The 98,985-nt window shown below is 68.8% G+C and carries 84 protein-coding genes and 3 tRNA genes (1 of these 87 cut by a window edge); 37 read left to right on the forward strand and 50 right to left on the reverse strand.

The window, feature by feature from the left end; all coding sequences use genetic code 11:
* A protein-coding gene (locus tag RN743_RS14265) for a hypothetical protein (protein WP_310780812.1) crosses the window boundary here: on the reverse strand, positions 1-2,318 show its 5' portion. Its footprint begins 940 nt before the window's first position; the window shows 2,318 of its 3,258 coding nt (coding positions 1-2,318); its start codon is at positions 2,316-2,318; its stop codon lies off the left edge, out of view.
* Between the two features lie 120 nt (positions 2,319-2,438).
* On the opposite strand from RN743_RS14265, the gene RN743_RS14270 reads away from it, so the two are divergent.
* Positions 2,439-3,296, forward strand: coding sequence for an ABC transporter six-transmembrane domain-containing protein (locus RN743_RS14270; RefSeq protein ID WP_310780814.1), 858 nt, complete (start codon positions 2,439-2,441; stop codon positions 3,294-3,296).
* 9 nt (positions 3,297-3,305) lie between these two features.
* Here RN743_RS14270 and RN743_RS14275 read toward each other — a convergent pair whose 3' ends face one another.
* From RN743_RS14275 to proC, 3 genes are read right to left on the reverse strand one after another with little or no spacing between them, the layout of a single operon-like run.
* Entirely contained in the window at positions 3,306-4,736 is a 1,431-nt protein-coding gene (locus RN743_RS14275) for an amidohydrolase family protein (RefSeq protein WP_310780815.1), read from the reverse strand.
* Positions 4,737-4,782: 46 nt separating this feature from the next.
* The gene (locus RN743_RS14280; protein ID WP_310780816.1) at positions 4,783-5,985 is read right to left on the reverse strand and encodes a DUF819 family protein; all 1,203 of its coding nucleotides are present in this window, start codon (positions 5,983-5,985) and stop codon (positions 4,783-4,785) included.
* Positions 5,986-6,004: 19 nt separating this feature from the next.
* Positions 6,005-6,829 (reverse strand): pyrroline-5-carboxylate reductase, encoded by an 825-nt coding sequence (gene proC / locus RN743_RS14285; RefSeq protein WP_310780817.1) that lies wholly within the window; start codon positions 6,827-6,829, stop codon positions 6,005-6,007.
* A gap of 223 nt (positions 6,830-7,052) precedes the next feature.
* Here proC and RN743_RS14290 point away from each other — a divergent pair, with 223 nt between their 5' ends.
* Complete coding sequence (locus RN743_RS14290; RefSeq protein WP_310780819.1) at positions 7,053-7,430, forward strand: TM2 domain-containing protein; 378 nt, start codon at positions 7,053-7,055, stop codon at positions 7,428-7,430.
* Positions 7,431-7,459: 29 nt separating this feature from the next.
* On the opposite strand, the gene RN743_RS14295 is transcribed toward RN743_RS14290, so the two are convergent.
* From RN743_RS14295 to RN743_RS14325, 7 genes are all read right to left on the reverse strand, one after another.
* The gene (locus RN743_RS14295; RefSeq protein WP_310780821.1) at positions 7,460-7,900 is read right to left on the reverse strand and encodes a TA system VapC family ribonuclease toxin; all 441 of its coding nucleotides are present in this window, start codon (positions 7,898-7,900) and stop codon (positions 7,460-7,462) included.
* A complete protein-coding gene (locus RN743_RS14300; RefSeq protein ID WP_343219046.1) occupies positions 7,897-8,133 on the reverse strand; it encodes a DUF6364 family protein in 237 nt (78 codons plus the stop codon). The genes RN743_RS14295 and RN743_RS14300 overlap by 4 nt, the downstream gene beginning before the upstream one ends.
* 124 nt (positions 8,134-8,257) lie before the next feature.
* The gene (gene fabF / locus RN743_RS14305; protein WP_310780823.1) at positions 8,258-9,523 is read right to left on the reverse strand and encodes a beta-ketoacyl-ACP synthase II; all 1,266 of its coding nucleotides are present in this window, start codon (positions 9,521-9,523) and stop codon (positions 8,258-8,260) included.
* Between the two features lie 154 nt (positions 9,524-9,677).
* Positions 9,678-10,103: a type II toxin-antitoxin system VapC family toxin gene (locus tag RN743_RS14310; protein ID WP_310780824.1), complete on the reverse strand. Its 426-nt coding sequence runs from the start codon at positions 10,101-10,103 to the stop codon at positions 9,678-9,680.
* Between the two features lie 11 nt (positions 10,104-10,114).
* Complete coding sequence (locus RN743_RS14315) at positions 10,115-10,357, reverse strand: hypothetical protein (protein WP_310780826.1); 243 nt, start codon at positions 10,355-10,357, stop codon at positions 10,115-10,117.
* Between the two features lie 153 nt (positions 10,358-10,510).
* A tRNA-Ser gene (locus RN743_RS14320) sits at positions 10,511-10,594 on the reverse strand.
* A gap of 87 nt (positions 10,595-10,681) precedes the next feature.
* The gene (locus tag RN743_RS14325) at positions 10,682-11,935 is read right to left on the reverse strand and encodes a 6-bladed beta-propeller (RefSeq protein WP_310780827.1); all 1,254 of its coding nucleotides are present in this window, start codon (positions 11,933-11,935) and stop codon (positions 10,682-10,684) included.
* A gap of 186 nt (positions 11,936-12,121) precedes the next feature.
* On the opposite strand from RN743_RS14325, the gene RN743_RS14330 reads away from it, so the two are divergent.
* Positions 12,122-12,571 (forward strand): hypothetical protein, encoded by a 450-nt coding sequence (locus RN743_RS14330; protein ID WP_310780829.1) that lies wholly within the window; start codon positions 12,122-12,124, stop codon positions 12,569-12,571.
* Positions 12,572-12,615: 44 nt separating this feature from the next.
* Here the strand turns inward: RN743_RS14330 and RN743_RS14335 are convergent.
* The 4 genes from RN743_RS14335 to RN743_RS14350 all read right to left on the reverse strand — a co-directional run bounded on the left by RN743_RS14335 (position 12,616) and on the right by RN743_RS14350 (position 14,618).
* Positions 12,616-12,688: transfer RNA gene (locus RN743_RS14335), tRNA-Gly, on the reverse strand.
* 45 nt (positions 12,689-12,733) lie between these two features.
* Positions 12,734-12,807, reverse strand: a tRNA-Val gene (locus RN743_RS14340).
* 115 nt (positions 12,808-12,922) lie between these two features.
* Positions 12,923-13,927, reverse strand: coding sequence for a radical SAM protein (locus tag RN743_RS14345; RefSeq protein WP_310780830.1), 1,005 nt, complete (start codon positions 13,925-13,927; stop codon positions 12,923-12,925).
* A 4-nt stretch (positions 13,928-13,931) separates the two neighbouring features.
* Positions 13,932-14,618, reverse strand: coding sequence for a hypothetical protein (locus tag RN743_RS14350; RefSeq protein WP_310780831.1), 687 nt, complete (start codon positions 14,616-14,618; stop codon positions 13,932-13,934).
* Positions 14,619-14,754: 136 nt separating this feature from the next.
* On the opposite strand from RN743_RS14350, the gene RN743_RS14355 reads away from it, so the two are divergent.
* Both RN743_RS14355 and RN743_RS14360 read left to right on the forward strand, forming a co-directional pair.
* Complete coding sequence (locus tag RN743_RS14355) at positions 14,755-14,994, forward strand: zinc ribbon domain-containing protein (protein WP_310780832.1); 240 nt, start codon at positions 14,755-14,757, stop codon at positions 14,992-14,994.
* Positions 14,991-15,800 carry a TrmJ/YjtD family RNA methyltransferase gene (locus RN743_RS14360; RefSeq protein WP_310780834.1) on the forward strand — a complete coding sequence of 270 codons (810 nt, stop codon included), beginning with the start codon at positions 14,991-14,993 and terminating at the stop codon, positions 15,798-15,800. Before RN743_RS14355 ends, RN743_RS14360 begins: the two co-directional genes overlap by 4 nt.
* A gap of 13 nt (positions 15,801-15,813) precedes the next feature.
* On the opposite strand, the gene rho is transcribed toward RN743_RS14360, so the two are convergent.
* Positions 15,814-17,178, reverse strand: a complete 1,365-nt coding sequence (rho, locus tag RN743_RS14365) for a transcription termination factor Rho (RefSeq protein WP_310780835.1) — start codon at positions 17,176-17,178, stop codon at positions 15,814-15,816.
* A gap of 396 nt (positions 17,179-17,574) precedes the next feature.
* Between rho and RN743_RS14370 the strand changes: the two genes are divergently transcribed.
* The 3 genes from RN743_RS14370 to RN743_RS14380 are packed head-to-tail and all read left to right on the forward strand — an operon-like array spanning position 17,575 to position 20,006.
* A complete protein-coding gene (locus RN743_RS14370) occupies positions 17,575-18,177 on the forward strand; it encodes a sulfocyanin-like copper-binding protein (protein WP_310780836.1) in 603 nt (200 codons plus the stop codon).
* Positions 18,178-18,208: 31 nt separating this feature from the next.
* Entirely contained in the window at positions 18,209-19,135 is a 927-nt protein-coding gene (locus RN743_RS14375; RefSeq protein ID WP_310780837.1) for a proline dehydrogenase family protein, read from the forward strand.
* 10 nt (positions 19,136-19,145) lie between these two features.
* Positions 19,146-20,006 (forward strand): SDR family oxidoreductase, encoded by an 861-nt coding sequence (locus tag RN743_RS14380; protein WP_310780838.1) that lies wholly within the window; start codon positions 19,146-19,148, stop codon positions 20,004-20,006.
* A 10-nt stretch (positions 20,007-20,016) separates the two neighbouring features.
* Here the strand turns inward: RN743_RS14380 and RN743_RS14385 are convergent, their stop codons facing one another.
* Positions 20,017-21,390 carry a MiaB/RimO family radical SAM methylthiotransferase gene (locus RN743_RS14385; protein ID WP_310780839.1) on the reverse strand — a complete coding sequence of 458 codons (1,374 nt, stop codon included), beginning with the start codon at positions 21,388-21,390 and terminating at the stop codon, positions 20,017-20,019.
* Between the two features lie 254 nt (positions 21,391-21,644).
* On the opposite strand from RN743_RS14385, the gene RN743_RS14390 reads away from it, so the two are divergent.
* Complete coding sequence (locus RN743_RS14390) at positions 21,645-22,052, forward strand: hypothetical protein (protein WP_310780840.1); 408 nt, start codon at positions 21,645-21,647, stop codon at positions 22,050-22,052.
* A 143-nt stretch (positions 22,053-22,195) separates the two neighbouring features.
* A complete protein-coding gene (locus RN743_RS14395; protein ID WP_310780842.1) occupies positions 22,196-23,230 on the forward strand; it encodes a class I fructose-bisphosphate aldolase in 1,035 nt (344 codons plus the stop codon).
* A gap of 43 nt (positions 23,231-23,273) precedes the next feature.
* Here the strand turns inward: RN743_RS14395 and hutF are convergent, their stop codons facing one another.
* Positions 23,274-24,665, reverse strand: coding sequence for a formimidoylglutamate deiminase (gene hutF, locus RN743_RS14400; RefSeq protein WP_310780844.1), 1,392 nt, complete (start codon positions 24,663-24,665; stop codon positions 23,274-23,276).
* Between the two features lie 114 nt (positions 24,666-24,779).
* Between hutF and RN743_RS14405 the strand changes: the two genes are divergently transcribed.
* The 6 genes from RN743_RS14405 to RN743_RS14430 all read left to right on the forward strand — a co-directional run bounded on the left by RN743_RS14405 (position 24,780) and on the right by RN743_RS14430 (position 34,087).
* Positions 24,780-28,130, forward strand: a complete 3,351-nt coding sequence (locus RN743_RS14405) for a carboxypeptidase regulatory-like domain-containing protein (RefSeq protein ID WP_310780845.1) — start codon at positions 24,780-24,782, stop codon at positions 28,128-28,130.
* A 59-nt stretch (positions 28,131-28,189) separates the two neighbouring features.
* Entirely contained in the window at positions 28,190-30,649 is a 2,460-nt protein-coding gene (locus RN743_RS14410; RefSeq protein WP_310780846.1) for a choice-of-anchor B family protein, read from the forward strand.
* 459 nt (positions 30,650-31,108) lie between these two features.
* Positions 31,109-31,702 (forward strand): HNH endonuclease signature motif containing protein, encoded by a 594-nt coding sequence (locus RN743_RS14415; RefSeq protein WP_310780848.1) that lies wholly within the window; start codon positions 31,109-31,111, stop codon positions 31,700-31,702.
* Between the two features lie 109 nt (positions 31,703-31,811).
* Positions 31,812-32,798: a DNA (cytosine-5-)-methyltransferase gene (dcm, locus tag RN743_RS14420; protein WP_310780849.1), complete on the forward strand. Its 987-nt coding sequence runs from the start codon at positions 31,812-31,814 to the stop codon at positions 32,796-32,798.
* The gene (locus RN743_RS14425) at positions 32,795-33,637 is read left to right on the forward strand and encodes an NgoMIV family type II restriction endonuclease (RefSeq protein ID WP_310780851.1); all 843 of its coding nucleotides are present in this window, start codon (positions 32,795-32,797) and stop codon (positions 33,635-33,637) included. The genes dcm and RN743_RS14425 overlap by 4 nt, the downstream gene beginning before the upstream one ends.
* Positions 33,638-33,646: 9 nt before the next feature.
* Entirely contained in the window at positions 33,647-34,087 is a 441-nt protein-coding gene (locus RN743_RS14430; protein ID WP_310780853.1) for a very short patch repair endonuclease, read from the forward strand.
* A gap of 57 nt (positions 34,088-34,144) precedes the next feature.
* On the opposite strand, the gene RN743_RS14435 is transcribed toward RN743_RS14430, so the two are convergent.
* The 6 genes from RN743_RS14435 to RN743_RS14455 all read right to left on the reverse strand — a co-directional run bounded on the left by RN743_RS14435 (position 34,145) and on the right by RN743_RS14455 (position 40,218).
* The gene (locus RN743_RS14435; protein WP_310780855.1) at positions 34,145-34,660 is read right to left on the reverse strand and encodes a TIR domain-containing protein; all 516 of its coding nucleotides are present in this window, start codon (positions 34,658-34,660) and stop codon (positions 34,145-34,147) included.
* Between the two features lie 2 nt (positions 34,661-34,662).
* On the reverse strand, positions 34,663-35,265 hold the full coding sequence (locus tag RN743_RS16060) for a 7-cyano-7-deazaguanine synthase (RefSeq protein ID WP_343219047.1): 603 nt from the start codon (positions 35,263-35,265) through the stop codon (positions 34,663-34,665).
* Positions 35,256-35,945 carry a hypothetical protein gene (locus RN743_RS14440; protein WP_310780857.1) on the reverse strand — a complete coding sequence of 230 codons (690 nt, stop codon included), beginning with the start codon at positions 35,943-35,945 and terminating at the stop codon, positions 35,256-35,258. The genes RN743_RS16060 and RN743_RS14440 overlap by 10 nt, the downstream gene beginning before the upstream one ends.
* 1,016 nt (positions 35,946-36,961) lie before the next feature.
* Positions 36,962-37,936: a DUF4231 domain-containing protein gene (locus RN743_RS14445; RefSeq protein ID WP_310780859.1), complete on the reverse strand. Its 975-nt coding sequence runs from the start codon at positions 37,934-37,936 to the stop codon at positions 36,962-36,964.
* Positions 37,937-37,951: 15 nt separating this feature from the next.
* A complete protein-coding gene (locus RN743_RS14450; RefSeq protein WP_310780860.1) occupies positions 37,952-39,235 on the reverse strand; it encodes an MFS transporter in 1,284 nt (427 codons plus the stop codon).
* A gap of 62 nt (positions 39,236-39,297) precedes the next feature.
* Positions 39,298-40,218 carry a cyanophycinase gene (locus RN743_RS14455; RefSeq protein WP_310780861.1) on the reverse strand — a complete coding sequence of 307 codons (921 nt, stop codon included), beginning with the start codon at positions 40,216-40,218 and terminating at the stop codon, positions 39,298-39,300.
* Positions 40,219-40,398: 180 nt separating this feature from the next.
* Between RN743_RS14455 and RN743_RS14460 the strand changes: the two genes are divergently transcribed.
* From RN743_RS14460 to RN743_RS14470, 3 genes are read left to right on the forward strand one after another with little or no spacing between them, the layout of a single operon-like run.
* Positions 40,399-40,893 carry a hypothetical protein gene (locus RN743_RS14460; RefSeq protein WP_310780862.1) on the forward strand — a complete coding sequence of 165 codons (495 nt, stop codon included), beginning with the start codon at positions 40,399-40,401 and terminating at the stop codon, positions 40,891-40,893.
* Positions 40,890-42,182 carry an aminotransferase class V-fold PLP-dependent enzyme gene (locus RN743_RS14465; RefSeq protein ID WP_310780864.1) on the forward strand — a complete coding sequence of 431 codons (1,293 nt, stop codon included), beginning with the start codon at positions 40,890-40,892 and terminating at the stop codon, positions 42,180-42,182. The genes RN743_RS14460 and RN743_RS14465 overlap by 4 nt, the downstream gene beginning before the upstream one ends.
* A 29-nt stretch (positions 42,183-42,211) precedes the next feature.
* The gene (locus tag RN743_RS14470) at positions 42,212-42,664 is read left to right on the forward strand and encodes a hypothetical protein (protein WP_310780865.1); all 453 of its coding nucleotides are present in this window, start codon (positions 42,212-42,214) and stop codon (positions 42,662-42,664) included.
* 66 nt (positions 42,665-42,730) lie between these two features.
* Here RN743_RS14470 and RN743_RS14475 read toward each other — a convergent pair whose 3' ends face one another.
* Both RN743_RS14475 and RN743_RS14480 read right to left on the reverse strand, forming a co-directional pair.
* Entirely contained in the window at positions 42,731-43,129 is a 399-nt protein-coding gene (locus tag RN743_RS14475) for a thermonuclease family protein (protein WP_310780866.1), read from the reverse strand.
* A 214-nt stretch (positions 43,130-43,343) separates the two neighbouring features.
* A complete protein-coding gene (locus RN743_RS14480) occupies positions 43,344-44,144 on the reverse strand; it encodes a DUF6503 family protein (protein WP_310780867.1) in 801 nt (266 codons plus the stop codon).
* A gap of 92 nt (positions 44,145-44,236) precedes the next feature.
* On the opposite strand from RN743_RS14480, the gene RN743_RS14485 reads away from it, so the two are divergent.
* The 6 genes from RN743_RS14485 to RN743_RS14510 all read left to right on the forward strand — a co-directional run bounded on the left by RN743_RS14485 (position 44,237) and on the right by RN743_RS14510 (position 53,813).
* Positions 44,237-44,833 carry an FKBP-type peptidyl-prolyl cis-trans isomerase gene (locus tag RN743_RS14485; RefSeq protein ID WP_310780869.1) on the forward strand — a complete coding sequence of 199 codons (597 nt, stop codon included), beginning with the start codon at positions 44,237-44,239 and terminating at the stop codon, positions 44,831-44,833.
* Between the two features lie 34 nt (positions 44,834-44,867).
* A complete protein-coding gene (locus RN743_RS14490; protein WP_310780870.1) occupies positions 44,868-45,725 on the forward strand; it encodes a fumarylacetoacetate hydrolase family protein in 858 nt (285 codons plus the stop codon).
* Positions 45,722-50,026, forward strand: a complete 4,305-nt coding sequence (locus RN743_RS14495; RefSeq protein WP_310780871.1) for a M14 family zinc carboxypeptidase — start codon at positions 45,722-45,724, stop codon at positions 50,024-50,026. The genes RN743_RS14490 and RN743_RS14495 overlap by 4 nt, the downstream gene beginning before the upstream one ends.
* Positions 50,027-50,175: 149 nt before the next feature.
* Positions 50,176-50,589, forward strand: coding sequence for a cytochrome c (locus RN743_RS14500; protein ID WP_310780872.1), 414 nt, complete (start codon positions 50,176-50,178; stop codon positions 50,587-50,589).
* 49 nt (positions 50,590-50,638) lie between these two features.
* Positions 50,639-53,197: a cache domain-containing protein gene (locus RN743_RS14505; RefSeq protein WP_310780873.1), complete on the forward strand. Its 2,559-nt coding sequence runs from the start codon at positions 50,639-50,641 to the stop codon at positions 53,195-53,197.
* A 61-nt stretch (positions 53,198-53,258) separates the two neighbouring features.
* Positions 53,259-53,813 (forward strand): DinB family protein, encoded by a 555-nt coding sequence (locus tag RN743_RS14510; RefSeq protein ID WP_310780875.1) that lies wholly within the window; start codon positions 53,259-53,261, stop codon positions 53,811-53,813.
* A gap of 3 nt (positions 53,814-53,816) precedes the next feature.
* On the opposite strand, the gene RN743_RS14515 is transcribed toward RN743_RS14510, so the two are convergent.
* From RN743_RS14515 to RN743_RS14600, 17 genes are all read right to left on the reverse strand, one after another.
* Positions 53,817-55,325 carry a hypothetical protein gene (locus RN743_RS14515; RefSeq protein ID WP_310780877.1) on the reverse strand — a complete coding sequence of 503 codons (1,509 nt, stop codon included), beginning with the start codon at positions 55,323-55,325 and terminating at the stop codon, positions 53,817-53,819.
* 135 nt (positions 55,326-55,460) lie between these two features.
* Positions 55,461-57,233, reverse strand: coding sequence for a carbon starvation protein A (locus RN743_RS14520; RefSeq protein ID WP_310780878.1), 1,773 nt, complete (start codon positions 57,231-57,233; stop codon positions 55,461-55,463).
* Entirely contained in the window at positions 57,230-58,249 is a 1,020-nt protein-coding gene (locus RN743_RS14525; RefSeq protein WP_310780879.1) for a TRC40/GET3/ArsA family transport-energizing ATPase, read from the reverse strand. The genes RN743_RS14520 and RN743_RS14525 overlap by 4 nt, the downstream gene beginning before the upstream one ends.
* Positions 58,243-58,527 (reverse strand): cory-CC-star protein, encoded by a 285-nt coding sequence (locus tag RN743_RS14530; protein ID WP_310780881.1) that lies wholly within the window; start codon positions 58,525-58,527, stop codon positions 58,243-58,245. The genes RN743_RS14525 and RN743_RS14530 overlap by 7 nt, the downstream gene beginning before the upstream one ends.
* A 117-nt stretch (positions 58,528-58,644) precedes the next feature.
* Positions 58,645-59,781 carry a DUF4143 domain-containing protein gene (locus RN743_RS14535; protein WP_343219048.1) on the reverse strand — a complete coding sequence of 379 codons (1,137 nt, stop codon included), beginning with the start codon at positions 59,779-59,781 and terminating at the stop codon, positions 58,645-58,647.
* 344 nt (positions 59,782-60,125) lie between these two features.
* Positions 60,126-61,331 (reverse strand): amidohydrolase family protein, encoded by a 1,206-nt coding sequence (locus RN743_RS14545; protein WP_310780884.1) that lies wholly within the window; start codon positions 61,329-61,331, stop codon positions 60,126-60,128.
* Entirely contained in the window at positions 61,328-63,169 is a 1,842-nt protein-coding gene (locus RN743_RS14550; protein ID WP_310780885.1) for a gamma-glutamyltransferase, read from the reverse strand. Before RN743_RS14550 ends, RN743_RS14545 begins: the two co-directional genes overlap by 4 nt.
* Positions 63,136-65,253 (reverse strand): S9 family peptidase, encoded by a 2,118-nt coding sequence (locus RN743_RS14555; protein WP_310780886.1) that lies wholly within the window; start codon positions 65,251-65,253, stop codon positions 63,136-63,138. The genes RN743_RS14550 and RN743_RS14555 overlap by 34 nt, the downstream gene beginning before the upstream one ends.
* Before the next feature lie 19 nt (positions 65,254-65,272).
* Positions 65,273-67,189, reverse strand: coding sequence for a PQQ-binding-like beta-propeller repeat protein (locus RN743_RS14560; RefSeq protein WP_310780888.1), 1,917 nt, complete (start codon positions 67,187-67,189; stop codon positions 65,273-65,275).
* 125 nt (positions 67,190-67,314) lie between these two features.
* Positions 67,315-68,466, reverse strand: coding sequence for a serine hydrolase (locus tag RN743_RS14565; protein ID WP_310780889.1), 1,152 nt, complete (start codon positions 68,464-68,466; stop codon positions 67,315-67,317).
* A gap of 34 nt (positions 68,467-68,500) precedes the next feature.
* On the reverse strand, positions 68,501-69,307 hold the full coding sequence (locus tag RN743_RS14570) for a sterol desaturase family protein (RefSeq protein WP_310780891.1): 807 nt from the start codon (positions 69,305-69,307) through the stop codon (positions 68,501-68,503).
* A 6-nt stretch (positions 69,308-69,313) separates the two neighbouring features.
* Positions 69,314-70,213 (reverse strand): DUF4249 domain-containing protein, encoded by a 900-nt coding sequence (locus tag RN743_RS14575; protein ID WP_310780892.1) that lies wholly within the window; start codon positions 70,211-70,213, stop codon positions 69,314-69,316.
* Positions 70,213-72,561 carry a TonB-dependent receptor gene (locus RN743_RS14580; RefSeq protein ID WP_310780893.1) on the reverse strand — a complete coding sequence of 783 codons (2,349 nt, stop codon included), beginning with the start codon at positions 72,559-72,561 and terminating at the stop codon, positions 70,213-70,215. Before RN743_RS14580 ends, RN743_RS14575 begins: the two co-directional genes overlap by 1 nt.
* A 97-nt stretch (positions 72,562-72,658) precedes the next feature.
* Positions 72,659-73,432, reverse strand: coding sequence for a DUF5715 family protein (locus RN743_RS14585; RefSeq protein WP_310780894.1), 774 nt, complete (start codon positions 73,430-73,432; stop codon positions 72,659-72,661).
* A 124-nt stretch (positions 73,433-73,556) separates the two neighbouring features.
* Entirely contained in the window at positions 73,557-74,492 is a 936-nt protein-coding gene (locus RN743_RS14590) for a biotin-dependent carboxyltransferase family protein (RefSeq protein ID WP_310780896.1), read from the reverse strand.
* Positions 74,489-75,160, reverse strand: coding sequence for an allophanate hydrolase subunit 1 (locus tag RN743_RS14595; RefSeq protein WP_310780897.1), 672 nt, complete (start codon positions 75,158-75,160; stop codon positions 74,489-74,491). Before RN743_RS14595 ends, RN743_RS14590 begins: the two co-directional genes overlap by 4 nt.
* Positions 75,161-75,167: 7 nt before the next feature.
* Entirely contained in the window at positions 75,168-75,899 is a 732-nt protein-coding gene (locus RN743_RS14600) for a 5-oxoprolinase subunit PxpA (protein ID WP_310780899.1), read from the reverse strand.
* A 153-nt stretch (positions 75,900-76,052) separates the two neighbouring features.
* Between RN743_RS14600 and RN743_RS14605 the strand changes: the two genes are divergently transcribed.
* From RN743_RS14605 to RN743_RS14620, 4 genes are read left to right on the forward strand one after another with little or no spacing between them, the layout of a single operon-like run.
* Positions 76,053-77,249, forward strand: coding sequence for a dipeptidase (locus tag RN743_RS14605; protein ID WP_310780901.1), 1,197 nt, complete (start codon positions 76,053-76,055; stop codon positions 77,247-77,249).
* Positions 77,250-77,281: 32 nt separating this feature from the next.
* Complete coding sequence (locus tag RN743_RS14610; RefSeq protein ID WP_310780903.1) at positions 77,282-78,457, forward strand: fumarylacetoacetate hydrolase family protein; 1,176 nt, start codon at positions 77,282-77,284, stop codon at positions 78,455-78,457.
* Positions 78,454-79,599 carry a fumarylacetoacetate hydrolase family protein gene (locus RN743_RS14615; protein WP_310780905.1) on the forward strand — a complete coding sequence of 382 codons (1,146 nt, stop codon included), beginning with the start codon at positions 78,454-78,456 and terminating at the stop codon, positions 79,597-79,599. The genes RN743_RS14610 and RN743_RS14615 overlap by 4 nt, the downstream gene beginning before the upstream one ends.
* A 30-nt stretch (positions 79,600-79,629) precedes the next feature.
* A complete protein-coding gene (locus RN743_RS14620) occupies positions 79,630-80,961 on the forward strand; it encodes an amino acid permease (protein ID WP_310780907.1) in 1,332 nt (443 codons plus the stop codon).
* A 7-nt stretch (positions 80,962-80,968) separates the two neighbouring features.
* On the opposite strand, the gene RN743_RS14625 is transcribed toward RN743_RS14620, so the two are convergent.
* Positions 80,969-81,499, reverse strand: a complete 531-nt coding sequence (locus RN743_RS14625; protein WP_310780908.1) for a thioredoxin family protein — start codon at positions 81,497-81,499, stop codon at positions 80,969-80,971.
* A gap of 113 nt (positions 81,500-81,612) precedes the next feature.
* Here RN743_RS14625 and RN743_RS14630 point away from each other — a divergent pair, with 113 nt between their 5' ends.
* Both RN743_RS14630 and RN743_RS14635 read left to right on the forward strand, forming a co-directional pair.
* Complete coding sequence (locus RN743_RS14630; RefSeq protein ID WP_310780909.1) at positions 81,613-82,539, forward strand: arginine deiminase family protein; 927 nt, start codon at positions 81,613-81,615, stop codon at positions 82,537-82,539.
* Complete coding sequence (locus tag RN743_RS14635) at positions 82,536-83,075, forward strand: SRPBCC family protein (protein WP_310780911.1); 540 nt, start codon at positions 82,536-82,538, stop codon at positions 83,073-83,075. Before RN743_RS14630 ends, RN743_RS14635 begins: the two co-directional genes overlap by 4 nt.
* A 9-nt stretch (positions 83,076-83,084) precedes the next feature.
* Here the strand turns inward: RN743_RS14635 and RN743_RS14640 are convergent, their stop codons facing one another.
* Complete coding sequence (locus tag RN743_RS14640; RefSeq protein ID WP_310780912.1) at positions 83,085-83,702, reverse strand: MarC family protein; 618 nt, start codon at positions 83,700-83,702, stop codon at positions 83,085-83,087.
* A gap of 118 nt (positions 83,703-83,820) precedes the next feature.
* Between RN743_RS14640 and RN743_RS14645 the strand changes: the two genes are divergently transcribed.
* Positions 83,821-85,272: a serine hydrolase gene (locus tag RN743_RS14645; protein WP_310780913.1), complete on the forward strand. Its 1,452-nt coding sequence runs from the start codon at positions 83,821-83,823 to the stop codon at positions 85,270-85,272.
* 47 nt (positions 85,273-85,319) lie between these two features.
* Here RN743_RS14645 and RN743_RS14650 read toward each other — a convergent pair whose 3' ends face one another.
* Positions 85,320-85,937 (reverse strand): MBL fold metallo-hydrolase, encoded by a 618-nt coding sequence (locus RN743_RS14650; protein ID WP_310780914.1) that lies wholly within the window; start codon positions 85,935-85,937, stop codon positions 85,320-85,322.
* Positions 85,938-86,154: 217 nt separating this feature from the next.
* Between RN743_RS14650 and RN743_RS14655 the strand changes: the two genes are divergently transcribed.
* From RN743_RS14655 to RN743_RS14675, 5 genes are all read left to right on the forward strand, one after another.
* The gene (locus RN743_RS14655) at positions 86,155-87,510 is read left to right on the forward strand and encodes an MATE family efflux transporter (protein WP_310780916.1); all 1,356 of its coding nucleotides are present in this window, start codon (positions 86,155-86,157) and stop codon (positions 87,508-87,510) included.
* Positions 87,511-87,625: 115 nt separating this feature from the next.
* On the forward strand, positions 87,626-88,846 hold the full coding sequence (locus RN743_RS14660; protein WP_343219049.1) for an ATP-binding protein: 1,221 nt from the start codon (positions 87,626-87,628) through the stop codon (positions 88,844-88,846).
* A gap of 104 nt (positions 88,847-88,950) precedes the next feature.
* A complete protein-coding gene (locus RN743_RS14665) occupies positions 88,951-89,811 on the forward strand; it encodes a GLPGLI family protein (protein ID WP_310780918.1) in 861 nt (286 codons plus the stop codon).
* Positions 89,808-92,654 (forward strand): outer membrane beta-barrel protein, encoded by a 2,847-nt coding sequence (locus RN743_RS14670; protein WP_310780919.1) that lies wholly within the window; start codon positions 89,808-89,810, stop codon positions 92,652-92,654. The genes RN743_RS14665 and RN743_RS14670 overlap by 4 nt, the downstream gene beginning before the upstream one ends.
* A gap of 51 nt (positions 92,655-92,705) precedes the next feature.
* The gene (locus RN743_RS14675) at positions 92,706-93,791 is read left to right on the forward strand and encodes a heparan-alpha-glucosaminide N-acetyltransferase domain-containing protein (RefSeq protein WP_310780920.1); all 1,086 of its coding nucleotides are present in this window, start codon (positions 92,706-92,708) and stop codon (positions 93,789-93,791) included.
* A gap of 22 nt (positions 93,792-93,813) precedes the next feature.
* Here the strand turns inward: RN743_RS14675 and RN743_RS14680 are convergent, their stop codons facing one another.
* From RN743_RS14680 to RN743_RS14695, 4 genes are all read right to left on the reverse strand, one after another.
* Positions 93,814-96,231 (reverse strand): molybdopterin cofactor-binding domain-containing protein, encoded by a 2,418-nt coding sequence (locus RN743_RS14680; protein WP_310780921.1) that lies wholly within the window; start codon positions 96,229-96,231, stop codon positions 93,814-93,816.
* Positions 96,228-96,791: a 2Fe-2S iron-sulfur cluster-binding protein gene (locus RN743_RS14685; protein WP_310780922.1), complete on the reverse strand. Its 564-nt coding sequence runs from the start codon at positions 96,789-96,791 to the stop codon at positions 96,228-96,230. The genes RN743_RS14680 and RN743_RS14685 overlap by 4 nt, the downstream gene beginning before the upstream one ends.
* Positions 96,776-98,305: a tannase/feruloyl esterase family alpha/beta hydrolase gene (locus RN743_RS14690; RefSeq protein ID WP_310780923.1), complete on the reverse strand. Its 1,530-nt coding sequence runs from the start codon at positions 98,303-98,305 to the stop codon at positions 96,776-96,778. The genes RN743_RS14685 and RN743_RS14690 overlap by 16 nt, the downstream gene beginning before the upstream one ends.
* A 141-nt stretch (positions 98,306-98,446) precedes the next feature.
* The gene (locus RN743_RS14695; protein WP_310780925.1) at positions 98,447-98,860 is read right to left on the reverse strand and encodes a hypothetical protein; all 414 of its coding nucleotides are present in this window, start codon (positions 98,858-98,860) and stop codon (positions 98,447-98,449) included.
* Positions 98,861-98,985 lie beyond the last annotated feature (125 nt).

The raw sequence follows: 98,985 nt of genomic DNA on the forward strand, positions 1-98,985 counted from the left end.
GTGGAGGGCGTGTAGAGGTAGTGCCCATCCGCCGCCTCGGCCTCGGCGTGCTGCCGCAGCGGAGCGAGGTCGTCGAGCACCCAGAAGCCGCGCCCCTGCGTCGCCACGGCGAGATCCCCCGCCTGCACCTGCAGGTCGGTGATCTGCGTGAGGGGCATGTTCAGGTCCAGGCTCCGCCACGAGGCCCCGTCATCGAAGCTCACGTACATCCCGAGTTCGGTCCCGGCGTAGAGCAGCCCGCGGCGCGCGGGATCCTCGCGCACGACCCGGGCCCAGGCGTCGGAGCGGTCCGCCCCGATCCCGGCGTCGATGCGCTCCCAGCTCTCGCCGTAATCCGCGGTCGTGTAGATGTAGGGCGCGAAGTCGTCGAACTTGTAGCGGGCGAGCGTGATGTAGGCGCCACCCGGCTCGTGCGGCGACGGGTCGAGGGAATTCACCATCCCCTCCGGCATCCCGTCCGGCGTGACGTCCATCCACGTCTCTCCGTTGTCGCGCGTCACGTGGACGAGGCCGTCGTCCGCTCCCACCCAGATCGTCCCCGCCTCCAGCGGCGACTCCGCCATCGCCATGATCGTGTTGTAGACCTCGCCTCCCGCGGCCTCGTTCGTGAACGGCCCGCCCGCCGCCACGTGCTTCTCCGGCTCGTTCCGCGTGAGGTCGGGCGAGATCTCCTCCCACGTCACCCCGCGGTCGCTCGACCGCAACAGGTGCTGCGCCCCGTGGTAGATCACGCTCGGGTCGTGCGGCGACACGACGACCGGACCGTTCCAGTTCCAGCGGTAGCGCATGTCCTCGGCATCCATCCCGAGCTGGAACTGCGGGTACGCCTGCACGCTGCGCGCGGAGCCGAGTTCCGTGTCCAGCTCCGTGATGATCCCCTGGATCGACGTCGCGTACAGGTAGCGCGGGTCGTCGGGATCGAAGGCGACCCAGGCCGATTCCCCGCCCCCCGCGTCGATCCAGTCCTTCCAGCCCAGCCCGCCGGCGTGCGTCGCCCAGCCCAGCATGCCCACGCTCGTGTTGTCCTGCTGTCCCCCGTACATGCGGTACGGGAACCGGTTGTCCACCGCGAGCCGGTAGATCTGCGCCGTGGGCTGGTTCTCCTGCGTGGACCAGGTCTCGCCGCCGTTGAAGGTGACCGTCCCTCCCCCGTCGTTGGCGGAGAGCATGACCTCGCTATCGAACGGGTTGATCCACAGGTCGTGGTGATCGACGTGCGGCGTCTGGATCGTCTCCCAGCTCCGCCCGCCATCGATCGACTTGAGGAAGGGCGAGTTCATCACGTAGACGGTCTCGCGGTCCAGCGGGTCCGCGTACAGCTCGATGTAGTACCAGGCTCGCCCGCGCAGCTGGCGCTCCGAGCTCGTCAGCGACCAGGTGTTCCCGCCGTCGTCCGAGCGGTAGACGCCGTCCACGTCCTCGTCCGCCTCGATCAGCGCCCACACCCGGTCGGGGTCGGCCGGAGACACGTCGATCGCCGTCTTCCCCATGAGATCGGGCAGGCCCGCGTTGATCTCCTCCCACGTGTCTCCGCCGTCCGTCGACTTCCAGAAGCCCGAGCCGGGCCCGCCGCTCCGGATGTACCACGGCTCGCGGTCGTGGTCCCACATGGAGGCGTAGAGGATGCGCGGGTTCGTGCGGTCCATCGCGAGGTCCGAGGCGCCCGTGTTCTCGTCCACGTGGAGGACGAGTTCCCAGTTCTCGCCGCCATCCGCCGAGCGATAGATCCCCCGATCCGGCGACGGCGCGAAGGGCGACCCCTGGGCGGCGACGTAGACGAGATCCGGATCCCGGGGATGCACGCGGATGCGGGAGATGACGCGGGTGGGGGCGAGGCCCATGTGCCTCCATGTGCGGCCCGCATCCGTCGAGCGGTAGACGCCGTCGCCGTGCGAGGTCGTGACGCCGCGGATCGAGTGCTCGCCCATCCCGACGTACACGACGTTCGGGTCGGATTCGGAGACGGCCACCGCGCCCACGGACGAGGTGCCCACGAAGCCGTCCGTCACCGGATGCCAGCTGATGCCGGCATCGGACGTCTTCCATACGCCGCCGCCCGCCGTCCCCATGTAGTACGTGAGACGGTCGCCGGGGACCCCCGCCGCGGCGACGGCCCGCCCGCCGCGGAACGGCCCCACGTTGCGCCACCGCATCGACTGGTAGAGCGCGGTCTCGGCCTCCGCATCGCCGGCCGGCTCCTGGATCGGGGCTGTCGCGCGCGCCTCCGCCGCCGGCGCCGCAAGGATCAGCGCCACGAGGAAGCCGCGCGCGCGTCGCGAGAGGTCGGGGAGAGGGATTCTCAAGTCGATCGAGCACATGGGAGCGGACCTCCGAGGTTGGCGTGTCGGCACCGGGGCCGACCCCGTTTCATATTGGGCGCGAAGAATAAGCGGTTCCGCAGCGCCGCCGACAGAATCCCCAGCCCAGGCAGAGGTCGCATGGACGTACTGCTGAAGCGTTTCGCCGGGCGTCTCACGCTCACGCTCTCGCTGGTCGTGCTGGAGTCCGCCGGCTGGCTGCTCTTCCCGCTCGTCATCGGCCGCGCCATCGACGGCGTTCTCGCGGGCTCAACGCGGGGTCTGTACGAACTCGCCGGACTCGGGATCGGGACGATCTTCATCGCGATCGGCCGCCGGGTCGTCGACAGCCGCGCCTATGCCGGCATCTACGTCCGGCTGGGCGAGGAGATGGTCGCCTCCACCGCCGAGCGCAGCACGTCGACCCGGACGGCGCGGCTCGGGATGCTCCGGGAGATCGTCGAGTTCTTCGAGCACTCCCTCCCCCAGCTCATCACGAGCGCCATCGGGCTCGCCGGCACCGTCGTGATCCTCTCGACGTTGAACGTTCCCGTGTTTCTGGGCTGCCTCGCCGTCGCCGTCGCCACGGGCATCCTGTACGCGCTCACGGGAAAGTTGACGACGCGCTACAACGAGGGGCTCAACGATGAGCACGAGCGGCAGGTCGACGCCGTCGACAGCGGCGATCCCGTCCGCCTCGGCGAGCACCTGCGCGCCATGACGCGGTGGAATATCCGGCTCTCCGACCTCGAGGCCGGCACCTTCGGCATCAACTGGGTGCTCATGATGGGCCTGCTGGTGTTCGCGGTCGGCATCTCGGCGGAGCGCACCGTCGAGTACGGCGCCGTGTTCGCCATCGTCATGTACGTCTTCCAGTTCGTGGAATCGCTGATGGCCCTCCCCTTCTACTACCAGCAGTGGCTGCGGCTGCGGGAGATCTCGGGCCGGCTGGCACGCGTCGGCGCCGAGGCCGGCACCGAGGCCGGCGCCACGCCGTGACCGCCGGACTCAGTCGCGGCGGATGGCCTGGCCGGGGAGGGCGGTCTCGATGAGTTCCGCGTCGCGGACCACGAAGGTGCCCGCGACGAGCACGTGCTCGATCCCGGACGACGGCTCCGTGGGCGACTGGAAGGTCGCGTTGTCGATGACGGTGGCGGGGTCGAAGACGGTGATGTCGGCGTCCGCCCCGACCCGGATCCGGCCCTTGTTCGCCATCTGCGGCACATAGGCGTCCAGCCGCTGCGCCGGCATCAGCGTCATCTTCCGGAGCGCGTCCATGAGGGTGAGGAGACCCTCCTCGCGCACGTAGCGGCCGAGCACGCGGGCGAAGGTCCCCGCCCCGCGCGGATGTCCCTGGCCGTTGACGAACGGAACCCCATCGCTCGCCACCATCACGAGCGGGTGGGCGAGCGCCAGTTCGAACATCTCCTCGGGAATGATGTGGGCGATGATCCGGCCGCCGGCCTCTCGCCGCTCGTTGAACGTCTCCTCCGTCAGACGTTCGCCCGTCGCGTCCCACTCGATGTCGCTGAAGTCGCCCCCGAGCCGCTCCCGCCAGCCCGGATCGAAGATCGCGGCCCGGATGTCGGTGGAGGCCGCCGTGTAGGGATAGACCTCGGTCGTCACGTCCAGCCCGCTCGCCTGCGCCCCCTCGATCATGGTGAGGAGCGTCGGCACCTGTCCGAGGCCGCTCGATCCGATGTGGACGATGTGGACCCCGCCCCCCGTCGACGCCGCGTTCGCGATCATCTCGTGCACGGCCTCGATCGAGCTTCCGGGTTCGACGAGTCCGGCGTAGCGGACGTGGACGAAGCTCGTCACGCCCTCTTCCGCCGCGAGCTGGAACAGGCGGTGGATCTCCTCGCGCCGGGCCCCGGGCGTGTACTCGATGCCGAAGCCGAGGCCGAGCGCGCCGCGTCCGAGTTCATCGCGCAGCCGGCTCTCCATGACCGCCACCTGCTCGAGGTCGGCGGCGAGCCGGACCGCTTGCCTCTGCCCGCCGAGGGCGAGTCGGCGGGCCGCCCCGTGCGAGGCGGTGGCGCCGTAGTGGATGGCGGCCTGCCCTTCCCGGCTCGCGTACCACTCCTCCACGTCGCCGGTGCCGCCCTCCAGTTCGAGCGCGGTCGTGACCCCGTCCTGCGCCTGCAACTGGCTCGAGAAGAGGTCCTGGCCGTGGGCGTGGAGGTCGATGAACCCCGGCGCGACGACGAGACCGGACACGTCGACCACGGTCTCACCCTCCAGCGGAGACTCTGAAATCGCGGCGATCGTCCCGTCGCGGATCCCGACGTGGCGCACCGCGTCGAGACCGGACTCGGGGTCCATCACGCGCCCGCCCGCAAGGACGAGGTCGTAGCTCTGAGCCGCCGCGCCGGAAACGGTCGAGGCGAGGGCCGAGACGAGGGCGGCGGCGATGGCGGTCAGCGTTCGGAACTGCATGGGGAGGGCCCTCCGTTCCTGGTTCCGTATCATCAGGGCAACGGCTTCATCCGAGCAGCGCAGGGAGCACGCGCGCGACCGTCAGTCCGAGGAAGGTGCCGGCGGCGTTGCCCAGCGACCCGATCAGGACGGCCGGGAGCACGAGATCGCCGCGCCCGAGGCTGCGCGCCAGCGCGAGCGCGGAGGTGCCGCCGCCCACGTTGGCCTGCGACGCCACGGCCGCGATGTCCACGTCCAGCCGGAGGAGTCGGGCCGCGCCGAAGGTGATGAACCCGTGCACGACGACGATCGTGAGGGTGAAGACGAGGAGGGCCAGGCCGAGCGGGCCGATGTCGGCGAGCGCCCGCACGTCGCAGTGGGCGCCGATCACGCACAGGAAGAGGTAGACGGAGAACAGGCCCAGCGTGCGGCTGCCGGCGAGATCCGCGATGGCCCGGAACTGGGCGAGGATGAGAGCGATCACCGTGAGGATCAGGATGTCGGGGATCGGGAAGCCCATGGCCGCGGTCCAGGCCTCCAGCCGCTGCGAGGCCCACAGCGTCCCGAAACCGATCGCGAGGACGAGGGCGAGATCGACCGGGTGCACGCGCTCGGTGTCCTCGTCGACTCCGAGGTCCGGGGCCCGGTCGGCGGAACCCGGCGCCGCGTCCGCCGGCCCGACCCAACTCCGGACGGACTTCGGCCAGTGCGGCCGCAGCCAGCGCGGAATCGCGATCGTCGCGGCCATCCACACGGTCGTCATGATCGAGTCCACGGCCGACGCGCCGCCGAACAACACGCCCTCGCGCATGACGTCGTATCTGAGCGCGACCGCGTTGAAGTTCACGCTGCCGCCCGTGTAGGTGCCCGTGAACATCCCCCCCAGCGGCCCGAACAGGGGACCGATCCGCTCCGGCCCGTCCACGAGGGCCATGCCCGCGATCACCCCGGCCACGGTCCCCAGCGACCCGATGAGGAAGAGCGTGATGATCGGCAATCCGGCGCGGAGGATGTCGCGCAGGTTGACCTTCAGGAGGAGCCACACGATCGCGAGTGGGGCAACGGTACGGAAAATCGCGTCGTACGCCGGTACCGGGTTCGTATCGGTCGAGGAGGTCGGAAGCAGGCCGAAGTTCGCGATGATCGCGGTGAAGATGATGACCATCAGCGCGGTGCCGCCGTGCCGCAGGAAGCTCCGGCGCACGAGCCATTCCGTCCCCGCGATGACGAGGCACAGGACGGCGACGATGTAGAGCGTCTGCGCGGTCACGGCGGGCCCCGATCAGTCATCAGTCATCGGCATAGAGCGACTCGGCCTTCACGGCGGAGGTCGTGATCCCCTTGATGAAGGCGGAGGAGAAGCCGCGGTGCTCCATTTCGTTGAGGCCGGCGATCGTGCAGCCGCGCGGCGTCGTCACGCTGTCGATCTCGCGCTCGGGGTGACGGCCCTGATCCCGGACGAGGGCCGCGGCGCCGAGCGCGGTCTGGGCCGCCATCCGGAGCGCTTCGTCGGGGTGGAAGCCGATCTCGATGCCGCCCTGGCAGGCGGCGCGCACCGCCCGCAGGAAGAACGCCACGCCGCAGGCGCAGAGGGCCGTGGCGGGCACCATGTGCTCCTCCTCCACGACGAGCGTGGCTCCGACGGCCCGGAACAGCGCCGCCACGCGGTCGAGGGCCCCGGCGTGGGCGGGTTCCGCCGCGAGACACGTCATCGACTCGCGCAGCGCGACCGCCGTGTTGGGCATGGCGCGAACGATCGCCACGTCGGGGCCCATGTGCCGACGAATCGCCGCGATCGACGCCCCCGAGACGACGGACACCAGGAGGTGGCGCCCGGCCTCCACGTGCGGGGCGATCTCCATCAGCACCGCATCGAGGGCCTGTGGCTGGACCGCGACGATCACCGTGTCGCAGGCGGTCACGGCGCCCGGATTGTCGGACGACACCGGGAACCCCCGTCCCGCGAGATCCGCTACCCTCTCCGTGTGGCGGCGCGTGACGTGGACCTCCGCCGGAGCGTGCGAACCCGCGGCCACGAGTCCCTCGGCGATGGCGCGCCCGATATTCCCCGCGCCGAGGATGGCGACGCTGGCGGACGATGTCGGGTGGCGCATATCGAAGCCTCTTCGCGTGTTTCGGAAGTGTGGTCCGCGCGGGACTTGTGCTGGCCAAGCCCGGCGACCCGTGGCAAAGCCGCGCTGCCGGCGCGAGGCGCATTGTCGCCCGCGGGCCGCACGACCCGCAAGGCGTTGCCGCCCGAGCGGCGCTCCGGTGTCGCCGGGCCCGGGCCACGCTGCGACATTGGCGGTATCCCCTGCCGAAAACGGAGGCCGGAAGATGGATCGTCGGATGGTCGAATACGAAGCGAAGAAGCAGACGCCGCTCGTGGCGTACATTCTCCTCGTGGTGTTCGGCGTCGTGGGCGCCCACAACTTCTATCTCGGACGACGCGGACAGGCGCTGGCCCAACTTCTGTTCTCCGTCGTCATGGCCGGCGCCATGCTCTGGCTCTTCGTGGGCTTCGCGTCAGCCGAAATGGCCGATGTGTCGGGCGGGTTCGACGACTTCGTGCGCCGCGCGTGGACCTTCTACGCCATCGGCATCGTGTGGGGCGTCGGCACCTTCGCCTGGCTCGTGGCGAACGCGATCGAGGTTCCAAAGCTCATCGCGGACCACAACGTCCAACTCCACGCCCGCCTCTTCGGCACCGAGTAACCACCCGCTGCAATCGCGGGAACGGGGCCTCAGGACCCCGCTCTCTCGAGATAGCGCGCTTCGAGGCCGTCGAAACGCTCGAAGTCGCGGTCGTTGGTGAGAATTGCGGAGATCCCATGCTCCCGGCACAGCGCGGCGGTTTGCGCGTCGAACAGCAGATTCCCCCGAGCGGCGGCCCCGCGGGAAGTGGCGGCCAGCAGATCGAGGAAGCCGGCGCCGGGCAGGACGACGCGGCAGCTCGGCGAAGCGACGACGCCTTCGAGGAAATCCACGGCCTGCTCCAACGTCGACGGTGGGCTGAAGACCCGCCTGTGGGTGACGACCCGCAGAAATTCCACCGCGCAGAAGATGGGCAGGCCCCAGTGAGCCGCGCCCTCGGCGAGCGTAATCAACTCCCGGGCAGCGACCGTGTGAAATTCGATCTCGGCCCGATGCGCATAGATCAGAACGTTGGTGTCGACGGCGATCACGAGCGATCCAGGACATCGTAGAGCGCCTCTCGATCGGAGATGTCGACCTTGGGCGGTGCGTCCCCCTGCACCGTCTTGAGTTCAAGTTTGAAGGCCGGATCCTTCCGGCGGTCGTCCATCAGTTTCGTGCGCAACGCGTCCTCGACGAATCGGGTTAGCGAGATGCCCTCGTGTGCCGCTCTCATTTTCGCTCTCCTGAGAATCTCATCGTTCAAGTTAAGCGTGGTTTTCATCGGACTCTCAACCGGGCTGCGGACCTGTGATATGGTAGAACCATACGATTGATGCCATATATCTGGCAAATAATCGACCAAGCTCGTCGGACATGCGTGGCGCGAACGGTGCCGCGGGTTGGCGCTACTCGCCGTTCCAGCGGCGGATTGCGAGGCAGGCGTTGTGCCCGCCGAAGGCGAACGAGTTGGAGAGGGCGACCGGGACAGGGCGCTCGATGGGGCCGCCGTGGGCGTATTCGAGATCGCACTCGGGGTCCGCCTCCTCGAAGTTGATCGTGGGCGGGATGACGCCGTGCCTGCAGACCATCATGGAGATCACGGCCTCGATGGCCCCGGCAGCCCCCAGCGGGTGACCCGTCATCGACTTCGTCGCGCCCACCACCGTGGATCGCGCGTGTTCGCCCAGCACTTCCTTGATCGCCTTCGTCTCGGCGGCGTCCCCGACCGGCGTCGCGGTCCCGTTCGCGTTGATGTAGCCGATGTCGCCGGGTGCGAGGCCGGCGTCTTCGATCGCCTGCTGCATGGCCAGCCGGGCGCCGACGCCATCCGGAGCTGGAGCCGTCATGTGATACGCGTCCGCGCTCTGCCCGAAACCGACGATCTCCCCCAGGATTCGTGCGCCGCGCGCCCTCGCATGCTCGAGTTCCTCGAGAATCAGCATCCCGGAGCCCTCCCCCAGCACAAAACCGTCTCGCCGAGCATCGAAGGGGCGGCAGGCCTTCTCCGGGTCGTCGTTGCGCGTCGACATCGACCCCATCGACGCGAAGCCGGCGACCGCGAGCGGAGTGATGGCGGACTCCGTGCCCCCGGCGATCATCACATCCGTCTCTCCCCGCCGGATCGAGCGGAAGGCGAGGCCGAGCGAGTGGCCGCTCGACGCGCAGGCGGACACGGTCGCGTAGTTCGGGCCGCGCGCCCCGTACACGATGGACAGGAGTCCGACCGTCATGTCCGGGATGAACATCGGGATGAGCAGGGGGGAGACGAATCGCGGTCCCTTCGACAAGAGCTTCCTGTGCTGCGCCTCCAGCAACGGGAGCCCGCCGACGGCGACGCCGACGACGACCCCCGTCCGATCCGGGGGCAGGTGGGCGAGCCCATCGCCGAACCCCGCCTGTTCCATGGCCTGGGAGCCCGCGGCAATGGCGAGCTGCAGAAACCGGTCCGCGCGGCGCGCCCCCTTCCTGTCCAGGTACTCAAGGGGATCGAAACCCTTCACCTCACAGGCGAAGCGGACGGCCTGACCCGAGGGGTCGAAGAGCGTGATCGGACCCGCGCCGCTCACGCCCCGGAGGAGCGCGTCCCAGGTCGAGTCCACATCGAGACCGATGGGCGTAACCATCCCGACACCCGTGATGACGACGCGCCTCGTTGCACCGGTGTGGATCAAGCGAATGCTCCTCCCGCCTCTCGTCTGGTCTCAGGACGGAAAGATCCCGTCATGGCATCGTGGGATCGACCTCATACCGCCCCTCATCCCGTGTTGGGGGGAGATAATACGGCGACGCGGAAGGCCTGACATGGGGAGGCTTCGGTCGTGGCGCTCAAGTCCCGCCCCAGGGATCCACGATCTCGATGCCCATGCCCTCGAAATCACGAACGTTGCGCGTCGCCACCGCCATGCGGCGGGATGCCGCAATCGCCGCAATCTGACAGTCCGCGGGCGAAACGGGACGCCCGGAGGAGCGGCGCCTGGCCGCAATGTGGCCGTACGCGCGAGCGGCATCGCTGTCGAAGGGGAGCACCCGGTCCTCGAAGGCATCCCGAAGCATGGTCTCGACCTCGAACAACAGCGTGTCGCGACGGCGGCCCACCGGGAGGAGCGCCACGCCGTAGCGCAACTCCGCCTCGCTCACCGCGGAAAGGAACAAGTCCTCCACGAAATGGCCCGAGGCCCAGGCCGCAACGGCGGGCTCGGGCGACTTCCGGATCAGTTCGGAGACGACGTTCGTGTCGAGCAGCGTGGTCATCGCCCGCGGGCTCACTCGAAGGAAGGCGGCTCGCGCCCTGACTCCCGCGGTGGCAACTCCAGGTCCACGCCGTTCGATGGCCCGAAGTGCGAACGGATGATGCTCGTGAGATCTCTGGATCTCGGTGCAGGTCCGACGGCCTTGCGCAGGATCTGCCTCACCTCTTCTTCCATGGAACGGCCTTTACCCGCCGCGCGCACGCGCAGGCGGGCCCGTATGTCGTCGTCAAGGTTACGGATGGTGATGTTCGCCATGCTCCATGCCTCCTGATGGCGACAAGAGTAACGGCCTGCTAGCGTTGATAGCAATCCGGAGGGTGGGGGTGGGATTGGCTCGCTTCGCTCGCCGAGCTCGCTCCCTTCGGTCGCTCGGTTCGAACCCACGTGGGCTTACGCCCTTCTTCAAAACGGAGGGGGTGGGATTTGAACCCACGTGGGCTTGCGCCCGCCGGTTTTCAAGACCGGTGCATTTAGCCGCTCTGCCACCCCTCCGGATGACGCTGTTACCCGCGCATCGAGGCTCCGCGCCGAGGGCAAGGTAATGCGCCCGGAGCCGCGATTCCATTAAGGTCGGGCGGTTCAGGTGTCGGGGGGGAGGGTGATTCGGTAGCGGACGACGCGCTGGATGCCGAGGTCGTCGCGGCTTACGGCCCACACGTCGTCGCCATCGAACACGGGGAAGGGGTTGGCGGAGAAGTCCTCGGGCGGATTCACGGCTCCCAGGTAGGTCCCGTCGGCTTCGAATACATCGAAGCGGAGCGGAGAGCGCCACACGAAGGGCGTGGAGAACGGGCTCTCCGGGTCGTGGTCCTCGTTCTCGACCTCCTGCGCCTCGGTGGCGACCCGCACCCATATCCGGCCGTCCCGTCCGGGGTAGAGCCCGGTGAAGGGCGGCTTCGTGTCCGGGATGGAGGGTCCGTCCCACGTCCAGCCCGGGACGGTCATTCCGATGCCGCGCTCGGTCTGGGCGCGGGCATGCTCCGCTTCGCGCGGGAAGACGCGGGCGGGCTCGTGCGCGCGCTCGATTCGGAGGACGCCATCCGAAAACCCCAGGTCGATGGCATAGTCCGACGAGATTCCGCTGACGAAGTGTCCGCCGGGGTGGACCACCCAGATCGCCCGCGGCGCGAACGGGACTCCGTATGTCGCCCTCGCACCGTCTCTTTCTCCCGTGACGGTCTCGCCCTCGAAGTCGCCGTGCGGCGGCGCCACCGTGTCGCGGGGCGCTCCATCGGGGTCGAAGACGGCCAGCAAGGCGCGGCCGAACCCGGTCGCTACGGAAGGGTCGCGGGCCGCCACGTACATCCTCCCCCGACCATCCGTCCACAGCGGCTGGTTCGAATAGAAGGCGGGGACATAGGGCCATTCCTCCAAAGACTCCTCGTCGGGGCCGTAGACCTGCAGGCGCGCATTGCCCGGATCGCGCACGACGATCCGCCGGTCGGGAAGCACGGCCATGGCCTCGGGCCGCTGCAACTCGCCGGGGCCCTGTCCGGGCCCGCCCAGCGTCCGCATGTAGCCGCCCTCCGGGCCGAATACGCGGACTTCCCGGGCCTGCTGGTCGAACACGTAGACGTTGCGGTCGTCGTCCACCGCGATGGACCCGATGCGGCCGAAGAGATATTCGTCGGGGCCCTCCACCTCGCCGATCGACAGCTCCGGAACGAGCGTCGCGTCCCCGCCCCACACGCTCCCCGACAGGGTGCGAACGACGACCGTGTCGCCGATCCTGTCGGTCACCACCTGCGGGCCGCGCGCGACCTCGGTGCCGGTGCCACAGGCGGCGAACGCCACCGAGAGCACCGCGAACCATGAAACTCTCATCGCCTGCATCGCTTGCCTCCCGGACCGGACGCACGAGTGCGCCCCCCTCCGACGCGTGAGGGCGCTCCCCGTAGAAACCACCGCCCGAGGATAGGTTGTCCGGTGCCGCGGCGACCGGCACCTTCGAGCTTCGCATTGAAGAAACGTTTCAGATCGGCGGCGGCGTTGCGGGCGGTCGCGTGAGGGAGAGAAGCGATGACGAGGATCGGACGGTTCCGGGTCGGACTGGCGGGGATTGTAGCGGCCGCGGCGATGGCCGCCTCCTACGCGGCCGTGCAGGCGCAGGAGTCGTGGCTCGTCGGGACGTGGGAAGCCACCGCGGATATGCCCGACATGCCGGGAGCCCCCGCAATGTCAATGACCTGGACGGTCGAGATGGCGGAAGATGGCACCTACGCGGGAAGCTTCACGCTCGCCGCGGCGGGACAGAGCCGAACCGAGGAAATGTCCGACATCTCGGTCGACGGAGACGCCTTCAGCTTCACGGTGCGCATCGAAGAGCAGGGGCAGGCGGGCGAGTTCGTCTTCGAGGGGACGATGGCGGAGGACGAGGTCAGCGGCACCTTCGAGGCGGGTCCGGAAGGAATGCCGGCCATGATGACGGGAACCTTCTCCGGCGCCCGGGCCGAGGGAGACGGCGCCTGACGCCGGCAGCCCGCGCCTGACGCCGGCGGCCCGCGCCGGGAAAAAGCGGGCGACCGGTCTCGAACCGGCGACCTTCAGCTTGGGAAGCTGACGCTCTACCAACTGAGCTACGCCCGCGCGCTGCCGTTTTCTGTGATCGTGTGCTGCAATCGTGTGCTGCAATGGGGCGGGAGGGACTTGAACCCCCGACTTCTGCGATGTGAACGCAGCGCTCTGGCCAGCTGAGCTACCGCCCCGAAACGGTCCCCTCAAAGGGCCAGCGATGTTACCCCGCGACCCCGTCCCGTGTCAAAGCTGCGGGCTGCTGGTGCAGGCGGCCGGTGCGCGCCCCCCGGCGGATCTCCCGGCGGGTCAGGCGCGCCAGGGGGCGAGCAGCTTGAAGAAAGCGTCGGAGTTGTCCTGCACGAACTCCTTGAAGCTCTTCTCGGTGTTGGCCCGCGTGGAGATGTAGCACTGCTGGCACGTGTTCTGCTTCGTGAACTTCTCCAGCATGTCCTCCTGACGGTCGAAGTACGCCATCACCATCGCGCACGGCGTGAGCCGGCCGTCGGGGTTGATGACGAGGAAGCGGCGTCCCGCCTGGCACCCGGGGATCCCTCCCTCCGTCAGAAACCGGTGGAATTTCCACAGCACGCGAGGCGTCGTGTAGACCGGATAGCCGGCGTTGCGGAGGTCGATGACCTCCTGCAGGCTCTCCGCCAGTCCGTCCAGCCCGTCCCCCTCGATGAGCCCGTCCCGATCCTGCACCCGCAGGTGCGTGTAGACGGAGAAGTTGATCGGCACGCCCCAGTCCTTCGCGACGCGCACCATGTCTCCGATGTCCCGGTAGTTCCACGCGGTGATGCACACGTTGAGCAGGATGTCGTCCGTGTCCGTGCTCTGGCGGCGGATCTCGGGCACCACGCGGGCCATGCGGTCGAACAGGCCGGGGATGCGGCGGAACTCGTCGTGCCTTTCGTCCGGGAAGTCGAGCGAGGTGGACAACTGGTGCATCCCGCTGTCCTTGAGGCGGAAGAAGCGTTCCGGCGTGAGGTTCGACGCGTTCGTGACCACGATCATCCAGGGCAGCCCGCCCTTGTTCGTCATCGCATCGACGATGTCGTACACGTCTCCGCGCGCGAGCGGCTCTCCCCCGGAAGCGTGCGACACGACGGGCCGAAGCTCGCGGCAGATCGCCGCGTAGTCCTCGGCCCCGAGGCGCTCCTCCTTGATCGGCCCGCCCCAGTTGCAGTGCCAGCAGTTCGCCGTGCAGGCGTGCGTGATCTCGAACGAGACGGAGAGCGGCTTGTTCCGGATCCGGTTCCGGATGCCCCGGGCGAGCATGCGTGCGGCCATGGCTCCGGAGATGTTCGGCATCCGTTCAACCCCTCCATCGCTTGACCCCCGCGGGGACGGCCTTCACGAGGTACATCGCGAAGACCACGGCGACGCATGCGATCAGCACCCAGTTCGGGATCGGAATCGTGGCTCCGAGTAGAGCGAGAAGGTAATAGCGGGGAAAACGGGCGACCACCAGCGCCGCGACCCACTTCCACATGGGATACCGGACCGAGAACGCCAGGAACTTGAAGGGGAAAAAGGGGATGGGCGCGAAGCCGGTCGCCACGATCGTGGCGAAGGGCCACCTCATGAACCAGGAGATCGCCGTCCGGTAGAACCTCTTGCGCTTGTAGGCCCGGATGTTCTGGAGGTTGAGGAGGGGGACGAAGACGAGGTGATCCATGATCCCCGCGATGGCCGTGCCCAGCGTGGCCCACGCGGCGGCGAGCCACAGGTCCGCCACCTTCCCGAAGTAGATGAGGACGGGCTCGTGGGGGAAGACCGAGATCGCCGTGTTCGCCGGGATGGAGTAGAAGGCGAGATACAGGTAGCTGTCGGACTGGAAGTCGCGCAGGAGGAGGATCGAGGTCGTGAGGCCGATCGCGATCATCAGCCCGCCGCAGATCCAGACTGCCGGCCCGAGGTGCGTCCGGTCCTCCGCCTCGGACCCGCCGCCGACCGCGCCGCCGGCCGCGTTGCCGACCCTGTCGATCCGGTCCTGCCCCAAAACCGCTCTCCACCGTAGCTTTGTGTGCCGCGGCACGGCCGTGTTCCGCTGAAACTACCGTCACCCGGCCCGCGGTGCTCCGGGCGGGGCGCGCGAAGAGGAGGATCCGATCGGCGACCAGCGCGACGACACCCGGATGGACTGCCCGGAGTGCGGCGACCCCGTGGGGCGGTCCGACCAGACCTGCCAGAAGTGCGGCGAGCCGTTGTCGTTCGCGCCCAATGAGGTCGGCGTGCACTGCGCGGTCTGCGGCGACGCGATCGGCGCCTACACCGAGACCTGCCCGGTCTGCGGCGAGACCGGCTATCCCGCGCTTCGTCCGCGCCGCGGGCGCAAGTGGAAGGGCTCGCGCCCGGACGGTCTGACCCGGGCGTGACCGGGGGGCGCGCCCGGCTCGACCGGACATCCATCGTCCTCCACGAGCCACAGGATGTCGTCAACGTCGCGCTCGTGGTTCGCGCGATGAAGAACATGGGGCTGTCGCGTCTGCGACTCGTGAACCCCGCGGAGTTCGATGCCTGGCGCATCACCGGGATCGCGCACGACACGGAGGACGTCGTGGAGCGCATCCGCATCTTCGACGACCTCCCGTCCGCCCTCGCCGATGCGAGCTACGTGCTCGGCGCGACCGCCCGCCGCCGCTCCACCCGCCACGAGTGGTGGAGTCCCGAGGGCGCGGCGACGGAATTCACCGGCCCCGCCGGAGGGCGCGAGGGGCGGCTCGCCGTCGTGTTCGGCCGCGAGGACCGAGGCCTCTCCAACGAGGCGCTCGACCTCTGTCACGGACTCGTGTGCATCCCCACGAACCCGGACCACACGTCGATGAACCTCGCCCACGCGGCCGTCATCATCTTCTACGAACTGCGGAAGGCCGCGCTGGGCCCGGCCGACTGGGAGGCGCGCGACCTGCAGGGCAAGCGGCGGCGCCGGACCCCGCCGGCCCTGCACGGCGAACTGGAGGAGTTCTTCGGTATCTGGGAGCGGGCGATGGGGGAGGTCGGCCTCTTCCACGGCATCGACCCGGCGCCGAAGATGCGGAGCTTCCGCAACATCTTTCAGCGCGCGGAGCTCGACCAGCGTGAACTCGGTCTCATCCTCGCCGTGGCGTACGAGGCGCTGAACTTCGCCCGGAGAGAGAAGAAGCGCGCCCGCGAGCGCGCGGAGGCGGAAGCGGAAGGCTAGCTGCGGCGGGCTGCTAGATCCGCTGGCGCAGCTTCGAGACGAGTTCCTCGTTCGAGTCGGTCTGCCGCATGAGGCCGAGGACTTCCTGCATGGCCTCGACGGGCGGATAGGTGCTGAGTTCGCGCCGCATCGCCTGCGCGACGAGGAGTTCGTCGTCGCTCATCAGGCGTTCCTCCCGCCGCGTCGCGCTGGAGTTGAGATCGATCGCGGGAAAGATCCGGCGGTCCGACAGGTCCCGGTCGAGGACGAGTTCGCTGTTCCCCGTCCCCTTGAACTCCTCGAAGATCACCTGGTCCATGCGGGAACCGGTGTCGACGAGCGCCGTCGCGACGATCGTGAGCGATCCGCCGCCCTTGCTCTCCGGGACGCAGCGCGCGCTGCCGAAGAAGCGCTTCGGCTTCTCGAGGGAGTTCGCGTCGATGCCGCCCGTGAGCGTGCGGCCGCTTCCCTCCTCCGTCGTGTTGTACGCACGCGCCAGCCGCGTGATCGAGTCGAGGATGAGGACGACGTCCTGCCCCATCTCCGCGAGGCGCCGCGCGCGCTCGAGCGTGATCTCGGCGACCTGCACGTGACGCTCGGCGCGGTGGTCGAAGCTCGAGGCGGTGACCTCGCCGAGCCCCGTCGCCTCCATCTCCGTCACTTCCTCCGGACGCTCGTCGACGAGGAGGATGAGGATCGTGGAATCGGGGTGGTTCTTCGAGATGCCCTCGGCGATCGCCTGCAGAACCATCGTCTTGCCGGCCTTGGCGGGCGCGACGATGAGCGACCGCTGACCCATCCCCATGGGACAGATGAGGTCGATGATCCGGTTCGTGTAGTCGGGCTGGCCGCGGCGCTCGAGCCCGCACTCCAGCCGCAGACGCCGGTCGGGGTGCATCGCGCTCAGGCGGTCGAACTGCCGGCGCGGTCCGAGTTGGTCGGGGGGGTGGCCGTTCACGGTGTGGAGATACCGGAGCGGGGGGCTCTTGCCGGGGCGTGGAGGGCGCCCGGCCTGGCCGCAGATCTCGTCTCCCGTCCGCAGGTCGTAGCGGGAAACGATCTTCGGGCTCACGTAGATGTCGTCGTCGCTCGGGGTATACCCGGCGTGCTGGCGGCGGATGAACCCCGTGCCGTTACCGAGCCGCTCGATGAGCCCCAGGTAGCCGTCCTTCGGACCTTCCGGAACTTCGGCTACCGCAGCCTGCTGGCCGGACTGCTGCGGCGGCGAGCCCTGTCCCTTCCGGTTGCGGCGTCCGCGCGAGCGGCGGCGCCGGTTCCGGCCCTTTCCGCCGTGGCCACCGGACCCTTTGGCCCGGCCCCTGGACGGTCCCTTGCCGCCGGGCTGACCTCCGCCCCCGCGCGGGGAGCCGCCGCGGGGCTGTGGTGTGTTGTTCGTCAATGCACCAACTCTTTGAATCGAGGGGCGTCGGGAAACGGGGGGTTGTCGTTCAAGGAGCGGATCTCGCGCCTTGCAGCCCGTGGCCAGGAACGTCTGGCCGGCGCAAGGGTCGTGGCGACCATCGAACGGGGGTCCCCCGGAATCGCCTGAATGCTAGTGTCGTGTCCCGGAAATACGCGAGCTACCGAGAGTGCACCAGTATGGGGCGCATCCGGGGCTCGCGCCAGTTTCCCGGCGGTTCCGCCGGCGCGCGCCGCCATAGCCGGGGGATCGAGATCCTGTATATTCCGGGCGCTCCGCTCGGCCCGGCTCGGCAGGCTCGCGACGGGCCGGGGGGACGCACCCCCGACGCATGCCTTGGGAATCTCATCACGGAAGAACTCTGGAGCAAATAGAATGATGAAGCGATCGACACTACCGGCTTTGGGCGCGTTCGTCCTGTTCGGATGCGGCGGCGGCGAGAGCGACCAGCCATCCCCGGCGCCGGCCCCCGCCCCGGCTCCCGCCACGGCTTCCGCCACGGAGGCGGCCGCGGCGGCTTCAGGTGCGATGGCCGTGGACTGGATCTCGGTGGACGACGGCGCGCGCACCGTGACGATCGACCTCGTCGCGGGCTCGACGGACGTGAACAACCGCTGGAACTTCAACGGCTACGCAAACGGCGAAGCCACGGTCGTCGTGCCGGTCGGATACGCCGTTACCGTGAACTTCGAGAACCGGGACCCCGTCAACTATCACAGCTTCAGCGTCCTCCAGCGGGCCGCGAGCTACCCCGCGATCTTCGATGACGCGACGCCCGTCTTCGAGGGCGCGGTCACCTCGAACGCGACTTCGATGACGGAGGCCACGGCCCCCGGCGGCGGCACCGAGAGCATCAGCTTCACGGCCTCCGCCGCCGGCGAGTACGCGCTCGTGTGCCCCGTTCCGGCTCACGCGGTAACGGGCATGTGGATCGGGTTCGACGTCTCCGATTCGGGCGAATCCGGGTTGCGGAGCTAGTTCGAGGGGGGACCGGCCGCGTATGGAGACGATGCGGAAGGTGCTGCTGTGGGCTTCCACGAACCGGTGGCTGTCGCAGCGCCTGCCGGAGCGCCGTTTCGTGCGGCGCGCGGTGCGCAAGTTCATGCCGGGCGAGACGCTGGAGGACGCGCTCGGCGAGGCCGCCCGCCTGAGGGAAGAAGGCGTTCCCACCCTCGTCACCACGCTGGGAGAGAACGTCGAGACCGCGGAGGAGACCCGGGAATCCGTCGCCGAGTACGTGCGGGCCATGGACCTGGCGGAGGAGATGGGGCTCGACCTGGAGGTCTCGATCAAGCCCACCCACCTCGGACTCGACCAGGACCCGGACCTGGCGGTGGAGAACGTGGGGGAACTCGCGGCGCGCGCCGGAGGTCCCGAGGGTCGCGGCACGCTCTGGATCGACATGGAGGGGTCGTTCTACACGGAGGCGACCCTCTCCCTCTACCGCGCGGTCCGGCACCGGCACGTGAACGTCGGGCTTTGCATCCAATCCTACCTCCGGCGGACCGCGGACGACCTCGAATCGATCATGGAATTCGGCCCTCGCATCCGGCTCGTGAAGGGGGCGTACGCGGAACCGGCCGAGATCGCCTTTCCGGACAAGCGGGACGTGGACGAGAGCTTCCTGGCCCTCGCGCGGCGCCTCATCGACCACCTCGGGAGCGGAGGAGATGGCTTCCTCGGGCTCGGGACGCACGATCCGGCGATGATCGGGCCGCTTTCCGCGGACGCGGGGGCGGCGGGTCTCGATGGCAGCCGGTTCGAAATCGAAATGCTGTACGGGATCGGACGGCGGGAGCAGAGGAGGCTCGTGGGCAACGGAACCCCACTGCGGGTGCTGATCAGCTACGGGGGGGCGTGGTTCCCGTGGTACATGCGTCGCCTCGCCGAGCGGCCCGCGAACGTGTGGTTCGTCGCCCGCAGCATGTTCCGCTAGGACGGAGACCATGGACGGAGCATCGGGAGCCGGCGCGCTCTTCGCGCCGGATGTCCTCGCGGGCCGCACGGCGCTCATCACGGGCGGCGGGAGCGGCATCGGATACGGGATCGCGGAGTGCCTCGCGGCGGCCGGCGCCTCCGTGGGCGTATTCAGCCGCAACGAGGAGCGGGTCGTGCGGGCGGCGGAACGCCTCGCCTCGACGCACGGGGTGCGGACGCTCCCGACGGTCGGGGACGTGCGCGAACCGGCGGCGCTCGAAGCGGCGGTGCGCGAGACCCGGGACGCGCTCGGGTCGATCGACATCCTCGTGAACAACGCGGCGGGCAATTTCTACGCGCCGACGGCCGAGCTGTCGCCGAACGGCTGGCGCGCCGTGGTGGAGATCGACCTGTTCGGCACCTTCCACGCCTGCCGCGCGGTCTACCCCGTCATGGCCGAGCAGGGGTACGGGCGCATCGTGTCGATCTCGATGACCATTCACTACCGGGGCTGGCCCCTCATGGCCCACGCGACGGCGGCGAAGGCGGGGGTGGACGCCCTGACCCGAACGCTCGCCATCGAGTGGGCGCGGGACGGAATCAACGTGAACGCCGTGGCGCCCGGTCCGATCCCGACGGAGGGCGTGAAGAAGGCGTTCGAGGCTCCCCCGAGCGACGAAGTCGACATGTTCGGCGTGCGCTCCGGCGCCGGGTTCGCGGAGCGCTTCATCCCGGCGGGGCGGCTGGGGCACCCGCACGACATCGGGCAGATGATCGCCTTCCTTTGCTCGCCTGCGGGAGACTGGATCACGGGCACGGTGATCGTCGTCGACGGCGGCGAGTCGCTCGTGAGTCCGCGCACCATCCCCGGCGGACGCTCGGAGAGCTGAGGCGCGGACCTCAGACCGTGGCCGCCGACGGCTGGACGGCAGCGGCCGTTCGCGCGTTGGCTGGCACCTCGGCCGTCAGCCGGTCGGCGCGCCCCCGCAGGCGCGCGGCGAAGCGATCGCCGGGGGTCGCTCGGCCGAGAAGATCGACCCGCAGGTAGTCGCCGGTCACGCCGGCAACGCGGTCGTCCCGGCCCTCCACGACGATGTCGGCCATCGTACCCACGCGCGTTTCGGCATAGGCCCGGCCCTTGCGGAGGCCGAGGTCCCGCAGCGTTCGCGAGCGGGCCGCCGCCACGTCTCCGGGTATCCGGTCCGGGAGACTCGCCGCCACGGTTCCGTCTCGCACCGAATAGGGGAACACATGCAGGTAGGTGTAGGGCAACTCCTCCACGAGCGCCCGCGTCTCCTCGAACTCCTCCTCCCCCTCTCCCGGGAACCCGACGATGATGTCCGCGCCGAGACCGAACGCGCCGGAATCGGCCGCGCCGAGGCGCTCGGCGATCGCGAGCACGCGGGCACGATACGCCTCCCGCGTGTGCCAGCGGCGCATGAGACGAAGCACCCGGTCGGACCCGCTCTGCAGCGGCACGTGCAGGTGGGGCGCCAGCTGTCCGTCCGCCGCCGCGAGCAGATCCACGAGCCGGTCGTCGATCTCCGTCGCCTCGATGGAGGAGAGGCGGAACCGGGCGGGGACGTCCTCGAGCAGCCGTTCGCACAGCGTGGCGAGGCTGACGGGGGTGTCGGGACCGCCGCGCCGGGGCTCAGGATCGAGATCCTTCCCGTAATGGCCGATGTGGATCCCCGTGATCACGAGTTCCGGGTGCGCGCGCGCGAGGGTCGCGGCCTCCGCCACCACCTCGTCGACCGGGCGCGAGACCGAGGCGCCGCGCGCGATCCGGGTCGCGCAGAACGAACATTTTCGATCGCACCCGTCCTGAATCTTCAGCCAGGCGCGGGTGCCGCGCGCATTGCGCCGCAGGGGGGCGAACGAAGCCTCCGAGCCGCCGGCGGTGACGGCATCGGCCGTGGCGAAGTCTCCCAGTTGCGGCAGGAGTTGCGCGACGGCGGCGGGGTCGTGTCCGGGCACGACGCCATTCGCCTCTTCCAGCGCGCGGTACTCGGCTTCACGGAAGGAGGTTGAACAGCCGGCGACGATGATGCGGAGATCCGGACGCTCGCGGCGCAGGCGGCGCACGAGTCGCCTCGCGTTGGCGTCCGCCTGGTTCGTCACGGTGCACGTGTTGATCACGGCGACATCCGCCGCGTCCGCGTGGAGAGCGGTCTCCGCGCCGCGGAGTTCCAGTTCCTGGCGGATGCGTTCGGTGTCGTACTGGTTCGCCTTGCACCCGAAGGTATGGAACCAGACGGAAGGTCTGCCGTTCACGTCGTTCACGTCGCCGGGCCGTGTCGCTCGCGAGGGGGTTCACACGTTCTCTCTTGTAAGATCGGTGCAGCGCGAATGAGACGCTACGGCAGTCCGTGGCAAACCCCGCGTCGGCGCCGGGTGGACTGCACCCCGCTCCGATGTATCTTTCCGGAGGTTTATCGTCCGGCCGAACGAGGCGCGGACCGTGCGCGGACCCGGCAGTCGCGGCGCGGCCCGGCACAGCGGCCATGGAGGAATGCAAGATGTGGTGCGTGAAACAGAAGCGGTATGCCATCTTCGCCGTCGTGGCGATCGGATTGTCGCTGGCGGCGTGCGGTGACAGCGACCCCGTAGTTCCGGAGCCCACGTTCGAGAGCCCGTCCACGGTGCGCGTGGTCAACCGGCTGCTCGGCCCGGTGATCTACTTCTTCGCGCGACCGTGCGGAACGTCGGACTGGGGCTCGGATCTCTTCGGCACCGACCATCCCGTCGAGGGGACGATCCAGCCGGGCGGCCAGCGGGACTTCACGGTCGAGGCCGGCTGCTATGACTTCCGGGCGGTGCACCTGGAAACGACCGAGCCGGGTCCCGGCATCGAGAAGATGATCTTCAACCAGTCGGCCACGCCGGTCACGCCGGTGGTCTGGACGCTCGAGGACGATCCCGTCGACCCGACCTGACCCGCAGCCCTGTTCCGTTCCGGCGTCCGGGGGGCGTCGCGGGGGCAACCCCGTTGACGCCCCTCTTCATGTCCCGGAATATCCGACGCGTGGATCGCGTCCAACACTGAAGTCCGGCCCGGAATGAGGGCGGAGGAACCGTTATGAGGGAGCAGCTCGTCCAGGTGGCGGAAGACATGGGGGCCAAGGGCAAAGGGATCCTGGCCGCCGACGAAAGCTCGGGAACGATCCGGAAGCGTTTCGACGGCATCGGCGTCGAATCGACCGAGGAGAACCGGCGCGACTACCGGGAACTGCTCTTCCGGACGAGCGATGCGCTGAGCGAGTGCATCTCGGGCGTCATCCTGTTCGACGAGACGCTGCGGCAGGCGGCGGCCGACGGCACGCCGCTCGTCCAGCTTCTCTCCGATGCCGGGTCGATCCCGGGGATCAAGATCGACAGGGGGGCGCATGACCTCGCGGGGGCGCCGGGCGAAAAGGTGACCGAAGGACTCGACGGGCTGCGCGAGCGGCTGGCGGAGTACTACGAACTCGGGGCGCGGTTCACGAAGTGGCGCGCCGTCATCGACATCGGGCGGGGCGGAGACCGCTCCATCCCGAGCGCCTACTGCATCGGGGCGAACGCCCACGCGCTCGCCCGGATGGCGGCGCTCAGCCAGGAGCAGGGACTCGTGCCGATCGTGGAGCCGGAAGTGCTGATGGACGGCGACCACGACATCGACCGCTGCTTCGAGGCGACCGAAGCCACGCTCAAGCAGGTGTACATGGCCCTCTTCCACCAGCGCGTGCTGCTGGAAGGCTCGGTCCTGAAGCCCAACATGGTGCTGTCGGGCAAGCTGTGCGCCGATCAGGCGGGGGCCGAGGAGGTCGCCGAGAAGACGGTGCGCTGCCTGAAGCGGGCGGTGCCTGCGGCGGTTCCGAGCATCGTCTTCCTGTCGGGAGGGCAGTCGGACATCGAGGCCACCGCCCACCTGAACGCGATGAACGCGGGGTTCGACACGCCGTGGAACCTCAGCTTCTCGTACGGGCGGGCGCTGCAGGCCGCGCCGCTGCAGGCCTGGGGTGGTGCCGCCGAGAACGGCATGGCGGCGCAGGCGGCGTTTGCGCACCGCGCGCGCATGAACGGCCTCGCGACGCGCGGCGAGTGGTCGATGGAGCTGGAGCGGGCGGCCGCCTGAGCACCGCCTGAACGCGGACGGGGGGCCGGGTACTAAGCCGGCGTCAGATCGCCCGCCGGATCTCCCGCATCGCCTGCCCGAAAGCGGATCGGATCTCGGCCTCGCCCGCCATCGAGCCACGCTCGACGCGTCGTTCGCCCGCGACGTACACCGCCTCGATGTCCCGCTCGTCGCCCGCCACGAGCCACGCGTCCATGAGGGTCTCCCAATCGTGTCCCAGGGTGTGCGGACCTTCCCGGTCCAGGACGACGAAGTCCGCCCGGTAACCGGGTTCGATTCGCCCCAGCCGTGCCGGCGGGCCAACGCCGCCCGCCGGGCCGGATCGGGCCGCCGCCGCCTCGCCGCCGCCCTCCGCGAGCCACGACCAGACGACCGGCCCGGTGCCCGCTTCGGTGGCCAGACGGGCCCTTCTGCGATCCCGCAGGCGCTGCCCGTATTCGAGTTGCCGCGCCTCCTCGATGGCGGAGATGCGGACATTCGCGTCGGAGCCGACGGCGGCCGCGCCACCGGCGAGGAAGTGCTCGCGGGCGGGAAAGATCCCGTCCCCCAAGTGGGCCTCCGTGATCGGGCACAGGACGACCCGCGCACCCGCGCTCCAGAGCCGGTTGCGCTCCGCCTCCGTGGTGTGCGTCGCATGGACGAGACTCCAGCGCGGGCCCAGTTCGACGGTGTCCGCGAGGAGATCGACCGGCGTGTAGCCGCGCACCGCGAGACATTCCTCGACCTCGAGTTCCTGCTCGCTGATGTGGATGTGCAGGGGCGCTTCGGGACCCAGCGTCGCGTCGACCGCCGCCACGAGTTCGGCGAGGTCGGCCGTGGGCACCGCGCGGAGAGAGTGCGGCGCCACGCCGGCCACCGCGGGGCCCAGCGCCTCGACCGTGGCCATGAACTCGTCCACCGAGTCGTGCGCGAAGCGGCGCTGTCCGGCGTGAGGCGCGGCTCCGTCGAAACCGGAGGTCCGGTAGTAGACGGGCAGGAGACTGATGGGAAGGCCGACCTCCGCGGCCGCCGCGAGCACGGCCTGCGTCGTCTCGGGACCGCGCGCGCCGTCCGGACCGTGGTGCAGATAGTGGAACTCCACCACGTGCGTGAAGCCGGCGCGCAGCATGCGGGCGTACCCGTGCCGGGCGACGGCGAACAGTTGCTCCGGGGTGATGGAGTTGGCGAGCCGGTACATGGCCCGGCGCCAACTCCAGAAGGAATCGTCCCCCCGCGCCTCCTCGCCGAAGCCGGCCAGTGCGCACTGGAAGATGTGCGAGTGCGCGTTCGGCATGCCGGGGACCGCGAGCCCTCCGTCCCGGGGGACGTCGCCGGCGCGAGTCGCCCGGATCGCGCGGATCGTTCCGTCCGGCGCGATCTCGATCGACCGGTCCCGCTCGAGACCTCCGGGGCCCAGAATCGCGCGAAAGCTCAGCGTGCGGCTCGTGGTACTCACGGCTCCGACAATACGCCGCGGCCGTTCGGCGCGGGTAGCCCACCGATACACCATCCGCCCTCCAGGCGTTATTTCATTGAGGCCGTGGCAAGATCATCCAAAAGGAGAATCGCCTTGAGTCGCCTTGTCGGCGTTGCGTTGATCGGCCTGCTCGCGGGCCTCGCGGTCCCTCCGTCCATCGTCTCCGCTCAGGGGGTCACGACCGCCGGCGTGGCGGGGCGCGTGATCGACGCCGATGGAGCCCCGGTGGCCGGGGCGCGGGTCGAGTTTCGACATACCCGGACCGGCGCCACCCACGCCGTCCTGAGCGACGAACTGGGTCGTTTCAGCCTTGCCAATCTTCGGCCCGGCGGGCCGTACACGCTGGAGGTCGGGCGCATCGGACTCAGCCCGGTGACGCGGGAGGGCCTGACGCTCATCGCCGGACAGCGGCTGCGGCTCGAGGTTCAACTCTCCGAGACGGCGGTTCCGCTGCCCGAACTCTCCGTCCGCGTCGAGACGGACCCGGAGTTCGACCCCACCCGCATGGGCGCGACGACCGTCGTCAACCGGGAGGCGATCGAGGCCCTGCCCACGATATCACGGGATTTCACGGGGTTCGCCCGACTGTCGCCGCTGGTGGCGATCGACGAGATGGGCACGTCGGTGGCGGGATCCAACATCCGCTTCAACAACATCCAGGTCGACGGCGCCCTCAACCAGGACGTTTTCGGCCTGTCGCCGACCGGCGTGGCCGGGGGACAGGCGAGCGGGCGCGTGATTCCGCTCGCGGCGATCGAGGAGCTCCAGGTGCTCACGGCGCCGTACGACGTCCGCCAGTCCGGGTTTACCGGCGGCGTCCTCAACGCCGTGACCCGGACGGGGTCCAACGAGTTCGGTGGATCGGCGTTCGGATTCTTCCGCAACGACGCGCTGGTCGGCGATGCGCTGATCGGCGGCCACCTGCGGGAGCCGGGTGAGCTGGACAACGTGTTCGCGGGCTTCGATGTCGGCGGTCCCATCGTGCGGGACCGGCTGCACTTCTTTGTCGCCGGGGAGTTCGAGGGCCGCGAGCGGCCGCCCGATGGGTTCACGGTGGGCGTGGACGACATCGTCCGGACGAAGCTCGACCCGGATTCCATTGGGCGCGTCTCGAGACTTCTCAGGGGCTACGGCGCGGATGCCGGTGAAGCGGGCCTGTACACGCTGGAGAACAATCTGGCGAACGTGTTCGCACGCTTCGACGCGCGTCCCGACGCCAACAACTCCCTCATGCTGCGCTACAACTTCGCCTACGCGGCGGACGATCCCGCGACCAACCGCCTGCCGGGCGACGTGTACGAAATGTCGTCCACCGGCACTCGAATCGAGTCGCGCAACCAGTCGATCGGCGCGCAATGGCTGTCCGCCCCGAGCCCCACACTGTCGAACGACCTCATGGTGAACGTGCAATTCCTGCGCGATCGGGAGACGGCGAACGCGCTCTTCCCGCGCGTCGAGGTCCGACTCCAGGGGGGCGTCCCCGGGGCCGGGTTCCGGAGGGAAGTGCGGGCGGGTTCGAACTATTCGGGCCCGGACGGCGAACTCGATCAGAACATCCTGCAGATCTCGAACGCGCTAACCCTGGTTCTCGGGAACCACCACATTACCCTGGGCGGCGGGTTCGAACGGTTTTCGATCCGTCGCGAGTATCTGCCCGGAAGCCTCGGCAGCTACTACTTCAACTCGGCCGAAGACCTGGAGGCGAACACGCCGAGCGAGTATGTGATCCACGTCCCTCTCGCGGAGGACGCGGGCGCCGCGCGGTTTTCGGTGAACCAGCTCTCCGCCTTCGTCCAGGAGGAGGCGCGGATCGGCGACCGGTTGAACGTGCGGCTCGGCGTGCGCATGGACGTGCCTCTGATGCCGGACGCGCCGGCCCACAATCCGGCGGTGGAGAGTTCGTTCGGCCTCGATACGAGCGAGTTGCCGAGCGGGACCGTCATGTTCTCGCCGCGGGCCGGTTTCAACCTGGGTCTCGGCGCGGACCGCGGCACGCAGATCCGGGGCGGCATGGGGCTGTTCACCGGGCGGCCGCCGTTCGCGTGGCTGGCGAACGCGTATCAGAACACGGGTCTCTCCTCCGTCTTCCTGACGTGCCGGCGGCGGAATCTCGGGGTTCCCGATCCGGAGATCGTTCCGATCTTCGATCCGCGGGCCCCATCCCCGACGGCATGCGCCGATGGATCGGGGGGCGACTTCGGCGTTCCCACCGTGACGGCCTTCGACCCCGACTTCCGGTTCCCCCGCGACTTCAAGGCCTCGTTCGGGATCGACCAGCGCCTGCCGGCGGGATTCGTGTTGTCGCTCGAGGGGATCTACACGCGCGCCGTGAACCAGATCGCGTTCGAGGACCTGAATATCGGACCCGCCATCCCCGATAGTGAACGTACGGAGGAGAACGGATTCACATACGGATTCGGGTACGGGACCCGCCAGGTGTTCGGGGACCCGGGGGACGGCAGCGAGTTCGTCGACCCGCCCCCCGGAGAGCCGCCGGACGCCCGGGAGCCGATTTTCATTCCGCGGCGGGTGAACGAGGCGTTCGCGCAGGTCATCAGGATCGGCGACCGGGCGCGGAACTTCTCGTACGCGGTGAGCGCCCGGCTGCGCAAGCAGTTCGGGGATCGGCTGTCAGTGGACGTCGGTTACGCGTACAACCGCTCTTCGGATGTGCAGAGCCTCGCTTCGCTCGATGCGATCGCGAACTACGGGTTCACGGCGGTCTCGGGCGATCCGAACGACCCGCTGCGCCAGGCTTCGCTCTTCGACCGGCCGCATCGGCTCGTGGCGAGCGCGACGGCCGCCCTGCCCCGGCTGCTGGGAGGCGGGAGGCTATCGCTGCTGTACGTAGGGCAGTCCGGCAGGCCGTACTCCTACGTCTACGCCGACGACATCAACGGCGACACGTATCCCGGATTCGGTCGGGCTCTCGACCTCGCCAACGATCTGATCTACGTGACGGCGGGCGGATTCGACTTCCCCGGAGGAGGGCAGGCCCCGATCAGCGGAATCCTGTTCGAGCAGCTCATGTTGCAGGAACCCTGCCTCCTGGAGAACCGGCGACGGATCCTGAACCGGAACGCGTGCCGGACGCCGTGGTCGAATGAACTTGATCTCCGGTTCAGCCAGCCCTTCCGACTGGGCGGGGCGGAAGTGGCGCTGACGCTCGACGTACTCAACGTCCTGAACCTGGTCGACAGCGCGTGGGGGCATGTCCAGACCGTGAACCCGATCGTAAGACTGCTCAGCGTCGAAGACCGTATCGAAGACGACTTCGACCTGACCAACATGACGCCCGAACCGGACGACCCGCTCCGGGCGCGCTACGCGGGCCCCCTCCAGTTCGGAGACACCGGCGGTGTCCGCGCCGCGGTGCCCTACCTGCCGCAGATCGGCGCCTCGCAGTGGCAGGCCCAGTTCGGCATCGCCATCCGCTTCCGCTAGACGCGGCGGCGGCGATACGTTCGGGCGCTCGATCCCCTGAACCCCCGGGAGTCCGTACCATGCGATCACGCAATCTCGCTCTTCTCGTTTCCCTGCTTCCCTTCGTTGCGGCGCTGGCGGCGCCGGGGGCGGCGCAGACTCATGCGGGCGGCCTGGACGATGCCGCCGGGGCCCCGATCATCGGCTTCGGGGCGGCGGCCGCGGTTTCCGGGGACGAGATCTTCGTCTCGCGGCCCGGCGAGTTCGCGGCGTTCCCGATGCCGGGCTCCGAACCCGGCAGCGTGCACATATTCCGGCGTGGCGGGGACGGCTGGGTGGAGGTCGCCACGATACCGGCCCCGAGCGGCGTGTACGGGGACGGCTTCGGCGAGGCGCTGGCCGTCGAGGGCGACATCCTCGTGGTCGGCGCCCCGAAGGAGAACGAGAGCCGGGGAGCGGCGTACGTCTTCGTCCGCGAAGGCACCATGTGGAGTTCCTGGGAACGGCTGGAGGCCCCGGACGCGATGCCGGGAGACGCCTTCGGTTCCTCGGTCGCCGTGGGGGCCGGGGGCCAGTTCGGGGTGATCGGCGCTCCGGGGCGCGGCGCCAGCGGTTCGGTGTTCGCCTACGTGCAGTCCGACATGGGGCTGACGTCTGTCGAACTGACCGGGTCCGACGCCCCGGCGGACGCCCGTTTCGGGGCGGCCGTCAGCGTCGAGGGCGATCTGGCCCTCGTGGGCGCGCCCGGGCCGTTTGCGCTCAGCCAGTTCACACCGCCCGCGCCACCGCAGGCGGGGACCGGCTACCTGTTCCGCCGCAGCGGCACCGAATGGGATGAGGTCGCCCGGCTGACCCCGGCCGGCGGCATGGTGGCCGGCCTGTCCGCGGTGCTCATGGAGGGAGACGCATACCTCGGCTCTCCGCTCGCCAACCAGGCGCAGGGCTCCGTCTTCCGGTTCGCGGCGGACGACGATGGGACGTGGTCGCAGACGGGGTCGATCGCGGCTGCGTCGCCGTCTCCGGCGGCCTTCTTCGGCTATGCCCTCGCCGGGGCGGGCGGGCGACTCGTGGTCGGGGCGCCGGGCACAAACGCCTTCGCGGGCGCGGCGCACGTCCTCCGGGCAGGGGACGACGGCGCGTGGAGCGAGGAGACTTTGCTGGAAGGCGAAACCCGCGGGCTCATGGGCTTCATGGGCAACGCGGTGGCCGGAGGTGACGGCCTCGCCGTGGTCGGGGCGCCCGGCTCCGAGTTCTTCGAGGGCATCGGCTTCGTGTTCGAGCGCGACGCGGGCGGCACGTGGAGCGAGGCCGCTCCCATCCATGAGACCGAACTGGGCCTGGCCGCCGTCAGGGGCGAAGAGATGCGATGCTCGGACGACGGGACGGTCGCCGGCTTCGATTGCTCCGAGGTGGACCTCGTCTCCTTCCTCCCGGCCCGGGAAGTCGGGGGCGCGCGCGGGATCATGGTCAGCGACATCTGGGGCTGGGTGGATCCGCAGACGGGCCGCGAGTACGCGATCCTCGGACGGTTCGACGGTACCTCCTTCATCGACGTGACCGACGCCGGGAATCCCATCTATCTCGGGAACCTCCCCCTCACCGAGGGCGCGATGCCCAACCTGTGGCGGGACATGAAGGTCCATGCCGACCACACCTTCATCGTGGCGGACAACGCCGGCGAACACGGGATGCAGGTCTTCGATCTCAGGCGGCTGCGGGACGTGACCAATCCCCCGGTGGATTTCGACGAGGACGCCCACTACGCCGAATTCGCCTCCGCGCACAACATCGTCATCAACGAGGCGTCGGGCTTCGCCTACGTGGTCGGCGGCAGCGGTGGCGGCGAGACCTGCGGCGGCGCGCTGCACATGGTGGACATCCGCGATCCGCGGAACCCGACCTTCGCCGGCTGTTTCGCGGACCCCGAGACGGGGAACGCCGGATCGGGCGGCTATACGCACGACGCGCAGTGCGTCATCTACGAGGGCCCCGACGAGGATCACGTCGGCAGGGAGGTGTGCTTCAACGCGAGCGCGACGAAGCTCGGCATCGGAGACGTGACCGACAAGAACAACCCGACGCCGATCTCGAACGCCGCCTATCCGAACGTGGCCTACTCCCACCAGGGGTGGCTGTCGGAGGACCAGCGCTACTTCTACCTGAACGACGAACTCGACGAACTGTCGGGCGGGACGACCGGTACGCGGACGCTCGTGTGGGACGTGGCGGATCTGGACGATCCGGTGCTCGTGCGGGAGTTCGTGCAGGACAACGCGGCGTCGGACCACAACCTCTACATCCGCGACAACCTCATGTACCAGTCGAACTACGTGAGCGGTCTCCGGATCTTCGACATCTCCGACCCGGAGAACCCCGTGCCGGCCGGCTTCTTCGACACGGTGCCGGGCAGCCCGGACGCGCCGGGCTTCGCGGGATCCTGGAGCAACTACCCGTTCTTCCCCTCCGGGAACATCATCGTGTCCAGCATGCGCGAGGGCCTGTTCGTGCTCAGGAAGCGGGAGCCCGCCCTCGTGCCTTAGCGGGCGGAACGACCGGTCCCACGATGCCGACGACGGTCACGGTGCCCTGCAGCTCCTTCTGCGGGTACTCCGTCCGGCTTTGGCGCGGGGGCCGCAGTTCAGCGACTGGTCGCCCATTCTTGAGGATGACGACGGGTTCCCCCGTCTCGCAGACGCGATCCAGGACAGCGAAGCAGCGGGTCTTGAAGTCAGATGCGGCGATCGTTTCCATGTGATTTCCGATGGGATTCGTGCGAACGGGCCAACCGTCCGTGGCCGGGATGCAGGTCTCCAGGCTTCGCAGATTGCTCGCGCCACACGGACACTCCTCCTATTCTTATCGAGGTTTCCTGCGGAGGGAAGAGAAGCTGCCCTGCTCGGGTCCCCACGGTAGGAGAAACGAATGCTCTGGGCACTCAAAGCTACTGGTGTTCCACCATTCCGTACGTCTCGAACCTCAGAAGGACGATCCCCCCAACCATGCCACGGCTGAGTTCCAGGGCCGCTCTTGCGGCTTACCTGCGTGATCATGTCGGGGAGGTCGTCGAATCCGCCGACCTACAGGCTGCTGCCAACCACGCGCTGCAGTACTCGCGCCGCTTGCGCGAACTACGCCAAGAGGGCTGGAAGATCAGTTCTCATCTTGACCGCGCCGACCTCAAGCCGGGGCAGTATGTGCTCGAGGAACTGCCACCCGACGAGCCTCCCTATCGTTTCGCGCATTCCATCCCTTCGTCGCTCCGAGCACAAGTCTTGGAACGAAACGGGTATACGTGTCAGATGTGCGGGGCGGGGGCAAGTGATCTGGACGAACGCGCTGGAGGTCGGCCAACGAAATTGCAAGTGGGCCACATCACCGACTTGAGCCATGGCGGGCAGAATACCCTGTCGAATCTTCGAGCCCTGTGCAGCACGTGCAATCAGGGAGCAAAGAACCTCGTGCAAGAGCCGCCGAGCTGGGTCTGGCTGCTCAGCCAACTCCGGCGTGCGACAAGAGACGACCAACGCCAGGCGCTCGATTGGCTCAGGAACAAGTTCGACGAACCTGCTCGCCGCCGCAGCGAGGTAGATTAGGAGACGGGGCCGTTTGAACCTCAAGGGGTGTTGACAGCCGGTTGATGAGCGCCGGAAGATTGGTAACGTGAGACGTAACTCGGGGGGCTAATCGGGAGGAGAGGCGGGATTGCCGACGGTTCTTGAGATTTGTGCGGGGGGCGGGGGTCAGGCGCTGGGGCTTGAGAACGCCGGTTTCGAGGCGGTGGGGTTGGTCGAGAACGACCACTACGCTTGCGCGACGCTCCGAAGGAACCGGCCGGCCTGGCCGGTTTTTGAAACCGATGTTCGGAGGCTCGACCCAGAAGGATTCCGAGGTGTGGACCTTGTTGCCGGGGGCGTACCCTGTCCTCCCTTTTCGGTCGCCGGGAAACAGCTCGGAGGCGAGGATGAACGGGATCTCTTCCCGGCTGCACTGCACCTGGTCGAACAACTCGACCCTGGTGGGGTTTTGCTCGAGAACGTGGCAGGCTTCGCTTCACGTCGCTTTATCGCGTACCGACGGGCCCTGATCTCTCGTTTGGACGGGCTGGGATACTGGGTGGATGCGAGCATCGTGAACGCCCGCGATTTCGGCGTACCGCAGTTGCGGCCGCGGTTCATTCTCGTGGCTGTGAAGAAGCACCTCGCACACTTCTTCGCGTGGCCCTCATCGACCACACCCGGCGCGTCCGTCGGTGAGGTACTCGTCGATCTGATGGCCTCACGAGGCTGGCCGGGAGCAGCCGAGTGGGCCGCGGGAGCAGACGACATCGCGCCCACACTGGTTGGAGGCTCGAAGAAGCATGGCGGTGCGGACCTCGGACCGACCAGGGCTAGGGCCGCGTGGAAGCGACTTGGCGTCAACGGGCTATCACTTGCGGATGCCCCTCCGGGCCCCGACTTCCCCGTAGGGACGATGCCGCGGCTGACGGTCCGCATGGCGGCACGCATCCAAGGCTTCCCCGACACATGGCGTTTCGAGGGAGGCAAGACCGCCGCTTACCGGCAAGTGGGCAACGCATTGCCACCACCTGTCGCCGAAGCCGTCGGTCGATCGCTCCGAGCGGCCCTGTTGCGGCAGGAACCTGACCTCAGCGCCGAAGAGCAGTTGGTACTTCGATACCAAACCGCATGACAAAGGAGATTCTTCATGCGGCCCGCCAAGGCCTGCACCGGCGGTTACAAGAAAAACTCTGGTCGCTGCAAGACGGGATAGCGAGCAATTCGGACAAGGACAGCCCGACAAGCGTCTCAATCGGGCGCACCTTGGCGGAGACGCTAGGCGTTCCTTCGGGAAAGCCTCGCCTCAGGGGATCGGCCGCAGGCGCCGAGTTCGAAAGGCAGACCGTTGATTTCCTTCGGGCTACTTTTCCGGCCCTGCATCACCTTCGGCCGGGTCACTGGGAGATTGAGCCCGGCTCCGCCATCGCCAAGTTCGAGCAGTACTCCCACCTCGACGCTCTCAAGGAAGCGGCGGCCGGCAACGCCGCGCTTGCTGCGGTTCTGGGCAGTGATTACACGATCAAGCCCGACATCGTCATCGCCCGGGCGCCTGAGGAAGATGACCGAATTAACCGAGAAGCCCCCTTCGTTGGAAACGACACCGCCGGACTCACCCCTCTCCGGAGACGGAACAACTCGCAACATCTCTTGCACGCCAGCGTCTCCTGCAAGTGGACGATCCGCAGCGACCGAACTCAAAACTCGCGGGCTGAGGCGTTGAATCTGGTCCGCAACCGGAAGGGTCGAGCACCTCACATCGCGGTCGTAACTGCCGAACCCTTGCCCAGTCGACTCGTTTCAATCGCCATCGGGACCGGCGATATCGACTGCACTTACCATGTAGCGCTTCACGAACTTCGCGAAGTCGTCGAAGCCTTGGAGTTGGACGACGCCCGGGAAACGCTCGACCTAATGGTCCACGGAAAGCGGCTTCGTGATGTGTCAGACTTGCCGCTTGACCTAGCCGTCTGAACCGCTCTCGTGACGGAGTACAACCCCAAGTCCCCTGATGAAATCCACCGCAACATGTCCGCGATTCGAAGCACCGGCGGCAAGACGGAGGTCGCTCTCCGGTCGATCCTCCACCGACGCGGGCTCAGGTTCCGCAAAAACTACCCGAAGCTCCTGGGCCGACCGGACATCGTGTTCATCGGAGCTCGCGTCGCCGTGTTCATCGATGGCGATTACTGGCATGCGCGTGTTCTTCGCGAGCGGGGCCCCGAGGCTCTTGAAGCGCAACTCAAGACGTCGAATCAAGCGTACTGGATCGACAAGTTCACGAAGCGCGTTGTGCGCGACGACCATGTCACTGCCACGCTCCAAAACGAAGGCTGGACGGTGCTGCGGCTCTGGGAATCGGACGTTCGCGCCGACCTCGATCGTTCGGCGGATCTCATCTCCCACACCGTCCGCAGTTCATAACCACCACGCACTCGTTTCTTCAACGCCGTTTACCAGCGTACCAGCAGCTCCACCTGCCTACCTACTCCCTCCCCGTTCCTCCGCCGCCCTTTCCACCGCACGACTCAGGTCACGGTGCCTCCACGGTACGACCCGAATTGCCTTCTCCCCGATAACGGCAGGCATCCTCGCCGGCGGAGCCTTCCCCTGATACATGCCCACGACGCCCTTCCCTAGTCTCAGGCTCTCCCGCACCTCCCAGTCGACCCAACGACTCTCCGCCGTCTCACCCGAAAGAAACACGATCGTTACTGAACATTGCCTAATCCGCTCCCTGATTTTTCGCCGAATATACTCCGCTTCACCGCTGTCGAAGGGCACCTTCACCGACCAATCTTTGAACTCCAGTTCGCTGTTCTCGTTCCTTGCTTGTCCTCTGAGGAGGTTCACCGAATCAAGATCGGTCGAGTTGAAGCTCAAGAACACGTTTCGCTTCTGCCCCTCACCATCCCCCCTCAGAATCCTCTTCGCCTCCCGTTCCAGCCGCCTCAGATCGCTAGGATCGACTCCAGCGCTTCCACCACTTCCCCCCATTTCTAATCCTCCCCTTCTCTCTTGGCATCGGCAATTTCCCGGCACGCGATGCAGCCGCCGCACACCTCCTCCTCGCCCGCATGACACGAGTACGTTTTCGATACCCCCCTTTCCCTGGCCAACCTCAACACGTCTCGCTTTGAGCACCCTATTAGCGGCGCTAGCACCGACACGCTTCTTCCCACAGACAGCCGAATGGCATCTTCTGCGCGGTTGACGAATTCCTCCGTCTGGTCATCAAACAGTCGTCGCCCCGGATCCAATAAACCGAGGGCAACCCCGTCTGCTCCGACCTCGACTGCATACGCCGCCCCCGCAACGAGCAACAAGAGATTTCGACCGGGCTGAAACGCATCTTCGTACACGTGCTGCTTGGGATCCGTTAAGCCGCTCGAGACGAGGCGACCGAAGTCACACAGATCGACCCGCTCTACCGTTGGCAGGCCAAATCGTGCGTGCACGTGCTGACACGCGAACCATTCCAACCTCGCGCTTCTTTGCCCATAGTTCACGAATAACGGGAACAGTTTGATTCCCTCTTCTTGAGCCAGAAGACTCATTACGGTCGAGTCGATTCCACCTGACACCAAGGTTACTATCGCCATAGTGTCGTTTCCCTTTTTGCAGTTCGCACAACCAGCCAGACGGCCATGTCGAATGCCGCCGGCGAATATCCTCGCTTGTCAGCATACGCCATGAACAACTCCTCAAGTCCCTCGTATCGTGACAGCGTGTTTATCGTCCTGACACCCGACTCAATAATACCGATCCAGTGCAAGTACGTGAGGACATGTACGTCTAGTACGGCAAGTCGCCTTGCAAAGCCGATGGTTCTCAAGTACAAGCTTGCCTGCTTCGGCCCTATGCCAGGTATCTCCGCCGCAAACGTCCGCCGTACGTCATCTTCCCCATCACCGTCACCCAGGAGGCCTCGGATAGACCCCCCATCATCATACACACGTTCCGCGGCTCCGCGAATGTGACCTGCCGTTCTCCGAAAAAACCTGTATCCTCTTCCCAGCGACAGCAGTGTCGCGTGTTCGGGTTCGTCGAGTCCACCTCGCCACCGGTCGGCCGACAGGAGCCCAGCTCGACCCAGTCGTCCCAGCGCAGCGTGACTCACCTCCCAGTGAACGCGACTCCCCAAAATACACCAGACAAGTTCCCGCCATAGATCATCCTCGCTATGGCCCTCCCATACCGGCACTGGTCGAATGTCGAGTTCGTGGTAAACAACTCGTATCGCCTCGTCGATCCGCGACAGCTCCCTTCCGGCCTTCCTCATTGCGCCGTGTCCCCCTTCTGGCACGCCTCGAGCAATCGGGTCAGGACCGCCCCTCCGACGTGTTCCCCAAGGAGCGCGTCTAGAGTTCCGGCACTCCGGGCAACCCGTAACCGCCTCATGAACTGGTCGTAAAATCGCAGATTATAAAATAGCGGGTGAATTGCCCACGGCCACTCCGGCCCTGAATCGACCGAACTGCCGTCCTGAAGCAAGTCCCAATGTTCGAACGGGAGCACTCTGCCGGTCTCGTGATCAATCACTTGCCGACACCACTCGAGACCGTCGAAACTGTCCGCTCCTGCTAAGCTGTACGTGATGAGGGACACCGGATGTCCCGTACCCAGGATATGTAGAGGGACATACGCCGGCAGCTCATTCAGAGACAACCGAATGCGCCGTATCATCCCCGCTCGATCGATCAGGCCACGACCGAGCCTTCGTTCGGGCACTGCCAGCATCATGGGTTCGATCGCCTGCGCTGTAAGGTGCACCGCCTCCCGGATAACTGACGGTCGACCATGAACGATTGGAATGACGGTCCCATTTCCGCACTCTTGTGCGCGCACTACACTTTCTTCAACGGCCTCCGCAATTGCCTGAGCTGTCTCGGGCGGGTGGTGGCTATCGTACACAAACCTATAGTCGTGCGGCACCTCGGAGACAACTTCATCGAACGCCGACGCGTCCCACTCCGCGTCCGTCCGCCACTGACCCTCATAGGTTCCGCTGTCCAAAAAGACACCGCCGCCGTTCGTCCGCTGCCGTTGGAGCAACTGTACAACTTGGCGCCGCACTCCATCGGTACACTGCGCCACATCAAATGCGGAGAGCAGGAACGGCCCCCCTCGCCCGACCAGCAACGTCAGACACTCCAACATCGAAGCCTTTGTCCTTATGCTTGACACTGACGGAACGAAGTTCGGAAGGGCCACTGACCATCCCGCAATCGGCAACCCGTCAGCCGCCTCTTGTATCAAGTCCATAACCTGACGCCCCTCCCGAGACGTTCGACCGTTCTACGCCAACTCGTCCGTTGACTTCAAATCGGCCTCCGGTTGTCTAGCTCTTCCTGCAGATCGAGCATGCCAAAGTGTATGTTCCCGTGAAATCGCATTTTCGATCTGACGGACTAGCCCCGCCAGCCCCTCCTCGCGGTCGATTTCGGCCTCCAGGGCTTCGAGATCTAGTAGTTCCTGTGCTGTGATCGAGTAAGTATACGCCAACTCACTGTAGCGGCGCATACGCGTCCACGCCACTGCAGATGCGGCGGCGGTTGTCAAAAACGGTATCAAGTTTAGGGTTATGGTTGGAGTGATTGCTATTGCCACGCCACAGCCAATAGCGGCAATCTGGAGGAATATGGCACCAATCAGCCAGCGCTTTTGCAGCGTCGCGTTGCGAGTCGCCTTTCGCGCATACCACACCCTTTGATTCTGCAGGCGCTGCTCTCGATACACCTGTCGTCTCTGCTCCCAAGGAGCCTGCCGCAGACGCATCATGGAGTCGCTTATCATCTGATCGCTGTCGGAGATGCTAGGTGTGAGGCGGTCTAAGACCGCAGGGTTCGAGTGACGTATTGTGCGAAGGCAGGCGATGAAGGCCTCGACTAGGCTCTGGTCGTTGGCGAAGGGAGGCGACTTCGTAACGAACTGCCAGCTGGCGGTTTTTACGGATTCGGCGATCACGCGGCACTGAAACCAGGCAAGTTCATCCTTACGGAGATAGGCGATCCACGTGAGCAGGACGCCTATCCCGAGTGCCAACGTGGACAAGACGTGCAACCAGCGACCGATTGTCGAGTCAACGACGGCGGACGTGGCGGCCGCGGCGCTACCAAGAACCAAGCACGTGATATGGTACTTTTGGAACGTGAAGAAGAGGCGCTGAGCTGCGCCTGCCGCGCTGTCAGCTTGAGTATACAGGGCGGGCAGATCGAGATCGGCGCGGGGCGACGCTGTGGAAGCGGGCGAGGGCGTGTCCTTACCGGACATGGGGTACTCCTTGGATCATGACTGGAGTTCGCGGACGCTGCTTGAGCGGGGGATCTGAATCTGCCTGCTGACGCGGCGGAAGGCGAGCGCGGCGAGCAGGCCGATGGCGCCGAAGCCGGCGACGACCGCGAACACGTGCTGGTGGCCGGGGAGGCCCGGCGAGTTGTCGAGCAGGACGCCCATGAGCGGTCCCATGAAGATGTCGGGGGTGAAGCCGAGCACGGAGACGAGGCCGGCCGCGCTCCCGGTGTAGGCGTGTGGCACGGCGCCCTCGGCCAGCAGGGCGAAGTAGACGCCGCGCAGCGCGTAGATGCCGACGCTGGCGGTCACGATGGTGGCGATGAGCATCCAGGCCGGGCCGGGCACCAGCACCCCGGAGGCGATGAGCAGGCAGCCGCCGATGAGGATCGCGAAACCCCACACGATGACGCGGGAAGCGTCGATCCGGTCTCCGAGGAAGCCGGCCGCGATGGCCGCGGCGGCGCGGATCCAGAAGGCGAGCGTGCCGATCCCGGAAGCCTGGACGTCGTTGAAGCCGAGCGCGTCCCGCGACAGGAGCGAGAAGTCGTCCGTGGCCTTGTACCCCGTGTAGGCGCAGATGATGATGACGGCCTGCAGCCACACGACCGGCATGCGGCACGCGGCTCGCACCCCCTCCAGCGACAGCTTCGGGCGGCCGTCGGTGTCGGCGCCCGGCCGGCTGTCGGGCACAACGAACCACACGAAGACGGCGCTGGCGAGGGTGATTCCGGTGAAGACGCGGATCACCCCGCGGAAGGCGGCGGCCCGCTCCTCGGGCGTGGCCGCCGACGCCTCGCCCGGCAGGAGCCAGGCGAAGACCGCCACGGACACCGTCGCCACGAGCGCCGCCAGGAGCCCCCGGCCCCCGTCGAGGAAGCCGTAGGCCCGGCCCTGGGCGGAGTGCCCGCCCCACTCCCGCGCGGCCCGGATCATCGCGGCCCAGAAGAGGAGGACGGTGGTCATCCCCCAGAAGGCCCACAGCAGGTTCATCGTCCGCGGCGGAGGAAAGTCGGCCAGCACGAGCCCGCCGAGTCCGGTGGTGAGCAGCGCGAGCGCCATGAGCCGCCGGGCCGAGAACCGGTCCGCGAGCGGGCCGCCGGCGAAGTACGCCGCCATCGCCACGATCCCGTACAGCGAGAAGGCGGTCCCCAGTTCGAGGTTGGTGATCCCGAACGCGTCGAGCAGCGTCGGGCGGAAGACGCGCGCGAGGACGAAGGGGAGCAGGAAGACGCCCTCCCCTGCCGCGATGAGGGCGACGAGGACGAGCCCTCGCCTCACCGGACCCCCGTGCGGTTGTGGGTCAGCGGTCGGGCTGGCCGCTCAGCGATCGGGCTGACGGCTTAGCGGTCGGGCTGGCGTCGGGGCCATGGCCGCCCCTCGACGCGGCCGAGCGGTTGAAGCCCGCGGGATGGACGGTACGCCTGCCGTGTCGCCAGGTCGTACTGGTCGCCCGGGGCGAGGAAGTAGAACAGGCCGCCGCTGTCGAGCGTGCTCTGGTTGTCGTAGATGACGACGTACGACTCTCCGATGACCTCGAAGCGGTCGCCCTGCACGACGATCGCGGTGTTCTCGTCGATCCCGATGCCGAGGAGTTCGGGCCTCGCTTCGATGATCTCCAGCAGGTCGAAGTGCCGGTTCCTGTAGAGGAGGTGCTGGTCGATCGCCGTGTTTCGGAGGAATCCCAGCCCTTCCTCGTGACTCCCCATCATGATCGTGTTCGTCGCCGTGTCGCCGCGCGCCAGGTACGACCCCTGGATCGTCGCGCCGGCGGACGAACCGCCGATCACGCCGCCGCGCTCGAGGAGGGCCCACAACTCGTCCTCCGTGCGCGTCCCCGCGTAGGAATCGACCAGGCGCCACTGGCGCCCGCCGGTGAACCAGACGCCGGTCGCCTCCCGGATCGCGGCCACGAAGGCTTCGCTGTTCGCCTCGTCCCGGTCGTTCGTGTGGCGGACCGTCAGGTGCTCGACGCCGGCTGCCTGGAAGGGCCTGACGCCCCCGAACGACGGCCCGTAGGACTCCGCGCCGCCCGCCGTGGGGATGACGACGATGCGCGCGTCCGTCCCGCCGGCGAGTTGCACGAAGCGGTTCGCGATCTCGGGGCTCCGCATGGCGCCGCCCACGATCACGAGCGACCCGTTCGGCGGGCCGACTTCCTGGGCCTCGACCTCGGCCGGCGCCATCGACGCGACCGCGAAGGCCGCCACCGCCACGGTCAGGAGTGCCCGGACCCCGCTCCACGCTCGCCGCTCTGTTCGCATCGCTCGACCCTCTCGATTCGGTTGCGCTCCCGGCCTTCCGGCGGACGATCTCACGGTACGGGGATCGCGGAGACCGGGCGACCCCGGCAGTCCGCGTGGGCCGGGCCGGCGCTTGTCGCTCGCCGCGGGCCGCGTCACGTTGCGGGGCCAACGATCCCCGGCGACCCGGAGACGCAGACCATGCTCAGACCGTCCCTTCTCCTCGGCTCCTCCCTTGGTCTCGCGGGGCTGGCCGGTGGACTCATCGACCCCGCGGCGCCAGAGGCCGGCGGGGCGCTGTCGCCGCGGGCCGACGCCCTCGTGGGAGCCTGGGCCGCCAACGAATACGTCCTCGCGAGCGGTGCCCGGCATCCCGTGCGCGGGCGCATCATGTTCACGGACGGAGAGTGGCAGGTCCTCTTCTTCGTCATGGATGGCGACGAGCCCAGGCGCGGCTCCGGCGAGGGCGGACGCTACGCCTTCGACGGAGAGACGCTCACCTTCGAGCACCTCCATCACTTCTCGTATGGACGCACGATGGCGGGACTGCCGGCGAGCCCGCTTGCGATGACCGCGCGGGACGGGGAGGGACCGCTCGAGCCGACCGGGGTCGAGATCGACGGCGACGCGTTGACGCTGCTCTTCCCGAGCGGGAACTCGATGTCCTTCACGCGCAGTTCCACCTGCTGTCCATGACCGGGGCGGACTCCGGAGACGATTGCCACGGGCTCCTGGACCGGAGGGAGTGGCTCCGCCTCGGGGCGACCGGCGCCGCCGCCCTCGGGCTTCCCGCCTGCGCCGCCTGGGAGGGGGACGCGCCGTCGGCGGAACTCCCGCCGCTCCAGACCCCGCCCGGGACGGACGACGCGGACTGGGACGACGTCCGCGCGCACTTCCTCGTCGAACCCGGCACGGCCTACCTGAACAACGCGAGCATCGGCATGCCGCCGCGGCAGGTCGTGGATGCGGTCGCCGCGGGCTATCGGGCCATGGCCGAGCTTCCCGTCCGCGGCCGGTCGGACCTGAGCGCCCGGATCGCGGAACACGTCGTGCCCGGACTCGCCGACCTGTTCTCCGTGCGGTCGGACGAACTCACGCTCACGCGAAACGCGTCGGAGGCGCTCCACCTCCAGAGCATCGGGGTCGCGCTGAACCCCGGCGATGAAGTCCTGATCACGACCCAGGAGCATCCGGCGGGTCGCCGTCCGTGGGAGTTCCGGCAGGTACGCGAGGGGATTCGGGTGAACGAGGTCTTCATCCCCAGCCCCCTGCCGCCGGAGGAGGAGATCCTCTCGCGGTTCGAGGACGCGATCACGCCCCGGACGCGGGCGGTCTCCTTCTGTCACGTCACCCGCGGGGGGCACCTCTATCCCGTGGAGGCGGTCTGCGGGCTCGCGCGCGAGCGGGGGCTCGTGAGCCTGGTGGACGGCGCGCAGGCGGTGGGCCAGTTCCCCATCGACCTGACCTCCCTGGGCTGCGACGCGTACAGCGTGAGCCTGCACAAGTGGATGCTGGCACCGGCGGGGACCGGCTTCCTCTTCGTGCGACGCGATGCGCGCGACCGCATCCGGACGGCGTTCGCGCCCGATGCGACCCCTGAGCAGCCGCAGTTCGGCCCGCCGGGCACCGCGGCATTCCCCGTGCGCGCCGCGATCGGGACGGCGGTCGATTTCGTCGCGGCGGTCGGGCTCGAGGCCGTGGAGGCGCGCTGCCGCCATCTGTCGGATCACCTCAAGTCGCGCCTCGCGGAGGTGGACGGCGTCACGCTCCTCAGCGGCGACCGCGCACGGAGCGCGCCGGGTTCGACGATCTTCGAGAAGGAGGGTCTCGACGCGGTGGCCGCGGTGGGCGCCTTCGAGGCGAGCATCTCCTCCCACATCGACGAGCACCAGCGCGATGGCCACAACGCGATCCGTGTGTCGACCCACATCTACAACACGACGGGGCAGGTCGACCGTTTCGTCGAGGCCCTGGCCCTGCACTAGCCCGCACGTCGGGCTGATCGGAGGCACGAATGACCGGTTCCGCACGAACGCCCCGAACCCTCTCTCTCGCCGCGCTCGGCGCCATCCTCCTCATCGGGGTCGCCGCCGCGGGGTCGAATTCCGCGCCCGCGCAGGAGAGCGCGATCTACGAGATCCGCAACTATCACTTCGACCCGGCGCGGTTCGAGGAGTACGCGGAGGTCGCGCAGGGCGACTACATCCGCTACCTGCGCGAACACCTGGACATCGTCGGTTTCTGGATCGAATCGGGGATCCCCGCCGAGGTCCGGGGCGCGGAGCAGGACGAACTCGGTCCCGCGAACGTCACGTGGGTCATCCGCTGGGCGTCGAAGGAGGAACGGGACGAGAAGCTCCCCGCCGTCCTCGGTACGCCCGAATGGCGTGAGATCTTCGCCGAAGTTCCCGGTGGCGGCGCGAGCTACCTGAGAATCGAGTCGCGCTTCATGTCGTCGCTCGACTGACGGACCGACCCGCTCGAGACCCTGACAGTTCGACGCGCCCGACGCGCCGTCCGGTCCCTCGCCGTGTTAGCAGCGGCCCTGCCTGAAGTCGACCGGGCGGCAGGTGAACCCCCATTCGCCCCACAGACCTCGCCCCTCGGCCTCGGCGGCGGCTTCCGCGGCCTCGATGCGGTCCGCGTACCGGCGGTTGGGGGGGATGACGAACGCGAGCGCGTACCCGCTCGCGACCATGTGTTCGTTCAGCATGTCCCCGCCCGGAAGGAAGAGATAGGCGAGATCCCGGTCGAAGGTGTCCACGCGAACCGCGTCGTACTCGACCCTGAGCGCCGTGCTCACCGGGGCCACGCGCAGCAACTCGTCGCGGGCGCGGGCGCCCCACGGTTCCTGCGCCATTTCCGGGGCGTCGATGGAGAGAATCCGGATCTCCCGGCCATCGGCGCAGCGGACGGAATCGCCGTCGATCACGAAGGAGAGAACGCAGTCCCCGCTTGGCATGGCAGGCGGGGGCGGCGGCGGGGGCGGAGTCGACTCCGAGCACCCCGCGACGGCGAGGGCGATGAGGAGGACCGCGGCCGCGCGGCCGGAGCGGCGGACCTCCCCGCGGGGGCGCGCGATCCCGCCCCGGGTTACGGGCCGAACCGGGGTTGCGGGGCGGACCGGGGTTACGGGCCGGACCGGGTCACGGGCCGACCCGGATCGTCCCCACCTCATCGGTGCCCAGGTGACGGCCGTCGGCGTTCATGTACCAGCCCCGCAGTCGCGGCAGGCGCAGCCCGCCGTCCTCGGTCAGGCCCTCGAAGGTGATGTACTCGCCGTCGTTCGCGCTCTCGTCGTGGTAGAAGCGGCAACCCACGAGCTGCGCGGTCGCGGGGTCGAAGTAGAAGTACCATGTGTCGCCGCCGGTATCGGGGTCGTAGGTGACCCGGACGGCGTGGACCTCCCGGTCCATGAAGGCGGTCTCGACGATCTCGGGGTCGAGGTGGGCGCCGGGGTCGGGGATCTTCATCGGAAGACCCGCCAGGAACCCGTAGTAGCTGCGCCAGAACATCCCGTCCTCGCGATGGAGGCGCATGCGCTCGCGGTCCGCGTCGGGGAGGTCCGCCTGCGCGACCCCGTCCACGGTGGCGGACCAGCCGTCGGCCGCCGTCTCGTACTCGATCGAGGAGCCGCGATAGCGGCCGGAGAGGGCGAAGTCGCGCTCGTCCGGGCCGAACTCCAGGTCGACGGCGACGCGTTCCCCGCCCTCTCCGTCGGTCCCGGCCCACGACATAGAAATGGAGCGGGTGCCCCAGACACCGCCCGGATCGTGGAAGGCCACGGACCGCGCCACGAGTTCCTGCGCGGGGGTGAGGTCAGCTTCCGCGGCCGAGCCGGAGGCGTCCTCGTCCGCCGGGGGACGAGGGCCGCAGGCGGCGGCGAGCAGGACGAGCCCGGCCATGGACGCAGTGCGGGAAGCGGGTCGGAACGCCGGTCGAAACATCCTTGGAGTCTTCATGCCTGATACTAGCAACGCGCGCTGAAACGCCGCTACATTCGGGCGATTCGCCACTATCCACTCTCGGAGGCAATTCCATGCAGCGTGATATGACATTGAACGGGTTTCGGGCCGTGGCGGCCCTGCTCCTGGCGCCGCTCGCCATTGCGTGCGCGGGCGACGCGGGGGAGGCGGCGGAGAGCGGCGCGGAGGGCGAGGCAGCGGAAGCGGCCGAGACGGCCGGCTCGCCCGAGGGGGCCGGCACGCCCGAGGGTGTGATCACGGATCTCCGGGAGATGACGTTCGCCGATGAACTCGCGGTCGACCTCGATGCGATGGAGGAGACCGAGAGCGGCCTCTTCATCCAGGTGCTGCAGGGGGGGAGCGGACCGCCGGCCGGCTACGGCGACGAGATGGGCGTCCACTATACCGTCTGGCTTCCCAACGGGAGCAAGGTGGACTCGAGCCACGATCACGACCCGCCCGAACCGCTCGAAATGGTCCTCGGTTCGACCGCCCTGATCGACGGCTGGGTGGAGGGGGTCACCGGCATGCGGATGGGCGAGCGCCGCAAGCTCGTGCTGCCGTACCATCTCGCGTATGGGACGGAGGGACGGCCGCCGGCGATTCCCGCCTATTCGCCGCTCGTGTTCGAGGTCGAACTCGCGGAGCACATTCCCACCGGGGAAGGTTGATCGTGGTCCGGACCGGGGCGGCCGGGACGGGGCGGTGACCGCGTACGTCCGTTACCTCGCGCCGGGTGCCACGGAGCACGGGGACGCCGCGGCCTCCGGAAACGGCGGCGGCCGCTGGGGGGTCGTGGAGGATGAGGTCCTCGCGGACGGAACCATCGAGGACGGCATGGTGGAGGAACTGGCGGCGCCTCCCTTCCGCGGGGAGGTTCGCACCGGGAGCCGGATGCGGCTCGATGAGCTTCACCTCCTCGCGCCGGCGACCCCGTCGAAGGTCATCGCGGTGGGTCTGAACTACCGGAGCCACCTCGACAACAGCCCGATTGGGACGCGCCCGGAGCCCACGGTGCCTCCCCTGTTCGCCAAGCTGCCGAGTTCGATCGTCGGGCCGGACGCCGCGATCGAGATTCCCCCGGACGCGGAAGTCGTCCACGCGGAGGGAGAAGTCGTCGTCGTGATCGGTCGCGCGGCGCGTCACGTCAGCCCGGAGGAGGCTGGCGATCGCGTTTTCGGCGTGACGGCCGGCAACGACGTGAGCGAGCGGGTCTGGCAGCGCGACGACCTGCAGTGGCTCAGGGCCAAGGGCAGCGATTCGTTCGGGCCGCTCGGTCCGCGCATCGTGACCGGCGCGGCGTGGGAGGACCTGCGCCTGCGCACACGTCTCAACGGCGAGGTCGTGCAGGACGCGCGCACCTCGGATCTCATCTTCTCCATCCCCGAGATCATCGCCTACGCGAGCCGCTACTTCACGCTCCTTCCGGGCGACGTTATCTACACGGGAACTCCCGGGAAGACCTCGGCGATCTCCGCCGGCGACCGGGTGGAGGTGGAGGTGGAGGGGGTCGGCGTTCTGGCGAACGACGTGAAGGTCGAAGCACCGAAGGATCGGACATGATGAAGGCACCGAGAGCCGTGAGGCTCGGGCTGGCGTTCGCGGCGGCGTTCGCGGCGCCTCCGGCTTCCCGCGGGCTCGACGCCCAGCAGGCGCCGGATCTCGCCACGCTGTTCGATTTGGGGACGCTCGTGCTCGATACGAACGGCGACAGCGTGCCCGATCTCGTGAACGCCGCGCTCGTGCTCGGGGAGGGTCCGTCATCGAGCGTCCTCGCGGCGGCGGCCGAGGTCGCCGCGCGGCTGGGTTTCGAGACGATGGCGATGGACCTGCCGCTGTCCCGGAACCCGGAGGGCGGCCAGATCGGGATCGTGGTGGGGCGGAGCGGACTGGAGGGCGCCGGCCTGCGTGCGCCCGGCATTGACCCCGCCTCGCTCGACTCGGGAGAAGGCGCCGTGGCGGTGCGCGAGGAGGGCGGACGCACCTGGGTGCTCGTGGTCGGCGGGGACGACGAGGGGCTGCGGGCGGCGGCCCGCCTGTTCGCGGGCGTCCTGCCGCACACGCGAACGCTGTCGACCGCGAAGCTGGACCGCGTCCGGGACGACCTCGCCGAGACGCTGGAGGCGGGGGGCGTGGCGGGCGCCGCCGTGCGCCTGACCCAGGCGAGGGTCAGAGCGGGCCAGGCCGGCGTGGGACGCGTGATCGCCGAGATCGACGTCGATGACGCGGACCTGGCCATTGCCGCGGAACTCCTCCGGGGCCTCGCCGCGGGCGACGTGGCCCCCGACCCCGGCGAGCCGGAAGCGGCGGAGGCCGAGGCAGAGGAAGAGACGGAGGGCGAGTCGGCCGACGCGGAGACGCCCCCGGCACGTCTGGCCTACCCGGGGCTCGAATCGGTGGAGGCGCGGCTGGCGGGCGGCCCCACGATCCGGATCGCCGGCCGCGCGGCGCCGGATGCCCCGGGGCCGATCCCGGGCCGGCCGGGCAGCGGCGGCAAGAACGACATGGATCTCTCCAACCTCTACACCTCCGACGGGCTGCTCGGCGGCGGGGTGCTCCCGAACCGCGTGGACGCGATGCTGGCGCCCGGCGAGGGAGGCGTTGACGGCCTGCCCGACCTGGCGGGGAGGCTCGGACTCGAATCGACCGGGCTCACGGTGCCGCTCGTCGTCCCGGCCGCGTCGATCGAAGGGGCCGCCGCCCGGCCCACGCTGGTCCTGGCCGGGGTGGACAACGCCCTGACCCGGCAGCTCGCCGACAGCGCGAAGATCGATACGGGGTCGCTCGCCCCCGGCGAGGGGCTCATCGAGGTGGTGCCGGCGGCCTTCGGGTCCAAACCGGCCCTCGTCGTCTCCGGCGCGGACGCGGCCGGGGCCGAGCGCGCGCTCGATCAGCTGGCCCGGACGTTTCCGCACCTCGCGGAGCGCGGCGACGACCGGCCCACCGTCGATGACGTCGAGCGCGGCCTGTGGGACGCCCTGTCCGGCCACTCGCCCGTGGGCCAGGCGGCGATCGGCCTCTACAAGCTCGGCCGCATCGCCGACAAGCTCGCGGACCGGCAGATCGCCCGCGCGGACGTGCTGCTCTCCGTCGAGAAGGCAGACGCCGGCCTCGAGGCGTACGTGCAGGCCCGGGCGGCGGAAGCGCTCGGGCTCGCCGAGCCCGCCGCCGTCGAGGTCACGGTCGACGATCGCGATGTTCAGCGGGCGACCACCATCTTCGCCGACACGCTCGCGCTGCCGTCGGAAGTCGACCGCTTCCGGGAACTGTTCCGCGCCCAGGTCCTCCCGGCGGCCGGATCCGCCGGCTCGGGCGGCCCCATTCGGGTGGAGGCCCGCCTCAGCGAGCCGCCGGAGATCCGCCGCGAGCTGGAGCGGGAGGCGCGGGACGCGCTCATCGAAGCGGGGGCTCCGGTAGACGCGGTCGAGGTCCGCGTCCTCTCCGCCTTCAAGCAGGGGTATTCCTGGCTCGAAGAAGTGATTCTGCCGCAACTCGCGGGCCGGGACCCCGGCGACATCGGCGAGATCGTCATCCGCTTCCGCCGCAACGACCCACCGCCGGAGTGGCCGCAGCAGGCGATCCACACCCCCGTCCGCTGGCTGCACGAGATCTTCCCCATCGATGAGGTGTTCGCCCGCGAACTCGGCGTCGAGCTGGAGCGGATCCGCTTCGAGCAGACGACCGAGGGACCGACCTACGAGGTGACGGTCACGGATGCGGGCGGCGACGAGCTACTGTCGGACGAGTTCGAGCCCCACCGGGTGCTGCGTCCCTATTTCGACCGCTTCCGGGACTACGAGCACGTCCGCGTGACGACCGGGTGGATCCGCGCCGCGGCGGGAGGCCGCACGCTCGTCGACGAGCGCATCGTCACGGACCCCGAGGCCTTCTGGGACCACTACCAGAGCGTTGTTCTCCCGGCCATCTACGACTACGTGATGGACCGGCACGACGGCATCCCCGAGGGCGGCAACGCGGACGCGCCCTACTTCGGCGAACTCACCGTCGAGCTCGAGATGAGCGAGCCCAACTACCGGCTCGAGATCGACAACGAGATTCACGCGCCGATGGACGCCCTCCACGAGGAGATCTACTTCGGCACGATCGAGTTTTTCGATCTCATCGGCCGAAACTCCCGCGGGCAGGGGCTGACCTTCCCCGGCCGCATCCTCCCCGTCATGCGGCCGCGCGGCGACGGGCGGCCGGCGGAACTCCGGGTGAGCTTCACGGGGTTCGCCACCTCCCGGCCCGCGGTGGTCGTCGCCTTCGAGGATGCGGCGGGCGCGGCGGACACGATGCGGCTCGACATCCCGAAGACCGGCCTCGAGCGCCCGTCCGCCAGGCTGGCCATCGTGCGCGCCGGCGAGCCGGGGATCGCGCACCTCGGGCTTCGCGTCCGCGTCGACACGGACGCCGACATGCGCGACAGCCTCCTGAACTACGCATCGCCGCGGCAGGTCGACCGGAGCATGGTCTCCGCCGAGCAGGTAGAAGCCACGGTGCGCGAGATCGAGGCGCTGCGCGCGGGCGGCCTCTACGCCCCCTCGCTGGCCTGGGCCGGGCTCGGTTCGCTCGAGGTCTGGGCCGAATGGACGCACGAGCAGGACCCGGAGTCCCGCCGCACCGCCCGGCTCGCGGCGAACGGGACGCCGCCGGCGCTCCCTGACTGGCGCTCTCTCCTGCCCGAAGGCTGGAGCTACGCGGGCGAGCGCCTCGTCCAGTGGGAAACGCCCATGCCCCCCCCGGAGGGTCACGGGATCCTGGCCATGATGGCCGAGGCCTTCGAGGAAGTGACGATGTACAAGGTCGGCGAGTCCTACCTGGGCCGGGACATCTGGGCGGCGGATCTCATGCCCCCGATCGCGGCGTCGCACTGGTCGCGCGTGAAGGCGACGACCTTCAAGCCCACGCTCATGCACTCCGCGCGGCAGCACGCGAACGAGGTTTCCTCGACGAGCCACGTCCTGCGGCACGCGGAACTCCTCCTCACGGATCCCGGGGAGCGGGCCAAGCTCGACGATGTGAACGTCATCATCCATCCGTTCACGAACCCCGACGGCGCCCAGCTCGCGTACGACCTGTACCGGATCACGCCGGACTTCATCCTGCACGCAGGCTACCTGGCGTCGCTGGGCGTCGACGTGATGACGGGGTCGCGCGACGATCATCCCATCTACCCCGAGGCACCCGTCAGAAACCGGCTGTGGGGCCGCTGGCTGCCGGACATCTTCCTGAACCCGCACGGATACCCCTCCCACCAGGTCGTGCAGTTGTTCAGCGAATACTCGGGTCTCGTGCGGCGGGGGCGCGTGACCGAGCGCAACTGGGGCCTGAACAAGGGCTGGTTCATGCCGGGATTCGGCTACGTCGACAGTCCCGAATACCCCCGGCACCGCGACGCGGCGTTCGAGATCCGCGACTACATCACGCGCGGGATCAATTCGAACCGCGACGTGTTCACGATGAACCAGCGCACCTATGCGCGCTACCGCCGCTACGGAGCCGCCTACGATCCGGATGTGTTCCGGCTCCCGATGACCGACAGCGTGCTCATCGAGATGCCGCTGCGGGGATCGAGCGGCGAGTCCCGGTTCGGGTTCGACCCGCGCATCACGATCTGGTCCGGAACGACGGAAGCCCCGGACGAGACGGCGTACGGCCCGTGGATGGAGCTGGTCGCCAAGGCGGGGCTCTCGTGGAACGAGGCGCTGCTCGACTACCTGTACGAGGGAGAGCACGAAGTGAAGCGCTCCGGCTCGTCTTTCTTCGGCGGCGTGGCGCTGCGCATGAACCGTCCGCGGCCGCCCGAGGAGGACGAGGAATCGGAAGCGGACACCGTCACGACGAACGGCGGGGGCTCGTAACGCATACTTGCTCGGGCCCGGCTTGGGAAATCAGGTTGGGGCGTTCTCGCACCGTTCAACGCAGGGGAATCCCGATGCACATATCGAAGAAAAGCTCGAACCTTTTTCCGACCGCCGCCCCGTGGAGCGCTATCCGCGGGTCGGTCTGGATGGCGGCGGTCGCGCTCATCCTCGGCGCCTCGAGCCTCGCGGGCCAGGAGGAGGGCGGCGACCCGGCGGAGACGGAGGAGGGCGCGGCGGCCGCGAACACGACCCAGGGCGTGTTCAGCGAGGAACAGGCCACGCGCGGCGAAGACGTCTTCTGGAACATCTGCGCGGAATGTCACTTCGAGGAGGACTTCGGGGGTCCGTTCATCCAGTCCTGGGCCGGCGCCTCGGTGAAGGACCTCGTGGACGAGATCGTGGCCACGATGCCGGAGGACAACCCGGGCGGGATGCCGATGGAACAGTACGTCGACGTCGTCGCCTACATGTTCAAGATCAACGGCATGCCGACCGGCGACGACGAACTCACCGAGGAGAACGTGGAGGCGGTGGAGATCGCGGTGGAGATCGACCCCTGATGCCGTGACGGATTCTCCTTCAGCGGAACCGAGCGCGGGGATGACCGCCATGCGACACCGAACGTCTTCCGTGGTGCTCCTGGCTTTGCTGGGTCTGGCCGTGGCCGGGCTCCGGGCGCGTCCCGCCAGCGCACAGGTACCGAAGGTCACCGCCGGACAGGTGACGGACCGGGAGACCCTGCGGGGATTCGTGACCTGGGCCGCATCCGTCGCGGCCTCCATCACGGACATCAACCAGGGATCGCAACTGATCCAGGCGGTCCGGACGGAGGGCAGCGACTACAACTCCGGCAACATGTACCTGATCTTCATGACCCTCGACGGTCAGGTGTTCATTCACGGGGAAGACCCCAACCTGGACGGCACGAATGTCTTCGGGGTCGTGGACGAAAACGGGAACCCGGTCGTTCAGCAACTGCTCGCCGCCGGGGCGGCCGGGGGCGGGTTCGTCGAGTGGTGCTGGGACGACCCGAACGACCCGAACGACCCCCGCTGCAAGGACAGCTACGCGCTCCAGCACTTCTCTCCGGTGGCCGGAGTGGACCTGGTCGTGGTCGGGGGATACTACCAGGATCTGTCCGGCGCGGGGCAGCCGCTGCCGCCGGTCCCGCTCCCCGAGATTTCCGCCGCCGACGTCGTGGACCGGGAGACCCTCCGGCAGTTCGTGGACGGGACGGTCGTCTGGCTGAGGGAGCTCGTGGGTCAGGTCGGCTTCGAGCGCGCGAACGAATGGAAGGCCCTTCTGCGGGAAGAGGGGGGACACTTCAAGTCCGGTCCCATCTATCTCTTCATCTTCACTCCCCAGGGGTTCGTCATCTTCCACGGCGCCGACGCGTGGCGGGAAGGGCGGCAGGTGCTGGACAACACCGACTTCCAGGGGCGGATGTTCGTGAGGGACGTCATTGCCGTCGCCCAAGGGGGCGGGGGCTTCGTCGAGTACTTCTGGGACGACCCGACGGTCCAGGGGGACGAGGACACCGGAACCCCCAAGGTGAGTTACGCCGTCTCGCTGGAGAGCGACCTGCCCGTCTTCCAGGGCGTCGAGTTCATCGTAGGAGCCGGGTTCTACCGGAACTTCTCCACCGCGGAAGCGGAGGCGGCCGCGGAGGACTGGCTCGAACGGTTCGGCCGCTCGGTGGCGAGCCAGGCCATGGAGATGATCGGCAACCGCGTGGCGCACTCTCACCGGAGTCCCGACCAGGTGACGGTCGGCGGTCGCACGATCGACCTCGCCGCGCTGAATGCCGGGAGCGGGCTGCTCGGTGGCCTCAACGCCCTGGCCCCCGCGGCCTCCCCCACGAGCCGGATGGCGCCGACCGGGTTCCTCCCCGCGTCCGTCGGGGGGCTGCTGGGCGAGACGTCTTTCCAACTCTCCAGTCAGGATGCGGGGGACGGAGGCGGCTACTCGCTGTGGGGCGCCGGAGAGATGATGCGGTTCTCGAGCGGCGACGGTGCGAGATTCCACGACGGCGAAGTCGTCACGGCCGCCCTCGGGGCCGACTACGCGTTCGGATCGATGCTCGCGGGGCTCGCGGTGTCCCACAGCCTGGGGTCGGGCGGATTCGAACTGGGACGCGCCGGGGAGGACGACGTCGGCGACGTGTCGACATCGCTGACCAGCGCGTTTCCCTACGCGCGGCTCGCGCTCAGCAACCGCCTCTCCGTCTGGGGCGTGGCCGGGTACGGCTTCGGCCAGCTCGACATCTCGGGCGGCGGCGAGCAGGACCCGACGAGCGACATCGGGATGCGCATGGCCGGCCTCGGAGCGCACGGCGAGCTTGTGGGAGCCGACGATCCGGACGGCTTCGAACTCGCGCTGCGGGCGGACGGCTTCGTGGCGCAGATGACCTCCGACGAGGTCGAGAGCCGGAGCGAACTCATGGCCGACGTGAGTCGCGTGCGGGCCATGCTCGAAGCCCACAAGGGATACTCGCTGAGCGGCGGAGAGCTGGTCCAGCCACAGCTTCGCGTCGGCATGCGCCACGATGGCGGTGATGTGGAGACCGGGCTGGGCATGGAGCTGGGCGCCGCCCTGGCCTTCCTCGACCCCGATCGGGGCCTCACAATCTCCGTGCACGGCCGCACGCTCGTGACGCACGAGCAGAGCGACTACGAGGAGTGGGGACTCGGCGGGTCGATCACGCTCAACCCGCAGGGCGGCGGGCGAGGGCTGTCGCTCCGCGCGAGCCCTTCCTGGGGGTCGACGGCGAGCGGTCTGGCGCGGCTGTGGGCGCAGGGGGCGACCGGGTTGACGCCGAACGGGTACGGCTACGGCTTCGGCAGCCGCCGGCTGGATGCGGAAGTCGGATACGGCGTCGACGCGCTGTCGGGCCGGGGCACCTTCACGCCGTACGCGAGACTGGTGCTGTCGGAGCATCCGGGCGCGGGGCCGTCCGGCGCGGGCCAGGGCGGCGCGGGGCCGTTCCAGGGTCCGGTCGCGCTGATGCCGCTCCACGCATCGGGGCAGAGCCTGTACGGCTACCACATGGGCGGGCGTCTCAACGTCGGCTCGGGCCTCTGGCTGAACGTCGAGGCGGGCCGGAACGCCTACGGCGCCGCGTCGGGCCCGGCGAACAGCGTGACGCTCAACCTCGCCATGAACTGGTAGGAGACGTGGTTGGGGCCGGTCGCCCATACCCAGGTGGCCCACCCCGCCGGCCGCCAGCGTCGTGAAGCCACCTACGGATTCCTACACCGCACCGGACTCCCTCGCCGGAGTCCGCGCCGGCATCCGCCGCTGCCTCGAACGCGCCGCGGACGTCGCGCAACTGGACATCGCCGCGCCCGAAGTCTCGGCGTGGAGCGTGCAAGACCACCTCGAGCACCTGCTCTTCTCCGACCGGAGCGTGCTCGACTGGATCCTGAACGCGCTGGCCCGGCCGAACCCGGTGACGAGGGAAGAGTCACCGCATGAGTTCGGAGTGGCGCTTCTGGCCCGCGGATCGATCCCGCGCGGCCGCGGCCCCGCCCCCGACTTCACCTTGCCGGACGGCATGGCACCCGGTGAATTGCAGACCGGGTTTCAGGCGCTGCGCGAACTGGCGGACGGCCTGAAGCCGCGTCTGGCGGCGCTCGACACGTGCCTGCACACGCTCCCCCACCATGTGCTCGGCCACTTCACGCCCGCCGAGTGGCTACGCTTCCTCCACCTCCACCACCGCCATCACGAAGCGATCATCCGCGACATCCTGGAAACCAGCAGGTCAGTGGCACCAACAGCCTGATTGCTACAGGAACAGCCGCATACGCTGGTCCAGATCGGTACGTGTGAGGATCCCCGTGGCATTCAACACTTCCAGGTTGAACGATTCCCTGGAACTACGCGCTCGCCACTCCTCGGCGACCCACACGAGGTCCTCGGCCGCTATCAGGGCCACATCGGTGTCACTCCCACACTCCGACTTCAGTCGGAACGCATTGGCCATCGCCTCATCCGCCACCGCGGGGACGATGATCAAGAAACACGAGACACGTTGTTCGGCGTCGCGGATGTACCGTTTGAACTGCCTAAGGTGGCTTGGAGGAAAGGTGTAGACGGTCTCCTTGCTCTTGTTGTCCCAGAGCAGCAACTCCTTCGTCCTGCCGAATACGACACAGCCGTCCGCGTGATCGCTTCCCTCCATGTGCTGGAGCTCGAGGCCGAGCTTCTCGCTGAACAGAAAGCGGGTGCCCTCCTCAAAAGCTCCTTCGATCTCCCGGTCCTTCGTGATGATTCCGTTTGACAGCAGGTTTGCTCGGTCGCGGGCCGCCAACTCCACCAAGTACTGATAGTAGCGCTCACCGGGCGGCGTCTCCTCCGCCACATCCCTTATCACCAGGTGCGCGAAGTGACGAATGATCCGCTTGATCTTCGTGGACTTACTGCCGCTGACTTTCAAGCCAGGAACTGACGCGCACAGGTTGTAAAGGTCTTCGTTCGAGAGAGCTTCCAACGCCGCGCTCGGTTTGACGCCGGCCAGGACGACTCTCTCGATGCGTGCTTCCTTCGTGCCGCGCTCGGGCAATCCCACGGATCGGAGAATCGTCGCCAAGTGGGCTACCGTAAGCTTGGAGAGTAGCTTTTCCCAAGCGTGGGGGCTTAGCTCGATTCCGAGGACGCGCCGAACCGACGGTACGATCTCCTCCGGTATCACATACAAGCCTCCGTTGGCGCGGTTGCAGTAGAAGACGATCCCGCAGCGTTGGAGACTGAGAAGGGCCTCCCGGCATTCCACCGCCGTGTGGAGGACGTTCCCTTGGCGCGGGAAATGCTCCAGCTGGGCTTGGATGATCCGCATAGTCAGCGGAGAGAGGCCCAAGCTCTCGCGAAGCACTCTCAGGAGCTCCAGTTCCTGCGTGGTGACGACCGCGTCCCCAATTGCAACGCGCATCACGTCCCGAAACACTTCGACAGAGCGAGCGTCTTCATATCGCAAGGCTTGAGGCGATGCCGCAGCGTCAAGCACTTCCTGCTGAAGCTGAGTCACGCGTTCCACGACATCCAGCTCCGAGGCGCTGCAGTCCGGTGAACCGATCAGGGCTTCCAGGACACATGTCTGGCGGATCTGGTCTTGGAGACGACCGTCAAACTGGAGAACTGCCTCGATTCTTTGCGGATCGGTCAGTTCGTCGGTATTCCGCAGGATGATCTCCCGCGCCCGCTCCTCATCCGGTTTCGGAAAATCCTTCGTAAAACTGTCGACCACGCGTTGCAGCATGGCCTTGGTCATCAGCTCTATTGCTTCGGCAACCCTCATCGCACTCCGCTCCACCCATTCAGTTGTTCAAAGCACCGATAGCCCGCGCTCCCACAAGTCGAGCGGGGCGAAGAAATGCTCAGAGTGAATCGTCGCATCCAAGATTCCAAGCGCCGTGTCGCCAGCCCTGGCGACTTACGCCTGGGCTCTTCCCGCCCTCACGCGGCGGATGGCGGCGGCGCCCTCGAGGAGGAGCCAGATCTCGAGGATGAAGATCGCGGCGCCGATCACGAGCAGAAGCCATTCGTTCGTTCCGAAGAAGCCGCCGAGGTTGATGATCATGGCCCAGGTCGTCATGAAGAGCAGGAAGCCCATCGGGATCATCGTCACCCAGACGGGGCGTCCCTTGCTCATCAGGTAGAGCGACACGATCAGGAGCGTGAGGCCCGCCAGGAGCTGGTTCGTCGTCCCGAACAGCCGCCAGATCACCATGCCGCCGGCGCCCCGGTCCACCGAGAGGGCGAGGAGCGCGCAGCTGGCGACGGCGATTCCGGTCGCGACCCAGCGATTCTGGATCGCCTTCACCTTGTACTCGACGCCGAGCTCGCTGATGATGTAGCGCTGCAGCCGGATCGCGGTGTCCAGCGTCGTCGCGGCGAAGCTGATCACGACGACCGAGGCGAAGATGACGGCGATGCTTTCCGGGATCCCCAGCCCCCCCGCGAGCACGCCCACCCCGTTGACGAAGGCCGTCGTGGCGCCCGCGGTGGCGGCCTCGAAGCTCCCGTAGTGCTGTTGCCAGAGCGCCAGTCCCTGCGTCGCGCCCACGTCCCGGCTGAGGTAGATGGCGAAGCCCGCCGTACATGCGATGATCGATGTGACGGCGAGCGAGCCCTCGCCGATGGCGCCGCCGTAGCCCACGTAGCGGGCGTCCGCCTCGTTCGCGAGCTGTTTCGATGACGTACCGGATGCCACGAGGCCGTGGAAGCCGCTGATCGCGCCGCACGCGATGGTGATGAAGAGGAGCGGCAGCCAGCCCGGCGTGTCGGCCGGCAGGTCCGTGTTCACCGTGGGCGCCACGACTTCCGGGTTCACCACGATCACGCCGAGGCTGATGATGCCGAGCGCGACGAAGAGCTGGTGCCCGTTCACGTAGTCGCGCGGCTGCAGGAGCAGCCACACCGGCAGCACCGATGCGATGAAGGTGTAGGCGAAGAGGATCGCGATCCACCCCACCCGCCGCCCGTCCGCCGCCGCCGCCTCCCCTGCCGCGGCCGCGTCCCCTCCCGCCGCGGCCATTTGCGCCTCGGTCGGGCTGAACCCGATGAGGTCGGGCAGCGTAAACGGCATGTCCTGCCCGAACCAGATGAGCACGTACAGCGTGGCCAGCGCCCCCAGCGACGGGATGAGGATCCCCGTCCCCGTCCGGTAGATGAGGAAGCCGACGATGAGCGCCACGACGAGGGAACCCCACACCGGGACCACGGCGCCGGGGTTGGCCATGAACAGGTTCGCGATGATGACGGCGAACACGGCGTTCACCATCAGGAGCAGGAAGAAGATGATGAGGAGGAAGAGGACGCGGGCGCGCTGGCCGAGGATCGACTCGGTGAGCGTCCCGATGGAGCGGCCCTTGTGGCGGTTCGAGATCCACAGGGCGCTGAAGTCGTGCACCGCGCCGGCGAAGACCGTCCCGAGCACGACCCACAGGAAGGCCGGCAGCCAGCCCCAGATGACGGCGATCGCCGGTCCCACGATCGGCGCCGCCCCCGCCACCGAGGTGAAGTGGTGTCCGAACAGCACGTGCTTGTTCGTCGGGACGTAGTCGACGCCGTCCCGGAACTCGTTCGCCGGCGTCACGAAATCCGGGTCGAGCTTGAAGACCTTGCCCGCGATGAAGCGCGAGTAGATGAGGACTCCCGTGAGGAAGGCCGACAGACCAATCACCAGCAGGACGATCGCGCTCATCGGACAACCTCCTCCGTAGTATCGAGTACGGCGGTATCGAGTACGGGAATCCGCCCAAGCGCGTCCACGCCCACGGGATCGGAGTCCTGAAGGTCGACGCGGAGGACGGGCCAATCTCCGAGAGACTGCGAGATCCTCGCAAGATAGACGGCCTGGCGTTCGCGCCTCGCGACGAGGAAGGGGTCCTCGCCCGCGCCGTCATGGCGCTCCGGGAGTACCATGTTCACCACGATGGCTCCCACCGGGACGTCGTGCTTCGAGAGGGCCTCGACCGCCTTCTCCGTCTCCCAGATCGGCAGGCGTTCGGGGATCACGACGAACACGAACGCGGTCCGGCGGGGGTCGGTGAGAACCCGGCGGGCCTCCTGAAAGCGGTCCCGGCGTTCCTCGAGCGCCCGCAGGAGAGGGTCGTTGTCGAGATCGTCCGCCTCCGGTCCCGCCACGTTCTTCCACATCCGCGAGAGGGCGCCCACCTTCCGCCGGCGCTTGATGAGCCCGCCGATCCAGGTCGTCATCAGCTCCGGCAGGGAGAGCAGCCGCAGCGTCTGGCCGGTGGGCGCCGTGTCGAAGACGATCCGGTCGTAGGCGTCCCCTTCATCTTCGAGGATCTGCGTGAAGCGGTCGAAGAGGGCCGACTCCACGGCTCCGGGCGAGACGCGCGCGATGTCGATCTGCCGGTAGACCTCGCCCAGGAGCCGCGGGGGCGCGGCCGACTCCACGCGCGACTTGACGGCCTCGATGTAGCGGTCCGCTTCCCGCTCCGGATCGACCTCCATGGCCCAGCACCCCTCGGCAACCTGCCGGGGCCGGTCCCCCAGCTTCGCCTGGAGCACGTCTCCCGTGGAGTGCGCCGGATCCGTGGACACGAGGAGGGTCCGGCGCCCGCTCCCGGCCATGTCGAGCGCCGCAACGGCGGCCATGGTCGTCTTTCCCACGCCGCCCTTGCCGCCGAAGAAGAGGACCGGCCGGTCCGGGAACGGCAGCGGGGCCCGCCGCGAATCCGTGTCCCTCAGCAACAGCGGAACCCGCCTTCGGGCCCGCGCTCCATCCCGACCCGGACGTGCCACTCGTGAAACTCCTCGATGAGCGACGGATACAGCTCGAGCATGTAGAACTGGACCGGGTTGGGCACGCCGAGAAGGTCGGAGAAGCCCATCAGCATGAACGCGTCGTGCTGCCGCAGGTACTCGCGATGGATCGTCGCGCGGTAAGGGGCGATGTAAAGCCCCTCGTAGATTTCGCGTATCTCCCTGAGTCGCCGCCGCCACCGCGGCACCGTCGTCGTCACAGCCATGCCGTCGTCCCCTGATCCATTTGTCGTTTCGAGCCGCGAAGCGGAAGAAGCGCTGCCGAAATCGCACGCGCGGTCCTGCAGGTCAATACACGGTCGGGCACGTCGCTACTGCTCACGTCAAGGGCCGAGCGCACCGATCGGAATCACGGAGACGCCGTCAGGCCGCTCGTACCCGTATCCGCTCCCGACGATGACCCCGAGCGCGGCCGGTTCTCCGCAGCGTTCCGTATCGACCCGGTCCGCGAACTTGAGGAGGCTGCGCGCGGCGTCGTCGGTCCGGCCCGTCCCCAGCTTGATTTCGAACGCGGCCCACCGATCCGGCCCGGCGTCGACGATCGCATCGACTTCAAGACTCGTTTCGTCGCGGTAATGGAACACGTCCGCTTCCATCGCCTGAGCGTACACGCGGAGGTCCCGCACGACCATGGACTCGAACAGAAAGCCGAACCACTCGAAGTCCCGAAGGAGGTGCGCGGGGGTTGCCCGCAACGCGGCGACCGCGAGGGAAGGATCCACGAAGTGCCGCTTGGGTCCACGCCGCAGGCGCGACCGCGACCTCAGCCTCGGCGACCACGGCGGCTGGTCTTCTACGATCATGAGGCGCTCAAGATTGGTGAGGTAGGCACGCGCAGTGCGATTCGTCATCGCCCCATCCGGGCCGGCGACATCGCGTCTGATGGTGGCGAGCGATGCGCAGGTTGCGACGTTCCGCGCCAGCGAGCGGAGGAAACGGCGAATCCGGTTCGGATCCCGTCGGACGCCGTCCACTCGCCGCAGATCGCTACGGGAGATGTTCTCCAAGTAGTCCCGGCAGGCGCTCAGTGCCTTTTCCTCTGGAGAGCGGTGGTGTTCCGGCCACCCACCGGTGCACAAGAGTCCGGCTAGCCGGTCGGCGGACAACTCCACTTTCGGGCTGCGGACCGTGGCGCCGCCGACCACGTCGCGGAGCGAGACGCCGCCGGTCGAATGGCCAAGCTCGAACAGAGACATGGGGCGAAGACGAAGTCGGCTTATACGGCCGGCCCCCGTGTGCCGGGTTGCGTCATCGGGCGGAACTGCCGACCCAGTGAGAATGAAGTGACCCCTGCCGACGCGTTCATCGATTGCACGGCGAATGTGGTTCCAGATCAGGGGCTCTACCTGCCACTCGTCGATCAGACGAGGGGTTTCTCCCTCCAAGATGAGCCGTGGGTCGACGGCCATCATGTCCCGCGCCTGTTGATCGGCATCGAGGAACACGCTGCTCGCGGCCACCTGTCGCGCCAACTCTGTCTTGCCGCAGGCCCGTGGGCCCTCGACCAGAACGCCGCCGGACCACGAGAGGCGCTCCGTCAGTTCTCGATCTGCGACCCGAGGAATGTAGGTGTTGATATCGACCCCATCGGTTCGAGGCGGCGTGCGACAGGCTTTGAGAAGGTCGCGATGATCGAACCATAGACGCGGGGCAGTGCGCTCGCAATCTCCAGGACCTCGTTTGCGGCGCGCTCAAGGCTTCATTTGCGGCGTCTCCAGGGACTCCGTTTGCAACGCAAACAAGACCTCATTTGCGACGCGCCGAGGGCCTCGTTTGCGGACGCCCGGCGGCCCCGAATTGCAGATCAGCCTCCGGGACGGCTGGCCAGTTGGCTTTGCTCCCAGGCGCGGACGCGGGGGATGGCGGCGTCGAAGATGCGCTCGTAGTTGAGCCGCACGACGTGGGCGCGTACGTCGGGATCGAGCCGCTCCCACAGCGGGTCGTAGACCGTGTAGTTGGCGACGTAGCCCTCCCAGTTGGCGGGGGCCACGGCGTCGGTGCCGAACAGGAACCGCGTCGGGTGGCGGCCGATGAGGGTAGCCCAGGCAGCGGCGCTCGCGTCGTCGCCAACGATGTACCTGGCCACCTCGTCCCAGGAGATGTCGAGCGCCACATGGTCGTAGCGCGGGTCGGACAGCCAGCCGTCGAGCCACGCGACGTGCCCGTCCGAAGGCCCGACGAAGCGGCCCAGGCCGGTGTGGGCCCAGATGATCGTCGCCTCCGGGTGGCGGGCGAACACCTCCAGCACCTCCGCGGCGTGATCCGGCGGTTCGCCCGGACGGACGTTGTCGACGTCGTTGTGGAGGATGACGACGAGGCCGATCTCCGCCGCCGTGGCGAGGATCCGGTCGAGGGCGGGATTGCGCAGACTCGCCGCGTGCCCGGAGACCTTGGACGAGACGAACTCCTTGTGGATGGTGAACTCGCCGATGCCGGCGAACACGCCGGGGAAGGTGAGCAGGACGCGCTCGATGTGGTCGGAGGCGTACATGTCCGACGGGTTGAAACCCGTGATCATGGGGTCGACGCGGCTGCGGTCCTCCTCGGGCAGCGACAGGTACTCCCGCGCGATCACGGCGTCCACGAACGAGTAGTAGTAGAGATCGGCGTTCGTGCGCAGGTAGTAATCGGGCGCGCGGTCGCCCGACAGGAAGTAGTCCCACTTCTGCTGCAGCGGGATCCCGAACATGGCCACGCGCCCTACCCGCCCGGCGGTCGTGTCCAGGAACTCGCGCGCCGTGGGGCCACGCTGGATGTAGTTCAGGAGATGGAAGTGGGAGTCGTTGAAGAGCGGCGTTCCGGACGGCGGTGTCGCCGGAGCCGCGGCGCCGGTGTCGGCGGAGGACGGCGGCGCGGCGGCGGATGGGCTTGGAGATGCGGCGGCGGGCGGCGACGACGACGACGGGGGCGCGGGCGGACCCCGGCCCGTCGCGCAGGCGGCGAGGAGTCCCGCCGCCAGCACACCCGCCGCCAGTACACCCGCCGCGGGACTCCGCGCGCGGGGTCTCACCAGGCCACCGCGGCGCTGTTGTTGCGGTTGTGGGACGCCGCGCGCAGCGCGCCCGTGTCGGGATCGCGCTGGATCGCGACCCACAGCCCTTCGCCGCCGAAGCGGGCCTCCATGGGGAAGATCTCCTCGTACGCGTATCCCGTCCCGTCGAGAACTTCCCGCGGGAACTTCCCGCCCGGCACGCGGAAGGTGAGGGCGCCGGTCGCCGGATCCGAGTTTGGCATGAAGAAGTCGGGCGTATCGATCGCCTCGTCCACCGTCATGCCGAACCGCATCACGTTCAGCAGCCCCTGGAAGGTCCGGTGGTGGAGGCCGGACCCCATCGAGGCGAAGCCGAGCACGGGCCGCCCGTCGCGGAACAGGATCCCGGTCTGCGTGGGCGCCGGGAGCCGCGATCCCGGCTCGAGGCGGGCGATCTGCGTCTGCTGGAAGGACGCCGGATCGCCGATCGTGATCCCGTCCACGACGATGGCGGTCTTGCCCCACAGGACCGCGTTGATGCTGTGCGTGATCGCGGCGATGTTGCCCTCGCCGTCGATGGCCACGACGTCGTCGGAGTGGCCGGGGCCGCGCGGCGCCCAGTTGCCGAAGGGCAGCCCGGTCTGGATGACGTTCCACAGCCGGTCGGCGTGGTCCGGCGTGACGCGCGCCGCCGGGGTGAAGTCGCCGCCGACGAGCGACGCGGCCAGTTCGGGCGGCAGGAAGTCGAGCAGCGAGGCGCGGGTCACGTCGAGCGCGGCCCGCAGGGCCTCCGGCGATTCCGTCCAGTGGCCCTCCTCGAGCAGCCCGGAAGCCGCCGCGAGCCGCTGCGCCTCGATCATCGCCACCCCGCCCGCGTTCGGAGGCGGGTTCGTGTACAGCTCCCAGCCGTCCCCCAGGTCCGCCACGAGCGGCTCGTCCCAGATGACCTCGTAGGCCGCGAGGTCCTCGACGGTCATCCGACCCCCGTCGGCCTGGATCGCGGCCGCCGCCTTCCCGGCCCACGGGCCGCCGTACATGTAGCCGGTCCCCTGCTCCGCCACCGCACGCAGCGTCGCGGCCAGCGCGGGCTGGCGCAGCACGTCCCCCTCGACGTAGGGAGAACCGTCTTCCTTCAGGAACGTCGCCTTCGTCTCGGGAAGCCGGGCGAGGTCCGCGGCCCGTCCCTCCCAGTAGCCCTCCACCTTCTTCGAGATGGGGAAGCCCCGCTCGGCGACGTGGATCGAGGGCTTGAAGATCTCCGCCCACGGGAGCCGCCCGAACCGCTCATGCGCCGCCCCGACCCCCTTCATGAACCCACCCACGAGCGCCGTGCGCCCGCTGACCTCGGTCCCGTACATCCCGTCGGGAGACGAGAGATCGAGGCCGCCGGGGATGTTCGCGGGATCGGACTCGCCGAGCACCGTGTTCCACTCGGCGTTCATCGTGTAGACCCGGTCCGTGCCCGCGTCGTAGTAGACGAGCGACAGGATGCCGAAGTAGCTGATCGGCGCGCCCGCGGTGAGCGCGACCTGCATGAGCGAGGTCGTCATCGCGGCGTCGATCGCGTTCCCTCCCTGCTTCAGCGCCTCCAGTCCGGCGCGCGCCGCGAGCCCGTTGTAGGCGACGGTGACCGCCCCGTTCTCCCCCGTGGCGACGCCGGCTTCCGTCCGGTCCACGAGTTGCGCCTCCATGAACCGCTCGTAGTCGGCGGCCCAGCGCTCCGGCGAGAGATCGGGCTCCGCCTGGCACGCCGCCAGCACGAGGAGGAAGGCAATCCACGCGACCGGGCGGCCACGTGCGGGCCGTCCCCCGGAACAGCTCGCGGAACGGCTCGCGGCCGCGCTCACTGGTCGGAGGTCGCGGACGGACGGAGCCACTGCTCCCACCATTCGAGTTGGACCCACATCCGGTGCACCATGCGCCACGGCGTCCATCCCCCGTGGTAGGAGTCGGGATAGCGCACGAACTTCGCGGGCACCTGCTGCTTCCGCAGCGCCACGTACATCTGCTCCGCCTCTTCGATCGGGACCCGGTGGTCCGATTCTCCATGGACAAAGAGGGTCGGCGTCGTGACCCCCTTCGCGTGGATGATGGGAGAAGAACGCAGGAGGTGCTCAAGTCCCCGTTCCTCCCAGGGCGGGCCGTAGAACTCGCTCTCCTTCGTACGCGGGATGTCCGCCACGGCGTAGTCGCTGACCCAGTTCGAGATCGAAGCCCCGGCGATGGCGGCGGCGAAGCGGTCCGTCTGCGTGATGACCCAGTTCGTGAGAAATCCCCCGTAGGAATAGCCGGTCGCGCCCATGCGCGCGGTGTCGATCTCGTAGCGTTCGATCGCGTGGTCGACGCCCGCCATCACGTCGTCGTAATCGTTGAACCCCCAGCCGCCCCACGTCCCCCAGCGGAAGTCCTCTCCGTATCCGGTCGAGGCCCGCGGGTTCGTGAACAGCACCATGTAGCCCTGCGCCGCAAGGAGCTGCTGGTCGAACGAGAACGTGTTGCCGTAGGCCCCGTGGGGTCCGCCGTGCATCTGCAGGACCATCGGGAATCCGCCCTGCCCGGCGGCGTAGCCGCGCGCCGGGAGCATCCAGCCTTCGACCTCGGTCCCGTCGGGACTCCGAAACGAGAGCCGCTCCGGGCTGGACATTCCGATCCCGGCGAGCAGGTCGCGATTCACCTCGCTGAGCCGCACCTCGTCGTCCATCTCGGCCCCCACCTCCGCGACCCAGACATCGCCGGGTTCCGTCGGCGCGGTGGCGCGGAACGCGACGCGCGAGAAGTCCCCCGAGAAGGAGAAGCTCCCGAGCCGGCGGTCCCCCCTCGTCACCTGCTCGACCGCCCCCCCTCCCTCGGCGACGCGGAAGAGGTGCGTGTTGCCGCGAATACCCGCGGAGAAATAGACGTGCCCGCCGTCGGCGCTCACGGTGGGACCGCCGGGGATGAGGTCCCACTCCGCGGTGAGGTTGCGGAGCCGCGTCCCGTTCGCCGCGTCGAACACGAAGAGGTCGTTGGGCGCCCCGCGGTCGCGGGCTTCGCGGATGATGATGTCGAGGCCTTCGTTGCCCCGGACGACGAGCCGCGCACCGTCGGCGGACCAGGCCGGGGAGGAGTAGTTGTATCCGTCGTCCGTGAGCCGGTTCACGTCGCCGTCGAGGTCGACGACCCAGAGATCCGACCGCTCGTACGAGTGCTCATCGCGCTGGTGGACATCCGCGGTGAACGCGAGCCGCCGGCCGTCGGGACTCCAGGCGAGCCCGGAGGCATCGAAGCCGAGTTCCGTGAGCTGCCGCGCTTCTCCCCCCTCGGCCGGCAGCAGGTACACTTCGCGGGGAGGCGTCGCGTTCGGATCGCGCGGGTCGGGGAGGTAGCCCCGCCGGTCGAAGCGGTAGTTCATCCAGTCGTACTCGCGCCCATCGAACCGCTCCACGGTGCGGCGCTCGAAGTCGGACTCCCAGACGGGCTCCGGCGGAGGCGGGGGCGGCGTCGGCCGCGTGAACGCGATCCAGCGGCCGTCCGGGCTGAAGACCGGAGAGCCCCGCAGCCCCTCGAGCCGGAACGCCTCGCCGGCCGGCCGGTCCATGCGGAGGAACCACGTGCTCCCGGCGCCCGATCCACCCGGGTCGGGCCGATTCGACGTGAAGACGAGGTAGCGGCCGTCGGGGCTCCAGCGGGGCGAGGAGGCGCTGAAGCTCGGGCTCGTCACCCGCGTCGCCTCCCCGGAACCGTCGGCGTCCACGAGCCGGATCTCGCTGTGGCGGCGGTTCTCTTCCTCGAGGACCGACGTCACGACGTAGGCGACGCGCGAGCCATCGGGCGAAAGGGCCGGGCTCCCCGCGTCCTTGAGCCGGTAGTAGTCCGCGAGTTCGAGGGGCCGCCCTTCCTGCGCGACGAGTCCGGGCGCCGCCAGGAGCACGGCGAAGGGGATCGAGAGGATCGGTCGGGAGTTGCGAACGCGCATGCGCATGGGGGCCTCCGAAACGGGCTTAGCGTCGTACTCGCCAGGCGAGCAGGAGATTGCCGGGCATCTGGCTGAACAGGTCGTATCCCGAGTTGACGAGGATGTAGCCGCGCGCCACGACGGGGCCGGGCCCGTCGATGGCGCCGCCCCGCCCCGGCACACCGTTCACGGTCTCGAACTCGCGGGCGGTGTCGACATCCCAGAGCACCGAGCCGTCCTCCGTGGAGAAGGCGCGCATGTGGCCGTCCAGGCTCCCGGCCAGCACCGCCCCTTCGATCGCGGTGGGGGCCGGGGAGAAGAAGGGCATGCAGCCGGCCCGGTCCTGGCACACGGACGGATCGGGGGGCGCGTGCCACAGGACTTCGCCGCCGGCGAGTTCCAGGGCGTAGACGCCGGGAGTGGGCGGATCGCCGGCGTTCATCTGCGTGGACTCCCCGGAGCGCGGGTCCGAGATGATGGCGAACGGGTTGTCGACGTTCGGCACGTAGGCCCGGCGGCCGTCGGACGCGAGACCCCAGTGGATGCCGCCGAGAGAGCTTCCCGTGCCGACGCGGCGCGCCCACACGAGTTCGCCGTCCGAGTCGGGGTCCAGCGCCCACACCATGCCGGACTTCTGCCCGGCGATGAGGAGCTGCGATCCGTCCTCGGCGGTGACGATGATCGGGGCCATGCCGAAGTCGTGATCCGGGCCCGTCGGCGCGGGGCAGTTCTGGAAGCGGGGCGAAAGGCAGGACATGTTCCAGGCGTCGTCTTGCCGACCCTGGAAGGTCCAGCGGGCCTCGCCCGTCTCCATGTCCAGCGCGGTGATCGCGTCGCTCCCGCCCGTCGTCGGCCGCGTGTAGTTCTCGCCGGTCCCGATGTAGAGGAGACCGCGCGCGGCGTCGACCGTCGGGCTCGACCACACCGGCGCCCCAGAAGGCGCGAAGAGGCGGGTTCCAGCCTCGTTCTCTCCCACGTGCCGCGGCTCGTCGGCCACGGTCTGGAACTCCCACAGCGGTTCGCCCGTCTCCGCCGAGAAGGCGGCGACGCCGCCGCTGGACGTGCAGCACTCGTAGGCGGGATCGCCGGCGCTGATGATCTCCATCGAAGAAAGCGGGACGAAGACGCGGCCCTCGTGGACGGTCACGCTTCCCGTGACGACGTGATCCGCGTGGGTGCCGGCGACGGCGCGCCAGTGGAGAGCGCCGCTCGTCGCGTCGATCGCGTACACGTTCGTGCGGAAGTCCGCGAAGAAGGCCGACTGCCCGCCGTCGGGGCCGTCTCCGATCGCGATCGCGCCGCGCACGGCGGCGTCGCCCGCGAACACCCAGTGTACGCAACCGCTCTCCAGGTCGATGGAATACACCTCGCCGTAGGCCGAACCCACGATGACCCGGTCGTCGACCACGGCCGGCTTCGAGCGCACCTGGCTCACGTCCGGGAAACCGAAGGCCCAGGCGAGTTCCAGATTCGGCAGGTCGGCGGCGGTGAGCCCCGCGCGGGCCGCATCCGCGAAGCCCGTCTCGCCGGCGCCACCGCCCCAGCCCGACCAGTGCACGACGCCCTCCTCGCTCGGCGCGCTCGCGCAGAAGGCGGAGGACGGGAGGCGGGTCTCGACCAGGGTATCGCCGGTGAGCCACTCCGCCACGGCGCGGCGCTCGTCCGCCGTGAGATCCTCGCCGTGCCGGCGCATGCGGCCTCCCTCCAGCGAACTGAGGACGGCCCGGGGCGTCATCGCGCCGAGCGTGGTGAGGCCGGGAGCGCGCACCGTGCGCTGGCCGGAATGGCACTCCGCGCACGAGGCGGCGTACACGCGCATGCCGGGACTGTCATCCATGGGCGGCGGATCGAGCAGCCCCCGCGCCCGCTCCTGGGCGGCGACCGGTTCGGCCGCGGCGGCGAGGGCACTGCCGGCTGTGACGGCGGCCACTACGGCGGCGAAAGCGGCGGTGACGATGCGCATCAGGCGTTTCTCCGGAACGAGATCGAGAGAACCCGTGGAACATAGGCCCTCACGTTCCGTCGCGGCACGGTACGCCGCCAGCGGCCCGGGACGGTGCGGCGCCAGCGGCCCGGGGGCGTGCGGCGCTAGCCGCGGATGGGGCGCGCGGCCTCGATCACGCGGTGCACGATGAGATCGGCCACGGCGTCGGCCTGTCTCCCGTCGTGATCGCCCGTGCCGCGCCAGTGGGTCTGGGCCACGACGACGAGTTGCCGATCCGGCACGACCCACACGAACTGGCCCCCGTAGCCCCACATCACGAACGCGGACACGTCCTCGCCGCCGCCCTGGCGGTCGCTCCACGTCTGGTAGCCGTACCCCGCGTCCCGCAGGACGTAGCCGATGTCGCCGAGCGCCACGAGCCGGTCGACCTGCGTTGCCGTCCATGCCCGGGAGACGACCTGCCGTGACCCGGACCGGCCTCCCTGCAGGAGGAGCTGACCGATCTTCGCGGCGTCGCGCGCACGGAGCGCCAGCGCGGCGCCGCCCACGATCACGCTGTCCTGCATGACCGGCCAGCGCTTGTTGTCGATGCCGAGCGGACCCATCAACTCCCGCTCCGCGAACTCCAGCGCGCTCCCGTCGACCGCGTTCTCGACGATGACCGTCAGCAGGTGCGACCCCCCGGTGTTGTAGATGAACCGTCGGCCCGGAGGGGCGACGATGGGCAGGTCGAGGACGTACCCGACGGGCCGGCCGGAACGGGCCCACGGGCCGAAGTCCTCCTCGTCGGACCACTGCATGCCGCTCGTCATCGTGAGGAGGTCGCGCACGCGGATGCCGCCGTGCTCGGACCGCCGCGACGGATGCGACAGCCAGTCCGTCATCGGATCCTCCGGGTCCAGAAGTCCCCGATCCGAGGCGAGGCCGACGAGCAGCGCCGTGACGGTCTTCGTCACGGACCGCATGTCGAAGGCCGAATCCCGGTGCATGCCGCCGTAGTACGCCTCCTCGACGAGATGCCCGTTCCGGACCGCGACGAGCGCCCGGATGTTCGGCACGGCGTTCGCCGCATTCGCGAACGCGCTTTCCAGCAACTCCGGATCGAACCCCTCGGCTCCGGGCGTCGACTTCGTCCACGCACGCGAAAGGTCGACGGGCGGGGGCACCGGATCGGGCCCGGCCCCGCTATCCCCCGGATGCGGCGTCGTGACCGGGTTGCCGCACGCGACCAGCGCCGCCGCGCAGAAGACGGCGGTCAGGCTGAGGGCCCGCACCTCCCGGTCTCGCCCTCGCAAGCCCCCCTCCCGCTTGCTCGCGACGCCCGCCCGCCTACTCGCGACGCCCGCGCCGGAAGGGCATCGAGAGCATCCCGCGCAGCGTCCCCCACTCCGAGCGGTCCACGTTCTCGAGCCCGAGACGGATCTCGCGCGGCTCGGACCGGAGCCGGAAGCTCCCGAAGGCCCGGTCCCAGAAGGAGAAGATGCTCGAGTAGTTCGAGTCGGTCTCAGGTTGATGGTCGGAGTGATGGACCCAGTGCATCCACGGCGTGACGATGAGCCAGCGCAGGCGCCGGTCCACCCGGCCGGGCAGCCGCACGTTGCTGTGGTGGAAGAGGATGATCGGGAGGAGGATCGCCTCGTAGACGAGGAGTTCCGCCACCGTCACGCCGAGGACGGGAAGCACGGCGAGCCGCGCGATGGAGGACAGCACGATCTCCCCCGTGTGAAAGCGGAGGCCCGACGTGGCGTCCAGTTCGGCGTCCGAATGGTGGACCTGGTGGAAGCGCCACAGGAACCGCACCCGGTGATTCAGCCGGTGCCACAGGTACTGCCACGCATCGAAGATCACGATGGCGAGCCCGATCCGGGCCCACGCCGGCAGTTCGAGCAGGTGGAGCAGCCCGAAGCCGCGCGCCCTCGCCCCTTCCGTCACGAACAGCGTAGCCGCGGCGAAGATGACGGCCGCCACCGCCGCGTTCCCCACGCCGAGGGCGAGGTTCCGCGCCCCGTGCCCCGCCCTCGCGCTTCGGCCCTCGAACATCGGGAGGACGCCCTCGACCAGCCACAGGATGGCGAGCGCGACGGCGGCTCCCGCCGCCTTCAGAGTACCGGGATCGTCGAACACGGAAGCGAACATAGCCTGCTATCGGGCGGGGGCGATCCCCTCCGCGATACTCACCTCGGCCGCCCCGAAGAAACCGAACGCAAACCGGTGCGGACGGTCCAGATTCACGACGTTCCCCCGGATGGTGGCGGGCGGGATGGAGAATGGGTTCGCCGAGCCGAGCGCGTTCTGCTCGAAGAGCGCGTAGTAGTAGTCGTAGCCCAGCCTCGAGAGCGAGATCTGGCGGATCTCCGCGTGTTCGCCGGGCGCGATGGCGATCTCATCGTTCGGCTGGAAGCCGACCACATCCTGCCCGTCGTACAGTTCGTCCCGGCTCACGAGATTGATCGCGTTTCCGGGGTCCGGCGGGATTTCGTTCACGCCCTCCACGAGTTGTTCCCACAGGTAGTAGTTCGGGACCCCGGCCGGATCCGCGAAGTCGATCGCGGCCCGATAGCCTTCCTCGTCGATGAAGAGCGTCTCCTCTTCGTATACGAAATACAGCGAATCGATCAGGGGGACCTCCCCCAGCAGAGCGGACGCCTCGTACACGTCGCCTCGGTACTCGAGGAAGAGCGTGTACGTCTCTCCGACGCTCGCGAAGAGGTGTTCCGTCCCGTACAGGCCCGGCTCGAGCTCCGGGAACGAGTAGGCGCGGCCGGCTCCGTCGACGACCGTGACGATGGCGCCCGTCGCGGGCGGGGTCGGCCGGCTGTCGAAGAAGCCCGCCGTCGTCGACAGCCGGATGCGCTGTCTTCCGCTCGGCGCGTCGCTCGGCGCACCCTTGATGCGCTCGATCCGCCCCTCCACGACGAGCCTCGGCACCGGGTCCGGAATGTCGACGTCCACGACGCGTTCGCAGCCCGCGGCCGCGAGACACCCGGCCAACGCGAGCAGCCGGCCCGCCGTCAGCGCGCGACTCCCGCCGCCGCGACCCATCAGAAGTTCCGCCGGTAGCTGATGCTCGGCACCAGGCCGAACACGGCGGTCTCCACCGCCTCCGTGACGGTGCGCGAGTCCCGGTTCTGGCGGAAGGCGATCGCCTGCGCGTTGAAGCGGTTGTACACGTTGAAGAGCCCGAACTGGAGTTCTCCCCGGCCCCATCTCCTGGTGGCCGACACGTCCAGACGATGATAGGCCGGAAGGCGTCTGGCGTTCCGCGGCCCGAACTCTCCCAGAATCAGGCCGGCGAACTCATACCTCGCGACGGGATACGTCGTCGGCAACCCCGTGGCGAAGACGAAGTTCGCCCCGAGGCTCCAGTCCTCGCCGAGCCTGTACAGTCCCGTCAGGGCGAAATCGTGCGTCCGGTCGTAGGGTGAAGGATACCAGTCTCCCCCGTTGACCCCGGGATCCGCCGCCGTGAGCCCGGGCGTCCGCTGATCCGAGCGGGCGAGGGTATAGCTCGCCCATCCGGTGAGGCGCCCGCGGGTCTTTCTCAGGAGGAACTCCACCCCGTATCCGCGTCCGTCGCCCGGGAGGAGAAGCGTTTCGAGCCGCCGGCTGAAGTAGATGTCCGCCCCGTCCACGTAATCGATCAGGTGGCGCGCCCGCTTGTAGTAGACCTCTCCCGACAGCGCGTAGCGCCCCCCGGCGAGCGTGGACACGTAGCCGAGGGCGAACTGATCGGCGACGTGCGGCTTCACGTACGGCCCCACGGGATCCCACAGGTCGAGCGGAGTGGGGGAGTTCGTGTTCGTCACCAGCCGCAGGTACTGCCGCGTGCGTGAGTAGCTCGCCTTGAGCGATGAGGCGTCGCTGAGTCCGAAGCGCAACCCGAGCCGCGGCTCGAGGCCTCCGTACGAGATGATCGTCTCTCCGTCGCCGTACCGCGTGCTGTCCACGACGGCCCCGGGCTCGTAGCGGCCCAGCGCCGGGCGATACACCACGGGGGCGCCGTTCTCGTAGTCGTAGACCGTCGCCGCGCCCCGGCGGATGAACCCTGCCGCCCGAAGCCCGTAGCGGAGCCCGAGGCGTCCGATCTCCGTTTCGTGTTCGATGTATGCCTCGGGAGAGAGGCCCCTCCGCGACTCGAACTCCGTCGCGATGACCGCCGACCCCTCGCCGGGGGCGATGTTCGCGGGCTGGATCTCGTAGCTGCGGAGCCCCAATCCGAACTCCAACCGGTCCGAAGGGCCCACGTCCCACGACTCGTCGATGGTGACGCTGAAGTTCCGGATCCCCGCGTCGAGCGAGGCGGCTTGCGCGTTGAAGTTGTTCTGCAGGTGGTACTCGTAGTCGCTGTAGGTGACGGTCAGATGGGAGAAGACCGGGCCGAACACATGGTTCCAGCGCAGCGTGCCCGTCGCGTTCCCCCACCCGGCGGAGGCCTGGGTTCCGATCCGCAGCCGGTCGCGGCCGAAGTAGCCGGAGAGCATGACCTGGCCGGTGGCGCCGTAGCGCGCGTTCGCCTTGGCGTTGAGGTCGTAGAAGTAGGCGGCGCTCTCCTGGATCGAGGGGTCGCTCGACAGGCCCAGGAAGAGGTCCGCGTAGGTGCGGCGGCCCGCGACGAGCCAGGATCCCCTTCCGTCGAAGAGGGGGCCCTGGAGGCTGAGGCGGCTGGAGAGGAGGCCGATCGTCGCCGCCCCCTCGAACTCGCGCGAGTTCCCCTCGCGCTGGTGGATCTCCAGCACGGAGGAGAGGCGGCCGCCGTAGCGGGCCGGGATACCGCCCTTGTAGAGGGTGACGTCCCCCACCGCGTCCGAGTTGAAGGTCGAGAAGAGGCCGATGGCGTGGGCCGGATTGAACACCTCGGAGTCGTCGAGCCGGATCTGGTTCTCGTCGCCGGCGCCGCCGCGCACGTTGATCGCGGTCGTCGCGTCGTTTGCCGTGCTGATGCCGGGATAGAGGGTCAGCGTGCGGACCGGGTCCGCCTCGCCGAGGACCAGCGGGAGTTCGGAGAGGGATGGGACATCGAGCCGGACGACGCTCATGTCCAGGCTCGCCGGGTCGAGGTCCGGAGGTTCGCGGTCGGCGGTGACCGTGAGTTCCGTCACGATGACGGGCCTGAGGGGGAGCGAGAAGTCCAGCGAGGTCGTCTCCCGCAGGTCCACGACCTCGGTCACGGTTTCGTAGCCGAGGCTGGTGACGCGGATCGAATACCGCCCGGGAGGCAGTTCGACCGAGTAGAACCCGAACCGGTTCGTCCCGATGATGAGACCGCGCTCCTCGATGTCGAGCCGCGCGGCCCGAATCACCTCGTCGTTCTCCGCCACTCGCACGTAGCCCGAGAGGCGGACCGGCTCCGCTTCCTGCGCGGCTGCCCCGCCGGCTCCCGCCGCCGCCACGGCCCCCTGGGTCAGGGCCAGGATCGTCAGCGCCGCTCTGCTCTGGAAACGAATGTCGGTCTCCGTCCGGGGCGGCAGGCCCGCCCGTCCGCGGGGGTTATTCGGGAAGCGTGAGGACCTGGCCCGGATAGATCCGGCTCCCGCTCAGGTTGTTCGCGGATCGGAGGCGGGTCACGGTCGTTTCGTGGCGACGGGCGATCCCCCAGAGCGAATCGCCCGCCATCACCCGGTACCGCCCTCCGCCGGCGACGTACTGCTGCTGCGCGCGCGTGATTCGCTCGACGTAGGCCGCGTATTGCTGCGGGAAGATCGCCAGGTGGTAGTGCGGCGGGTGGCGCTCCAGGGTCGCCTCGAGCACCCCCGACCCCTCGAGCTGGAGCAGCACGCGCTCGAGCCACCCGCGGCACTTCGGGTCGGGGCGGCGCAGGTCGAGCGCCATGCCGGTGGGGTGTACGGAGCGGGGGGAGGCATTTCGCGGCTGCTTGTTCTTCGGGCGCGTGAGGCTGGTGACGACGAGCCGCTCGCCACAGGCGCTCCGGTACTGCCGGGCGAGCCGCGAGATGAACAGCTTGACCTCGGGCCGCGCGTAGGGGAACGAGAGATCGTGGAGCATGTAGTCCGTCGAGGGGGGCACTGGCACGAGATAGCCGTTGTCGACGAAGCGCTGCAATTGGGCCGGCGTCGCGATGTAGGTGAAGTCGTGCTCGCGGGCGACGCGGTTCTGGCGGTCCAGGGAACTCGTGGACCCGCGGAGACTCTGTCCCGACATCTCACCGGGCAGGGCCAGGAGCACGCACGCCGCCACGAAGAAGAGATTCGAATTCCGAAGGGGCCGCGCGCCGTGGCGCGGCAACATCGTCCAGGTTTTCACGATGCCTCCACCCCGCTGATCCACCCCACCCGAACTGCACCCGAACCTGAAATATAAGCCGGCGGAGCTTTGACGTTCAACTTTCTCCGATCGGGAGGCGTTCCGGGACGCGCGCGGGAGCGCATTACCGATCGTCGCGGATGCCGAAGAAACGCTCCCGCCGGGCGAGCGCGTGGCGGATGGCGTCGGGGTCGGCGCGGGCGAAACGGATGGGCGCGCCGGGCCGGGCCTGCGCAAACGCGTCGAGCGCGACCGGGTCGACGGAGCCGAGCTTCGCGTAGCCGCCGATCGTGGGGCGGTCCCGCATGAAGACGAGCGGCAGGCCGTCGCCCGTCACCTGAACGGTACCGTCCACGAGGGGCGTCGAGTCGAGGACGCGCGGACCCGATCCCAGGGCGGGGCCGGCCAGTCGGCCCGCGGTTCTGTCGCTCGCCGGGTCAAGCGTCCATTCCGCGTCGAACACCCGCTCCCGGTCCGCCTCCGAGAACTCGGCCCACTCGTAGCCGGCGATCAGCGGCAGCGTCAGCGAGGCCGTCTCCGGGGGGACGAGTTCGCGGGGCACGCGCCGCACCGGACAGGCGCGTTCGGGGTCGCGCCAGCGGAGGGGCTCGCCGGCGCGGAGGGGCCGGCCGAGCAGCCCGGGCCATCCGTCGCGCACGACGGCCGATGCGGAGCCGAACGCCGTGGGGACATCGAGACCGCCGGGGAACGCGACGAAGGCGCGCATGCCGGTCGCGCTGTAGCCGAGCCGCAGCACCTGGCCCGGGCGGGCCCGGACGGTGCGCCAGGTCCCCGTTTCGACGCCGTCGAGCGTGGCGGCGCAGTCGGCACCCGTCAGCGCCACGGACGTCTCGACGGCGAAGCGCAGGGCGAAGCCGCCCAGGGTGATCTCGAGCGCGGCCGCCGCCGGATCGTTGCCGAGCAGCCGGTTGGCCCAGAGGTAGGCGCGCTGGTCCATCGCGCCCCCGGGGGCCAGCCCGACGCGGCGGCCGGTCCGCCGGCCCAGATCCTGGATCGTGCAGAGCGGCCCGGGGCGGTCCACGACGCCGTGCGGGCTCATCCGCCCGCAGCCTCGTATTCGTCCCGGTCGATCGGGCGGAACTCGACCGAGCCGCCCACCCGAAAGCGCGCGATCCGCTCGGCGGCATCGGCGAAGAGCGCCGAGGGCACGCGGCCGATCAGACGCCAGCCGCCCGGCCCTGCCGCCGGATAGACGCCGGTGCGCCGGTCCGCGATCCCGACGGCTCCCGCTTCAACGCGCGGGCGGGGCGTCGTGAGGCGCGGCATGGCGATCCGCGCGTCCACGTCGCCCATGTAGGCGAACCCCGGCGCGAACCCGGTCGCGAGGACGGCATACGCCCTACCGCTGTGGAGCCGCGCCACCTCCCCCACGCCCACACCCGCGTTCGCCGCCACCTCCTCCAGGTCCGGGGCCAGTTCCGGATCGTAGCACACCGGCAGCGACACGGGGTCGCCCGCGTCGATCCGGGGCGTCTCCGCCAGACACTCTTCCGCGGCCGCGGCCAGCCTGGATTCGACGTCCGTCGCGTCCCAACTGTGGGGCGACCCCTCGACGAGCAGCCGGTTGAAGGCCGGAATCGTCGCGCGGAGGTCCGGCAGGGCGTCGCGCGCGGAACGCTCGAGACGGAGGACTCGCGCGATGCCGTCGCGGTCGGGCGCCACCGGAAGCGTGACCAGGGCGCTCACCGGCCCCGGGAAGGTGATCACCGGCGATCTACTTCTTCCGCGGCACGAGTTCGCGGATGCGGCGGAGCACCGCCGTGGCGGAGGGGTTGTCGCCGTGAACGCAGAGCGTCTCGGCCGCCACGGGGAGCGGGCCCGCGGGGGTCTCCACGAATCCATCGAGGAGGTTCGCTACGTGGCTGGCCACGGCGTCCGCGTCGGAGAGGACGGCGCCGTCGATCCCGCGCGCCTGAAGGCGCCCGTCGGCCGCGTAGGCCCGATCCGCAAAGGCTTCGAACGCCAGCGTCAACTCCGTGTGCTCCAGCATCGCCGCGTGCCGCTCGCGCTCCGGCGTCGCCTGCAGGACGAACGCGAGCGTCGGGTCCAGCGCCGCCACGCCTTCCGCCAGCCGCGTGAGTAGCCGGTCGTCCTTCATCATGGCGAGGTACAGCGCTCCGTGGGGCTTCACGTGCCGCAGCGGGATGCCCAGCGCCGACGCCACGCCCCGCAGCGCCCCGATCTGCGCCTGCATCTCGAGCACCAGCGAATCGACCGGCCAGTCCAGTTGCAGTCGCCCGAAGTTCCGCCGGTCGGGATAGCCCGGGTGCGCCCCCGCCTGCACGCCGTGCTCGGCCGCCAGACGGAGCGTCCGGGCCATCGTGTCCGGATCCCCGGCATGGCCGCCGCAGGCGATATTGGCCTGATCGATCAGCGGCATGACCGCTTCATCGGCCCCCTTCTCCCAAGGCCCGTAGCTCTCGCCCATGTCGCAGTTGATCAGCATGCGGGAAGATACCCGCGCGGGACGGGCGTTCGCACCTGCGCCCGGCCACGACGCCGCCCGTGGCGCGGCATGGCTGGCGGCGCGCCGTCCGCCAAGCGAGAATCCATTGTAGGCTGTTCTGCCGCTGCGTTTGTCAACGGGAGTCGGTGCAACATGATGCGAATTCTCACCCGGACGCCGGCGATGGCGGTTCTGTCCGCGCTCATCCTTGGGCTCGCGGCCGCCAATGCGCGTGCGCAGGACGAACATGTCGAGGTTGCGAACCGCGTGCTGTCGAGCGTCCCCCTGTTCGACGGACACAACGACCTTCCCTGGGCGATCCGGAACGCGGAAGCGCCCCGCGACGTCCGCGCCTACGACATCTCGCGCCCCACGCCGGGCCACACCGATCTCGCCCGCCTTCGGGCCGGCGGCGTCGGGGCCCAGTTCTGGTCCGTCTACGTCCCTTCCTCGGTCATGTGGGATGGCGGCGGCGCGCGCATGCAACTCGAGCAGATCGACATCGCGCTCCAGATCATCTCCGATCACCGCGAGGACCTGGGGCTCGCGCTCACCGCGGCGGATGTGATGGAGCAGTTCCACCGCGGCAAGGTCGCCTCGATGCTCGGCATGGAGGGGGGCCATGCGATCGAGAACTCGCTCGGCGCCCTGCGGGCCTTCTACGCGCTCGGCGTCCGCTACATGACGCTCACGCACAGCGCCAACCTCCCCTGGGCCGACTCCTGCTGCGCGCTGCCCGAACTCGGGGGGCTCTCCGCCTTCGGCAAGGAGGTCGTGCGCGAAATGAACTGGCTGGGCATGCTGGTCGACATCTCGCATGTGTCGCCCGGAAGCATGCACGATGCGCTCGACGTGACCGAGGCGCCGGTCATCTTCTCGCATTCCTCCGCCCGGGCGGTGACGGACCACCCGCGCAACGTGCCGGACGACGTGTTGAGCCGGCTGCCGGAGAACGGCGGCGTCGTCATGGTCACCTTCGTCGAGTCCTTCGTGAACCAGGAGGTCGCCAACTACGTCGGCCCATCGGAAGGACGCCCGCGCGCCACGATGGCCGATGTCGTGGCGCATATCGAGCACATCCGTGACGTGGCGGGCATCGACCACGTCGCGATCGGGGGCGACTACGACGGCATCGACCGGGGGCCGGTCGGGCTGGAGGACGTATCGACGTACCCGGCCCTGTTCGCCGAACTTTCCCGTCGCGGATGGACCGAATCCGAACTCCGGGCCCTCGCGGCCGACAACCTGCTTCGCGTCATGCGGGCCGCCGAAGCGACCGCGCGCCGGCTCCAGGCCGAACGCGATCCCTCCATGGCCACGATCGAACAACTGGACGGGCTGGTGCCGTGAGACCCGCCGTCCCCAACCGAGAGGAAAGACCCATGAGAACCGCACCGAGCAGACGAACTTCGACCGGACGGGCGCTTCCGCTTGGAGTGATCGCGGTCCTCTTCTCCGCGGCCTCCGTCGCCGCGCAGGATGTCGCGGGCATCGTACTCGTGGAACCGTTCAAGGTGGGGACGTTCGCGATCAGGGACGTGCCTCGCGTCGGGCTCGTGCTGCGCGACGCCTTCATCGTCGACATCGAACTGGCGAACGAAGTCCTCGAGCGGAATCGCGCGTATCCGAGGGTGCCGGCGCCCACGGACATGCTCGACCTCATCGGCCGCTACGAGTACGGCCTCCAGCGGCGCCTGTACGAGATCGTCAACGAGACGATCGCCTATCAGCGGCTCTCCGGCCCCACTCGCGCGGAATACGTCTACGGTGTCGACGAGGTCCGGATCCTGCCGCCGATCATGTATCCGGGCAAGATCCTGAACGCGGCGAGCAACTTCTACAGCCGCGTCGCCGCGGACGCGCCCGAAGGCGAGCAGGAGGAGGCGGTTCGCGAGCGCCGTGAGAACCGGGGCGTGCCCTACCTCTACCTCAAGCCGTCCCGCGGCGCCGTGGTCGGGACCAGCGAGCGGATCGTGATTCCGCACGGCCGCAGCCAGACCGACTGGGAGGTGGAACTGGGCGTGGTCATGGGGCGGGCGGCAAAGTACGTCGCCTCCGAGGATGCCCAGGCGACCGTCTTCGGGTATACGGTGACGATCGACGTCTCCGACCGCGGCGGGCGTCCCCCGGGCGGCAACCCCACGCCTTCCGACTGGCTGGTCGAGAAGGGGCACGACACGTTCGCGCCCATGGGCCCGTGGATCGTCCCGAAGGAGTTCTACGGCGACCCGATGGAGATGCTGCGGCAGACGCTGGATGTGGGCGGCGAGCGCATGCAGGAGGCGACGGCGGGCGACATGATCCACTCGCTGTGGGAGTTGATCGAATACGCCTCCTCGATCGTGACGTTGTTCCCCGGTGACGTGATCAACCTCGGCACCTCCGGCGGGGTCGGCATGGGCGAGGCTCGATTCCTGCAGCCGGGCGATGTCGTGACGGCGACGATCGACGGGATCGGCACGATCGAACTCCCGGTGGTGGAGGGGCCGGAGCCTCTCGGCGACATGGGCGTGCGGCTGCCGCCCGTGAGCACCTATCGGCGGGATCCCGGCTCATGAGGGCGCTGCTGGCGGCCGCGGCTCTGGCGGTCTCCGCTCCGCTGTCGGCCCAGGCAGGACCGGAGATCGAGATCGCGGAGCCTTTCAAGGTGGGGACGTTCGAGATCGGCGGCGCTCCGCGCGTGGCCCTCGTGCTGCGCGACGCGCTCATCGTCGACATCGAGGAGGCGAACCGGGAGCTCGAGCGAAACCCGGCCTATCCGCCCGTCCCGCCGCCGGCCGACATGATCGACCTCATCGGCCGCTATGAGTACGGGGTCCGGCTCCGGCTGTACGAGATCGTCAACGACCTCGTGGCCCGGGGCGGGCTGTCCGGGAGCGGCAGAGCCGACTTCGTCCACGATCTCGAGGACGTGCGGGTCCTCCCGCCCATCATGTACCCCGGGAAGATCCTGAACGCGGCGGTCAACTTCTACAGCCACGTCAACGAGGCGGGCACCGAGGAGGAGCGGCGCGAAGCCCGCCGCCAGCGGCGTGAGAACCGGGGCGTGCCCTATCTCTTCCTCAAGCCGACGCGCGGCGCGGTGATCGGCGCCGACGACCGGATCGTGATCCCCTTCGGCCGGGACCGCACGGACTGGGAGGTGGAGCTCGGCGCGGTGATCGGTCGCAGCGCCAAGTACGTGGATGCCCGCGACGCCGAGAACCATGTGTTCGGATACACGGTGACGATCGACGTCTCCGACCGCGGCGGGCGGCCGCCCGGCGGCAACCCCATGACGTCGGACTGGTTCGTCGGAAAGGGCCACGACACGTTCGCGCCCATGGGTCCGTGGATCGTGCCGAAGGAGTTCTACGGCGACCCGATGGAGATACTGCGCCAGACGCTGGACGTCGGCGAGGAGCGCATGCAGGAGGCGACCGCGGGGGACATGATCCACACCCTGTGGGAGCTGATCGAGTACGGATCCTCGATCGCGACGCTGTTCCCCGGGGACGTAGTCAACAACGGCACCTCGGGCGGGGTCGGCATGGGCACGGCGGTGCGCGGCGAGACGCGCTTCCTGCAGCCCGGCGAGGTCGTCAGCGCCTCGATCGACGGCATCGGCACCCTGACGCTCGAGGTGGTGGCCGAGACGGAGCCGCCCGGCGGAACCGGAGCGCGGCTCCCGCCCGTGAGGAACTATCGGGGGAACCGCTAGCGTCGTAGCAACTCCGGCTCGGAGCAGCGGATGACGCCCAGACCCGCCTTGGGGTTGTGGATGTGCACGGCCCTTGTCGTCGGGAGCATGGTGGGCTCGGGCGTCTTTCTGCTGCCCGCCTCGCTCTCTCCGTACGGGGGGATCAGCATCCTCGGCTGGCTCGTGAGCGCGGGCGGGGCCATGTGCCTGGCGCTCGTGATGGCGCGGCTGGGCGCGTTGATTCCGAAGGTCGGCGGCCCCTACGCCTTCGCGCGCGAGGGCTTCGGCGATTTCGTCGGATTCTGGGTCGCCTGGGCCTACTGGATCTCGCTGCTCACGGCCAATGCCGCCCTCGCCGTGGCGACCGTGAGCTATGCCACCGTCTTCTGGCCCACGCTGGGCGCTTCTCCGGTCGCCGGAGGCGTGGCATCCCTCGTCGCCCTCTGGAGCCTGACGTTCGTGAACGCCTGGGGCGTGCGCGCGGCGGGGCACGTGCAACTCGTCACCACCGCGCTCAAGCTCCTGCCGCTGGCGGCGATCGGCACCATCGGCTTCCTCTACTTCCAGCCCGAACACTTCCGGCCGTTCAATCCCGCCGGCGGCAGTCCCGTCACCGCGGTTACGGCAACGGTGACGCTGACGCTGTGGGCCTTCATGGGACTCGAGGCCGCGACCGTCCCCGCCGCCGACGTGCGGGATCCCGCGCGGACGATCCCGCGGGCCACGATCCTCGGCACGCTGATCGCGGCAACGATCTTCATCATCAGCACCTCCGCCGTGATGGGGATCATCGCGCCGGCGGACCTCGCCGTCTCCACCGCGCCCTTCGCGGACGCGGCCGGATCGATCTGGGGGAATGCCGGCCGGCTCGTGATCGGCGCGGGCGCCACGATCGCCTGCTTCGGCGCGCTCAACGGCTGGATCCTGCTTTCCGGACAGCTTCCCCGGGCGGCCGCGCAGGATGGCCTCCTTCCCGCCGCCTTCGCGCGGCTCAGCCCGCGCGGCACACCGTCCTTCGGGCTCATCTTCGCGGCGGGCGTCGCGACGATCCTCATCGCGATGAACTACACGCGCGGTCTCGTCCAGGCCTTCACCTTCCTCATCCTGCTCTCCACGCTCGCGACGCTGCTCGCCTACGTGTTCGCGAGCGCGACCGGACTGCTCTTCGCCGTGCGCGAGCGCCTCGCCGCGACGGGGGCGCGGGGGGCGCAGCCCTCCGGCGCGGCAGCCCCGGTGGGCCGGCTGGTCGTGGCTGTCCTCGCCTTCGGGTTTTCCTTCTGGGCCATCGCGGGGGCGGGTCCCGAAATCGTCTTCTGGGGCTTCCTGCTCCTCGTGGCGGGCGTCCCCGTGTTTGTCGCGATGCGGGCCGCGGGCCGCGGCTGACGCTCCCTCAGGCGCCGGCGGCCGCGCGCTCGAGAATGCGGAGGAACTCGTCCAGCGCGGTGCGGCCCTTGTCTCTTGCGTAGTAGCGGCGCACCTCGCGATAGCGGTCTGCCGGGTCCAGCTTCATCCCCTCCGTCATCACCCACTCCTGGATCGGCGCCGGCCGGGGGCCCCACCAGCCACGCTCGCGGAACGTCTCGTCGTAGGCGATGAGAACCGGAATGGACCGGCTCGTCCCGTTCGTCAGATGGGCGTCCATCAGGTCCGGATTCTCGTCCCGCAGGAGCAGGCGCAGTTCGATGTTCCCGGCGACCTCCGCCAGGCGGTCGAACACGGGGAGGGTGTTGATCGCGTCTCCGCACCAGTCCTCGGTGAGCGCGATGACGTTCCATTGGCCGGGGATGGCGCGGGCACGTTGCCGGGTCTCATCGTCCACCGCCGCGCGGCGGGCCAGCGCGTGCCAGAGTTCGCGGTTCTTCTCCACTGTCTCCAGGTATTCGGAGAACGTCGAGGCGCTGCGGAATCGGTCTCGGTCCAAGTTCGGGAACCCTCGTGCTGCGGTCCGTGCCGTGGCGGCGGGCCTCACGGCACCGGCGCTGTCGGGCGCGTCGCGGGCAGCGAAGGTATCGGCCCCGCGGTAGCTTCAGCCAGATGAACGGGCGGGTGCAAACCGAAGCGAGGTTCGGCGTCTCCAGCATGGTGGCGCCGCTGCGCCGCGTGGCGCTGCGCCGGCCGGGCCGGGCGACGCTGGAGGCGGACCCGGCGCGCTGGCACTACGCGGGGCCGATCGAGCCCGGCCGGCTGCTCCGCCAGTACGACGCGTTCGCCGAGTGCGTCGCGGCCTCCGGGGCGGAAATCGAGTGGATCGAGGGTGCGGAGGATGACGGGCTCGCCGACGCGATGTTCCCCTTCGATCCCTCCTTCATGACGCCCGGCGGCGCGATCCTGCTGCAGCCCGGGAAGGCGTTGCGACAGCCCGAGGTGGCAAGCCACGAGGCGCTCTACCGGCGTCTCGGCCTGCCGGTGATCGGCGCCATCGAGGCCCCGGGAGTTGCGGAAGGCGGGGATCTGATGTGGGTCGATGAACGCACGCTCGCGGCGGGGCGCGGCTTTCGTACCAACCAGTCGGGCATCGACCAGCTCCGGGCGATGCTGGCGCCGTTCGGGATCGAAGTCCGCGCCTTCGACCTTCCCATCTGGAACGGAAGCGCCGCCTGCCTGCACCTCCTCTCCCTGGTCAGCCCGCTGGATCGGGATCTTGCGCTGGTTTATCCCCGGCTCTTCCCGGTCGCGCTCTACGAGTTGATGCGCGAGCGCGGCATCCAATGTCTCGAGGCGGGGGATGAGGAATTCGCGGCTTCCGGGGGGATGAGTCTCAACGTCCTCGCGACGGCCCCGCGCCGCTGCATCGCGCTCGACGGATTTCCGGAGACCGTCCGGCTCCTGAGGGACGCGGGCTGCGACGTCACGTGCTTCGACGGCGACGCGCTCTGCATCCCGTGCGAGGGCGGCCCGACGTGCCTCACGCTCCCCATCCTCCGCGACCCTCCGCCCCCTGCAACGAAAGCCGTCCCATGAACCGCACCCTGAAACGCATCATCATCGGCATGCTCGTCGTCATCGCGGGGCTGTTCGCGGTCGTCTTCGGCGTCGGGAGTTCCCTGCCCCAGGACCATGTCGCGGTGGTGAGGGCCGAGTTCCCGGCTTCGCCGGAGGAGATCTTCGAGACCATCGCGGACTACCGGGCCTACCCCGAGTGGCGTCCCTCCGTCGAACGCGTCGAGGAACTCCCGGCCCGCGACGGCAACCCCGCCTGGGTGATGATCGAGGCCACGGGTCCGCTTCCCATGGAGTTGACGGAGAGCCAGCCCCCGAGCCGGCTCGTAACGACGATCCTCTCGGAAGGCATGCCCTTCGGCGGACGCTGGATCTACGAGATCGAACCCGCGGCGGGCGGAGCGATCGTGACGATCACCGAGGAGGGGGAGGTGTACAGCGCCATCTTCCGCTTCGTGAGCCGCTACATCATGGGCCACCACGCTTCGGCGTCGCTCTTCCTCAGCGACCTCGGCGGGCGCTTCGGCGACGACGTCACCGTGGACATCGTGCGTTAGCCGACTCCGTCAGCCGGCGAAGAACTCCCGGATGCCGCTGAGGCACATCTGGCAGCCGATGGCGAGCAGGATCAGGCCGGAGAAGCGCTCGAAGATCCGGACCGCCCGGCGGCTCAGCGCGTGCGAGAGGAAGCTGGCCGCGAGAAGCACCGCGAGCACGCCCGCCGACGCGACGAACACCGCGATCAGCGTGGCGACGGGAACCCCGATCAACGCGCCGGCCTCGTCGAGCGCCAGCGTGATCGCGGCGGTGATCGACGCCGGACCCGCGATGAGCGGCATGACGAGCGGGACCCACAGGTGGTCCTCCGTCTCGCCCGGATCCCGGCGCACGCCCGTGATCCCGAACCCGGCGCCGCGGAGCATCTCGAGCGCGGCGAGGACGACGACGAGGCCGCCAGCCGTCCGGAACGCGGCGAAGCTCACGTCGAAGAGGTTCAGGATGCGCGCGCCGGCAACGGTGGCGACGGTCAGCACGATGAGCACTCCGACCGCGACCTTGACCGCCGCGCGCCGCAGTTCCGCCCGCGAGGACCCGTCCGTCGCCGCGAAGAAGAAGGGCAACTCGGCGAGCGGGTTCGTGAGCGCGATGAGCGCGATGGAGCCGTAGAGAATCTGATCGATCACGGGGACACGATATTCCAGCTCGCCGATGGGCGCGACCTTCAGCCGTGGCCGGAAACGCGTGCATCCCGCATGTTGGCAGGGTTCCAGGAAACCTGTCGTCCGGACTCCGGGGGAAGCCATGAAGCGCCTCACGTTCGCGGCCATCGCGCTCGCCCTCCTCGCGCCGGCAGCCGCGGCTGCCCAGCAGGAGCGGTCCTACGATTACTTCGCTCCGCAACGGGAGATGATCCAGCGCGGCGTCCAGGCCATCCTCCAGTGCAACGGCCTGTTCACGGGAGACCGGACGCTGGAGCAGGTCTTCGAGCAGGAACTCGCCTACCTGCGCGACCCGGTCGGGACGGCCGAGGGCGGCGATTACGTCGTGGACTGGGAGAGGAAGGCCGTCGCCATCGGCGAATCCGGCGCGACCCCGACCATGAGGGCCGCGTTCCGCGAGGGGATCGGGTGCGTGATCCTGTCGCCGGAGCAGACCTTCGACGACATCGATGACCTGCCGATCCTGACCACGCCCCGGGCGGAGGGCGCTGCGGCGGGGGCGGCGTGGCCGGACGGCGACCTCGTCATGAGCCGCCCGCTCCCGCGCGGCGTCGATCCGGTGGCCCTCGAGGCCGCGTCCGACTGGACCTTCGACCGCGAATCCCCGGAGCAGGTGACGCTCAGCCTCATCGTCCTCCACGACGGCGAGATCATCCACGAGCGTTACGCGCCCGGCGTCGACATGTTCACAAAGACCCGCACCTGGTCGACCGCGAAGAGCATCGCTTCGACCCTGATCGGCATGCTCGTCGACGAGGGGAAGCTGGCGCTCGACGAGCCCCTGCCCTTCGACTGGCTGCCCGGGAACGCGGGCTCGCCGGAGAACGATCCCCGGCGGGAGATCACCCTTCGTCACGTGCTCAACATGTCCAGCGGACTCTATCCCGTGGACAGTTGGGGGATGGAGTACGCGACCGGGTCGGGCTTCTCCTACTGGGCCGGAGAGAGTTCGGTGCACGGCGCCCGCAACCGCTCGCTCATGCAGGAACCCGGGACGTTCTGGGACTACGAGAACTACGACACGCTGCTCGGCGTGTACGCGATGAAGCAGGTGATCGGCGACCCGCAGGCCTACCTCGAGTTCCCGCGGGAACGTCTCCTCGACAAGATCGGCATGCGGAACACGCTCCTCAGCACGGACCGCTTCGGCGACTTCATCATGAGCAGCCAGGTGTACACGACGGCCCGCGACCTCGCCCGCTTCGGGCTCCTCTACGCGCAGAACGGGATGTGGAAAGACGAGCGCCTGATCTCGGAGGAGTGGATCGACTTCGTGCGGACGCCGGCCCCCGCCACGTCGGAGACCGGCAACGAATACGGCGGCCAGTTCTGGCTTGTGCCGGACGACCGCACGGACGTACCGAAGGACGCCTACTCCACCGCCGGCAACCGTGGCCAGTTCGTCGTCATCGTGCCTTCACACGACGTCGTCATCGTCCGGCGCGGGCTCGACTACGGCCGGCAGGGCTTCGACCGGTGGGACATGACGCGCGAGGTCCTCAAGGCGTTCGAGCCCGTCGCCACGAACCCCTGACGCCGGACGGCGCCGGGGTCAGATCCGGCGCGCGGGTCGGGCGGGGGTCAGACCCAGCGGCCGCCGTGGAGTTGGAGGACGAAGGGGTTGGTGTCACGCTCCAGCGCCACGGTGGTCTCGGGGCCGTGGCCGGGGTAGAGGCGGGTCTCGGACGGTAGCGTGAGCACCTGCGTCCGAATGGATTCCATGAGCACGCCGTAGTCCCCGTTCGGGAGGTCCGTCCGTCCGATCGACCCGCGGAAGATCACGTCCCCCACGATCGCCACGGGGTGCGACGTGGAGACGAACATCACGTGCCCCGGCGCGTGGCCGGGCGCGAACACGACCTCGAATTCCGAGCCGCCGAAGGCGATGTTCGTGCCGGGGACCAGGTCGATGTCGGGCGGCGGCGGCTCCACGCAGGGTACGCCGAAGGCGAGGGCCTGGTTCGCGATGTTGTCGTAGAGCGGGCGGTCGAGCGGGTGGAGGTAGATGGGCGCCCCCGTCTCCACCTTCGCCTCCTTGAGGCCGTCGATGTGATCCAGGTGGGCGTGCGTGACGAGGAGCGCCGCGATGTCCAGGTCGCGAGCGCGCGCCTCGGCCAGCGCCTCGGGCGTCGCGGCTCCCGGATCGACCAACAGCCCGGTGCGGCCGTCCTCGCAGACCACGAGCAGCGTGTTCTGCACGAACGGTCCGCCCGTGAACGTCAGAATCTCGATGTTCTCCCCCTCGACCTAGCAGCCGGCCGGCCCGCTTCCGGTCCTGGCGCGGGTGAGGCTTTGCCCGCTTCCGGTCCTCCGGCGGGTGAGCCGGAGTCTATCCGCGGCGCTGCGGGCCGGCAACGGAATTTCCGGCGGATCTGCAGGATTTGCGCGCCGCGAGGCGCCCCGCGATGATGGCGCGATGAACCTCGCTCCCCGCCGCGCGGACCTCGCGCGCATGCTGGAACTGGCCCTCCCGATCGTGACGGTTCAGGTGGGCATCATGATGATGGGCGTCGTAGACACGGTCATGGTCGGCCGCCTGTCGGCGACCGATCTCGCCGCCGTCGGCCTGGGAAACATCTACTTCTTTCAGATCGCCGTGTTCGGCATGGGCGTGCTCATGTCGCTCGATCCCATCGTCGCGCAGGGCGTGGGGGCGGGGAACCATGAAGCCGCCGCCCGGGGGATACAGCGGGCGTTCGTCCTCACTCTGTTCCTGACGGCGATCACGTCCCTGCTCTTCCTGCCCGCGGCGCGCGTGTTCGCCCTGCTGCGGCAGCCCGCGGATGTCGTCCCCGTGGCCGGGGGCTACGCGCTGGGATCGATCCTCGGGATGCTTCCCTTCTACGCGTTCGTCGTGCTCCGACAGAGCCTGCAGGCGATGCATCGCGTGGCGCCGATCGTGTGGACGATCGCGGGGGCGAACCTCCTGAACGCCTTCCTCAACTGGGTGCTGATCTACGGCAATCTCGGGGTGCCGCAGTTGGGGGCCGTGGGCTCGGCGTGGGGGTCGAGCCTCGCGCGCTGGTGCATGGCGGTCGCGCTTCTCTGGCTGTCCTGGTCCTCCATGCGTCCCTATCTGGGCCGGTTCCGGCGCGAGGCGCTCGACCGGCGCGCGCTCGTGCGCATGGTGCGGCTCGGCACGCCGATCGGCTTCCAGCAGCAACTCGAGTTCGGGGCGTTCGCCGTGATCGGCGTCATGATGGGCTGGCTGGGCACCGAGGCGATGGCGGGGCACCAGATCGCCCTCAACCTCGCCGCGCTCACCTTCATGGTGCCGTTCGGGATCGCGGCGGCTTCCGCCGTGCGTGTCGGCCACGCCGTGGGACGCGAGGACATGGACGGTGCGCGCCGGGCCGCGGCCGCGGGGATCCAGCTCAGCGGCGTCTTCATGCTCGCCACCGCGGGCGCGTTTCTCGCCTTCCCGCGCTTCTGGGCCGGCCTCTATTCGCACGATCTCGCGGTCATCGCCATCGCCGCGTCGCTGATCCCGATCGCCGGCGTCTTCCAGGTCGCCGATGGCCTCCAGACCGTCGCGGCCGGTGTCTTTCGCGGCGCCGGAAACACCTTCACGCCCTTCCTCGTCAACGCCCTCGGCTTCTGGCTGCTCGGCGTCCCGGTGAGCTACTTCCTCGCCTTCCGTGCCGACTGGGGCCCGCGCGGCCTGTGGTGGGGCCTGGCCGCCGGACTCGCCGTCGTGGCCGTCCTCCTCTTCGCCCGCCTGCGCCGGGTCCTCGGCCGCGACGTGCGCCGCGTAGCCATCGACCCACTCTAGCTTTTCAGATGGACGCAGCTTGACTTTCAATTGAACAACGCAAAACTTTCAATCGGTCATTCATAAGTTTTCAATTGGTCAGGAGCTTCGGCTTTCGCGCGGGAGGACTGAAATCCTGTATCGTCGTTTCGTTGACGACCGAATCGCAGAGGCACTCGCGGATACGCGAGTCGTGTTGCTCTGCGGTCCCCGCCAGTCAGGAAAAACCACGCTGGCGCAGCAGATCGCGCACACCGAAATCCCTTTCTTCACACTCGACGACGCCGTCACTCTCAATGCCGCCGAGACCGATCCCACCGGTTTCGTGCGTGGCCTGGACCGAGCTGTGATCGACGAGATCCAGCGCGTTCCGGAACTCCTGCTCGCGATCAAGACCGCCGTAGACAGGGATCCTCGTCCGGGACGGTTCCTGCTCACCGGATCCGCGAACCTGATGACGCTGCCCCGCGTCGCCGATTCCCTCGCGGGTCGCATGGAGACCATCCGCCTCCTGCCTCTCGCTCAAGCGGAATTGCGAGGCACCCGACCCGGATTCCTGCCACGCGCGTTCGCGGGCGACGCTCCGGTCTCCACCAACCCCGTCGTGGGCGCCGAACTCCTGGACATCGTGCTCGCCGGAGGGTATCCCGAGGCGCTGACTCGCTCGACCTGGCGTCGTCGCCGCCGATGGCACCTGAACTACGTCGAGGCGATCCTGCAACGGGATGTCCGCGACATCGCCCGCGTCGATCAACTGCAGGCCATGCCGAAGCTGCTGCGCGTGCTCGCCGAACATTCCGGGCAACTCGTGAACTACTCGGGGTTCGGTTCGGCATTGGGCATGAACCACGTCACCATCCGCAAGTACGTCGGCGTACTCGAAGACCTGTTCCTCCTTCGGACGCTGCAGCCCTGGTATTCGAACACCCTGAAGCGGCTCCTGAAGACCCCGAAGCTGCACTTCCTGGACTCGGGGCTGCTCGCGTCCTGGGGCCAGCGGTCGCCGGAACTCCTCGGTCGCGACCGGACGCGTTTCGGGCCGCTGCTGGAGACTTTCGTTTTCGGAGAACTCCTCAAGCTCACCGGCTGGGTCGACGATCCCTACAGGTTCTCTCACTTCCGGGACAAGCAGGGCAACGAGGTCGATGTCGTCCTGGAAGACGGGCTCGGCAGAGTGGTCGGGATCGAGGTGAAGGCATCCGCTACGGTCTCGCGTCGCGATTTTGCCGGTCTTGAGCGCCTCAAGGCCGCCTGCGGCGATCGCTTCGCGCTGGGACTGGTTCTTCACGACCACGACCGGACGACCCCCTTCGGCCGTCGCCTGGCCGCCGCGCCCATTTCGACGCTCTGGTCCTGACGCCGCCGGCCGCCGACTCCTCTCCCGCTGCGGCGCTCGCTGCAACGTGACCCTGGCGGCGTGTGTCCGATCTAATGGATGACGGACGACAAGCGACGGGTTCCATGAGTACACGACGACGGTTGCGGCAACGGTTCCAATTCTCCCTTCGGGCGGCCCTCCCGGTGGCCCTTGCGGGCTTCGCTGCGGGCTTCGCGCCGGCGGCGCTCGGCGCGCAGGCGGCACAGGCGGGGAGCGTCCACTACCTGCGTTCGGTGCAGTTCGACTTCGAGGTGCCGGAGCGCATGGCGGCATTTCGCGACCGCCTCGCGGCGCTGAACACGGCCTCCATGGTCCTCCGCTTCGACGGCGCCCGGTCGATCATGATGCCGGATCCGGAAGAGCAGGAAGCGACCCCCCGGGGCGCTCCCGGCGGTTCGGACCGGATGGACCGCCGCGCCCTCGGGATGGCGATGCGGCTCAGAATGGGATCGGCCTCCCGCAGCGACCAGGAGGACGTGGTTCAGGCCTATGTCGACTTCGGGAGCGGCGCGATCACGGAGACCCGCGAGTTCATGGGGCGCACGTTCCTGATCTCCGGAGACCGGCCCGCGTTTGCGTGGAAGCTCGGGACCGAACAGCGCGAGTTCCTCGGTTACATGGTCCAGCAGGCGACGGCGGTCCATGACGGATCGGAGATCGAAGCCTGGTTCACACCCCAGATCCCGGTGCAGGCGGGCCCCGGCCAGTACGGCGGGCTTCCCGGCCTCATCCTCGTGCTCACGGTCGACGGCGGAGACCTCCTCTACTCGGCGACCGAGGTGAACCTCGACGGCCTCGGCGACGTCGCGATCGCGCCCCCGACGGACGGGGAAATGGTCACGCACGAGGAGTACGAAGCCCTCGTGGCGGAGAAGCTCGAGGAAATCCGGGCCACGCGCGGGGCCGGCAACCGGCGCCGTCCGTTCGACGGGGGGCTCCGATGAGGCGGCGCGGGCCGATCCTGGCGCTGCTGGCGATCGCGGTGACGACCGCGGCCTTCTCGCCCCGTCCCATCGAGGCGCAGGCCGAGTACACGGTGAGCGGCGTGATCGCCGACGCGGACGGCGCGGGACTCAACGGCGCCATGGTCGTCGCGCTGGCGAAGCCCGACTCGGTCCTCACCCGCTTCACGACCTCCCACGGCGACGGCGTCTTCGCCCTCGGAGATCTCGGACCCGGCGAGTACATCCTGCAGGTCACGCTGATCGGATACGGCACGGTGCGGCAGGACCTCTCCCTCGCCGGCGAGGACGTGAACGTCGGCACCATCAACCTCGAGGTGATGGCGGTCGAGGTGGACCCGCTCGTCGTCACCCTCGACCACGTCCCCTTCCTGAACCGGCGGGACACCCTCGGCTACAACGCGCTCGCCTTCCGGACGCGGCCCAACGCGACGGTGGAGGACCTGCTCCGCCAGCTTCCGGGGATCGAGGTGGAGACCGACGGGTCGATCACGGCGCAGGGCGAAGAGGTTGAGAACGTCCTCGTTGACGGGAAGGAGTTCTTCGGGGGCGACCCCACCATGGCGACCCAGAACCTGCCCGCCGAGGCCGTGGAGAAGGTGGAGGTCTACGACAAAGAATCGGACATGGCCGAGTTCACGGGCATCGCCGACGGCGAGGAAGAGCGGACGATCAACCTGGAGCTCAAGGAAGAGGCGCGGTCGGGCTACTTCGGCCGCACGTCCGGCGGGCTCGGGGCGGACGTCGACAACGCGTCCGCGGCGCCCGGGTTCGGCGAGTCGGTGGCCGCGCGGCGGCTGGCCGGCGGCGAATCCGGGACGGTGGCCGGCGGGATTCCGTACGCGGGCGCCGTGTCGATCAACCGCTTTTCGCCCACCACGCAGCTCGCCCTCGTCGGGAGCGCGAACAACGTGAACCAGGCCGGGTTCGGGTGGGGCGACGCCATGTCGTTCGGCGGACGGGATTTCGGCCGCGGCGGCGGGGGCGACGACGGGCTCACCGAGACCCGCATGCTGGCTTTCAACGTCAACCACGACTTCGGCGGGAACGACGACCACTGGATCCGGACGAGCTACCGCATCAGCACGCTCGACAACTTCCAGAACGAGACGCGACGGCAGGAGCAACTCCTCGGCACGAGCGCCTCATCCCTCGTCGACCGCGCCACGCAAACGGACACCGAGAACTCCTCGCACCGCGTCAACCTGAACTCCCAGTTTACGCTCGCCGAGGGCCACGAACTGCGGCTGCGCGGGAACCTGAACGCCCGTGGCTCCCTCCTCGACCGCGTCGACTTCCAGGACACGCGCTCGGGTACCGGCCAGTTTCTCACGGCCGCGGCGACGAACTACGACGTGGACAGCGATGACGTGGGCGGCGACGCCCGGCTCACGTGGCGCAAGCGGCTCGACGACAGCGGGCGGAGCCTGTTCGCCGAGGCCCGGGTGAACCTCAGCGATGCCGACCGTTTCACGAACCTCGCTTCGTCGATCGAGGGCAACGTGGAGAACCCGCGGGCGCAGGCCGGCGACGTGCTCCAGGAGCAGACGAATGTCGGTCAGACGCTGACGCACTCCGTCCGCCTCTCGATGACCCAGCCCATGCCCTGGGAATCCATGCTCGAGGTCTACGGGGAGCGGAGCGCGACCGCGGAGGACGAGAACCAGTCGGTGTTCGACATCGGGCCTGATGGCCGGACGCCGAACGCCCTGCTCACTTCGGGGTTCGAGCGGACGTACAGCTACCTGCGCGGGGGTTTTCGCTTCAACCGCACGAGCGAGGCCGGGCGGCTCGTGCTCGGACTGCGCCTGCAGGGCTCGGACCTCGAGGGAACGATCCTCGGCCGGAGCGAGGAGATCGCCAACGGATACACGCACGTGCTGCCCAACGCCGAGTACCGGATGCAGGTCGACGACATGCGCACGCTCCAGTTCCGGTACTCGACATCGACGCGCGAACCGCGCATGACGGATCTCCAGCCCTTCGTCGACAACCGCGATCCGCTGCGGATCCGGATGGGGAACCCGGATTTGCAGCCCGAATACACGCACCGCCTGCGGACCGAGTACCGTTTCTTCGACATGTTCAGCTTCGTCAACCTGTTCACGTGGGCGAACGTCAGCGTCACGACGAACGACATCGCCCAGTCCCGCACGGTGACGCAGCGGGGACTGCAGACGATCTCGCCCGTGAACCTCGGGAGCGCATGGTCGGCCAACGGCGGCGCGAGTTTCGGGCGGCCGCTGCGCTGGATGGGCGGGCAGGTGGACCTGAACTACAACCTGGGCTACTTCAGTTCGAACGAATTCGTCAACGACCTCGAGAACCGGAGCCGGTCGCTGTCGCACACGTTCGGGATCGAACTCGAGAACCGCGCCAAGGAGGACTACGACGTGCGCGGCGGCGCCAAGCTGACGCTCAGCGACGTCAGCTATTCCCTGAACGAGGAGTTGAACGAGGACTACGTCAACTCGACGCTGTACGGGAGCGCCGACTTCTACCTCGGGGCGTGGACGCTGGGTACGGAGTTCCAGTGGCGGCTCTACGACCAGGACCTGTTCGGGCCGGGGCGAAACGTCGCGCTGTGGGAGGCTTCGCTGCAGCGCCGCATCCTCAACGACCAGGCCGAGATCCGGCTGGTGGCGTTCGACCTGCTGGGCCAGAATCAGGGGGTCACGTACACGAACTCGCCCGGCTTCATCCAGGAGCGCCGGGTCGAGTCGCTCACGCAGTACGTGATGCTGAACTTCACCTGGTATCTCGGGAACCGTTCGATGGCCGGCGGGGGCGACAGGGGCCGCGGCGGAGACCGCTTCCGCAGGTAGCCCGAACACAGCTTCCGGCATAGCAGCTTCGGGCATAGCGCGGGGGTCGTCATGACCGGACCGACAGGCGGGCGCGTCGTCTCGCTGGACGCGTTCCGGGGATTGACGATCGCGGCGATGATCCTCGTCAACAACCCCGGCAGTTGGGCCTACGTCTACGCGCCGCTGGCCCACGCGCAGTGGCACGGGTGGACCCCGACCGACCTCATCTTCCCCTACTTCCTCTTCATCGTCGGCGTCGCCCTCCCCTTCTCCTTCTCGCGCCGCCTCGCCGAGGGAGCCGGACGGGGCCGGCTGTTCCGGCACGTGGTGCGGCGCTCGCTCATCCTCATCGGGCTCGGGCTCGCGATGCGGGCGATTCCCGACTTCGACCTGTTCGACATGCGCCTCTACGGCGTGCTGCAGCGGATCGGCCTCGTCTACTGCGCGGCGGCCGCGCTCTACCTGTGGGGGTCCGCGCGCGTGCGGTGGATCGCGGTGGGGGTGCTCCTCCTCGGGTACTGGGCCCTCGTCGCGGGAGACCTGACGCCGGACGGGAACCTCGGGGCCCGGATCGACCGGTTCCTCATGGGCGACCGGCTGTGGCAGGGGACGTGGGATCCGGAAGGACTCCTCTCGACGCTGCCGGCCATCGGGACGTGCCTCCTGGGGATCTTCTGCGGCGAGTGGCTGCGGTCGGACCGCTCTGGAGGCGAGATCTCGCGCGGAATGTGGATCATCGGCGCCTGGCTCGTCGTGCTGGGATTCCTGTGGGACACGGTGTTCCCGATCAACAAGAACCTGTGGTCGAGTTCCTACGTGCTCTTCACCGCCGGGACTGCGCTCCTCCTGTTCGGCGCCATGTACTGGCTCATCGACGTGAAGCGGCTGCGCGGGGCGTGGGTGACGCCGCTCGTCATCTACGGGATGAACTCGATCGCCGTGTTCGTCGCCTCCGGCATGTTCGCCAAGACGCTGGCCCGGATCCGGGTCGGGGGCGACGGGGGCGTGCCGCTGAGCGCGTGGCTGTACGAGCACGCGTTCCGGTCGTGGGCGGGCGACTACGGCGGGTCGCTGGCCATGGCATGGGCCCAGGTCACCTTCTGGCTGGGCATCATGTGGCTCCTCCACCGCCGCGGCACCTACATCAAGATCTAGGCGCGCCGGGGACGGGCCGCCGCTAGACCCCGGCCGCTGCCAGCTCTTCCAGCACGCGCTCCGGGCGCAGCGGGATGCGGCGCATGCGCACGCCGGTCGCATCGTAAATCGCGTTCGCGATCGCCGCCGGGACCGTGCGGTGCGAGGGCTCGCCCGCTCCGTAGTGCGGCAGGTCCGGCCGGTCCGGGTTCGGGTCGCCGTTGACGGTCACGACATCGATCTGCTCGGGCGCGTCCCGGTGCGTGATGGTCGGGTGCGTACGCCAGTCGACGCTGGTAACCCTCTCGTCGTCGAACCGCACCTCCTCGAACAGGGTCCGGCTGATCCCGTGCAGGAGGTTCCCCTGGATCGTGTTCTCGAGGCCGTCGGGGTTGATCACGAGGCCGCAGTCGTGCGCGCACATCATGCGCTTGACCCACACGCGCCCACTCTCCCGGTCGACCTCCACCTCCGCGATCGTCGCGACGGCCGTCTGTATGCGGTACGCGTACGAGATCCCGCGCCCGGTGAGGATGCGCCCGCCGCCCGGCTCCCTAGGCGAAGGCCTCGGCTCCCAGCCGAACGCCTCGGCCGCCGCTTCGATGACGGCGATCGAGCGGGCCCGGCGGAACGTCGCGTCGTCCTCCGTCGTCCCGCGCAGGAGGCGGAGACGGAACTCGACCGGGTCGGCGTTCGCGGCCGCGGCCATCTCGTCGATGAACGATTCTCCGGCGAAGGTCGTCTGCGGGCCGTTGGGGTCGCGCAGGTTGCCCGTGCGGAGCGGCGTCTCGAAGGCGAGCGGGAAGCGGACGGCCCGCGTCTCCTCCCGCCGGTTGGGGATGTGGTACATCTCGTCCGGGCCCCGGCCGCCGCCGGGAGACGGCCGCTCGGGCCGGATCCCCATGAGCTGGGCGATGAGCACGGTGTCGGCCTGGTTGTAGCCGACGTGCGCGTAGTTCGCGATCCGGGCGCGATAGTCGAGCGCAACGACGTTGCCGGCGTCGTCCAGCCCGCCGCGAAGATCGATGGCGAAGGCGGGGCCCTTCGTGTCCCACGCCGTCTCCTCGTGGCGCATCCACTGCACCCGCACGGGGCGGCCCAGTTCCCGCGCCAGGTACGCCGCCTCGAAGCCCGCGTCGTCCGCCGCCGTGCGCCCGTATAGTTGCGGACCCTCCATCCAGATCACCCGCACCCGTTCCGGCGGCATGCCGAGGAACTCGGCGATTCCCGTGCGGTGGCTGTAGGGCTTCATGTCGTTCGTGTAGATCGTCATCTGCCCGTCCGAGGGGTCGGCCACGGCGTGGGCGGGCCCGATCGCCGTGTGTCCCTGGAAGGGGATGTCGTAGCCGGCTTCGACAACCGTCACCGCGCCCGCCAGCGCCGCGCCGGGATCCCCCTCTTCGCGGGGGCGGGAAGGTGTCCCGGTCCCCGCGCCGACCGGGGTGGCGCCGCGCATGTAGTCGAAGAGGTCCTCGGACGTTGGGAAGGGCGCCGTCTCCGGCCTCTCCCACTCGAGCGCGAGGCTCTCCGCCGCCTGGATCGCCTGTTCCTCCCGCTCGCAGACGACGGCGACGTAGTTCCCCTCCCGGAAGACGCGGATGAAGCCGGGGATGTCGCGGATGGAGGACTCGTCGACGGAGACGAGCCGCGCGCCGGCGAAGGGCGGCCGCACGTTCCGCGCGTGGACCATGCCGGGGAGCTGCACGTCGACCGCCCACTCGAGCGACCCATCGACCTTGGCAGGGATGTCGTATCGCGGGAGGGACTGCCCGACGATCTTCAGGTCCTGGACCGGCTTCACGGACGCGAGGCCGGTCGTCTCGTTGACGTTCCTTCCCGTGAGGGCAACGTCGAAGCGCCGTCCGCCGATCAGATCGCCGTACGTGGCCGTGCGCTCGGGATCGGTCGCCACGGAGATGACGCCTTCGCTGACGGTGAGTTCGTCGGCGGGGACGTCGAAGCGCTCCGAAGCCAGCTCCAGCAGGACCCGTCGCGCTTCAGCCGCGACGCGACGCGCCGGCAGCGCGTCCCGCTCGATGGCATCGGAACCGCCCGATCCGCCCTGATCGACCGTCATATCCGTTCGGCCCATGACGAGCGTGGCCCGGTCGTAGGCGAGGTCGAGTTCGTCGCACATCATCTGACGCATGGCGGTCCCGGTCCCCTGCCCGCCGTCCGTCTTGCCGACGTAGAAGGTGGCCGTGCCGTCCTCGTGCACGACGAGCCACGAGTCGAGCTGGAGGTAATCGGGGTCGGGGTACGGGTTCGCCTCGCCGGGGGCGCCGGAGCCGTTCCGGCCGGGTCCCGCCACACCGATGCCGCCCGCGCCGCTGAAGCCCACGCTGCTGAAGCCGAGGACGAACAGCCCCGATGTCCTGAGGAAGTCGCGGCGGGACGTGTCGCCCTCCCATCGGCCGAGCGCGTCGTCGAGCTTCGCGGACAACTCCGCCGGGCGCCTCACCGGTCCACCTCCCCGCCAGCCTCATTCGCGCCAGCCTCATCCGCGCCGTTGGCCGCACCGGCCCCATTCGCCGAGTCGACCCCACCGGCCCCGTTCGCCATTGCCTCCGCGGCGCGTTTCACGGCGGACTGGATCCGGTAGTACGTCATGCAGCGGCAGAGGGCGCCATTCATCCCTTGCCGGATCTCGTCGTCGCTCGGGTCCGGATTGCGGTCGAGGAGCGCTTTGGCGGTGAGGATCTGGCCGTTCTGGCAGTACCCGCACTGCGGCACCTGCTCGTCGATCCACGCCTGCTGCACGGGATCGAGTTCGCCGGCGGCGGACAGGCCGTCGAGGGTGACGATCTCGCCCTCGGCGCGGGACACCGGGCGCATGCAGGAACGGATCGCGCGGCCGTCCAGCAGCACGGTGCACGTCCCGCACTGGCCGAGGCCGCAACCGAACCGGGGCCCGCGGAGGCCGAGATCGTTCCGGAGGACGTAGAGCAGCGGGGTCGAGGGTTCGACGTCGAGCGAGTGGGTCTCGCCGTTCACTCGGAGCGTAATCACGGTGCGACGCATTCGAAGCTGTCCTCCTGCTTCGGGTCTCCGGTGCCGTTGTAGGCGGCGTAGGCCGGCCACGGGCACACGGGCCGCTGCATCTCGACGCCGGCCTCGCCGAACTTCGTCGCGACGAGCCGCTCGGGGGCCTCGTCCTCCTCGACCCACGACTGGATGGCGGCGATCCAGTCGACGAAGTCCGGGCCCGGCCCGCCCGCGCAGTGCAGGACGCCGGGCAGCATGAACAACCGCGTGTAGCCCTCCGCTTCGTCGTCGCCCGCGGCCACGCCCTCATAGTAGGCGATGGTTCCGCTGGCGGGGATCGCAGGGTCCGACCAGCCGGTCCACAGGATCAGCTTGCCGCCCGCCGTCTTGAACGCGGTCAGATCCGTGTCCGTCGCGTTGAGGATCGCGCGGGCGCGGCGCGTGTCCTCCTCCCACGCGAAGTAGTCGCTGAAGTCGTACGTGGAGTAGTCGAACTCCGGGTCGTCGAAGATGATGTACTTGTACATCTGCGTGCCGAAGGCGTAGTGGAGGTTGGGTCCGGCCGGCCCGAGCTGCATCTCACGCCCCGTGACCCACATTCTCCACCCGCCCTGGTCGGTCTCGCCCCCGAAGGGCAAGCCGGGGTAGACGTGCCGGTCCCCCGCGCGGGCACCGCCGTAGATCACCTCCGCGGCGGCCCGCTGTTCGGCCGTCAGTCCCTCGATCGAGGCGATGTCGATCTCGCACGCCATGGGGTTCGTCATGAACCCGTCCTCCACACCGTCGTTCCCGTCGCACGCCTCGAGGATCGCAGCTTCGAGGATGGCCGCGGCCTCGTCCGTGATGACCGGGGTCGCGAGGTCGTTCGGGTCGGGATACAGCGCCTGCTGGGTCTGGAGGAAGAAGGCGCCGAGGCCGGGCCAGTCGTAGGCCGGCGCCCCGGACACGATGCCGTCGAAGTCGTCCGGATAGCGCTGCGACGACATCATCGCCTGGCCCCCGCCGCGCGAGCAGCCGATGAAATACGAGTACTCGATGTCGCGGCCGTAGAAGAGGCGGACGATCGTCTTCGCCGTCTCCGCCGTCACGTGCACCGCCCGGTGGCCGAAGTTCACCTCCCGGTCGGGCCGGTTCAGCGCCCAGCTCGCGTCGATGCCCGGGCCCTGGTGTCCCGTGTCCGTCCCCACCGTGGCGAACCCGCGGCTCAGGACCGAGACCGGCCCCGCGAACTGGAGCGCCTGGTTCTGGACGCTCCCCACGAACCCGCCGCCGCCGCCCATGAGGAAGCGGCCGTTCCAGTCCTCGGCCAGCGGGAGGAGAAGCTCGAAGTGGATCTCCTCGTCGATCGTCCCGCGCACGCGGCAGTGCGCCGGGTCGCTCGCGCCGGCCTCGACCTCCGTCACCTCCTCGAGGACGAAGCCGCTCCATGACGTGGCAGTCAGTTCGTCGCACGTGAGGGCGGGGACGAGGTCGACCGCGGGCGCGGGGGCGAAGGCAGTCAAGGTCAGGACGGCGGCGGACGAAACCGCGAGGCGGCGCGACGGAGTCATGTGTTTCCCCGGGTCGGAGTGTCCCGCGACGAGCACCTCCGGGCCCGACCCGCGGGTCAGGGCTCGGAGGCGCGACCGAGCAGAGTTACGGTGCCGTCGGGGACGCCGGGCCGCAACGGTCTCGGGGCCCGGGATCGCAGATCAGCGCTGCTTTTCGGGCAAGCGCATATGGACGCCACGGGCTTCCATGTGCGTCCGTAGCATTTGCTCGGCCTCGTCGTGCGTGATCTCGCCTGCCTCGACGGCCGCGTGGAGTCGGCGGAACTCCATGGCCAACTGGGTGGAGAACTCCTCCAGCCCGGGAGTCAACTCCCCGATGCGCTCCATCACGCCTTCAAGGCTCAGCCGGAGATCCCGGGGGACCTCCTTCCTTGTGATGTCGCCCGATTGCAGGAGCCCATCGAGCCTCCCGCCCACGACTTCGATCTCCCGCTTGGCCTGCTCGAGGCGCTCCACCGTCCTGCGGATGCGCGCCTGGGCTTCCGGGTCGAGGTCAAGCGCCTGGAAGGTTCCGTCTTCCTCCACGTACCCGAGGCCTGCCTCAGGATCGATCACCAGTTTCCCCGAGTGGATCAAGGAGGTTCCATCCTCGTACTTGACCTCCACTTCCATACCGTCCCAGCTAGTTCTCGTCCGTAAATCGCTTCATGGCAGAGCTTTACCGGCGTGTTTTCACCAGT

This window comes from Candidatus Palauibacter scopulicola (genome assembly GCF_947581915.1).
GTDB lineage: Bacteria > Gemmatimonadota > Gemmatimonadetes > Palauibacterales > Palauibacteraceae > Palauibacter > Palauibacter scopulicola.

Bases quoted from the DNA above. Each gene is read 5' to 3' on its own strand.
- RN743_RS14315 (WP_310780826.1), bottom strand. From the start codon at position 10,357: ATGGCGAACATCACCATCCGTAACCTTGACGACGACATACGGGCCCGC.
- RN743_RS14645 (WP_310780913.1), top strand. From the start codon at position 83,821: ATGAAGCGCCTCACGTTCGCGGCCATCGCGCTCGCCCTCCTCGCGCCG.
- RN743_RS14470 (WP_310780865.1), top strand. From the start codon at position 42,212: ATGACCGGTTCCGCACGAACGCCCCGAACCCTCTCTCTCGCCGCGCTC.
- RN743_RS14455 (WP_310780861.1), bottom strand. From the start codon at position 40,218: ATGCGAACAGAGCGGCGAGCGTGGAGCGGGGTCCGGGCACTCCTGACC.
- RN743_RS14275 (WP_310780815.1), bottom strand. From the start codon at position 4,736: ATGCAGTTCCGAACGCTGACCGCCATCGCCGCCGCCCTCGTCTCGGCC.
- RN743_RS14375 (WP_310780837.1), top strand. From the start codon at position 18,209: ATGCGGAAGGTGCTGCTGTGGGCTTCCACGAACCGGTGGCTGTCGCAG.
- RN743_RS14345 (WP_310780830.1), bottom strand. From the start codon at position 13,927: ATGCCGAACATCTCCGGAGCCATGGCCGCACGCATGCTCGCCCGGGGC.
- RN743_RS14485 (WP_310780869.1), top strand. From the start codon at position 44,237: ATGCAGCGTGATATGACATTGAACGGGTTTCGGGCCGTGGCGGCCCTG.
- RN743_RS14655 (WP_310780916.1), top strand. From the start codon at position 86,155: ATGAACCTCGCTCCCCGCCGCGCGGACCTCGCGCGCATGCTGGAACTG.
- RN743_RS14500 (WP_310780872.1), top strand. From the start codon at position 50,176: ATGGCGGCGGTCGCGCTCATCCTCGGCGCCTCGAGCCTCGCGGGCCAG.
- RN743_RS14520 (WP_310780878.1), bottom strand. From the start codon at position 57,233: ATGAGCGCGATCGTCCTGCTGGTGATTGGTCTGTCGGCCTTCCTCACG.
- RN743_RS14495 (WP_310780871.1), top strand. From the start codon at position 45,722: ATGATGAAGGCACCGAGAGCCGTGAGGCTCGGGCTGGCGTTCGCGGCG.
- RN743_RS16060 (WP_343219047.1), bottom strand. From the start codon at position 35,265: ATGGCGATAGTAACCTTGGTGTCAGGTGGAATCGACTCGACCGTAATG.
- RN743_RS14415 (WP_310780848.1), top strand. From the start codon at position 31,109: ATGCCACGGCTGAGTTCCAGGGCCGCTCTTGCGGCTTACCTGCGTGAT.
- RN743_RS14575 (WP_310780892.1), bottom strand. From the start codon at position 70,213: ATGGGTCGCGGCGGCGGGAGTCGCGCGCTGACGGCGGGCCGGCTGCTC.
- RN743_RS14445 (WP_310780859.1), bottom strand. From the start codon at position 37,936: ATGTCCGGTAAGGACACGCCCTCGCCCGCTTCCACAGCGTCGCCCCGC.
- RN743_RS14395 (WP_310780842.1), top strand. From the start codon at position 22,196: ATGAGGGAGCAGCTCGTCCAGGTGGCGGAAGACATGGGGGCCAAGGGC.
- RN743_RS14570 (WP_310780891.1), bottom strand. From the start codon at position 69,307: ATGTTCGCTTCCGTGTTCGACGATCCCGGTACTCTGAAGGCGGCGGGA.
- RN743_RS14410 (WP_310780846.1), top strand. From the start codon at position 28,190: ATGCGATCACGCAATCTCGCTCTTCTCGTTTCCCTGCTTCCCTTCGTT.
- RN743_RS14290 (WP_310780819.1), top strand. From the start codon at position 7,053: ATGGATCGTCGGATGGTCGAATACGAAGCGAAGAAGCAGACGCCGCTC.
- RN743_RS14605 (WP_310780901.1), top strand. From the start codon at position 76,053: ATGATGCGAATTCTCACCCGGACGCCGGCGATGGCGGTTCTGTCCGCG.
- RN743_RS14615 (WP_310780905.1), top strand. From the start codon at position 78,454: ATGAGGGCGCTGCTGGCGGCCGCGGCTCTGGCGGTCTCCGCTCCGCTG.
- RN743_RS14310 (WP_310780824.1), bottom strand. From the start codon at position 10,103: ATGACCACGCTGCTCGACACGAACGTCGTCTCCGAACTGATCCGGAAG.
- RN743_RS14675 (WP_310780920.1), top strand. From the start codon at position 92,706: ATGACCGGACCGACAGGCGGGCGCGTCGTCTCGCTGGACGCGTTCCGG.
- RN743_RS14270 (WP_310780814.1), top strand. From the start codon at position 2,439: ATGGACGTACTGCTGAAGCGTTTCGCCGGGCGTCTCACGCTCACGCTC.
- RN743_RS14690 (WP_310780923.1), bottom strand. From the start codon at position 98,305: ATGACTCCGTCGCGCCGCCTCGCGGTTTCGTCCGCCGCCGTCCTGACC.
- RN743_RS14480 (WP_310780867.1), bottom strand. From the start codon at position 44,144: ATGTTTCGACCGGCGTTCCGACCCGCTTCCCGCACTGCGTCCATGGCC.
- RN743_RS14515 (WP_310780877.1), bottom strand. From the start codon at position 55,325: ATGAGGGTTGCCGAAGCAATAGAGCTGATGACCAAGGCCATGCTGCAA.
- RN743_RS14440 (WP_310780857.1), bottom strand. From the start codon at position 35,945: ATGAGGAAGGCCGGAAGGGAGCTGTCGCGGATCGACGAGGCGATACGA.
- RN743_RS14600 (WP_310780899.1), bottom strand. From the start codon at position 75,899: ATGCTGATCAACTGCGACATGGGCGAGAGCTACGGGCCTTGGGAGAAG.
- RN743_RS14630 (WP_310780909.1), top strand. From the start codon at position 81,613: ATGAACGGGCGGGTGCAAACCGAAGCGAGGTTCGGCGTCTCCAGCATG.
- RN743_RS14505 (WP_310780873.1), top strand. From the start codon at position 50,639: ATGCGACACCGAACGTCTTCCGTGGTGCTCCTGGCTTTGCTGGGTCTG.
- RN743_RS14610 (WP_310780903.1), top strand. From the start codon at position 77,282: ATGAGAACCGCACCGAGCAGACGAACTTCGACCGGACGGGCGCTTCCG.
- RN743_RS14435 (WP_310780855.1), bottom strand. From the start codon at position 34,660: ATGGGGGGAAGTGGTGGAAGCGCTGGAGTCGATCCTAGCGATCTGAGG.
- RN743_RS14460 (WP_310780862.1), top strand. From the start codon at position 40,399: ATGCTCAGACCGTCCCTTCTCCTCGGCTCCTCCCTTGGTCTCGCGGGG.
- RN743_RS14380 (WP_310780838.1), top strand. From the start codon at position 19,146: ATGGACGGAGCATCGGGAGCCGGCGCGCTCTTCGCGCCGGATGTCCTC.
- proC (WP_310780817.1), bottom strand. From the start codon at position 6,829: ATGCGCCACCCGACATCGTCCGCCAGCGTCGCCATCCTCGGCGCGGGG.
- RN743_RS14555 (WP_310780886.1), bottom strand. From the start codon at position 65,253: ATGCGCATGCGCGTTCGCAACTCCCGACCGATCCTCTCGATCCCCTTC.
- RN743_RS14665 (WP_310780918.1), top strand. From the start codon at position 88,951: ATGAGTACACGACGACGGTTGCGGCAACGGTTCCAATTCTCCCTTCGG.
- RN743_RS14530 (WP_310780881.1), bottom strand. From the start codon at position 58,527: ATGGCTGTGACGACGACGGTGCCGCGGTGGCGGCGGCGACTCAGGGAG.
- RN743_RS14370 (WP_310780836.1), top strand. From the start codon at position 17,575: ATGATGAAGCGATCGACACTACCGGCTTTGGGCGCGTTCGTCCTGTTC.
- RN743_RS14670 (WP_310780919.1), top strand. From the start codon at position 89,808: ATGAGGCGGCGCGGGCCGATCCTGGCGCTGCTGGCGATCGCGGTGACG.
- RN743_RS14425 (WP_310780851.1), top strand. From the start codon at position 32,795: ATGACAAAGGAGATTCTTCATGCGGCCCGCCAAGGCCTGCACCGGCGG.
- RN743_RS14355 (WP_310780832.1), top strand. From the start codon at position 14,755: ATGGACTGCCCGGAGTGCGGCGACCCCGTGGGGCGGTCCGACCAGACC.
- RN743_RS14590 (WP_310780896.1), bottom strand. From the start codon at position 74,492: ATGAGCCCGCACGGCGTCGTGGACCGCCCCGGGCCGCTCTGCACGATC.
- RN743_RS14465 (WP_310780864.1), top strand. From the start codon at position 40,890: ATGACCGGGGCGGACTCCGGAGACGATTGCCACGGGCTCCTGGACCGG.
- RN743_RS14330 (WP_310780829.1), top strand. From the start codon at position 12,122: ATGACGAGGATCGGACGGTTCCGGGTCGGACTGGCGGGGATTGTAGCG.
- RN743_RS14325 (WP_310780827.1), bottom strand. From the start codon at position 11,935: ATGCAGGCGATGAGAGTTTCATGGTTCGCGGTGCTCTCGGTGGCGTTC.
- RN743_RS14620 (WP_310780907.1), top strand. From the start codon at position 79,630: ATGACGCCCAGACCCGCCTTGGGGTTGTGGATGTGCACGGCCCTTGTC.
- RN743_RS14685 (WP_310780922.1), bottom strand. From the start codon at position 96,791: ATGCGTCGCACCGTGATTACGCTCCGAGTGAACGGCGAGACCCACTCG.
- RN743_RS14300 (WP_343219046.1), bottom strand. From the start codon at position 8,133: ATGAAAACCACGCTTAACTTGAACGATGAGATTCTCAGGAGAGCGAAA.
- RN743_RS14635 (WP_310780911.1), top strand. From the start codon at position 82,536: ATGAACCGCACCCTGAAACGCATCATCATCGGCATGCTCGTCGTCATC.
- RN743_RS14560 (WP_310780888.1), bottom strand. From the start codon at position 67,189: ATGCGCATCGTCACCGCCGCTTTCGCCGCCGTAGTGGCCGCCGTCACA.